This window comes from Agromyces sp. GXS1127 (assembly GCF_050565425.1).
Classification (GTDB): domain Bacteria; phylum Actinomycetota; class Actinomycetes; order Actinomycetales; family Microbacteriaceae; genus Agromyces.
Window position 1 is genome coordinate 57,672 of the sequence record NZ_JBOCIG010000004.1, and the last position, 115,343, is coordinate 173,014.

General features: G+C 71.8%; 100 protein-coding genes, 2 tRNA genes and 1 pseudogene (2 of these 103 cut by a window edge). 82 read left to right on the forward strand and 21 right to left on the reverse strand.

The features are described 5' to 3' along the window. From alaS to nusB, 10 genes are all read left to right on the forward strand, one after another. On the forward strand, window positions 1-2,427 hold the 3' portion of the coding sequence (gene alaS, locus ACQ393_RS08285) for an alanine--tRNA ligase (protein WP_430646360.1). Its footprint begins 231 nt before the window's first position; the window shows 2,427 of its 2,658 coding nt (coding positions 232-2,658); its start codon lies off the left edge, out of view; its stop codon occupies window positions 2,425-2,427. Window positions 2,428-2,429: 2 nt separating this feature from the next. Beyond that, window positions 2,430-2,900 (forward strand): Holliday junction resolvase RuvX, encoded by a 471-nt coding sequence (gene ruvX / locus ACQ393_RS08290; protein ID WP_430646361.1) that lies wholly within the window; start codon window positions 2,430-2,432, stop codon window positions 2,898-2,900. 4 nt (window positions 2,901-2,904) lie between these two features. After that, window positions 2,905-4,863, forward strand: a complete 1,959-nt coding sequence (gene mltG, locus ACQ393_RS08295) for an endolytic transglycosylase MltG (RefSeq protein ID WP_430646362.1) — start codon at window positions 2,905-2,907, stop codon at window positions 4,861-4,863. Between the two features lie 2 nt (window positions 4,864-4,865). Beyond that, entirely contained in the window at window positions 4,866-5,702 is an 837-nt protein-coding gene (locus ACQ393_RS08300; protein ID WP_430646363.1) for a shikimate dehydrogenase, read from the forward strand. 24 nt (window positions 5,703-5,726) lie between these two features. Next, on the forward strand, window positions 5,727-6,938 hold the full coding sequence (gene aroC, locus ACQ393_RS08305) for a chorismate synthase (RefSeq protein WP_430646364.1): 1,212 nt from the start codon (window positions 5,727-5,729) through the stop codon (window positions 6,936-6,938). Beyond that, window positions 6,931-7,479 (forward strand): shikimate kinase, encoded by a 549-nt coding sequence (locus ACQ393_RS08310; protein ID WP_430646365.1) that lies wholly within the window; start codon window positions 6,931-6,933, stop codon window positions 7,477-7,479. Before aroC ends, ACQ393_RS08310 begins: the two co-directional genes overlap by 8 nt. Further along, window positions 7,476-8,558 (forward strand): 3-dehydroquinate synthase, encoded by a 1,083-nt coding sequence (aroB, locus tag ACQ393_RS08315; protein ID WP_430646366.1) that lies wholly within the window; start codon window positions 7,476-7,478, stop codon window positions 8,556-8,558. The genes ACQ393_RS08310 and aroB overlap by 4 nt, the downstream gene beginning before the upstream one ends. Window positions 8,559-8,614: 56 nt before the next feature. Further along, a complete protein-coding gene (locus tag ACQ393_RS08320) occupies window positions 8,615-9,067 on the forward strand; it encodes a type II 3-dehydroquinate dehydratase (protein ID WP_430646367.1) in 453 nt (150 codons plus the stop codon). 76 nt (window positions 9,068-9,143) lie between these two features. Beyond that, window positions 9,144-9,707, forward strand: a complete 564-nt coding sequence (gene efp, locus ACQ393_RS08325) for an elongation factor P (RefSeq protein WP_430646368.1) — start codon at window positions 9,144-9,146, stop codon at window positions 9,705-9,707. Continuing rightward, the gene (gene nusB / locus ACQ393_RS08330; protein ID WP_430646369.1) at window positions 9,707-10,120 is read left to right on the forward strand and encodes a transcription antitermination factor NusB; all 414 of its coding nucleotides are present in this window, start codon (window positions 9,707-9,709) and stop codon (window positions 10,118-10,120) included. The genes efp and nusB overlap by 1 nt, the downstream gene beginning before the upstream one ends. A gap of 51 nt (window positions 10,121-10,171) precedes the next feature. Here nusB and ACQ393_RS08335 read toward each other — a convergent pair whose 3' ends face one another. Further along, window positions 10,172-11,476, reverse strand: a complete 1,305-nt coding sequence (locus tag ACQ393_RS08335) for a glycosyltransferase (RefSeq protein ID WP_430646370.1) — start codon at window positions 11,474-11,476, stop codon at window positions 10,172-10,174. Window positions 11,477-11,728: 252 nt separating this feature from the next. Here ACQ393_RS08335 and ACQ393_RS08340 point away from each other — a divergent pair, with 252 nt between their 5' ends. From ACQ393_RS08340 to pyk, 30 genes and pseudogenes are all read left to right on the forward strand, one after another. After that, entirely contained in the window at window positions 11,729-12,253 is a 525-nt protein-coding gene (locus ACQ393_RS08340; RefSeq protein ID WP_430646371.1) for a DoxX family membrane protein, read from the forward strand. Between the two features lie 127 nt (window positions 12,254-12,380). After that, window positions 12,381-12,950 (forward strand): annotated as a pseudogene (gene pyrR / locus ACQ393_RS08345) (bifunctional pyr operon transcriptional regulator/uracil phosphoribosyltransferase PyrR); the annotation flags it as partial. Then, window positions 12,947-13,900, forward strand: coding sequence for an aspartate carbamoyltransferase catalytic subunit (locus tag ACQ393_RS08350; protein ID WP_430646372.1), 954 nt, complete (start codon window positions 12,947-12,949; stop codon window positions 13,898-13,900). The pseudogene pyrR and the gene ACQ393_RS08350, both read left to right, overlap by 4 nt. Then, entirely contained in the window at window positions 13,897-15,243 is a 1,347-nt protein-coding gene (locus ACQ393_RS08355; protein ID WP_430646373.1) for a dihydroorotase, read from the forward strand. Before ACQ393_RS08350 ends, ACQ393_RS08355 begins: the two co-directional genes overlap by 4 nt. Continuing rightward, window positions 15,236-15,796: a hypothetical protein gene (locus ACQ393_RS08360; RefSeq protein WP_430646374.1), complete on the forward strand. Its 561-nt coding sequence runs from the start codon at window positions 15,236-15,238 to the stop codon at window positions 15,794-15,796. The genes ACQ393_RS08355 and ACQ393_RS08360 overlap by 8 nt, the downstream gene beginning before the upstream one ends. Continuing rightward, complete coding sequence (gene carA, locus ACQ393_RS08365) at window positions 15,789-16,976, forward strand: glutamine-hydrolyzing carbamoyl-phosphate synthase small subunit (RefSeq protein ID WP_430646375.1); 1,188 nt, start codon at window positions 15,789-15,791, stop codon at window positions 16,974-16,976. The genes ACQ393_RS08360 and carA overlap by 8 nt, the downstream gene beginning before the upstream one ends. Further along, window positions 16,976-20,269, forward strand: coding sequence for a carbamoyl-phosphate synthase large subunit (gene carB / locus ACQ393_RS08370; RefSeq protein WP_430646376.1), 3,294 nt, complete (start codon window positions 16,976-16,978; stop codon window positions 20,267-20,269). The genes carA and carB overlap by 1 nt, the downstream gene beginning before the upstream one ends. Then, window positions 20,266-21,141, forward strand: a complete 876-nt coding sequence (gene pyrF, locus ACQ393_RS08375; protein WP_430646377.1) for an orotidine-5'-phosphate decarboxylase — start codon at window positions 20,266-20,268, stop codon at window positions 21,139-21,141. The genes carB and pyrF overlap by 4 nt, the downstream gene beginning before the upstream one ends. After that, complete coding sequence (gene gmk, locus ACQ393_RS08380; protein WP_430646378.1) at window positions 21,134-22,120, forward strand: guanylate kinase; 987 nt, start codon at window positions 21,134-21,136, stop codon at window positions 22,118-22,120. The genes pyrF and gmk overlap by 8 nt, the downstream gene beginning before the upstream one ends. Then, window positions 22,113-22,370: a DNA-directed RNA polymerase subunit omega gene (rpoZ, locus tag ACQ393_RS08385; protein ID WP_092669843.1), complete on the forward strand. Its 258-nt coding sequence runs from the start codon at window positions 22,113-22,115 to the stop codon at window positions 22,368-22,370. Before gmk ends, rpoZ begins: the two co-directional genes overlap by 8 nt. A gap of 19 nt (window positions 22,371-22,389) precedes the next feature. Continuing rightward, window positions 22,390-23,658 carry a bifunctional phosphopantothenoylcysteine decarboxylase/phosphopantothenate--cysteine ligase CoaBC gene (coaBC, locus tag ACQ393_RS08390; protein ID WP_430646710.1) on the forward strand — a complete coding sequence of 423 codons (1,269 nt, stop codon included), beginning with the start codon at window positions 22,390-22,392 and terminating at the stop codon, window positions 23,656-23,658. Continuing rightward, window positions 23,655-24,848 (forward strand): methionine adenosyltransferase, encoded by a 1,194-nt coding sequence (gene metK, locus ACQ393_RS08395; protein ID WP_430646379.1) that lies wholly within the window; start codon window positions 23,655-23,657, stop codon window positions 24,846-24,848. The genes coaBC and metK overlap by 4 nt, the downstream gene beginning before the upstream one ends. A 35-nt stretch (window positions 24,849-24,883) precedes the next feature. Further along, the gene (locus ACQ393_RS08400) at window positions 24,884-26,827 is read left to right on the forward strand and encodes a primosomal protein N' (RefSeq protein ID WP_430646380.1); all 1,944 of its coding nucleotides are present in this window, start codon (window positions 24,884-24,886) and stop codon (window positions 26,825-26,827) included. Between the two features lie 17 nt (window positions 26,828-26,844). Next, entirely contained in the window at window positions 26,845-27,813 is a 969-nt protein-coding gene (gene fmt / locus ACQ393_RS08405) for a methionyl-tRNA formyltransferase (protein ID WP_430646381.1), read from the forward strand. Further along, window positions 27,810-29,318 carry an RsmB/NOP family class I SAM-dependent RNA methyltransferase gene (locus ACQ393_RS08410; protein WP_430646382.1) on the forward strand — a complete coding sequence of 503 codons (1,509 nt, stop codon included), beginning with the start codon at window positions 27,810-27,812 and terminating at the stop codon, window positions 29,316-29,318. The genes fmt and ACQ393_RS08410 overlap by 4 nt, the downstream gene beginning before the upstream one ends. 40 nt (window positions 29,319-29,358) lie before the next feature. Continuing rightward, entirely contained in the window at window positions 29,359-30,051 is a 693-nt protein-coding gene (rpe, locus tag ACQ393_RS08415; RefSeq protein ID WP_430646383.1) for a ribulose-phosphate 3-epimerase, read from the forward strand. Beyond that, window positions 30,048-30,311: a phosphoribosyl-ATP diphosphatase gene (locus ACQ393_RS08420; RefSeq protein WP_430646384.1), complete on the forward strand. Its 264-nt coding sequence runs from the start codon at window positions 30,048-30,050 to the stop codon at window positions 30,309-30,311. Before rpe ends, ACQ393_RS08420 begins: the two co-directional genes overlap by 4 nt. A gap of 46 nt (window positions 30,312-30,357) precedes the next feature. Continuing rightward, window positions 30,358-31,197, forward strand: coding sequence for an ATP phosphoribosyltransferase (gene hisG, locus ACQ393_RS08425; RefSeq protein WP_430646385.1), 840 nt, complete (start codon window positions 30,358-30,360; stop codon window positions 31,195-31,197). 11 nt (window positions 31,198-31,208) lie between these two features. After that, complete coding sequence (hisF, locus tag ACQ393_RS08430; protein WP_430646386.1) at window positions 31,209-31,970, forward strand: imidazole glycerol phosphate synthase subunit HisF; 762 nt, start codon at window positions 31,209-31,211, stop codon at window positions 31,968-31,970. Then, on the forward strand, window positions 31,967-32,440 hold the full coding sequence (gene hisI / locus ACQ393_RS08435; protein ID WP_430646387.1) for a phosphoribosyl-AMP cyclohydrolase: 474 nt from the start codon (window positions 31,967-31,969) through the stop codon (window positions 32,438-32,440). The genes hisF and hisI overlap by 4 nt, the downstream gene beginning before the upstream one ends. Beyond that, window positions 32,437-33,978: an anthranilate synthase component I gene (locus tag ACQ393_RS08440; RefSeq protein WP_430646388.1), complete on the forward strand. Its 1,542-nt coding sequence runs from the start codon at window positions 32,437-32,439 to the stop codon at window positions 33,976-33,978. The genes hisI and ACQ393_RS08440 overlap by 4 nt, the downstream gene beginning before the upstream one ends. Beyond that, a complete protein-coding gene (locus ACQ393_RS08445) occupies window positions 33,975-34,652 on the forward strand; it encodes a Trp biosynthesis-associated membrane protein (RefSeq protein ID WP_430646389.1) in 678 nt (225 codons plus the stop codon). Before ACQ393_RS08440 ends, ACQ393_RS08445 begins: the two co-directional genes overlap by 4 nt. Before the next feature lie 32 nt (window positions 34,653-34,684). Continuing rightward, window positions 34,685-34,915, forward strand: a complete 231-nt coding sequence (locus ACQ393_RS08450; RefSeq protein ID WP_430646390.1) for a DUF6704 family protein — start codon at window positions 34,685-34,687, stop codon at window positions 34,913-34,915. Between the two features lie 3 nt (window positions 34,916-34,918). Beyond that, on the forward strand, window positions 34,919-35,689 hold the full coding sequence (gene trpC, locus ACQ393_RS08455) for an indole-3-glycerol phosphate synthase TrpC (RefSeq protein WP_430646391.1): 771 nt from the start codon (window positions 34,919-34,921) through the stop codon (window positions 35,687-35,689). 1 nt (window position 35,690) lies between these two features. Beyond that, the gene (gene trpB / locus ACQ393_RS08460; protein WP_430646392.1) at window positions 35,691-36,896 is read left to right on the forward strand and encodes a tryptophan synthase subunit beta; all 1,206 of its coding nucleotides are present in this window, start codon (window positions 35,691-35,693) and stop codon (window positions 36,894-36,896) included. Next, the gene (trpA, locus tag ACQ393_RS08465) at window positions 36,893-37,678 is read left to right on the forward strand and encodes a tryptophan synthase subunit alpha (RefSeq protein ID WP_430646393.1); all 786 of its coding nucleotides are present in this window, start codon (window positions 36,893-36,895) and stop codon (window positions 37,676-37,678) included. Before trpB ends, trpA begins: the two co-directional genes overlap by 4 nt. A gap of 88 nt (window positions 37,679-37,766) precedes the next feature. Beyond that, complete coding sequence (gene lgt / locus ACQ393_RS08470; protein ID WP_430646394.1) at window positions 37,767-38,756, forward strand: prolipoprotein diacylglyceryl transferase; 990 nt, start codon at window positions 37,767-37,769, stop codon at window positions 38,754-38,756. 166 nt (window positions 38,757-38,922) lie between these two features. Further along, complete coding sequence (gene gltB, locus ACQ393_RS08475) at window positions 38,923-43,446, forward strand: glutamate synthase large subunit (protein ID WP_430646711.1); 4,524 nt, start codon at window positions 38,923-38,925, stop codon at window positions 43,444-43,446. 50 nt (window positions 43,447-43,496) lie between these two features. After that, window positions 43,497-44,954, forward strand: coding sequence for a glutamate synthase subunit beta (locus ACQ393_RS08480; RefSeq protein ID WP_430646395.1), 1,458 nt, complete (start codon window positions 43,497-43,499; stop codon window positions 44,952-44,954). Window positions 44,955-45,023: 69 nt separating this feature from the next. After that, window positions 45,024-46,439 carry a pyruvate kinase gene (pyk, locus tag ACQ393_RS08485; RefSeq protein ID WP_430646396.1) on the forward strand — a complete coding sequence of 472 codons (1,416 nt, stop codon included), beginning with the start codon at window positions 45,024-45,026 and terminating at the stop codon, window positions 46,437-46,439. An 87-nt stretch (window positions 46,440-46,526) separates the two neighbouring features. Here pyk and ACQ393_RS08490 read toward each other — a convergent pair. Next, window positions 46,527-46,612, reverse strand: a tRNA-Leu gene (locus tag ACQ393_RS08490). A 37-nt stretch (window positions 46,613-46,649) separates the two neighbouring features. Here ACQ393_RS08490 and ACQ393_RS08495 point away from each other — a divergent pair. The 17 genes from ACQ393_RS08495 (at window position 46,650) to ACQ393_RS08575 (ending at window position 70,299) form a co-directional block, all read left to right on the forward strand. Further along, window positions 46,650-47,255 carry an ANTAR domain-containing response regulator gene (locus ACQ393_RS08495; RefSeq protein WP_430646397.1) on the forward strand — a complete coding sequence of 202 codons (606 nt, stop codon included), beginning with the start codon at window positions 46,650-46,652 and terminating at the stop codon, window positions 47,253-47,255. Between the two features lie 95 nt (window positions 47,256-47,350). Further along, the gene (gene ppsA / locus ACQ393_RS08500) at window positions 47,351-49,687 is read left to right on the forward strand and encodes a phosphoenolpyruvate synthase (protein ID WP_430646398.1); all 2,337 of its coding nucleotides are present in this window, start codon (window positions 47,351-47,353) and stop codon (window positions 49,685-49,687) included. A 74-nt stretch (window positions 49,688-49,761) separates the two neighbouring features. Then, entirely contained in the window at window positions 49,762-52,449 is a 2,688-nt protein-coding gene (gene polA, locus ACQ393_RS08505; RefSeq protein WP_430646399.1) for a DNA polymerase I, read from the forward strand. A gap of 98 nt (window positions 52,450-52,547) precedes the next feature. Further along, window positions 52,548-54,212 (forward strand): DUF885 domain-containing protein, encoded by a 1,665-nt coding sequence (locus ACQ393_RS08510; RefSeq protein WP_430646400.1) that lies wholly within the window; start codon window positions 52,548-52,550, stop codon window positions 54,210-54,212. A gap of 179 nt (window positions 54,213-54,391) precedes the next feature. Further along, window positions 54,392-55,840 (forward strand): 30S ribosomal protein S1, encoded by a 1,449-nt coding sequence (rpsA, locus tag ACQ393_RS08515; RefSeq protein ID WP_430646401.1) that lies wholly within the window; start codon window positions 54,392-54,394, stop codon window positions 55,838-55,840. A 174-nt stretch (window positions 55,841-56,014) separates the two neighbouring features. Beyond that, entirely contained in the window at window positions 56,015-56,632 is a 618-nt protein-coding gene (gene coaE / locus ACQ393_RS08520) for a dephospho-CoA kinase (protein ID WP_430646402.1), read from the forward strand. A gap of 64 nt (window positions 56,633-56,696) precedes the next feature. Further along, window positions 56,697-58,760, forward strand: a complete 2,064-nt coding sequence (gene uvrB, locus ACQ393_RS08525) for an excinuclease ABC subunit UvrB (protein ID WP_430646403.1) — start codon at window positions 56,697-56,699, stop codon at window positions 58,758-58,760. 108 nt (window positions 58,761-58,868) lie between these two features. Further along, window positions 58,869-61,760: an excinuclease ABC subunit UvrA gene (uvrA, locus tag ACQ393_RS08530; protein WP_430646404.1), complete on the forward strand. Its 2,892-nt coding sequence runs from the start codon at window positions 58,869-58,871 to the stop codon at window positions 61,758-61,760. A gap of 2 nt (window positions 61,761-61,762) precedes the next feature. After that, window positions 61,763-63,745 carry an excinuclease ABC subunit UvrC gene (gene uvrC / locus ACQ393_RS08535; protein ID WP_430646405.1) on the forward strand — a complete coding sequence of 661 codons (1,983 nt, stop codon included), beginning with the start codon at window positions 61,763-61,765 and terminating at the stop codon, window positions 63,743-63,745. Between the two features lie 41 nt (window positions 63,746-63,786). Then, a complete protein-coding gene (rapZ, locus tag ACQ393_RS08540; RefSeq protein WP_430646406.1) occupies window positions 63,787-64,659 on the forward strand; it encodes an RNase adapter RapZ in 873 nt (290 codons plus the stop codon). A 43-nt stretch (window positions 64,660-64,702) separates the two neighbouring features. Next, a complete protein-coding gene (whiA, locus tag ACQ393_RS08545) occupies window positions 64,703-65,683 on the forward strand; it encodes a DNA-binding protein WhiA (RefSeq protein ID WP_430646407.1) in 981 nt (326 codons plus the stop codon). Window positions 65,684-65,810: 127 nt separating this feature from the next. Beyond that, the gene (locus ACQ393_RS08550; protein WP_430646408.1) at window positions 65,811-66,437 is read left to right on the forward strand and encodes a superoxide dismutase; all 627 of its coding nucleotides are present in this window, start codon (window positions 65,811-65,813) and stop codon (window positions 66,435-66,437) included. Between the two features lie 95 nt (window positions 66,438-66,532). Next, a complete protein-coding gene (gene gap / locus ACQ393_RS08555) occupies window positions 66,533-67,537 on the forward strand; it encodes a type I glyceraldehyde-3-phosphate dehydrogenase (protein ID WP_430646409.1) in 1,005 nt (334 codons plus the stop codon). Window positions 67,538-67,548: 11 nt separating this feature from the next. Then, the gene (locus ACQ393_RS08560; RefSeq protein WP_430646410.1) at window positions 67,549-68,763 is read left to right on the forward strand and encodes a phosphoglycerate kinase; all 1,215 of its coding nucleotides are present in this window, start codon (window positions 67,549-67,551) and stop codon (window positions 68,761-68,763) included. Continuing rightward, a complete protein-coding gene (gene tpiA, locus ACQ393_RS08565) occupies window positions 68,754-69,542 on the forward strand; it encodes a triose-phosphate isomerase (protein WP_430646411.1) in 789 nt (262 codons plus the stop codon). Before ACQ393_RS08560 ends, tpiA begins: the two co-directional genes overlap by 10 nt. A gap of 126 nt (window positions 69,543-69,668) precedes the next feature. Then, window positions 69,669-69,920, forward strand: coding sequence for a preprotein translocase subunit SecG (gene secG, locus ACQ393_RS08570; RefSeq protein ID WP_067947350.1), 252 nt, complete (start codon window positions 69,669-69,671; stop codon window positions 69,918-69,920). A 10-nt stretch (window positions 69,921-69,930) separates the two neighbouring features. Beyond that, on the forward strand, window positions 69,931-70,299 hold the full coding sequence (locus ACQ393_RS08575) for an RNA polymerase-binding protein RbpA (RefSeq protein ID WP_430646412.1): 369 nt from the start codon (window positions 69,931-69,933) through the stop codon (window positions 70,297-70,299). Window positions 70,300-70,406: 107 nt separating this feature from the next. Here the strand turns inward: ACQ393_RS08575 and pgl are convergent, their stop codons facing one another. From pgl to tkt, 6 genes are read right to left on the reverse strand one after another with little or no spacing between them, the layout of a single operon-like run. Continuing rightward, window positions 70,407-71,177 carry a 6-phosphogluconolactonase gene (pgl, locus tag ACQ393_RS08580; protein WP_430646413.1) on the reverse strand — a complete coding sequence of 257 codons (771 nt, stop codon included), beginning with the start codon at window positions 71,175-71,177 and terminating at the stop codon, window positions 70,407-70,409. Further along, entirely contained in the window at window positions 71,174-72,139 is a 966-nt protein-coding gene (locus tag ACQ393_RS08585; RefSeq protein ID WP_430646414.1) for a glucose-6-phosphate dehydrogenase assembly protein OpcA, read from the reverse strand. The genes pgl and ACQ393_RS08585 overlap by 4 nt, the downstream gene beginning before the upstream one ends. Continuing rightward, the gene (gene zwf / locus ACQ393_RS08590) at window positions 72,136-73,677 is read right to left on the reverse strand and encodes a glucose-6-phosphate dehydrogenase (protein ID WP_430646415.1); all 1,542 of its coding nucleotides are present in this window, start codon (window positions 73,675-73,677) and stop codon (window positions 72,136-72,138) included. Before zwf ends, ACQ393_RS08585 begins: the two co-directional genes overlap by 4 nt. Before the next feature lie 13 nt (window positions 73,678-73,690). Continuing rightward, entirely contained in the window at window positions 73,691-75,295 is a 1,605-nt protein-coding gene (locus ACQ393_RS08595) for a glucose-6-phosphate isomerase (RefSeq protein WP_430646416.1), read from the reverse strand. Continuing rightward, on the reverse strand, window positions 75,292-76,404 hold the full coding sequence (gene tal, locus ACQ393_RS08600) for a transaldolase (RefSeq protein ID WP_430646417.1): 1,113 nt from the start codon (window positions 76,402-76,404) through the stop codon (window positions 75,292-75,294). The genes ACQ393_RS08595 and tal overlap by 4 nt, the downstream gene beginning before the upstream one ends. A 26-nt stretch (window positions 76,405-76,430) precedes the next feature. Then, entirely contained in the window at window positions 76,431-78,527 is a 2,097-nt protein-coding gene (gene tkt / locus ACQ393_RS08605; protein WP_430646418.1) for a transketolase, read from the reverse strand. Window positions 78,528-78,812: 285 nt separating this feature from the next. Here tkt and ACQ393_RS08610 point away from each other — a divergent pair, with 285 nt between their 5' ends. Then, window positions 78,813-79,733 (forward strand): heme o synthase, encoded by a 921-nt coding sequence (locus tag ACQ393_RS08610; RefSeq protein ID WP_430646713.1) that lies wholly within the window; start codon window positions 78,813-78,815, stop codon window positions 79,731-79,733. A 422-nt stretch (window positions 79,734-80,155) separates the two neighbouring features. On the opposite strand, the gene ACQ393_RS08615 is transcribed toward ACQ393_RS08610, so the two are convergent. Continuing rightward, complete coding sequence (locus ACQ393_RS08615) at window positions 80,156-81,094, reverse strand: COX15/CtaA family protein (RefSeq protein ID WP_430646419.1); 939 nt, start codon at window positions 81,092-81,094, stop codon at window positions 80,156-80,158. Between the two features lie 244 nt (window positions 81,095-81,338). Between ACQ393_RS08615 and sufB the strand changes: the two genes are divergently transcribed. From sufB to ACQ393_RS08645, 6 genes are all read left to right on the forward strand, one after another. Then, window positions 81,339-82,757: a Fe-S cluster assembly protein SufB gene (gene sufB, locus ACQ393_RS08620; RefSeq protein WP_430646420.1), complete on the forward strand. Its 1,419-nt coding sequence runs from the start codon at window positions 81,339-81,341 to the stop codon at window positions 82,755-82,757. A gap of 15 nt (window positions 82,758-82,772) precedes the next feature. After that, on the forward strand, window positions 82,773-83,942 hold the full coding sequence (gene sufD, locus ACQ393_RS08625; RefSeq protein WP_430646421.1) for a Fe-S cluster assembly protein SufD: 1,170 nt from the start codon (window positions 82,773-82,775) through the stop codon (window positions 83,940-83,942). A 1-nt stretch (window position 83,943) separates the two neighbouring features. Continuing rightward, window positions 83,944-84,270: a non-heme iron oxygenase ferredoxin subunit gene (locus ACQ393_RS08630; RefSeq protein ID WP_328289096.1), complete on the forward strand. Its 327-nt coding sequence runs from the start codon at window positions 83,944-83,946 to the stop codon at window positions 84,268-84,270. 64 nt (window positions 84,271-84,334) lie between these two features. Continuing rightward, a complete protein-coding gene (sufC, locus tag ACQ393_RS08635) occupies window positions 84,335-85,102 on the forward strand; it encodes a Fe-S cluster assembly ATPase SufC (protein ID WP_430646422.1) in 768 nt (255 codons plus the stop codon). A gap of 19 nt (window positions 85,103-85,121) precedes the next feature. Next, window positions 85,122-85,451, forward strand: coding sequence for a metal-sulfur cluster assembly factor (locus tag ACQ393_RS08640; RefSeq protein ID WP_092669939.1), 330 nt, complete (start codon window positions 85,122-85,124; stop codon window positions 85,449-85,451). A gap of 90 nt (window positions 85,452-85,541) precedes the next feature. Continuing rightward, window positions 85,542-86,363 carry a methyltransferase domain-containing protein gene (locus ACQ393_RS08645; protein ID WP_430646423.1) on the forward strand — a complete coding sequence of 274 codons (822 nt, stop codon included), beginning with the start codon at window positions 85,542-85,544 and terminating at the stop codon, window positions 86,361-86,363. Here ACQ393_RS08645 and ACQ393_RS08650 read toward each other — a convergent pair whose 3' ends face one another. The 4 genes from ACQ393_RS08650 to ACQ393_RS08665 all read right to left on the reverse strand — a co-directional run bounded on the left by ACQ393_RS08650 (window position 86,364) and on the right by ACQ393_RS08665 (window position 91,070). Further along, a complete protein-coding gene (locus ACQ393_RS08650) occupies window positions 86,364-86,588 on the reverse strand; it encodes a hypothetical protein (RefSeq protein WP_430646424.1) in 225 nt (74 codons plus the stop codon). Beyond that, window positions 86,588-87,034 (reverse strand): N-acetyltransferase family protein, encoded by a 447-nt coding sequence (locus ACQ393_RS08655; RefSeq protein ID WP_430646425.1) that lies wholly within the window; start codon window positions 87,032-87,034, stop codon window positions 86,588-86,590. The genes ACQ393_RS08650 and ACQ393_RS08655 overlap by 1 nt, the downstream gene beginning before the upstream one ends. Further along, window positions 87,031-89,625 (reverse strand): valine--tRNA ligase, encoded by a 2,595-nt coding sequence (valS, locus tag ACQ393_RS08660; protein ID WP_430646426.1) that lies wholly within the window; start codon window positions 89,623-89,625, stop codon window positions 87,031-87,033. The genes ACQ393_RS08655 and valS overlap by 4 nt, the downstream gene beginning before the upstream one ends. A 179-nt stretch (window positions 89,626-89,804) precedes the next feature. Beyond that, window positions 89,805-91,070, reverse strand: a complete 1,266-nt coding sequence (locus ACQ393_RS08665; protein WP_430646427.1) for an MFS transporter — start codon at window positions 91,068-91,070, stop codon at window positions 89,805-89,807. A 166-nt stretch (window positions 91,071-91,236) separates the two neighbouring features. Between ACQ393_RS08665 and ACQ393_RS08670 the strand changes: the two genes are divergently transcribed. From ACQ393_RS08670 to ndk, 5 genes are all read left to right on the forward strand, one after another. Then, entirely contained in the window at window positions 91,237-91,587 is a 351-nt protein-coding gene (locus tag ACQ393_RS08670) for a GntR family transcriptional regulator (RefSeq protein ID WP_430646428.1), read from the forward strand. Window positions 91,588-91,864: 277 nt separating this feature from the next. Beyond that, on the forward strand, window positions 91,865-95,221 hold the full coding sequence (ileS, locus tag ACQ393_RS08675) for an isoleucine--tRNA ligase (RefSeq protein ID WP_430646714.1): 3,357 nt from the start codon (window positions 91,865-91,867) through the stop codon (window positions 95,219-95,221). Then, window positions 95,218-96,591 carry a bifunctional folylpolyglutamate synthase/dihydrofolate synthase gene (locus ACQ393_RS08680; protein ID WP_430646429.1) on the forward strand — a complete coding sequence of 458 codons (1,374 nt, stop codon included), beginning with the start codon at window positions 95,218-95,220 and terminating at the stop codon, window positions 96,589-96,591. Before ileS ends, ACQ393_RS08680 begins: the two co-directional genes overlap by 4 nt. Then, the gene (locus tag ACQ393_RS08685; protein WP_430646430.1) at window positions 96,588-97,061 is read left to right on the forward strand and encodes a DUF4233 domain-containing protein; all 474 of its coding nucleotides are present in this window, start codon (window positions 96,588-96,590) and stop codon (window positions 97,059-97,061) included. The genes ACQ393_RS08680 and ACQ393_RS08685 overlap by 4 nt, the downstream gene beginning before the upstream one ends. After that, window positions 97,058-97,480, forward strand: coding sequence for a nucleoside-diphosphate kinase (ndk, locus tag ACQ393_RS08690; protein ID WP_430646431.1), 423 nt, complete (start codon window positions 97,058-97,060; stop codon window positions 97,478-97,480). The genes ACQ393_RS08685 and ndk overlap by 4 nt, the downstream gene beginning before the upstream one ends. A 96-nt stretch (window positions 97,481-97,576) precedes the next feature. Here the strand turns inward: ndk and ACQ393_RS08695 are convergent, their stop codons facing one another. After that, entirely contained in the window at window positions 97,577-98,200 is a 624-nt protein-coding gene (locus tag ACQ393_RS08695; protein WP_430646432.1) for a vitamin K epoxide reductase family protein, read from the reverse strand. 295 nt (window positions 98,201-98,495) lie between these two features. Here ACQ393_RS08695 and ACQ393_RS08700 point away from each other — a divergent pair, with 295 nt between their 5' ends. Next, a complete protein-coding gene (locus tag ACQ393_RS08700) occupies window positions 98,496-101,258 on the forward strand; it encodes an Rne/Rng family ribonuclease (protein ID WP_430646433.1) in 2,763 nt (920 codons plus the stop codon). Here ACQ393_RS08700 and ACQ393_RS08705 read toward each other — a convergent pair. Beyond that, window positions 101,244-101,525, reverse strand: a complete 282-nt coding sequence (locus tag ACQ393_RS08705) for a DUF4031 domain-containing protein (protein ID WP_430646434.1) — start codon at window positions 101,523-101,525, stop codon at window positions 101,244-101,246. The genes ACQ393_RS08700 and ACQ393_RS08705 overlap by 15 nt on opposite strands. Window positions 101,526-101,786: 261 nt before the next feature. On the opposite strand from ACQ393_RS08705, the gene rplU reads away from it, so the two are divergent. The 10 genes from rplU to ACQ393_RS08755 all read left to right on the forward strand — a co-directional run bounded on the left by rplU (window position 101,787) and on the right by ACQ393_RS08755 (window position 108,923). Further along, window positions 101,787-102,095 (forward strand): 50S ribosomal protein L21, encoded by a 309-nt coding sequence (rplU, locus tag ACQ393_RS08710; protein WP_166548834.1) that lies wholly within the window; start codon window positions 101,787-101,789, stop codon window positions 102,093-102,095. Between the two features lie 21 nt (window positions 102,096-102,116). After that, window positions 102,117-102,374 carry a 50S ribosomal protein L27 gene (gene rpmA / locus ACQ393_RS08715; protein WP_067948501.1) on the forward strand — a complete coding sequence of 86 codons (258 nt, stop codon included), beginning with the start codon at window positions 102,117-102,119 and terminating at the stop codon, window positions 102,372-102,374. Window positions 102,375-102,446: 72 nt separating this feature from the next. Then, window positions 102,447-103,991 (forward strand): GTPase ObgE, encoded by a 1,545-nt coding sequence (gene obgE / locus ACQ393_RS08720; RefSeq protein ID WP_430646435.1) that lies wholly within the window; start codon window positions 102,447-102,449, stop codon window positions 103,989-103,991. After that, window positions 103,988-104,773, forward strand: a complete 786-nt coding sequence (gene proB / locus ACQ393_RS08725) for a glutamate 5-kinase (RefSeq protein ID WP_430646436.1) — start codon at window positions 103,988-103,990, stop codon at window positions 104,771-104,773. The genes obgE and proB overlap by 4 nt, the downstream gene beginning before the upstream one ends. 46 nt (window positions 104,774-104,819) lie before the next feature. Beyond that, window positions 104,820-106,100 (forward strand): glutamate-5-semialdehyde dehydrogenase, encoded by a 1,281-nt coding sequence (locus ACQ393_RS08730; RefSeq protein WP_430646437.1) that lies wholly within the window; start codon window positions 104,820-104,822, stop codon window positions 106,098-106,100. Between the two features lie 69 nt (window positions 106,101-106,169). Further along, window positions 106,170-106,391 carry a hypothetical protein gene (locus ACQ393_RS08735; protein WP_430646438.1) on the forward strand — a complete coding sequence of 74 codons (222 nt, stop codon included), beginning with the start codon at window positions 106,170-106,172 and terminating at the stop codon, window positions 106,389-106,391. Window positions 106,392-106,407: 16 nt separating this feature from the next. Continuing rightward, a complete protein-coding gene (nadD, locus tag ACQ393_RS08740; RefSeq protein WP_430646439.1) occupies window positions 106,408-107,007 on the forward strand; it encodes a nicotinate-nucleotide adenylyltransferase in 600 nt (199 codons plus the stop codon). Window positions 107,008-107,585: 578 nt separating this feature from the next. Further along, window positions 107,586-108,308: a hypothetical protein gene (locus ACQ393_RS08745; protein ID WP_430646440.1), complete on the forward strand. Its 723-nt coding sequence runs from the start codon at window positions 107,586-107,588 to the stop codon at window positions 108,306-108,308. A gap of 52 nt (window positions 108,309-108,360) precedes the next feature. Beyond that, complete coding sequence (gene rsfS, locus ACQ393_RS08750; protein ID WP_430646441.1) at window positions 108,361-108,768, forward strand: ribosome silencing factor; 408 nt, start codon at window positions 108,361-108,363, stop codon at window positions 108,766-108,768. Window positions 108,769-108,847: 79 nt separating this feature from the next. Next, window positions 108,848-108,923, forward strand: a tRNA-Ala gene (locus ACQ393_RS08755). 87 nt (window positions 108,924-109,010) lie between these two features. Here the strand turns inward: ACQ393_RS08755 and ACQ393_RS08760 are convergent. Continuing rightward, on the reverse strand, window positions 109,011-109,226 hold the full coding sequence (locus tag ACQ393_RS08760) for a hypothetical protein (protein WP_430646442.1): 216 nt from the start codon (window positions 109,224-109,226) through the stop codon (window positions 109,011-109,013). 121 nt (window positions 109,227-109,347) lie between these two features. Between ACQ393_RS08760 and ACQ393_RS08765 the strand changes: the two genes are divergently transcribed. Further along, a complete protein-coding gene (locus tag ACQ393_RS08765; RefSeq protein ID WP_430646443.1) occupies window positions 109,348-109,854 on the forward strand; it encodes a hypothetical protein in 507 nt (168 codons plus the stop codon). 88 nt (window positions 109,855-109,942) lie between these two features. On the opposite strand, the gene ACQ393_RS08770 is transcribed toward ACQ393_RS08765, so the two are convergent. From ACQ393_RS08770 to ACQ393_RS08790, 5 genes are all read right to left on the reverse strand, one after another. Next, the gene (locus tag ACQ393_RS08770) at window positions 109,943-111,454 is read right to left on the reverse strand and encodes a dihydrolipoamide acetyltransferase family protein (protein ID WP_430646444.1); all 1,512 of its coding nucleotides are present in this window, start codon (window positions 111,452-111,454) and stop codon (window positions 109,943-109,945) included. After that, a complete protein-coding gene (locus ACQ393_RS08775) occupies window positions 111,451-112,479 on the reverse strand; it encodes an alpha-ketoacid dehydrogenase subunit beta (RefSeq protein WP_430646445.1) in 1,029 nt (342 codons plus the stop codon). Before ACQ393_RS08775 ends, ACQ393_RS08770 begins: the two co-directional genes overlap by 4 nt. Then, the gene (pdhA, locus tag ACQ393_RS08780; RefSeq protein WP_430646446.1) at window positions 112,476-113,630 is read right to left on the reverse strand and encodes a pyruvate dehydrogenase (acetyl-transferring) E1 component subunit alpha; all 1,155 of its coding nucleotides are present in this window, start codon (window positions 113,628-113,630) and stop codon (window positions 112,476-112,478) included. Before pdhA ends, ACQ393_RS08775 begins: the two co-directional genes overlap by 4 nt. 109 nt (window positions 113,631-113,739) lie before the next feature. Further along, entirely contained in the window at window positions 113,740-114,234 is a 495-nt protein-coding gene (locus tag ACQ393_RS08785) for an Lrp/AsnC family transcriptional regulator (protein ID WP_430646447.1), read from the reverse strand. A gap of 13 nt (window positions 114,235-114,247) precedes the next feature. Then, complete coding sequence (locus ACQ393_RS08790; RefSeq protein ID WP_430646448.1) at window positions 114,248-115,072, reverse strand: oxygenase MpaB family protein; 825 nt, start codon at window positions 115,070-115,072, stop codon at window positions 114,248-114,250. A 61-nt stretch (window positions 115,073-115,133) separates the two neighbouring features. Between ACQ393_RS08790 and ACQ393_RS08795 the strand changes: the two genes are divergently transcribed. Continuing rightward, window positions 115,134-115,343, forward strand: partial view of a glycoside hydrolase family 3 N-terminal domain-containing protein gene (locus tag ACQ393_RS08795; RefSeq protein ID WP_430646449.1) — the 5' portion only. The gene runs 990 nt beyond the window's last position; only the first 210 of its 1,200 coding nucleotides appear in the window; it begins with the start codon at window positions 115,134-115,136; the stop codon falls past the right edge of the window.

Sequence of the window (115,343 nt, forward strand, 5' to 3'; positions counted from 1 at the left end):
CCTCGCCACGGCACGTTCTTCCAGATGAACGGCAACTTCTCGTTCGGCGACTACTTCAAGGAGGGGGCGATCACGGCGGCGTGGGAGCTCCTGACCACCTCCGAGGCCGAGGGCGGCTACGGCTTCGACCCGAAGGACCTCTGGGTCACCGTGTACGAGGACGACGACGAGGCGCGCGAGATCTGGAAGCGCGTCGCGGGCCTGCCCGACGAGCGCATCCAGGGCCTCGGCAAGGACACGAACTACTGGCACACCGGTCAGCCGGGGCCGGCCGGGCCGTGCTCGGAGATCTTCTTCGACCGCGGTCCCGAGTACGGCATCGACGGCGGTCCCGCGACCGACGACGACCGGTACGTCGAGATCTGGAACCTCGTGTTCATGCAGTACCTCATCGCCGACGTGAAGTCGAAGACCGATTTCACGATCGTCAAGGAGCTGCCGAAGAAGAACATCGACACCGGCATGGGCCTCGAGCGCGTCGCGTTCATCAAGCAGGGCGTCGACAACATGTACGAGATCGACCAGGTCCGGCCCGTGCTCGACGCGGCCGCGCGCCTCTCCGGTCGGCGGTACGGCGCCGACCACGAGGACGACGTGCGCATGCGCGTCATCGCCGACCACATCCGCTCGTCGCTCATGCTCATGAGCGACGGCGTGACGCCCTCCAACGAGGGTCGCGGGTACATCCTGCGCCGACTGCTCCGCCGCAGCATCCGGGCGATGCGCCTGCTCGGCGTCGAGGGGCCGACCTTCCGCGAGCTGTTCGCCGCATCGCGCGACGCGATGAAGGCCGCCTACCCCGAGGTCGCGACGAGCTACGCCCAGATCGAGCAGCTCGCCCTCGGCGAAGAGGCGACGTTCCTCCGCACCCTGACGGCGGGCACCGCGATCCTCGACACCGCCGTGACGAAGACGAAGGCGGATGGCGCGGCCGAACTCGCGGGCGACACCGCGTTCCTCCTGCACGACACGTACGGGTTCCCGATCGAGCTGACGCTCGAGATGGCGGAGGAGGCCGGGCTCGCGGTCGACCGGCCGGCGTTCGACACGCTCATGGCCGACCAGCGCTCGCGGGCGAAGGCCGACGCGAAGTCGAAGAAGAAGGTGCTCGCAGACCTGTCCGTGTACAGCGACTTCCGTGCCAAGGGTGAGACGGTGTTCACGGGCTACACCGACCTCGTCACCGATTCGAGCGTGCTCGGCATCCTCGTCGACGGCCGCCCGGTCGCTGCGGCGACCGCAGGCCAGACCGCCGAGGTCATCCTCGCCGAGACGTCCCTCTACGCCGAGTCCGGCGGACAGGCCCCCGACCAGGGGCGCATCGTCGGCGACGGCTTCGAACTGCAGGTGCTCGACGTGCAGAAGCCCGTGAAGGGGCTCATCAGCCACACCGTCAAGGTGACGACCGGAGAGGTCGGCGTGGGCGTGCCGGCGACGAGCATCGTCGACGAGGACTACCGGCGCGGCGCCACGCAGGCGCACTCGGGCACGCACCTCGTGCACGCGGCGCTCCGGGAGGTGCTCGGCCCGACCGCGCACCAGTCCGGGTCCTTCAACAAGGCGGGCTACCTGCGCCTCGACTACGGCTGGAACCAGGCCCTGTCGCCCGAGACCCGCAGCGAGATCGAGGAGGTCGCCAACGGCGCCGTCCGCGAGAACCTCGAGGTCGTGACGCGCGAGATGCCGATCGACGAGGCCAAGGCGCTCGGCGCCATGGCGCTCTTCGGCGAGAAGTACGGCGACGTCGTGCGCGTGGTCGACATCGGCGGGCCGTGGTCCCGCGAGCTCTGCGCGGGCACGCACGTGGCTCGGAGCGCCGAGGTCGGCATGATCAACATCGTCGGAGAATTCTCGGTCGGCGCGTCCAATCGTCGCGTGGAGTCGCTCGTCGGCCGGGACGCGTTCCAGCGATTCGCCGCCGAGCGCGCGCTGGTGAACGAGCTGACCGGCACGCTCAAGACGCGTCCGGAGCTGCTCGTCGACCGGGTGGGCGAGCTCGTCGCGAGCCTCAAGGCCGCCGAGAAGAAGATCCAGGCGTTCGAGGCCCAGGCGCTGAACGACCGCGTGCCCGACCTGGCCGCGAAGGCGGAGCGGGTCGGCGACCTGCTGCTCGTCACGGAGCAGGTCGGGAAGCTCGGGTCGGGCGACGAGCTCCGCTCGCTCGCGACCGCCGTGCGAGGACGCCTCGGCGATGCGGCGGCGGTCGTCGCGCTCGTCGGCGAGGTCGGCGGCAAGCCGCTGGCGATCGCCGCGACGACGCCCGCCGCGCGCGAGGCCGGGGCGAACGCGGGCGCGATCGCCAAGGCGATGGCCGCGGCCCTGGGCGGCGGCGGTGGCGGCAAGCCCGACCTCGCGCAGGGCGGCGGCACCGACCTCGCCGCGATCCCCGCGGCGCTCAGCGCGGCGCGGACCGCGTCGGGAGCCTGACGGTGCGACCCGGAGCGCGACTCGGCATCGACGTCGGCCGAGCGCGCATCGGCGTCGCGCGCTGCGATCCCTCGGCGATCCTCGCGGTCCCGGTGGAGACCGTGGCCCGGCGCGGCGACGACGACGGCACCGACCTCCGCCGGGTGCTGGAGCTGGCCGACGAGTTCGAGGCGATCGAGCTCGTCGTCGGGCATCCGCTCTCGCTCTCGGGGCAGCCGACGGCGTCGACGGATGACGCGGTGGGCTTCGCAGAGCGCCTGGCTCGCGCCGGGGCGAGCGTGCGCCTCGTCGACGAGCGCATGTCGACCGTGAGCGCCCAGCAGGCGCTCCGCTCGGCGGGGAAGTCCTCCAGGAAGCAGCGTCCGATCATCGACCAAGCCGCAGCCGTTATCATTCTGCAACATGCCATCGATGCCGAACGTGCATCGGGCACCGCCCCCGGACGCACGATCTCCGTCGAGGAAGGCCCCTGACCTCGTGACCCAGCTCCCCCCAGAGCGCCGCAGCGGCGGAGTGCCGCCGTCATCCGACCCGCGATGGGACGAGCGCGCCTCGGGCACCGGATCGACGCCGGCACAGCCCGTGCCGCGGACCCGGCGGGAACTCCGCGAGATGGAGCAGCGCGCGGCGGCGGCGGCCGCCCAGCGCGCCGCGGAGGACGAGGCGCGCCACGCCGCGGAGGACCAGGCGCGTCGGGCTGCGGCCCACGAGGCGCAGCGCGGGGCCGAGGAGGCCGCCCGACGAGGGGCCGGAGCGGACGTGCGACCGCAGCGGCGGCCGCACCCGCCCGTCCCGCCGCGACGGACGACGGCGACCCCGCCGCCGCAGTCGGCACCCGGCGCAGCGACCGGCCCCACCGGCCTGCCCGGCCAGCATCCGCGGGCGCGCGTGCCCGAGGCCGCGCCGTATCCGGCGCCCGACGCGCATCCCGAGCGCGGCCGAGACGGAGGGCCCGACCCGTATGCCGAGCAGGACCGGTACGCGGGCTCCGACCCGTACGCCGGGTACGACCGGTACGCGGGCTCCGACCCGTACGCCGGGCAGGACCCGTATTCGGCCGGCCCGTATGCCGAGACGGCGCGGTATCCGGTGGACGCAGGACGTCCAGGAGAGCACGACGACCGGGGCGACGAAGCCGGGTACCGGTCGGACGACGCGCGCTACGTTGCGTCCGGCGCCGGCATCGCGGCTTCCGCCCGTCCGGGGCACGATCGCGCGGGCGACGACGAGCCGCTCGGCCGCGGCCTCGTCGCCGGGACCGACCCGAACGAGCTCGACCCCTTCGCCGACTGGCGCACCGACGAGGCCCGACCCTCCCGCGCCGACCGGCGCGCGGCGGCGTCCTGGGAGTTCGAGGAGCACGAGCGGGAGCCCGATCGGCGCCGGCGAGGGGCGTGGGGCTGCCTGATCGCCCTGATCGTGCTCGGCGCGCTCATCGCGGGCGCCGCGTTCTTCCTCCAGGGCCCGATCACGTCGCTCGTCGAGCGGTTCCAGCCGCCGGAGGACTACTCGGGCGCCGGGACCGGTGAGGTCGTGTTCATGATCAACGAGGGCGACGGCGGCGAGACGATCGCGGCGAACCTCGAGGAGCAGGACATCGTCGCGTCGTCGGAGGCCTTCATCGAGGAGGTCACGAGCCGTTCCGAGCAGCCGACGTTCTATCCCGGCGCCTATCGGATGGCGAACCGGATGAGCGCCGAGGACGCGCTCGACGCCCTGCTCGACCCCGAGAACAAGCTCGAGAACACCTTCGTGATCCAGGAGGGCCTCTGGGCGCGCGATGCGCTCGCGAACGCCTCCGCCGCGACCGGGATCCCGGTCGAGGAGCTCGAGGCCGCGGCATCCGACCCCCAGGCGCTCGGCCTGCCCGAGGAGGCCACGAGCGTCGAGGGCTTCCTCTTCCCAGCGACGTACACCTTCGGGCCCGACGTGACGGCCGAGGAGGTCGTGCAGACGCTCGTCGACCGGTCGTTCCAGGCGCTCGACGACGCCGGGGTCGCGCCCGAGGACCGCTGGGAGACCGTGATCATCGCTTCCCTCATCGAGCGGGAGGCGGGCTCCGAGGCCGACGCGTACAAGGTCTCGCGCGTCATCCGGAACCGCCTCGACGCCGAACAGTTCCCCTCGCAGCTGCTCCAGTTCGACTCGACGGTGCACTACGGCACCGGCGACGACACCGTGGTGACGACGACCGACGCCGAGCGCGCCGACGCGTCGAACCCGTACAACACCTACGTGCATCCGGGACTGCCCCCCGGGCCGATCGGCAACCCGGGCGACGTGACGATCGACGCCGCGCAGAACCCCGCCGACGGGCCGTGGCTGTACTTCGTCACGGTGAATCTCGAGACCGGCGAGACCGTGTTCTCCGCGACGCTCGAGGAGCACGAGGCCGCGGTCGAGCAGTTCCTGCAGTACCTCGACGAGAACGGATGACCATGGCGACGAGGTTGGCCGTGCTCGGCTCCCCGATCGGGCATTCGAAGAGCCCGGTACTGCACCGGGCGGCGTACGGCCGGCTCGGGCTCGACTGGCGCTACGACGCCATCGAGGTGGGTTCGGGAGAGCTCGCCGGCTTCCTCGAGCGGGTGCGCGCCGATGCGGATGCCGCGTGGCGCGGCCTCTCGCTCACGATGCCGCTGAAGCACGAGGTCCTCGACCACCTCGACGGCGCGGACCGGCTCGTCGAGCTCGCGGGAGCCGCGAACACCGTGCGGTTCTCCGACGACGGGACCGTCCAGGGGTTCAACACGGACATCGGCGGTATCGTCCGTACGCTCGGCGAGGCCGACGTCGACCGGGTGCACCGCGGCGTGCTCGTGGGCGGCGGCGCGACCGCATCGTCGGCGCTCGTCGCGATGGCCGAGCTCGGCGCCGCCGAGGTCGAGGTGTTCGTGCGCAGCCCCGAACGCGCGATCGGGGTCGGCGAGCTCGGCCGGCGACTCGGCCTCGTGGTCGAGGTCCGCCCCCTCGCGGACCTCGCCGACGCGGCATCCGCCGAACTCGTCGTGAGCACCGTGCCCGGCGGCACCGACCTCGGCCTGCGCCCGTCCGACGAGCTCGTCGCGTCGGCGCTGCTGCTCGACGTCGCGTACGAGCCCTGGCCGTCGGCGCTGGGGGCCGGCTGGCTGGACCGCGGCGGCCGGGTCGTGCACGGGCTCGGGATGCTGCTGCACCAGGCGCTCCTGCAGGTCCGCATCTTCGTCTCCGGCGACCCCTTCCAGCCGCTGCCCGACGAGGCGGCCGTGCTCGACGTCATGCGCCGGAGCCTCTGACCGCGCTGTGGGAGGATGGTGGTCATGCTCCGTTGGCTCACCGCCGGGGAATCGCACGGCCCCGAACTCGTCGCGATCCTCGAAGGCCTCCCCGCAGGCATCCCCGTCTCCCTCGATGACCTCCGCGCCGACCTGGCGCGCCGCAAGCTCGGCTACGGCCGCGGCGCGCGGATGAAGTTCGAGCAGGACGAGCTGACGATCTCCGGGGGCGTACGGCACGGCGTGACGCTCGGGAGCCCCGTGGCCCTGCGGATCGGCAACACCGAGTGGCCGAAGTGGCAGCAGGTGATGAGTCCGGAGCCGGTCGACCCCGAGGCGCTCGGCCGAGGCCGGGGTGCCCCGCTCACGCGGCCCCGTCCGGGCCACGCCGACCTCGTGGGCATGCAGAAGTACGGCTTCGACGAGGCCCGGCCGGTGCTCGAGCGGGCCAGCGCGCGCGAGACCGCCGCTCGCGTGGCCCTCGGCGCCGTCGCCCGGTCGTTCCTCGGCGAGCTCGGCATCCGGCTCGTCTCGCACACCGTCGCGATCGGCCCGGTGGCGGTCCCCGACGGCAGCGAGCTCCCCATGCCCGCCGACGTCGACCGGCTCGACGCCGACCCGCTGCGCTGCTTCGACGACGCGACGAGCGAGCGGATGGTGGCCGAGGTCGACGCCGCGCACAAGGACGGCGACACCCTGGGCGGCGTCGTCGAGGTGCTCGCATACGGCCTGCCGCCCGGGCTCGGGTCGCACGTGCACTGGGACCGCCGCCTCGACGCGCAGCTCGCGGCGGCGCTCATGGGCATCCAGGCGATCAAGGGCGTCGAGGTCGGCGACGGGTTCGAGACCACGCGCCGACGCGGGTCGGCGGCGCACGACGAGCTCCACCTCGCCGACGGCCGCATCATCCGGGCGAGCGACCGCGCGGGCGGCACCGAGGGCGGCATGTCCACCGGCACCGTGCTGCGCGTACGCGCCGGCATGAAGCCCATCGCGACCGTGCCGCACGCACTGCCCACCATCGACGTCGCGACGGGCGAACCGGCCCCCGCGCACCACCAGCGCTCCGACGTGTGCGCCGTTCCGGCGGCCGGCGTCGTCGCCGAGGCGATGGTCGCGCTGACCCTCGCGAACGCGGTGCTCGAGAAGTTCGGGGGCGACTCCGTCGTCGAGACCCGGCGCAACGTCGAGGCGTACCTGTCGGCGATCCCCGATGCGCTCGCGAGCGAGGTCGCCGACGGCGCGGTCCGTGCCTGAGTCGCACCCGACGGATGCCGCGACCGGCGGCACCCCGTCGATGCCGCTGCCGATCGTGCTCGTGGGGCCGATGGGCTCGGGCAAGTCCCGGGTCGGAGCGCGCCTCGCGGCATCCGTCGGCGCGCCGTTCGTCGACACCGACCAGCGGATCGTCGACCGATTCGGGCCGATCGAGGAGATCTTCGAACGCGACGGCGAGGCGGCGTTCCGCGCGATCGAACGCGAGGTCGTCGCCGAGGCGCTCCGCGAGCGGGCCGTGGTCTCGCTCGGCGGCGGTGCCGTGCTCGACGCCGACACGCGCTCCGAGCTCGCGGGGCTCGCCGTCGTGCGGTTGGACGTCCGGCCGGAGGCGGTGGCGCCCCGGCTCGCCGGCAGCACCCGGCCGCTGCTCGCCGACGGCGGGCTCGAGCGGTGGATCCGCATCCGGGCGGAGCGCCGCCCCCTGTACGACGAGGTCGCCGGCCTCAGCATCGACACCACGCGTCGCTCGGTCGCGCGGATCGTCGAGGAGATCACCGAGTGGGCTGGAGGACGCGCATGAGCGAGCACGAGGCGACGGTGATCCGCGTCGGCGGCGAGACGGGATACGACGTGCGCATCGGGCGCGGCGTGGTCGAGGGGCTCGGCGACGCGATCGGCGGCTCGGCGCGCAAGGTGCTCATCGTGCACCCCGCGACACTCGGCGCGCGCGCCGCGGCGCTGCGCGAGGCGCTCGGCGACCGGTTCGAGGTGCTGCTCGCCGAGGTGCCGGACGCGGAGCAGGCCAAGCGCGTCGAGGTCGCCGCGTTCTGCTGGCAGATCCTCGGGCAGGCCGACTTCACCCGCACCGACGTCGTCGTCGGCTTCGGCGGGGGAGCGATCACCGACCTCGCCGGCTTCGTCGCGGCGACCTGGCTTCGCGGCGTCCGCATCGTGCAGGTGCCGACGACCGTGCTCGGCATGGTCGATGCGGCCGTCGGCGGCAAGACGGGCATCAACACCAACGAGGGCAAGAACCTCGTCGGCGTCTTCCACGCTCCGGCCGAGGTGCTGTGCGACCTCGAGGTCCTCGACACCCTGCCGAAGAACGAGATCCTGGCGGGCTTCGCCGAGATCGTGAAGGCCGGGTTCATCCGCTACCCCGAGATCCTCGACGTGATCGAGGCCGACCCGGAGGTCGCGACCGATCCGGCGAGCCCTGAGTTCCGGCGCGTGGTCGAGCTCGCGATCCGGATGAAGGCCGACGTCGTCTCCGAGGACTTCCGCGAGGCGGGCCTCCGCGAGATCCTCAACTACGGGCACACGCTCGGCCATGCGGTCGAGCACGCCGAACGGTACCAATGGCGTCACGGCGCGGCCGTCGCGGTCGGCATGGCGTTCGCCGCCGAGCTCGGCCGGCTCTCGGGGCGGCTCTCCGACGAGGTCGCCGACCGGCACCGGCGCGTGCTCGACCTGCTGAGCCTGCCGACGTCCTACCCGGCCGGCCGCTGGAGCACCCTGCTCGTGACCATGCAGCGCGACAAGAAGGCCCGGGCGGGTCAGCTGCGCTTCATCGTGCTCGACGACCTCGCGAAGCCCACCGTGATGCTCGCGCCCGACCAGTCGCTGCTCTTCGCCGCGTACCAGGAGATCGCGTCCTGAGCGCGGGCACGGTCGCAGGGTCGGGGCGACGGATCCCGCGCCGCTAGGCTTCGGGCATGACCACGATCCTCGTCCTGAACGGACCGAACCTCGGTCGCCTCGGCACGCGCGAACCCGAGGTGTACGGGTCGGAGACGCTCGCCGACATCGGCGCGAGCCTCGCGGCATCCGTGCCGGACGGTGTCGAGGTCGACCTGCGCCAGACCGACGACGAAGGCGAGCTCATCGGCTGGATCCACGAGGCGGTGGACCGGCGGCTGCCGGTCGTGCTGAACCCCGCGGCGTTCACGCACTACAGCTATGCCCTCCGCGACGCGGCGGCGCAACTGAAGACGGCCGGCGTGCCGCTCGTCGAGGTGCACCTGTCGAACCCGCACACGCGCGAGGCCTTCCGGCACACGAGCGTGATCTCGGGGGTGGCGACGGGCGTCATCGCCGGGTTCGGTCCGGAGTCGTACCGGCTCGCGGTCGACTGGCTCGTGCGGTCGTTCCTGCGGTCGCCCGGCTGAGTCGACTACACTCGATCAGTCGCATGCCCTTCGGCGTGCCCGCAGACTTCCCCTCCATCGAACGGAAAGCACTTCCATGGCATCCACCGCTGACATCAAGAACGGCGTCGTCCTGAACATCGACGGCCAGCTCTGGAGCGTCGTCGAGTTCCAGCACGTCAAGCCCGGCAAGGGCGGGGCGTTCGTGCGCACCAAGCTGAAGAACGTCGTCACCGGCAAGGTCGTCGACAAGACGTACAACGCGGGTGCCAAGGTCGACATCGAGAACGTCGACCGTCGCGACTTCACGTACCTCTACAGCGACGGCGACGGCTTCGTGTTCATGGACCAGACCGACTACGACCAGCTCACGGTGCCGGCGGCGACCGTCGGCGACGCCGCGAACTTCATGCTCGAGAACCAGTCGGTGACCATCGCGCTGAACAACGGCAACCCGCTCTACGTCGAGCTGCCCGCCTCGGTCGTGCTCGAGATCACCTACACCGAGCCGGGCCTCCAGGGCGACCGCTCGACGGGCGGCACCAAGCCGGCGACGGTCGAGACCGGCTACGAGATCCAGGTGCCGCTGTTCCTGGAGACCGGCACCAAGGTCAAGGTCGACACCCGGTCGGGCGACTACCTCGGCCGCGTGAACGACTAGTGAGCGCCCGGACGAAGGCGCGCAAGCGCGCCCTCGACATGCTCTACTCGGCCGACATGCGGCAGGTCCCGGTCGAGCAGGTGCTCGTCGCCGAGGCCGAGCGGGCCGTGAACGAGCCCGAGCGGCAGGCGTCCTGGCTGTACGCGCGCGAGATCGTCGACGGCATCGTCGACCACCGCGATGAGATCGACGAGCTCATCACCACGCACTCGCGCGGCTGGACCCTCGAGCGCATGCCCGCGGTCGACCGTGCGCTCCTGCGCATCGGCGTGTGGGAGATCGTCTACAACGACGAGGTGCCCGACCCGGTCGCGATCTCCGAGGCGGTCGAGGCCGCGACGGTGCTCTCGACGGATGACTCGGCGGGCTTCGTGAACGGCCTGCTCGCAGCCGTCTCGCACTCGAAAGGCTGACGCCGGCCCTCGCGGGCCCGCCGGGTCGGCTCGCCTCCGCGAGTGCATCCGTCAGGCTGCGTGGTCGGCGGGTCGCTCCGCCCGGCGACGTTCCACGAGCGCCATGGTGTGCGTGACGACCTCGCGGGGACCGTCGTGCGCTCGCAGCGCGCGCCCGATCGCCTCGGCACGTTCCCGGTAGGACGGGTCCGCCGAGAGCCGTCGCCAGGCACGCAGGACGGCCCGCGGCGATGGCCGGCCGGTGCGCAGGTCGATCCCCGCGCCCGCCCAGGCGACGCGCGCGGCGATGACGGGCTTGTCGATGTCCCCGCCCGCGACGATGAGCGGGATCCCGTGCGAGAGCGCCGCCAGCACGCCGCCCCACCCGCCGTTGGTGACCATCGCGTTCAGGCGGGGCAGCAGTTCCGCGTAGTCGACGACGCCCGCCACGTAGGCGTTCGGCGGCGCCGGGAACGGCAGGGTCGGCGCGTCCGCGCGACCCGTCGTCGCCACGATCGACACGGGCTGCCTGCCGAGTGCGGCGAAGGCCGGACGGATGAGGTCGTCGGGGTCGACGTTGAGCGTGCCCTGCGTCACGTGCACGATCGGCCGGCCCTCCGGCAGGTCGGCCCACCAGGCGGGAGGCTCGGGCCGGATCGATCCGGTCGGCGCGAGCGCCCCCACGAACTCGATCCGCACGGGCCAGCCGGAGCGCGGGAACTCGAGTTCGGGCACGCCCGACGCGCACACGAGGTCGGGGGAGTGCCACGCGGCGTCGAGGGGGGCGTCGGTCGGCGGCAACCCGGACGCCTCGCGTTGCGCGTCGTACGCTCGCTTGATGCCACGGGCCGCCAGGGCCAACGTCGCATTCAGGACCCGATCGCGGACCCGGCCGAGCGGTCCCCGGGCCGGCCGGAGCGGGAGGATCGGCGGCGGGAGCTCCGGCGTCGGGATCGAGAGCGGGACGATGCTCACCGTGACCGAGGGCGTGCCGGTCCGCTCCGCGGCGAAGTGCGTCCCGAGGCTCAACCCGTCGGCGACGATGACATCCCAGGGCCGCTCGCGATACGCCGCGACGAGGTCGTCGCCCTGCCCCGCCCCGGTTCCGACGAAGAGGTGCTCGACGTTGGCGAGCAGCTGTCGCGGACCCTTCCGTTCGCGCAGGGCGGGGAACGTCGCGGCGATGTCGTGCTCGTCGAAGTCGGGCGCCGCGGTCCACGGGACGAACTCGGCGCCGAGCGCGATGAACCGGTCGGCGTAGGCCCGCCCCGTGTAGACGCGGACCCGGTGGCCCGCGTCGACGAAGGCGGAGGTCACGGCCGCGAGCGGTGCGACGTGACCCGCGAAGGGCATGACGGCGATCATGACGTCGGCCATGTGCCATTGCAGCACGGGCCGCACGCGCGCCGCCAGCGATCGGGGACGGGATCCCCCGTACGGGGGTGCACCGCGGGCTCACCCTGAGGCCCGCCCCGGGCGTGCCCGCGCGCGGAAACGGGGGTGCCCCTCCGTGCGTTCAAGCGCGGGCACTGATCCGGGGGATCGGCTCCGGTCGTTCACTGGGAGACGTCGCATTCCGCGACATCCGCCACCCAGCATCGACCCCGCTCTGGAAGGAGCACCTCCGCCATGACCACCATCTCCGCCCACGGCCTCACGCAGGCCGGCACCCGCCGCTCGGCCGGCCACCGATCGCTCGCCGCCCGTTTCGCCGACGCCGAGGGAGCGCTCAAGGCGTTCCTCGAGCGCTGGAGCATCCCCGCCCTCCGCGTCGTGCTCGGCGCCGTGTTCGTCGTCTTCGGCGCCCTGAAGTTCATCCCCGGTGCCAGCCCGCTCGAGCCGCTCGTCGAGGCCACCTGGGGCGTGCTCACGTTCGGCCTCGTCGGCGGGCAGCTCGCCCTCGTGCTCACCGCCGTCATCGAGACCACGGCCGGCCTGCTGCTGATCTCGGGCCGGTTCGCCCGGCTCGGGCTCGTCGTCCTCGCCGTCGCGTTCGTCGGCATCCTCTCGCCGATCGTGTTCTTCACCGACCAGCTGGTCTCCGTCGACGGCCCGACGCTCCTCGGCCAGTACGTGGCCAAGAACGTCGTGCTGATCGCCGCGGCGCTCGTCATCGCCTCCCGGGTCCTGCGCGGCCGGGCGGGAACGCAGTGAGGCCGCAGCCATCCGACAGCGGGAGGGGGCGGGACGCGACGCGTCCCGCCCCCTCCGTCGTGTGCGCGGTCCGGCACGAGCCATCCGGCGCTCGCTGGTAGGATCGATCGACCGACAACCTTGAAGCCCGTCCCGTGAGGCGGAGAAGGGAGTCCGCACCGCTGTGCGCACCGTGCTCCAGCAGGCAGACCTCGAGCGGGCGCTGACCCGCATCGCCCACGAGATCCTCGAAGCCAATCGCGGCGCCGACGATCTCATCCTCCTCGGCATCCCCACGCGCGGCGTGGTGCTGGCCGAACGACTCGCCCGGATCGTCTCCCGGATCGCCGGCGTCGACGTGTCCGCCGGGGCGCTCGACGTGACGATGTACCGGGACGACCTGGGTCGCAACCCCGTGCGCGCCCCGCACCCGACCGAGGTGCCGGGCGACGGCATCGACGGGCGGATCGTCGTCCTCGTCGACGACGTGCTCTACTCGGGTCGCACCATCCGCGCCGCCTTCGACGCGCTCGCCGACCTCGGCCGCGCCCGCGCCGTGCGCCTCGCGGTGCTCGTCGACCGCGGCCACCGCGAGTTCCCGATCCGCGCGGACTACGTCGGCAAGAACCTGCCGAGCTCCGCGCGCGAGCGCATCAACGTGCGCCTCGCCGAGATCGACGGCGAGGACGCCGTCACGATCGAGGGGGGCGACGAGTGAGGCACCTGCTCAGCACCCGCGACCTCTCGCGCGACGGGGCCATCACCCTGCTCGACGTGGCGGAGGACATGGCGGCGGTCCAGGAGCGCGAGGTCAAGAAGCTGCCGACGCTCCGCGGCCGCACGGTCGTGAACCTCTTCTTCGAGGACTCCACCCGGACGCGCATCTCGTTCGAGGCCGCCGCGAAGCGGCTCTCGGCCGACGTCATCAACTTCAGCGCGAAGGGCTCGAGCGTCTCGAAGGGCGAGTCGCTGAAGGACACCGCGCAGACGCTGCAGGCGATGGGCGCCGACGGCGTCGTCATCCGCCACCCGTCGTCGGGCGCGCCGTTCACCCTGGCGACGAGCGGATGGATCGACGCAGGCGTCGTCAACGCCGGCGACGGCACGCACGAGCACCCCACGCAGGCGCTGCTCGACGCCTTCACGATGCGTCGACGCCTGCACGGCGGCGCCTCCCGGGGGCGCGACCTCGACGGCGTCCGCGTCGTGATCGTCGGCGACATCCTGCACTCGCGCGTCGCGCGCTCGAACGTGTGGCTGCTCGAGACGCTCGGCGCCCACGTCACGCTCGTGGCGCCGCCGACGCTCGTGCCGGTCGACGTGTCGGGCTGGCCCGCGACGATCGAGTACGACCTCGACCGGGCGCTCGCCGGCGGACCCGACGTCGTCATGATGCTCCGCATCCAGGCGGAGCGCATGCACGGCGCGTTCTTCCCGAACAGCCGCGAATACGCGCGCACCTGGGGGCTCGACGACCACCGGTTCGCCCAGCTTCCCGAGACTACGATGGTCATGCATCCGGGCCCGATGAACCGCGGGCTCGAGATCGCCGCCCGCGCCGCCGACTCCACGCAGTCGACGGTGCGCGAGCAGGTCGCGAACGGAGTATCAGTGAGAATGGCCGCCCTCTACCTGTTGCTGTCCGGCGAACGGGGGGAGACCCGATGAGCGAGTCGTTCCTGATCCGCGGCGCGACCCTGCCCACGGGGGAGCGCGCCGATCTCCTGCTCGACGGCGGGCGCATGGCCGAGGTCGGCACCGTGGCGGATGCCGCGGGGGCGACGGTGGTCGACGCCGACGGGCTCGTCGCCCTCCCCGGCCTCGTCGACCTGCACACGCACCTGCGCGAGCCGGGCTACGAGCAGAGCGAGACCGTGCTCACCGGGACGCAGGCGGCCGCCGCCGGCGGCTTCACCGCGGTCTTCGCGATGGCGAACACGTTCCCCGTCGCCGACACCGCGGGCGTCGTCGAGCAGGAGCTCTCGCTCGGCGAGGCCGCGGGCTACGCGACCGTGCAGCCGATCGGCGCCGTCACGGTCGGCCTCACGGGCGAGCGGCTCGCCGAGCTCGGCGCGATGGCCGCCTCGCGGGCCCGGGTGCGGGTCTTCAGCGACGACGGGTTCTGCGTCTTCGACCCGCTGCTCATGCGCCGCGCGCTCGAGTACGTGAAGGCGTTCGACGGCGTCATCGCGCAGCACGCGCAGGAGCCGCGGCTCACGCAGGGCGCGCAGATGAACGAGGGCGCGCTCTCGGGCGAACTCGGCCTCGCCGGATGGCCCGCGGTCGCCGAGGAGTCGATCATCGCGCGCGACGTCCTGCTCGCCGAGCACGTCGGCTCGCGCCTGCACGTGTGCCACGTCTCCACCGCCGGCTCGGTCGAGGTCATCCGCTGGGCGAAGGCTCGCGGCATCGACGTCACCGCCGAGGTGACGCCCCACCACCTGCTGCTGACGGAAGACCTCGTCGCGGGCTACGACCCGCGGTACAAGGTCAACCCGCCGCTGCGGCGCCAGGAGGACGTCGAGGCGCTGCGCGCCGCGCTCGCCGACGGCACGATCGACATCGTCGCGACCGACCACGCCCCGCACCCCGTCGAGGCGAAGGAGTCCGAGTGGGACGCTGCCGCGAACGGCATGGTCGGCCTCGAGTCGGCGCTGTCGGTCGTGCAGGCGACCATGGTCGACACCGGGCTCCTGGGCTGGGCGGATGTCGCGCGCGTGCTCTCCGAGACGCCGGCGCGCATCGGCCGGCTCGCCGGCCACGGCGATCCCGTCGCCGCGGGTTCGGGCGCCGAGCTGACGCTCGTCGATCCGGCGGCGTCGGCCGAGTTCGGCACCGACCGGCTCGCCGGGCGCAGCGTCAACTCGCCCTACCTCGGCCGTACCCTCCCGGGTCGGGTCGTCGCGACCTTCCACCGCGGCGTGCCCACGCTGCTCGACGGCGTCGTCCGGCCGGCCGACGAGGTCGCCGCGGCCTCGGCTCGCCTCGCCGCGGGGGGTCCGCATGGATAGCCGCTGGATCGGCGCGCTCGTCGCCGTCGCGATCGTCGGCGTCGCCGCCTGGCTGATGTGGCGCTCGTGGCGGCGCCGTACCGTCCGCGACGAGTCGCTCGCGGCCTACGCGCCGCCCGCCGACCCGGGCACCACGACCCTCGAGGTCGAGGCGCTGTACGTCGCGACCACGCCCGAGCACGAACCGCTCGAACGGCTCGCCGTCGAGGGGCTCGCGTTCCGCGGCTCCGCGCGCGTCGAGGTGCACCGCCGGGGCGTGCTGCTGCGCATCGCCGGCGAGCGCCCGAGCTTCATCCCGGCCGACCGCATCGCGGCGGCCGGGACCGCGACCTACGCGATCGATCGCGGGGTCGAGCCCGAGGGCCTCGTCGCCCTCACCTGGATCGTCGACGACCGGTCGGAGCCCGAGGTTCCGACGCGGGTCGACAGCTACCTGCGGTGCCGGTACCCGGGCGATTCCGCCCGGTTCGTGGCCGCCGTGAACGAGATCGCTGCGGCGCCCGCCGCGCCGCAGCCGGATGCAGAAGCAGAGAGCGAGGCCTCGGATGACTGAGACCCCGACCACCGTCGACGAGCAGGCGCCCGCCGCCGCGATCGACCTCACCCGAGCCGTGCTCGTGCTCGAGGATGGCACCCGGTACGAGGGCCGCGCGTACGGCGCGCGCGGGCGGACCCTCGGTGAGGCCGTCTTCGCGACCGGCATGACGGGCTACCAGGAGACGCTGACCGACCCGTCGTACGCGGGCCAGATCGTGCTCATGACCGCGCCGCACATCGGCAACACGGGCATGAACGACGAGGACATGGAGTCCGCGCGCATCTGGGTCGCCGGCTTCGTCGTGCGCGATCCCTCCCGGGTCGTGTCGAACTTCCGCTCGCAGCGGAGCCTCGACGACGACCTCGCCGCCGCCGGGATCGTCGGCATCAGCGGCATCGACACGCGCGCGGTGACCCGGCACATCCGCTCGCTCGGGGCGATGCGCGCGGGCGTGTTCTCGGGCGAGGAGTCATACCTCTCGCACGGCGAGCAGCTCGAGCTCGTGCAGTCCGGCGAGCAGATGGCCGGCCGCAACCTCTCCGGCGCGGTCTCGACGGGCGAGCGCTACACGCTGCCCGCGACGGGCGAGCGCGTCGGCTCGGTGGCCGTGCTCGACCTCGGCGTCAAGACGTCCACGCTGAACTACCTCGCCGAGCGGGGCTTCGACGTGCACGTGCTGCCGCAGACCGTGACGGCCGACGACGTGCTCGCGCTCGAGCCCGACGCGCTGTTCTTCTCCAACGGGCCCGGCGACCCGAGCGCGTCGGAACGCCACGTCGAGCTGCTCCGCGAGTCGCTCCGCGCCGGCCTGCCGTACTTCGGCATCTGCTTCGGCAACCAGCTGCTCGGGCGCGCGCTCGGCTTCGACACGTACAAGCTGCCGTTCGGCCACCGCGGGATCAACCAGCCGGTGCTCGACCGGTCCACCGGCCGCGTCGAGATCACCGCGCACAACCACGGCTTCGCCGTCGCCGCGCCGACCGACGCGATCAGCGAGTCCAGCCAGGGCTTCGGTCGCGTCGAGGTCAGCCACGTCGACCTCAACGACGACGTCGTCGAGGGCCTCAACTGCCTCGACATCCCCGCGTTCTCGGTGCAGTACCACCCCGAGTCGGCGGCCGGCCCGCACGACGCCAACTACCTCTTCGACCGCTTCCGCGACATGGTCATCGCGAGCAAGGAGTCCACCCGCTGATGCCCAAGCGCGACGACATCACCTCCGTCCTCGTCATCGGGTCCGGCCCGATCGTCATCGGCCAGGCGGCCGAGTTCGACTACTCGGGCACCCAGGCGTGCCGGGTCCTCCGCGCGGAGGGCGTCCGGGTCATCCTCGTGAACCCGAACCCGGCCACGATCATGACCGACCCCGACTTCGCCGACGCCACCTACGTCGAACCGATCACCCCCGAGGTGATCGCGTCGATCATCATCAAGGAGCGCCCCGACGCGGTGCTCCCGACGCTCGGCGGCCAGACCGCGCTGAACGCCGCGATCGCCCTGCACGACGCCGGCATCCTGGACAAGCACGGCGTCGAGCTCATCGGCGCGAAGGTCGACGCCATCCGCAAGGGCGAGGACCGTCAGCTCTTCAAGGACCTCGTGATCGAGGCGGGCGCCGACGTCGCCCGCTCGCACGTGGCCACGACGCTCGAGCAGGCGAAGGAGTTCGCGCTCGACCTCGGCTATCCGCTCGTCGTCCGTCCGTCGTTCACCATGGGCGGCCTCGGCTCGGGCTTCGCGTACACCGAGGAGGACCTCGTCCGCATCGTGACGCAGGGCCTGCACGACTCGCCGACCACCGAGGTGCTCCTCGAGGAGTCGATCCTCGGCTGGAAGGAGTACGAGCTCGAGCTCATGCGCGACACGCACGACAACACCGTCGTGGTCTGCTCGATCGAGAACGTCGACCCGGTCGGCGTGCACACGGGCGACTCGATCACGGTCGCGCCGGCGCTCACCCTGACCGACCGCGAGTACCAGAAGCTGCGCGACATCGGCATCGACATCATCCGCGCCGTCGGCGTGGACACCGGCGGGTGCAACATCCAGTTCGCCGTCGACCCGTCGAACGGGCGCGTGATCGTCATCGAGATGAACCCGCGCGTCTCCCGCTCGTCGGCGCTCGCGTCGAAGGCCACGGGCTTCCCGATCGCGAAGATCGCCGCGAAGCTCGCCATCGGCTACCGCCTCGACGAGATCCCGAACGACATCACGAAGGTCACGCCGGCGAGCTTCGAGCCCACGCTCGACTACATCGTCGTGAAGGTGCCGCGGTTCGCGTTCGAGAAGTTCCCGGCCGCCGACCCGACGCTCACGACCACCATGAAGTCGGTCGGCGAGGCCATGGCGATCGGCCGGAACTTCTCGACGGCGCTGCAGAAGGCCCTCCGCTCGCTCGAGAAGCGCGGATCGAGCTTCCACTGGGAGGACGAGTCCCGCTCGGTCGACGAGCTGCTCGAGGCGGTCACGGTGCCGACCGACGGCCGGATCGTGCTCGTGCAGCAGGCGCTCCGCAAGGGCGCCTCGATCGAGCAGGCGTTCGAGGCCACGAAGATCGACCCCTGGTTCCTCGACCAGATCGTGCTCATCAACGAGGTCGCCGAGCACGTCGCCGCGGCCGAGGCGCTCGACACCGACACCCTGCTGCTGGCGAAGGACCACGGGTTCTCGGACGCGCAGATCGGCCAGCTCCGGGGCTTCGGCGAGGCCGACGCCCGCGAGGTGCGCCACATCCTCGGCATCCGCCCGGTGTTCAAGACCGTCGACACGTGCGCGGGCGAGTTCCCGGCGCTCACGCCATACCACTACTCGAGCTACGACCTCGAGACCGAGGTCGCGCCGAGCGACCGTCGCAAGGTGGTCATCCTCGGTTCGGGGCCGAACCGCATCGGCCAGGGCGTGGAGTTCGACTACTCGTGCGTGCACGCGTCGTTCGCGCTCTCCGACGCCGGGTTCGAGACGATCATGATCAACTGCAACCCCGAGACCGTGTCGACCGACTACGACACGAGCGACCGGCTCTACTTCGAACCGCTCACGCTCGAGGACGTGCTCGAGGTCATCCACGCCGAGTCGCAGTCGGGCGAGCTCGTCGGCGTCATCGTGCAGCTCGGCGGGCAGACCGCGCTGGGGCTCGCGAAGGGCCTGGAGGCGGCGGGCGTGCCGATCCTCGGCACGAGCCCGGAGGCGATCGACCTCGCCGAGGAGCGCGGCCAGTTCGCCGGCATCCTCGACGCCGCCGGTCTGCTCGCCCCGCGGAACGGCACCGCGACCGAGCTCGCGGGCGCCGTCCAGGTGGCCGAGCAGATCGGCTACCCGGTGCTCGTCCGCCCGAGCTACGTGCTGGGCGGCCGCGGCATGGAGATCGTGTACGACACCGCCTCGCTCGTCGACTACTTCGCGCGCATCGAGGACCAGGGCATCGTCGGCCCCACCCACCCGCTGCTCGTCGACCGCTTCCTCGACGACGCGATCGAGATCGACGTGGACGCGCTCTACGACGGCACCGAGCTGTACGTCGGCGGCGTCATGGAGCACATCGAGGAGGCCGGCATCCACTCGGGCGACTCGAGCTGCACCCTGCCGCCGGTCACGCTCGGCCGCGCCGAGGTCGACCGCGTGCGCGAGGCCACCCGGGCGATCGCCGAGGGCATCGGCGTCCGGGGCCTCCTCAACGTCCAGTTCGCGATCGGCGCGGGCGTGCTCTACGTGCTCGAGGCGAACCCGCGCGCGAGCCGCACCGTGCCGTTCGTGTCGAAGGCGCTCGGGATCCCGCTCGCGAAGGCGGCGTCGCGCATCATGGTCGGCGACTCGATCCGCGATCTCGTCGCCGAGGGCCTGCTGCCCGAGGTCGACGGTTCGCGGGTGCCGCTCGACGCGCCGGTCGCGGTCAAGGAGGCCGTCCTGCCGTTCCACCGCTTCCGCACGCGCGAGGGCATCATGGTCGACTCCGTGCTCGGCCCGGAGATGCGCTCGACGGGCGAGGTCATGGGCATCGACCGCGACTTCCCGCGCGCCTTCGCGAAGAGCCAGCTCGCCGCCTATGGCGGGATGCCGCTGTCGGGCCGCGTGTTCGTCTCGGTGTCCGACCGCGACAAGCGCGCGATCATCCTGCCGGTGCTCCGGATGCAGCAGCTCGGGTACGAGCTCGTCGCGACCGAGGGCACCGCCGAGGTGCTCCGCCGCAACGGCATCGCGGCCGACGTGGTGCTGAAGTACAGCGAGAAGCAGGGGGAGGACGCGACCTCGGTGGTCGAGCTCATCCACCGCGGCGAGATCGACGTCGTCGTCAACACCCCGAGCGGTCGCTCGGCGCGTGCGGACGGCTACGAGATCCGCGCCGCGGCGGTGGCGGCCGACATCCCGCTGTTCACGACCATCGCGGAGCTCTCGGCGGCGGTCGCGTCGCTCGACGTGAACGACGGCGGCTTCGACGTGACGAGCCTGCAGGAGTACGCCCGGCGTCGCGCCGCAGAGGTGGTCGCGTGAACGGGGCCGACTCGTTCGGCGATCGCCTCGACGCGGCGTTCGGCACGCGCGGGCGTCTCTGCGTCGGCATCGATCCCCACGCGTGGCTGCTCGACGAGTGGGGCCTGCCCGACACCGGCGCCGGCGTCCGCGAGTTCGGCCTGCGGGTCGTGGATGCCGCGGCCGGCCGCGTCGGGATCGTGAAGCCGCAGGTGTCGTTCTTCGAGCGCCACGGGTCGGCCGGCTACGCCGCGCTCGAGCGCGTGCTCGACCTCGCTCGCGACGCCGGCCTCCTCACGATCGCCGACGTCAAGCGCGGCGACATCGGCTCGACCGTCGAGGCGTACGGCCAGGCGTGGCTCTCGCCGGGTTCGCCGCTCCGCGCCGACGCCATGACCATCTACGCATACCAGGGCCTCGGATCGATCGAGGGCGTCATGCGCCAGGCCGAGGCCGCGCAGGCGGGCCTGTTCGTCGTCGCGGCGACCTCCAACCCCGAGGCGGCCGCCATCCAGCAGGCCGTGCTGCAGGGGTCGAGCCGCGAGGGGTCGTCGGTGGCGGGTGCCATCGTGTCGGGTGTGGATCAGTGGAACCGGAGCCGGGACGGCGCCGACGAGCGCCCGTTCGGCTCGATCGGAGTCGTGCTCGGCGCGACCATCGTGCCCGAGGAGTTCGGCATCGACGTCTCGAGCGACGCGCGCCCTCGCGTGCCCGTGCTCGTGCCGGGCATCGGCTTCCAGGGCGGCGAGCTCCGCGACGTGCCGGCACGGCTCGGCGCGCTCGCACCGGGAGCGATCCTGACCGACAGCCGCGGCCTGCTCGCCGCCGGCCCCGACGGCATCGCCGACGCGATCTCGCGTCGCGCCAACGAGGTGGGAGCGCTCGATGTCTGACCGCACCGCGGCATCCGCACCGCCCGAGGTCGACCGGGTCGCGGCCTCGCGCGCCGCCGTCGCGGCCCGCCGCGCCCGCGCCGCCGTGAAGCACGACATCGCCGAGGGCGTGCGCAGCCCGCTCGACGTGCTCCGCGTGGCCTACGACGAGCCCGAGGGCGTCGAGGGCCGCCTGCGCGTGTCGGAGTTCCTGACCTCGATCCCCGCGATCGGCCAGACCAAGTGCGCCCGGATCATGGAGGAGCTCCAGATCGCGAACTCCAAGCGGCTGGGCGGGCTCGGCCGGCTCCAGCGCCGGCGCCTGCGCGAGTTCACCGCGGGCTGGGTCGCCGACCACGGCGGAACGGGGGACCGGCTCGTCGTGCTCGCCGGGCCGACGGCCGTCGGCAAGGGCACGGTCGCGGGCTACATCCGCGAGCACCACCCTGACGTCAAGCTCTCCGTCTCGGCGACGACGCGCGCGCCGCGTCCCGGCGAGGTCGAGGGCGAGCACTACTTCTTCGTCTCCGACGACGAGTTCGACCGGATGGTCGAGGCCGGCGAGCTGCTCGAATGGGCCACCGTGCACAACGCGTACCGCTACGGCACGCCGCGCCGCGCCGTCGAGGAGGCGATCGCCGCGGGCAACAGCGTCCTGCTCGAGATCGACATCCAGGGCGCGCGGTCGGTCCGCCGGGCGATGCCCGAGGCGACGCTCGTGTTCCTGCTGCCGCCGACCTGGGACGAACTGGTCCGCCGGCTCGTCGGCCGGGGCACGGAGAGCCCCGCCGAACAGCAGCGCCGGCTCGAGACCGCGAAGGTGGAACTGGCCGCAGTCGAGGAGTTCGACCACCAGGTCGTCAACCACGAGGTCCGCGAGGCCGCGCAAAAGGTCGTAGACTTGATGCGGCCTCGCCGGGGTCGGCGTCAGCCTGCCTCGCGCCACGATCTTCCGCGCACGTCGAGTGCGCCCCACCTGAAGGAGTCCCTCCATGGCTGAGAAGCTGTCCGGCATCATCGACCCGCCGATCGACGACCTGCTGTCGAAGGTCGACTCGAAGTACCAGCTGGTCATCTTCGCCTCCAAGCGGGCGCGCCAGATCAACGACTACTACGCCGACCTGCACGAGGGCAGCCTGTTCGACAACGTCGGCCCGCTGGTCGACTCGTCGATCGACGACAAGCCCCTCTCGGTCGCCCTCCACGAGGTCAACGAGGACAAGCTGCGCCTCCGCCCGATCGGCGAGTAGCCGGCAGGCCCGGATGCCGCTGAACATCGTCGTCGGCATCACCGGCGGCATCGCGGCGTACAAGGCCGTGTCGGTGGTGCGGTCGCTGGTCCTCGCGGGCCACGACGTGCACGTGGTGCCGACGGAGTCGGCGCTGCGGTTCGTCGGGCGCCCGACGCTCGAGGCGATCTCGCGCAACCCGGTGCACGTCGACCTCTTCGAGGGCGTCGCCGAGGTGCGCCACGTCGCGATCGGGCAGGCGGCCGACCTCATCGTGATCGCGCCCGCGACCGCGAACTCGATCGCGAAGCTCGCGACCGGCCTCGCCGACGACCTGCTCGGCAACACGGTCCTCGCGAGCGAGGCGCCGCTCGTCATCGCCCCGGCGATGCACACCGAGATGTGGCGGAACCCGGCCACGCAGGCGAACATCGCCACGCTCCGCGAACGCGGGGTCGCGATCGTCGGCCCTGCCGTCGGGCAGCTCACGGGCGCCGACAGCGGCCCGGGACGGCTCGAGGAGCCCGACGCGATCGTCGCGGCGGCGCTCGAGGTCGCCCATCGTCACGGGCTCGCCGCCGGGGCGCCGGCCGCGGCATCCGTCGGCGACCTCGCCGGTCGGCGCATCGTCGTCACCGCGGGCGGCACGCGCGAGCCGCTCGACCCCGTGCGCTTCCTCGGCAATCGCTCGAGCGGCAAGCAGGGCGTCGCGATCGCCGAGGCGGCCGCGGCACGCGGCGCCGAGGTCACGCTCGTCGCGGCGAACCTCGAGGTCGCCTCGCCCGGCGGATGCCGCGTGGTGCCGGTCTCGACCGCGCTCGAGCTGCAGGAGGCCGTGACCGCGGCCGCGGCCGGCGCGGACGCGGTCGTGATGGCCGCGGCGGTCGCGGACTTCCGCCCCGCCGACGTGAGCGACGCGAAGATCAAGAAGGTCGACGGGCAGGAGACGATGTCGCTCGAGCTGGTCCGGAACCCCGACATCCTCGCGGGGCTCGGTGCCGCGCCGCACGACGGGACCGTGCTCGTCGGCTTCGCGGCCGAGACCGAGTCCGACCCGGCGCGCCTGCTCGATCTCGGGCGGGCCAAGCGCCGGGCGAAGGGCGCCGACCTGCTCGTCGTCAACCGCGTCGGCTGGAACCACGGCTTCGCCGCCGATGAGAACGCCGTGAGCGTGATCGGCGCCGACGACGCCGTCGCGGCCGAGGCATCCGGCACCAAGATGTCGGTGGCGCACGCCATCCTCGATGTCATCGCCGCGCGCCTCGCGCCCGGCTCCGAGCCCACCACGAAGGACACCCACCCCGCATGAGCGCCCTGCGCCAGTTCACCTCCGAGTCCGTGACCGAGGGCCACCCCGACAAGATCTGCGACCAGGTCTCCGACGCGATCCTCGACGCGCTGCTCACGGTCGACCCGGGGGCGCGCGTCGCGGTCGAGACGCTCGTGACGACGGGCCTCGTGCATGTCGCGGGCGAGGTCTCGACCGAGGGGTACGTCGAGATCCCGGCGATCGTGCGGGAGCGGATCACCTCGATCGGCTACGACTCGTCCGACGTGTGGTTCGACGGCCGCTCGTGCGGCGTCTCGGTCTCGATCGGCGCGCAGTCGCCCGACATCGCACAGGGCGTCGACGACGCATTCGAGACGCGCGAGGGCGCGAGCGTCGACGCGCTCGACCGCCAGGGCGCGGGCGATCAGGGCATCATGTTCGGCTACGCCGTGCGCGAGACGCCCGAGCTCATGCCCGTGCCGATCTGGATCGCGCACCGCCTCGCCGAGCGCCTCGCCGAGGTCCGCAAACGGGGCGAACTCGACTACCTCCGCCCCGACGGCAAGACGCAGGTCACCATCGGCTACGAGGGGCAGACCGCGCGCACCATCGAGACGGTCGTGCTCTCGACCCAGCACTCCCCGACGGTGTCGACCGAGCAGCTCCGCGCCGAGGTCGAGGAGCTCGTGATCCGTCCGACGCTCGACCGGGTCGAGCTCGCGCGCCCCGAGCTGAAGGTGCTCATCAACCCGACCGGCCGGTTCGAGATCGGCGGTCCGCAGGGCGATGCCGGGCTCACCGGCCGCAAGGTCATCATCGACACCTACGGCGGCGCGAGCCGCCACGGCGGCGGCGCCTTCAGCGGCAAGGACCCGTCGAAGGTCGACCGCTCGGCGGCGTACGCCATGCGCTGGGTCGCGAAGAACGCGGTCGCCGCGGGCCTCGCCGACCGGCTCGAGCTGCAGGTCGCCTACGCCATCGGCGCCGCGGCGCCCGTCGGTCTCTACGTCGAGACGTTCGGGACCGGCCACCTGCCGGAGGAGCGCATCACCGAGGCGATCCGCGAGGTGTTCGACCTCCGGCCGGCCGCGATCATCCGCGACCTCGACCTGCTGCGCCCGATCTACGCGAAGACGGCGACCTACGGCCACTTCGGCCGTGAGCTGCCCGACTTCACCTGGGAGCGGCTCGACCGCGTCGACGACCTGCGCGCGGCCGCCGGGCTCTGACGTGGCCGGCGGGCGCTGAGGTGGCCGTTCGGCCGGTGGCGCGCGTCCTCGTCGACTCGCCGCTGCCGCAGCTCGACCAGCTGTTCGACTACCGCGTGCCGGCACGCCTGGCCGACGCCGCCCTGCCCGGGGTGCGGGTGCGCGTGCCGCTCCGCTCGGGCGGTCGCGTCGCGGCGGGCTGGATCGTGGAGCTGGCCGAGCGTTCGGCGTACCGGGGCGAGCTCAGCGAACTCGACGACGTCGTCTCCGACGTCCCGGCGCTCACCCCCGACGTCTGGCGCCTCGCGCGCGCGGCGGCCGATCGGGCGGCGGGCAACGCGAGCGACATCCTCCGTATCGCGATCCCCGCGCGCTACGTCCGCGCCGAGAAGGCGTGGCGGTCGGCCGAGCCGGATGCGGGGCCGCTGCCCGACGCGCCCGGCAGGATCGACGGGTACGAGCCGGGCCGCATCGAGCGCGGCCTCGCGGCGGGCGAGCGGATGGCGCTGGCCGCCGACGCGCGACCGATCCGACTGTCCTCGGGGGCCTGGGTCGGCGGCTGGGCCAGGACCGTGGCGCAGGCCGCCGCGTACGTGCTCGCGAACGACCGGTCGACGATCGTCGCCGTCCCGGACTACCGCGACCAGGAGCAGCTCGAGGCCGCCCTCGCCGAGTTCGTCGACGCTCGGCGCGTGCTGCGGACCGACGCCCGGCAGACCGGCCCGGCCCGGTACCGCGCGTTCCTCGACGCGACGGGGGATGCCGCACGCATCGTGATCGGCAGCCGGTCGACGGTCTACGCGCCGGCGGCCCGACTCGGGCTCATCGTGGTCGTCGACGACGGCGACCCCCTCCAGTCCGAGCCGCTCGCGCCGGGCGTCCACAGCCGCGACGCCGCCCTCATCCGGCAGGAGCAGTCGGGGGCCGCGCTCGCGTTCGTCGCGCACACGCGGAGCGTCGAGGTGCAGCGGCTCGTCGAGCTCGGCTGGGTCCACGACGTGCCGCTGCGACGCGGCGCTCGGCCGCGCGTGGTGCTCACCGACCAGCAGGCGGCGCCCGAGTCCGGCGGCGCGCGCATTCCGTCGGCGGCGTGGCGCGAGGCGCAGTCCGCGATCGCCGACGGCCCGGTGCTCGTCCAGGTCGCCCGGCCCGGGCACACGCCCATGCTCGTGTGCGACCGCTGCCGGGAGCCCGCCCGGTGCACGGCCTGCGGTGGGGCGCTCGCTGTGCCCAGGGGCGGCCGGGCCCCCGCGTGCACGCTGTGCGGCACGGTCGCGACCACGTGGCGGTGCGGCGTCTGCGAGGGCACGAAGCTCCGGGCCGCGGTCGTCGGTGCCACCCGCACCGCCGAGGAACTCGGCCGTGCCTTCCCGCGGTCCCGCGTCGTCGTCTCCGACGGCGAGCGACCGATCCTCCGGGTGGGCGCCGATCCGCAGCTCGTGGTCGCCACGCGCGGCGCCGAGCCGTTCGCCGAGGGCGGCTACCGTGCCGTCCTGCTGCTCGACGGCGAGCGGATGCTGCTGCGGGAGTCGCTCCGCGTCGCCGAGGACTGCCTGCGCTGGTGGTCGAACGCGGCCGCGCTCGCCGCACCCGGCGCCCCCGTGTTCCTCGTGGGCGTCGGCGGCGCGCTCGGCACCGCGCTCGCGACCTGGCGCCAATCTGCGTGGGCCGCGGAGGAGCTCGAGACGCGCCGCACGCTGCGGTTCCCGCCCGCGGTGCGGATGGCCTCGGTCGCCTCGTCGCGCGAGCGGCTCGCCGGGGCGCTCGAGCGCGTGGGCGGCATCGAGGGGGTCGACGTGCTCGGGCCGACCCCGACCGGCGACGACGGGCTCGAGCGCGCGATCGTCCGCTTCGGCTACGGCCTCGGCACCGAGGTCGCGCAGGCCTTGAAGGGCGAGGCGATCCGCGCCGCGACCGAACGCCGTCGCCCGGTCGCCGGCCGACGTCCGGGGCGCCCGCCCGTCGTCCGCGTCCGGATGGACGATCCGGAGCTGCCGTGACACTGGGACAATGGGGTGTGCCCCACCTCCGGATCGTCTTCGCGGGAACGCCCGCCGTCGCCGTGCCCACCCTCGACGCGCTCGCCGCCTCGGGTCACGAGGTGGTCGGCGTGGTCACCCGCCCGCCGGCCCCGCTCGGCCGGAAGCGCGTGCTCACGCCCTCGCCGGTCGCGCAGGCCGCCGAGCGACTGGGGCTGCCCGTGATCGACGCGGCACGGCTCGACGCCGACGCGACCGAGCGCATCGCGGCGCTCCGCCCCGACCTCGGCGTCGTGGTCGCCTACGGCGGCCTCGTCCGGGAGCCGCTGCTGTCGACCCCCACCCACGGCTGGATCAACCTCCACTTCTCCGCACTGCCCGCCTGGCGCGGCGCGGCGCCCGTGCAGCGGTCCCTCATCGCGGGCGACGACGAGCTGGGCGCGAGCGTGTTCCGGCTCGTCCCCGAGCTCGACGCCGGCGACGTCTACGCAATGCGCACGCGGCCCGTCGCGCCGGGGGAGACCGCGGGTGCGGCGCTCGAGTCGCTCGCGACGTCGGAGGCCGACCTCGTGCTCGACGTGGTCGACGCGATCGCCGCGGGCACCGCCGTCGCGACGCCGCAGGCGGGTGAGCCGACCTTCGCCCCGAAACTCTCGATCGACGACGCCCGGCTCGACTGGACCCGTCCGACCGACGAGGTCGATGCCCGGTTCCGCGGGGTCACGCCCGAGCCGGGCGCGCACACCGAGGTCGGCGGCGTCCGGCTCAAGGTCCTCGAGGCGGTTCCCGCGACGGATGCCGCGGCCGCGACGCCCGGCGCGGCCGCGAACGCCCCAGTGCATCCGGACCTCCGGCCCGGCGAACTGCGCTTCGAGCGCCGGCGCGTGCTCGTCGGGACCGCGGACGGCGCCATGGAACTCCGACGCGTGCAGCCGGCGGGCCGGAACGCGATGGCGGCCGCCGACTGGTGGCGCGGCCTCGGGGTCGATCGGGCGGAGGCGCGATGAGCGACGGGCGACCGACCGGCGGTGCACGGGGCGAGGGTGGCGATCGACGCCGCGGCGCGGGGCCCGATCGATCATCGGGCGGCCCGAGGCGCGGCGGTGGCCGGGGCGGGGCGTCCCGCGGCGACGGCGGACGCCCGCGAGCCGACCGGATCTCGCCGGCGCGCCTCGTGGCGTACGAGGTCCTCGCGGCGGTGCGCGGCTCCGACGCGTACGCGAACCTGCTGCTGCCGACCCGCATCGAGCGAGCGCGGCTGAGCCGGGCCGACGCGGCGCTCGCGACCGAGCTGACGTACGGCACGCTCCGGCTCCTCGGCCGGTACGACGCGATCATCGCGCTCGCCGCCGGCCGCGAGGTCGGGGCGATCGACCCGCCCGTGCTCGACGTGCTCCGGCTGGGCGCGCACCAGCTGCTCGCGACGCGGGTGCCGACGCACGCGGCGGTGAACGAGTCCGTCGCGCTCGCGCGTCGCGTCGCCCCGCCCGCGGCGGGCTTCGTCAACGCCGTGCTCCGCAGCGTCGCACGGCGCGAGCTCGACGGCTGGCTGGAGCTCGTGGCCGAGGAGGCCGATTCGCCGGATGCCGCCCTGGCCGCCGTGCATTCGCATCCCGTCTGGGTGATCCGAGCGCTCCGGTCCGCCCTGGAGCGCGAGGGGCGCGGCGACGAGCTCGTCGACCTGTTGGAGGCCGACAACGCCTCGCCGCGCGTGAACCTCACCGCCCTGCCCGGTCTCGCCGCCGATCCTGCCGAGCTGGGCGAACCCGACCGCTACTCGCCGACGGGCCTGACCGCCGAGGCCCCGTTCGACCTCGTCGGGGCGAACGGGGGGCTCGTGCGCGTCCAGGACGAGGGCTCGCAGCTCGCGGCCCTCGCACTGAGCCGCGTCGCGCCGGTGCGCCCGGGCGAGCGCTGGCTCGACCTGTGCTCCGGTCCGGGCGGCAAGACCGCGCTGCTCGCCGCCGAGGCCCTGGCCGGCGGCGCCGCACTCGTCGCGAACGAGGTCGTCCCGGCGCGCGCGGAACTCGTCAGGAAGGCCGTGGCGCCGGTCCCGCTGGACGTCGCGGTCCACGTCGGCGACGGCCGCGAGCTCGACCCGGCCGAGCTCAACGCGGCGGGCGGGTTCGACCGCATCCTGCTCGACGCCCCCTGCACGGGACTGGGCGCGCTTCGTCGCCGGCCCGAGGCCCGGTGGCGCAAGTCGCCGACGGATGTCGCCGAGCTCACCGAGCTGCAGGGCGAACTGGCCGACGCGGCATTCGCCGCGCTCGCGCCCGGCGGGGTGCTCGCCTACGTCACCTGCTCGCCGCACGCCGCCGAGACGCACGGCATCCTCGGACGCGCGCTCGCGCGCTGGGGCGACGCGGCCGAGCCGCTCGACACGGCCTCCATCGTGCAGGCCGCGTCGCGGCATCCGCTCGACCTCGCCGGTGACGGACGCACGGTTCAGCTCTGGCCGCACCGGCACGGCACGGACGCGATGTTCATCGCACTCGTGCGCAAGCGCTGAACCCGCTCGACCGGCCCGCACCGCCGATAGGGTGGCGGTCATGGCGACGCGCATCAACCCGAGCATCCTCGCTGCCGACTTCGCGAACCTCGAGCGGGAGCTCGGCCGGATCAGCACGGCCGACCTCGTGCACGTGGACATCATGGACAACCACTTCGTGCCGAACCTCACCTTCGGCCTGCCAATGGTGCAGCGGCTGCAGCAGGTCAGCCCGATCCCGCTCGACGTGCACCTCATGATCGACGACCCCGACCGCTGGGCTCCGGGCTATGCCGAGGCCGGCGCAGCGTCGGTCACGTTCCACGCCGAGGCCGTGAACGAGCCGGTCGCGCTCGCACGGCACCTCCGGCAGATCGGTGCGCGTGCGGGCATCGCGCTGAAGCCGGGCACGGATGCCGCACCGTACCTCGACCTCCTGCCCGAGTTCGACCAGGTCCTGGTCATGACCGTCGAACCGGGATTCGGCGGCCAGTCGTTCATCACCGAGACGATGCCGAAGCTCCGGCGCGTCGCGGACGCGGTCGCCGCCGCAGGCCTCGACGTCTGGCTGCAGGTCGACGGCGGCATCACGGTCGACACCATCGGCATCGCCGCCGAGGCGGGGGCCGACACGTTCGTCGCCGGTTCGGCCGTCTACCGGGGCGTTCCCGAGGAGCGGATCGCCGAGCTCCGTGCCGCGGTCGCGTCACACCGCCACGAGGGCGCCGACGACCCCGGTAGTCTGGACGGGTGAAATCCTTCGACGACCTCTTCGTCGAGCTCCAGGACAAGGCCCGCACCCGCCCCGAGGGCAGCGGCACCGTTCGTCAGCTCGACGCCGGCGTGCACGCCATCGGCAAGAAGATCGTCGAGGAGGCGGCCGAGGTGTGGATGGCCGCCGAGTACCAGGGCGACGACGAGACCGCTGAGGAGATCTCGCAGCTCCTGTACCACCTGCAGGTGCTGATGCTCGCCAAGGGCCTCGAGCCCGCCGACGTGTACCGACATCTCTGATCGCGCCATGACCGCAGATCAGTTCCGTCGACACGAAAGCCAGGGAATGCTCCGAATCGCCGTGCCCAACAAGGGCTCGCTGTCCGAGACCGCCGCGCAGATGCTCCACGAGGCCGGGTACACCGGCCGCAGGGACTCGCGCGAACTCGTGGTCGCCGACCCCCGCAACGGGGTCGAGTTCTTCTACCTCCGCCCACGCGACATCGCGACCTACGTCGGCTCGGGCGCCCTCGACGTCGGCATCACCGGCCGCGACCTGCTGCTCGACTCGGGCAGCGAGGCCGTCGAGATCGCACCGCTCGGCTTCGGCGACTCGACCTTCCGGTTCGCCGGCCCGCCCGGGGCGTACGCGGACCTCGCCGACCTCGAGGGCGTGCGCGTCGCCACGAGCTATCCGGGCCTCGTGGGCGACTTCCTCGCCCGTCACGGTGTGACCTCGAAGCTCGTCAAGCTCGACGGGGCGGTCGAGTCGGCCGTCCGGCTCGGGGTCGCCGACGCCGTCGCCGACGTCGTCTCGACCGGGTCGACGCTGCGCAAGGCCGGGCTCGACATCTTCGGTCCCGTCATCCTCGACTCCGAGGCCGTGCTCATCGGCTCCGGCGTCGAGAAGCCGGGCACGCAGACGCTCGTGCGCCGCCTGCAGGGCGTGCTCGTCGCCCGCCAGTACGTGCTCGTCGACTACGACGTGCCCGTGGCGAAGCTCGAGGCCGCGACCGCCGCAGCACCCGGCTTCGAGTCGCCCACGGTGTCGCCGCTGCACGATCCCGAATGGGTCGCCGTGCGCGTCATGATCCCGCGCGTCGAGACCAACCACGTCATGGACGCCCTGTACGAGCTGGGCGCGCGCGCGATCCTCGTGAGCGCGATCCACGCCGCGCGGTTGTAGGGGGTCGGCGCATGTCCCTCGCCGTCCGGGTGATCCCGTGCCTCGACGTGGCCGGCGGCCGCGTCGTGAAGGGCGTCAACTTCCTGAACCTGCGCGACGCCGGCGACCCCGTCGAGCTCGCCGCGCGCTACGCCGAGCAGGGCGCCGACGAGCTCACGTTCCTCGACGTCACCGCCACGGTCGACGACCGCTCGACGACGTTCGACATGGTCCGCCGGGTCGCCGAGCAGGTGTTCATCCCGCTCACCGTCGGCGGCGGCGTCCGCTCCACCGACGACGTCGCGCGCCTCCTCGGCCACGGCGCCGACAAGATCGGCGTGAACAGCGCCGCGATCGCGCGCCCCGAGCTCATCGGCGAGATCGCCGATCGCTTCGGCGCGCAGGTGTGCGTGCTCTCGCTCGACGTGAAGCGCTCCGATCGCACCGGCTCCGGCTTCGTCGTGACCACGCACGGCGGTCGGACCGAGACCGACCTCGACGCCCTCGACTGGGCGCGGCGCGCCATCGACCTCGGCGCGGGCGAGCTGCTGGTGAACTCGATCGACGCCGACGGCACCAAGCAGGGCTTCGACCTCGAACTCGTGCGGGCCATGCACGACCTCTCGAGCGTGCCCGTGATCGCCTCGGGCGGCGCCGGGGCGCTCGAGCACTTCGCGCCCGCCATCGCCGCCGGCGCCGACGCCGTGCTCGCGGCGTCCGTGTTCCACAACGGCGAGCTCACCATCGGCGAGGTCAAGCGGGCCCTCGCCGCCGACGGAAGGGTCGTGCGATGACGTACCACGACGACGAGGAACTCGAGCGCGACGCCGAAGCCTGGACGCCCGATGCGGGCGCCGTCGACCGCGCGGCGTTCAACGCCGACGGGCTCCTGCCCGCCGTCATCCAGCAGTGGGACTCGGGCGAGGTGCTCATGCTCGGCTGGATGGATCGCGAGGCGATGCGGCGCACCCTCACGGAGGGTCGCGTCACGTTCTGGTCGCGCTCGCGGCAGGAGTACTGGCGCAAGGGCGACACGTCGGGCCACGCCCAGTACGTCCGTTCCGCCGCGCTCGACTGCGACGCCGACACGCTGCTCGTGCAGGTCGAGCAGGTGGGCGTCGCCTGCCACACCGGCACGCGGAGCTGCTTCGACGGCGACCCGCTGCAGGTCGTCGTCGGCGCGTCCGACCTCGCGACGGACGCCGGAGCGGGCACCGCACCCGGGACCGCCGCCCCGGATCGGACCGGAGGAGACGCACGATGACGGCCGCCCGCACCGCCACGACCCGCTTCGAGGACTTCACCGCGCTCCTTCCGGGCCGCCGCGTGGTGCCCGTCGTCCGCGAGCTCTTCGCCGACGGCGAGACGCCGGTGGGCATCTACCGCAAGCTCGCGGGCGGCCGGCCGGGCACGTTCCTCCTCGAGTCCGCCGAGCAGGGCGGCATCTGGTCGCGCTACTCGTTCGTGGGTGCGGCATCGCACGGCGTGCTCACGGACCGCGACGGCCGGGTCGAATGGCTCGACTACGGGATGTCGCGCGAACGCGCACTCGGCGAGGCATCCGACGACCTCGCGCCGCTCGCCGCGCTCGAGGCCCTCTACCTGCGGTGGCAGACCGAGGACGTGCCCGGGGCGCCGCCGCTCACCGGGGGCCTGGTCGGCTTCATCGGCTGGGAGGCGATCCGCCAGATCGAGCACCTGCCGAACCGCCCGCCCGCCGACTTCGAGGTGCCCGGCCAGGCCTTCGCGTTCGTCTCCGAGCTCGTCGTGATCGACCACCGGACGGGCACCGTCCAGCTCGTGGCATCCGTGCTCAACGACCGCGACGAGGCGGCCGACGCCCTGTGGGCCGACGCCCAGTCGCGGCTCGACCGCCTGCAGGCCGCGCTCGCGCAGCCCTCCGAGGCGCACCTCGCCGAGATCGATCTCTCCCGCGCCCCCGAGCCGCGGCACCGCACCGAGAAGGCCGACTTCCTCGCCGCGGTCGAGCGCTCGAAGGAGTACATCCGCGAGGGCGACATCTTCCAGGTCGTCGTCTCGCAGCGGTTCGAGCAGGAGGCCACGGCGCACCCGATCGACGTCTACCGGGTGCTGCGGAGCCTGAACCCGAGCCCCTACATGTACCTGCTGCACCTCGAGGATGCCGCGGGGGAGCCGTTCTGGATCGTGGGCTCGTCGCCGGAGGCGCTCGTGAAGGTCGAGGACGGACGCGTGTACACGCACCCCATCGCCGGATCGAAGCCGCGCGGTGCGACCCCGGAGGACGACGCCGACCTCGAGGCCGAGCTCGTGGCCGACCCCAAGGAGCAGGCCGAGCACCTCATGCTCGTCGACCTCGCGCGCAACGACCTCGCGAAGGTGTGCACGGCCGGTACGGTCGAGGTCACCGAGTTCATGCGCGTCGAGCGGTTCAGCCACATCATGCACCTCGTCTCGTCGGTCGAGGGCGACCTCGCGCCCCACGCGAACGCGGTCGACGTCTTCCGGGCGACGTTCCCGGCCGGCACGCTCTCGGGTGCGCCGAAGCCGCGCGCGCTCGAGATCATCGACGAGCTCGAGCCCGCCCAGCGGGGCGTGTACGGCGGAGTGGTCGGCTACTTCGGGTTCGGCGGCGACGCCGACCTCGCGATCGCCATCCGCACGGCCACGATCGTCGGGGGCGTGGCGCGCGTGCAGGCGGGCGGCGGCCTCGTGGCCGACTCGAACCCGGAGTCGGAGTACCAGGAGTCCGTGAACAAGGCGGCCGCGCCCTTGCGCGCGGTCGCGGTGGCCAACGCCATGCGGCGCGTCGAGACGGCGTGAGCGTGCGCGGCCGGCGGATGAAGCTGCCCGCGATCCTCGGCATCCTCGCCGGATCGGGGCTCGCGCTCCTGTCGTGGAGCCAGACGTGGTATTCGGCGACGCTCGTCGACGGCGCCGCCGCTGGAGCGGCGACGACCCTCGAGGTCGGAGGGCAGGCCGCCTCGCCCGCCCTCTCGGCGCTCGCGCTGACCGGACTCGCCCTCGCGGGCGCGCTGACCATCGCCGGCCCGGTGATCCGGATCGTGCTCGGCCTGCTGGCCGCCGCCCTCGGCGGATGCATCGTGCTCGCCGCCGCGCTCGCGATCGCCGACCCCGTGGCCGCGGTCTCGTCGACGGTCGCGGACGCCACCGGCGTCGCGGGCGCCGACTCGACCGCCGACCTCGTCGCCGAGGTCGTCGCGTCGCCCTGGCCGGTCGTCGCGGTCGTCGGCGGCGCCCTGGTGGTGCTCGCCGGCCTCGCGGTCGTGGCCACCGCCCGCGCCTGGCCGACGTCGCGCCGGCACGGCGGCGGGGTGCGCGTCGCGGCCGACGACGGGTCGCCCGTCCCGGCATCCGACCGCGCCGTCGACGCGTGGGACGACCTGAGCCGCGGCGAGGACCCGACGGACGGCGCGCATGCTGCCGACGAGGACGAGCCGGTCGACCGCGACGACCGACCCGAAGCCACCCGCTAGACTCTTCCCCGACCCCGCACAGAAGGAGCACCATGAGCACTGAGCACGTTGACCCCGGCCACGGACACTCGCCCGCGGCCTGGACCGCCGTGGTGATCATGCTGCTCGCCTTCACCATCGGCACCGTCGCCTTCTTCTTCGACGTGCAGTGGCTCGTGTGGGCGTCCGCCGGTCTGCTCGTCGTCGGCCTGGTCGTCGGTTGGGCGCTCGCCCGTGCCGGCTACGGCGTCGACGGCGACAAGGTCGCGCCCAAGGCGCACTGACGCGTGCTCGCCGAGCTCACCGCGAACGCCGTCGCGGACGCCGAAGCGCGTCGCGTCGACCGCCCCATGGCCGAGGTCGAGGCTGCGGCCCTCGCGCGCCCCGACGCGCTCGACGCGCTCGTCGCGCTGGCGCCCGCCGCCCACGTCAAGGTCATCGCCGAGATCAAGCGCTCGAGCCCCTCGCGCGGCTCGCTCGCGACCATCGACGACCCCGCCGCGCTCGCGCGGACCTACGAGCTCGGCGGGGCGAGCGCGATCAGCGTGCTCACCGAGGGTCGGAAGTTCGGCGGATCGCTGGCCGACCTCGAGTCGGTGCGTGCCGCGGTCTCGCTGCCGGTGCTCCGCAAGGACTTCATCGCGACGGCCTACCAGGTGTTCGAGGCGCGCGCCGCCGGCGCCGACCTCGTGCTCCTCATCGTCGCCGTGCTCGACGACGCGACGCTCGCCGAGCTCCACGGGCTCATCACCGAGCTCGGCATGACGGCGCTCGTCGAGACCCACTCCGCCGACGAGCTCGAGCGCGCCGCGCAGCTCGGCGCGAAGCTCATCGGCGTGAACGCGCGCGACCTGACCACGTTCGAGCTCGACCGCGACCTGTTCGGACGCATCGCCGACCGGTTCCCCGCGGGGGCGATCAAGGTCGCCGAGTCGGCGGTGCTCTCGGCGGCGGATGTCGCGCACTACCGCGCGGCGGGCGCCGACGCGGTCCTCGTGGGCGAGGCCCTCGTCACGGGCGACCCCATCTCGAACCTCTCTGCATTCCTGGCGGTGTGACATGGCCCTTCGTGCCCAGACCGGTCCCTACTTCGGCGAGTTCGGCGGGCGCTTCGTGCCCGAGTCGCTCGTCGCGGCGCTCGACGAGCTCTCCGAGGCGTACTCGCTGGCGAAGCTCGACCCGGCCTTCGCCGAGGAGCTCGCCGAGCTCGGTCGCAGCTACACCGGGCGTCCCTCGATCATCACCGAGGTGCCCCGCTTCGCGGAGCACGCCGGCGGCGCCCGCGTCATCCTGAAGCGGGAGGACCTGAACCACACCGGCTCGCACAAGATCAACAACGTGCTCGGCCAGGCGCTGCTCACCAAGCGGATCGGCAAGCGGCGCGTCATCGCCGAGACCGGTGCGGGCCAGCACGGCGTCGCGACCGCGACCGCGGCCGCCCTGTTCGGCCTCGACTGCACGATCTACATGGGCGAGGTCGACACCGAGCGCCAGGCGCTCAACGTCGCGCGCATGCGCCTGCTCGGCGCCGAGGTCATCGCGGTGAAGACCGGGTCGCGCACGCTGAAGGACGCGATCAACGACGCGATGCGCGACTGGGTCACCAACGTCGAGACGACGAACTACATCTTCGGCACGGTCGCCGGGCCGCACCCGTTCCCCGAGATGGTGCGCGACTTCCAGAAGATCGTCGGGGAGGAGGCGCGGCAGCAGGTGCTCGACCTCACCGGTGCGCTGCCGACCGCCGTCGCGGCGTGCGTCGGCGGCGGGTCGAACGCGATCGGCATCTTCCACGCCTTCCTCGACGACGCCGACGTGGCGCTCTACGGGTTCGAGGCGGGCGGCGAGGGCGTCGAGACGCCGCGCCACGCGGCGACCATCTCCAAAGGTCGCCCCGGCGTGCTCCACGGCGCGCGCAGCTACCTCCTGCAGGACGAGGACGGCCAGACGATCGAGTCGCACTCGATCTCCGCCGGCCTCGACTATCCGGGCGTCGGCCCCGAGCACTCCTGGCTCGCCGCGCTCGGTCGGGCGACCTACCGGGCGGTGACGGACGACGCGGCCATGCAGGCCCTGCGCCTGCTCACGCGCACCGAGGGCATCATCCCGGCGATCGAGTCCGCGCACGCCCTCGCGGGGGCGATCGAGCTCGGCAACGAGCTCGGCCGTGACGCGGTGATCCTCGTGAACCTCTCCGGCCGCGGCGACAAGGACATGGACACGGCCGCCCGCTACTTCGGGCTGTACGACGGAGGCGACGAGTGAGGAACGTGGGCCCGCTCATCGCGCGTCGGAACGAGGAGGCCGCGGGGGCGCTGATCGGGTACCTGCCCGTCGGCTTCCCGACGCTCGACGAGAGCGTCGACGCCGCGGTCGCGCTCGTCGAGAACGGCGTCGACGTCCTCGAGCTCGGCCTGCCGTACTCCGATCCCGTCATGGACGGCACCGTCATCCAGGCCGCGACGCAGCAGGCCCTCGCGAACGGCTTCCGGCTCGCGCACGGCTTCGAGGCGGTGCGGCGCGTCACCGAGCGCGTCGACGCGCCGGTGCTCCTCATGACCTACTGGAATCCCGTCGTGCAGTACGGCGTCGACCGGTTCGCCGACGACCTCGCCGCGGCCGGGGGAGCCGGCCTCATCACGCCCGACCTCATCCCCGACGAGGCAGCCGACTGGATCGCGGCATCCGAGCGGACCGGGCTCGACCGCGTGTTCCTCGCGGCGCCGACCTCGACCGACGCGCGGCTCAGCGCCACGATCGACGCGAGCCGCGGATTCGTCTACGCGGTCTCGACCATGGGCATCACCGGGGCACGCAGCGACGTGGACCGCGCGGCGCGCGCACTGGTCGAACGGCTCACCGAGGCAGGCTCGCCGGCCAGCTGCGTCGGCGTCGGCATCTCGACGGCCGCGCAGGTCGCCGAGGTGCTGGAGTACGCCGAGGGCGCGATCGTCGGGTCGGCGCTCGTGAAGGCGCTCGCCGACGGCGGCGTCGACGCGGTCGGCGCGCTCGCGGCCGAGCTCGCGCGCGGTACCGCCCGACGGTGAGCGCGCGGCACCGCCCGACAGTGAAGTAGTCTCGACGGGGCCGTCCCGACGGCGCACCCCGCAGCATCGACGAAAGGCAGAGCCCGGCGTGATCGCACCGCTCAGCATCCCGAGCCCCGACCCCGAGTGGCGCACGCTCGAGATCCCCGTCTTCGGGTTGACGCTCAACATCCAGATGTACGCGCTGTGCATCCTCGCGGGCATCATCCTGGCCACGATCATCACCTCGCGCCGCCTCACCAAGCGCGGCGCGGAGCCGGGCATCGTGCTCGACGTCGTCCTGTGGGCGGTTCCGCTCGGCATCATCGGCGCCCGGCTGTACCACGTGCTGACGCATCCCGACGACTACTTCGCCGGTCAGGAGTGGTGGAAGGTCTTCGCGATCTGGGAGGGCGGCAATGCCATCTACGGCTCGCTCATCGGCGGCGCGATCGGCGTCATCATCGCGTGCCGCCTGACCGGGCTCCGCTTCTGGTCGTTCGCCGACGCGCTCGCGCCCGGCCTCCTCGTCGCCCAGGCGGTCGGCCGCCTCGGCAACTGGTTCAACCACGAGCTCTTCGGCTGGCCGACCGACCTGCCGTGGGGCCTGGAGATCTCCTCCGACAACCCCGCCTTCCCCTCCGGCCTGCCCGACGGCACGCTCTTCCACCCCACGTTCCTCTACGAGATCGTGTGGAACCTCCTCGGCGTCGTCGTCCTGCTCGGCCTCGAGCGCGTCTTCCGGCTCCGCTGGGGCAAGATGTTCGGCGCCTACCTCATCTGGTACGGCGCGGGGCGCGCGGTCTTCGAGACCATCCGCGTCGATCCGAGCGAGATGTTCCTCGGCATCCGCTCGAACGTCTGGGCCTCCTTCGCGGCGATCCTCATCGGCATCGTGATCATCATCGTCCAGAGCCGTCGCCACACCGGCGTCGAGCCGAGCGTGTACCGCGAGGGACGTGAATGGGTGCCCGCCGACGCTGAGGTAGACTCGGACGACACCGAGTCCGACTCCGACTCTCTCGACGATGGCGTCGAGGGCGAGAACGCACACGGCGAGCCGGCTGCCACAAGCTCGAGCCGCTCGGCCTCCGACTAGGAGCCACGCCCCAACCGCGTTCTGCACCGCTGCGCCGCACCTCGCGCCGCGAATCCTCCATCGTGGGCCGACGACGTCCCCGTTGCCACCGAGATACCGAGGACGGTCCAACGTGTCGCTTCCCCTTCCCCACTCCAGGTTCGGTCTGACGCCGCCCGCCCAGGGCATGTACGACCCAGCCGCAGAGAAGGACGCCTGCGGGCTCGCCATGGTCGCGACCCTGCGCGGCAGCGCCGGGCATGACATCATCACGGCGGCCCTCGATGCGCTGCGGAACCTCGAGCACCGCGGTGCGGTCGGCTCCGACGCCGGCACCGGCGACGGCGCGGGCATCATCACGCAGGTGCCCGACGCGTTCCTCCGCGAGGTCGTCGACTTCCCGCTGCCCGAGGCCGGGGCGTACGCGGTCGGCAACGCCTTCCTGCCCGTCGACCCGACCGCCCGGAGCCAGGTCAAGCAGCAGCTGCGTCGCATCGCGGCGGCCGAGGGCCTCGAGGTCATCGGATGGCGCGAGGTGCCGGTCCGTCCGGAGGAGCTCGGCACGCTGGCACGGGCCGCCATGCCGGTCGTCCAGCAGCTGTACGTGACGAGTTCGGCGACGACCTCCGAGGGCGCCCGCGTCACGGGCATCGCACTCGACCGCCTCACCTTCCGCCTGCGGAAGCGGGCCGAGCGCGAACTCGAGCTCTACTTCGCCTCGCTGTCGAGCCGCACGCTCGTCTACAAGGGCATGGTCACGACCCTGCAGCTCGAGCCCTTCTACCCCGACCTCTCCGACGAGCGCTTCGCGTCGAAGCTCGCGCTCGTGCACTCGCGCTACTCGACGAACACGTTCCCCTCCTGGCCGCTCGCGCAGCCGTTCCGCATGATCGCGCACAACGGCGAGATCAACACCATCCAGGGCAACCGCAACTGGATGCGCGCACGCCAGTCGCAGCTCGAGTCCGACGTGCTCGGCGACCTCGGCCCGGTGTCACCGATCGTCACCCCCGGCGCGAGCGACTCGGCCTCGTTCGACGAGGTCGTCGAGCTGCTCACGCTCGCCGGGCGCAGCCTGCCGCACGCCGTCATGATGATGGTCCCCGAGGCGTGGGAGAAGCAGGCCGAGATCGACCCGGCGCGCCGGGCGTTCTACGACTACCACTCGATGCTCATGGAGCCGTGGGACGGCCCGGCGGCGATCGTGTTCACCGACGGCACGCTCGTCGGCGCGACGCTCGACCGCAACGGGCTGCGGCCCGGACGCTACCTCGTCACCGACGACGGCCTCGTCGTGCTCGCGAGCGAGATCGGCGTCATCGACCTTCCGCAGAAGCGCGTCGTCCGGAAGGGCCGGCTGCAGCCGGGCCGGATGTTCCTCGTCGACACTGAGGCCGGCCGCCTGATCGAGGACGACGAGATCAAGGCCGAGCTCGCGGCATCCGCCCCCTGGCAGGAGTGGCTCGACGAGGGCCGCATCCGGCTGGCCGACCTGCCGGAGCGCGAGCACATCGTGCACCCGCCCGCGTCGGTCAACCGTCGCCAGCGCACCTTCGGCTACACCGAGGAGGAGGTGAAGATCCTCCTCGCCCCGATGGCGAAGGCCGGCCAGGAGCCGATCGGCGCAATGGGATCGGACACGCCGATCGCCGTGCTCTCGCAGCGACCGAGGCTCCTCTTCGACTACTTCACGCAGCAGTTCGCCCAGGTGACGAACCCGCCGCTCGACTCGATCCGCGAGCAGGTCGTCACGTCGCTGTCGACCTCGCTCGGCCCGGAGCGCAACCTGCTGACCGCCGGGCCCGAGCACGCCCGGCAGGTCTCGCTGGACTTCCCGGTCATCGACAACGACCAGCTCGCGAAGGTCGTGCACATGACCGCGCCGTCCGGTGCGCGCGCCGCCCGCACCCTGCGCGGCCTCTACCGCGTGGACGAGGGCGACGCGGGCCTGCGCGCGCGCCTCGACGAGCTCTGCCGCGAGGTCGACGAGGCGATCGAGGAGGGCGCCTCGTTCATCGTGCTGAGCGACCGCGACACGACGAAGGACCTCGCGCCGATCCCGTCGCTGCTGATGCTGTCGGCCGTGCACCACCACCTGATCCGCTCCGAGACCCGGATGAAGGTCGGGCTCGTCGTCGAGGCGGGCGACGTCCGCGAGGTGCACCACGTGGCGCTCCTCATCGGATACGGCGCGTCCGCCGTCAACCCGTACCTCGCGATGGAGACGTGCGAGGAGCTCGTCCGCTCCGGCGTCCTCACCGGGGTGACGCCCGAGCAGGCCGTCCGCAACGTCATCACCGCCCTCGGCAAGGGCGTGCTGAAGATCATGTCGAAGATGGGCATCTCGACCATCGCGTCGTACGCGGGCGCCCAGGCGTTCGAGGCGGTCGGCCTCTCGCAGGAGTTCATCGACGAGTACTTCACCGGCACCACGTCGAAGCTCGGCGGCGTCGGCATCGACGTCATCGCGGCCGAGAACCGGTCGCGGCACGCCGTGGCGTACCCGGCGGATGTCGCGGTGCGCGCGCACGAGCGCCTCCAGACCGGCGGCGAGTACCAGTGGCGCCGCGACGGCTCGCCGCACCTCTTCAACCCCGAGACGGTGTTCCGCCTGCAGCACTCGACCCGGAACCGCCGCTACGACGTGTTCCGCGAGTACACGGGCATGGTCGACTCGCAGGCAGAGCAGCTCATGACGCTCCGCGGCATGTTCGCGCTCCGCACCGGCGTGCGCGCGGCCGTGCCGATCGACGAGGTCGAGCCCGTCGAATCGATCGTGAAGCGCTTCTCCACCGGTGCGATGAGCTACGGCTCGATCTCGAAGGAGGCGCACGAGACCCTCGCGATCGCCATGAACCGACTCGGCGCGAAGTCGAACACCGGCGAGGGCGGCGAGGACCTCGACCGCCTGCTCGACCCCGAGCGGCGCAGCGCGATCAAGCAGGTGGCGTCGGGGCGCTTCGGCGTCACGAGCATGTACCTGACGCACGCCGACGACATCCAGATCAAGCTCGCCCAGGGCGCCAAGCCCGGCGAGGGCGGTCAGCTGCCGCCGACGAAGGTGTACCCGTGGGTCGCCCGCACGAGGCACGCGACGGCGGGCGTCGGGCTGATCTCGCCGCCGCCGCACCACGACATCTACTCGATCGAAGACCTGAAGCAGCTGATCTTCGACCTCAAGCGCGCCAACCCGGGTGCTCGCGTGCACGTGAAGCTCGTGAGCCAGTCGGGCATCGGCGCGGTCGCCGCGGGCACCGCGAAGGCGCTCGCCGACGTCATCCTGGTCTCCGGGCACGACGGCGGCACCGGCGCCAGCCCGCTGAACTCGCTGAAGCACGCCGGCACGCCCTGGGAGCTCGGCCTCGCCGAGACCCAGCAGACGCTCATGCTGAACGGCATGCGCGACCGCGTCGTCGTGCAGGTCGACGGCCAGCTGAAGACCGGCCGCGACGTGGTCATCGGCGCCCTGCTCGGCGCCGAGGAGTTCGGGTTCGCGACGGCCCCGCTCGTCGTCGAGGGCTGCGTCATGATGCGCGTGTGCCACCTCGACACCTGTCCGGTCGGCGTCGCCACGCAGAACCCCGAGCTGCGCAAGCGCTTCACGGGCAAGCCCGAGTTCGTCGTGAACTTCTTCGAGTTCATCGCGCAGGAGGTGCGCGAGTACCTCGCCCAGCTCGGCTACCGCTCGCTCGACGAGATCATCGGGCGGCGCGAGCTGCTCGACGTGGAGCGCGCCGTGCGGCACTGGAAGGCCTCCGGCCTCGACCTCACGCCCGTGCTCGTCGGTCCGGACTTCTCGGACTCGGAGCCGCGACGCAACGGCCGCCCGCAGGACCACGAGCTCGAGGAGCACTTCGACAACGAGCTCATCCGGCGCAGCGCGCTGGTGCTCGAGCAGGGTGGCCGCGTCGAGATCGAACTGCCGATCCGGAACACCGAGCGCGCCGTCGGCACGATGCTCGGCCACGAGGTCACGGTGCGCCATGGCGCGCAGGGACTGCCCGAGGGCTCGATCGACGTGACGCTGACCGGCAGCGCCGGCCAGTCGTTCGGCGCCTTCCTGCCGGGCGGCATCCGGCTGCGCCTCGAGGGCGACTCCAACGACTACGTCGGCAAGGGACTGTCGGGCGGGCAGATCATCGTGCGCCCGTCGCGCGAGGCCGGGTTCGTCGCGGAGCGCAACGTGATCGCGGGCAACGTGATCGGCTACGGCGCGACCCAGGGCAGCATGTTCATCCGCGGCATCGTGGGGGAGCGCTTCCTCGTGCGCAACTCGGGTGCGACGGCCGTCGTCGAGGGCGTGGGGGACCACGCGCTCGAGTACATGACCGGCGGGCTCGCGCTCATCCTCGGCGCGACCGGGCGCAACCTGGGCGCCGGCATGTCGGGCGGCACGGCCTACGTGCTCGACCTCTCCGAGGCGAAGGTCAACCGCGAGTCGCTCTCGAGCGGCGAGCTCGAACTCCTCGGGCTCGGCAGCGCCGACCACGAGATCGTCCGCGACCTGCTCGAGCAGCACCTCGCGCACACGGATTCCGCCGTCGCCGCGACGCTCCTCGCCGAGGGGGATGCCGCGCTCGACCGCTTCACGAAGGTGCTGCCGCGCGACTACGCGGCGGTCCTCCGCACCAGGCAGAGCGCCGTCGACGAGGGACTCGACCCCGACGGCGACGTGGTGTGGAGCCGCATCCTGGAGGTGACCGGTGGCTGAGCGCGACACGCACGGCCGAGCGGTCCCGATCGACAGCATGGAGGTGACGGGTGGCTGACCCGAAGGGCTTTCTGAAGGTCACCGAGCGGGAGCTTCCCAAGCGTCGCCCCGTCCCGGTGCGCATCATGGACTGGAAAGAGGTCTACGAGCCTGGCGACTCCGCCCAGCTCCGCCGCCAGGCCGGGCGCTGCATGGACTGCGGCATCCCGTTCTGCCATCAGGGGTGCCCGCTCGGGAACCTGATCCCCGAGTGGAACGACCTCATGTGGCGCGGCGAGGGTCGCGCGGCGATCGAGCGACTCCACGCGACGAACAACTTCCCCGAGTTCACGGGGCGGCTGTGTCCGGCGCCCTGCGAGTCGGCGTGCGTGCTCGGCATCAACCAGCCGGCCGTGACGATCAAGCAGGTCGAGGTCTCGATTATCGACCAGGCCTTCGGCAGCGGATGGGTGCAGCCGCAGCCTCCGGGCCGCCTCACCGGCAAGACCGTCGCCGTCGTCGGCTCCGGTCCCGCGGGCCTCGCGGCCGCGCAGCAGCTGACCCGGGCGGGGCACACCGTCGCCGTGTACGAGCGCGACGACCGCATCGGCGGCCTGCTGCGCTACGGCATCCCCGACTTCAAGATGGAGAAGAAGCACCTCGAGCAGCGGCTCGCGCAGATGACGGCCGAGGGCACCCGCTTCCGCGCGGGCGTCGAGATCGGCGTCGACCTGTCGTGGGACGAGCTGCGTCGCCGGTACGACGCCGTCGTGGTCGCGACGGGCGCCCTCGTGCCGCGAGACCTGCCGATCCCGGGTCGGGACCTGCCGGGCGTGCACTTCGCCATGGAGTACCTCACCCAGTCGAACCGCGTGATCGCAGGCGACGACGTGTTCGACCAGATCAGCGCGGAGGGCAAGCACGTCGTGGTCCTCGGCGGCGGCGACACCGGCGCCGACTGCATCGGCACGGCGCACCGCCAGGGAGCGCTGTCGGTCACCAACCTCGCGATCGGCAAGCAGCCGAGCCCCACGCGGAGCGAGGAGCAGCCGTGGCCGATGCACCCGACGCTGTTCGAGGTGCAGAGCGCGCACGAGGAGGGCGGCCAGCGGCAGTACCTCGCCTCCACGGTCGAGTTCCTCGCGAACGACGCGGGCCAGGTCCGCGCCATCCGCGTCGCAGAGACCGAGTACCTCGACGGTCGCCGCGTTCCCAAGGCGGGCACCGAGCGCGAGATCCCGGCCGACCTGGTGCTGCTCGCTCTCGGGTTCACCGGGCCCGAGACCGAGGCCGCCGCCGACCAGCTCGCGCTCCGTGCCACCGACCGCGGCAACTTCGCCCGCGAGGCCGACTACGCGACCGACGAGCCCGGCGTGTTCGTCGCCGGCGACGCCGGTCGCGGGCAGTCGCTGATCGTCTGGGCGATCGCCGAGGGCCGGGCTGCGGCGGCATCCGTCGACCGGTACCTTGAAGGTGAGACGCAGCTGCCGAGCCCCATCCCCGCGACGGCGCGAGCCTTCGCCGTGTGACCGGCGCCGCCGGCGCCTGCTGACCCCGTATCCAGCGCTTCGGCGCGTAACCCCTGGAGCACACACCACATGAGAAGAGCGAAGATGGTCGCCACCCTCGGGCCGGCGACATCGAGCTATGAACAGATCCGCGCGATCGTCGACGCGGGCGTCGACGTGGCCAGAATGAACCTGAGCCACGGCAGCTACGACGTGCACGAGGGCGTCTACCAGAACGTCCGGAAGGCGGCGAACGACTCGGGTCGCGCTGTGGCCGTGCTCGTCGACCTCCAGGGGCCGAAGATCCGACTCGGCAAGTTCGCCGACGGGCCGCACGAACTCGCCGAGGGCGACATCTTCAAGATCACGACCGAGGACGTCCTCGGGACGAAGGAACTCGTCGGCACGACGTTCAAGGGCCTGCCCCACGACGTCGAGGCCGGCGACCACCTCCTCATCGACGACGGCAAGGTGCGCGTCGAGGTGGTCGAGACGGATGGCACGGTCGTGACGACCAAGGTCGTCGTCGCCGGGCCCGTCTCCAACAACAAGGGCATCAACCTGCCCGGCGTCGCGGTGAACGTGCCCGCACTGTCGGAGAAGGACGAGGCCGACCTCCGCTGGGCCCTGAAGCTCGGCGCCGACATCATCGCGCTCTCGTTCGTCCGCAATGCGGCCGACATCGACCGCGTGCACCAGATCATGGCCGAGGAGGGCCGGCGCCTGCCGGTGATCGCCAAGATCGAGAAGCCGCAGGCGGTCGAGGCGCTCGAGGAGATCATCGAGGCGTTCGACGGGATCATGGTCGCCCGCGGCGACCTCGGCGTCGAACTGCCGCTCGAGGCCGTGCCCATCGTGCAGAAGCGGGCGATCGAGATCGCCCGCCGCCTGGCCAAGCCGGTCATCGTCGCGACGCAGATGCTCGAGTCGATGACCCACGCGCCGGTGCCGACGCGCGCCGAGACCTCCGACGTCGCCAACGCCATCCTCGACGGCGCCGACGCGGTCATGCTCTCCGGCGAGACGAGCGTGGGCGAGTACCCGGTGCAGACCGTGAAGACCATGGCCCGCATCATCGAGTCGACCGAGCAGCACGGCCTGCACCGTATCGCCCCGCTCGGGACGAAGCCGCGCACCCAGGCCGGCGCGATCACGCTCGCCGCGGTCGAGGTCGCCGACTTCGTCGAGGCGAAGTACCTCTGCGTCTTCACCGAGACGGGCGAGTCCGTGCGCCGGATGTCGCGCCTGCGCAGCATCATCCCCATCCTCGCGTTCACGCCGTATCCCGAGATCCGCCGCCGCATGGCGCTGAACTGGGGCGTCGAGTCGTTCGTCGTCGAGCGAGTCACCCACACCGACCAGATGGTCGGCCAGGTCGACGAGGTGCTCGCGAAGACGGGCAAGGCCGAGGCCGGCGAGAAGGTCGTCATCATCTCGGGATCGCCTCCCGGGATCCCCGGCACCACGAACGACGTGCGCGTGCACGTGGTCGGCGAGGTGCTCTGACCCGGGTGTTCCACGACGGCCCGGTCGCATCGCGCGGCCGGGCCGTCGCCGTACCCGGACGGTGCCCGCGTCCGCATCGGAGTGAGGTGGTGCCGGTGGTGGGGGTCGAACCCACACGCCCTCTCGGGCAAAGCATTTTGAGTGCTCCGCGTCTGCCATTCCGCCACACCGGCCTCAGGGCCTCGGCCAGAATACCGTAGGCTTTTCAGCGTGACAGACACCGAAGACACCCAGCCTGCCCCGCGCCGCGTCGTCGTCGCGGAGGACGAGTCGCTCATCCGCCTCGACATCGTCGAGATCCTGCGCGACAACGGCTTCGAGGTGGTCGGCGAGGCCGGAGACGGCGAGACTGCGGTCCAGCTCGCGACCGAGCTGCGACCCGACCTCGTGATCATGGACGTGAAGATGCCGCAGCTCGACGGCATCTCGGCGGCGGAGCGGCTCTCGAAGGGCCACATCGCCCCCGTCGTGCTGCTGACGGCATTCAGCCAGCGCGAACTGGTCGAGCGGGCGAGCGAGGCGGGCGCGCTGGCGTACGTCGTCAAGCCGTTCACGCCGAACGACCTGCTTCCGGCGATCGAGATCGCCCTGGCCCGCCACGCGCAGATCATCGCACTCGAGGCGGAGGTCGGCGACCTCGTCGAGCGCTTCGAGACGCGCAAGCTCGTCGACCGGGCCAAAGGCCTGCTGAACGAGAAGATGGGCCTCACCGAGCCCGAGGCGTTCCGCTGGATCCAGAAGGCCTCCATGGACCGCCGCCTGACGATGAAGGACGTCTCGCAGGCCATCATCGAGCAGCTCGCCCCCAAGAAGTAGGCCCTCCGGCCCTACGCGGGCGGGACCGCGCGGGGGAGTGTGTGTGTATCCCGGACCGGGTCGGTCCGGTTCCGTCGGCAACGAGGGGTGCGCACATGCTGCACGACGCGACGTCCAAGCTGGTCAGCCGGTTCGAGGAGGTCCACCTCGGCGACGCCCCGACCGTGGGCGGCAAGGGGGCGAACCTCGGCGAGATGACCTCCGCCGGGCTGCCGATCCCGCCGGGGTTCGTGGTGACCGCCGAGGCGTACCTCCGAGCGGTCGCGGCGGCCGGCGTCCGGCAGGACCTGCTCGAGCGGTTCCGAGCGGCGGTCGCGCTGGTCGACGATCCCGCGGCGCTCTCCGCGGCCGCGGCCGCGCTCCGCGACACCGTCGCCGCGATCCCGGTGCCCGGCGAGGTGCGGGCGGCGATCCTCGACGAGTACCACCGCCTGGGCGACGGAATCGCCGTGGCCGTGCGCTCGTCGGCCACGTCCGAGGACGCCGAGGGGACCTCGTTCGCGGGCATGCACGAGACGTACAACAACGTCGTCGGCGACGATGCGGTCATCGCACGGGTCCGCGACTGCTGGGCCTCGCTGTACGGCGACCGCGTCATCTCCTACCGGGCGAGCCAGCGGATGGACGAGGAGCCGGAATTGGCCGTCGTCGTGCAGGCGCAGGTGCCGTCCGATCGATCCGGCGTGATGTTCACGGTCGACCCGTCGACCGGTGCCCGTGACCGCCTCGTGATCGAGGCTGCACTCGGCCTGGGCGAGGTCGTCGTGTCCGGCGCCGTGGAGCCGGACACCTACCTCGTCGCGAAGGACGGCCCCCGTCTCATCTCCGTGCGAGTCGGTCGGCAGTCGCACCGGCTCGTGCCGGGCGCGGACGGCACCGTCGCGCGCGAGGAACTCGGCGGCGCCCAGGCGGACGCGCGGGTGCTGAGCGATGACGAGGTGCTCGAGGTCGCCGCGCTCGGACTCCGGGTCGAGTCGCACTACGGCGAACCGCAGGACACCGAGTGGGCATACTCGGGCGGGCGCCTGTGGATGCTGCAGTCGCGGCCGGTCACGACGCTCGGCGGCGGTGCCGCGACGGCGGACGCGACGGGTGGCGCTGCGTCCGCCGGATCCGCGCCGCCCGGCACCGTGCTGTTGCGCGGCCTCGCCGCCGCACCCGGACGGGTCTCCGGGCGGGTCCGCATCCTCGAGGGCCCGGAGGACGGCGGCCAGTTGCAGGTCGGCGAGATCCTCGTCGCGCCGATGACGAATCCGGACTGGGTGCCGACCATGCGCCGCGCCGCCGCGGTCGTCACCGACGGCGGCGGGATGACCTGCCACGCCGCGATCGTGGCCCGCGAGCTCGGCGTCCCCGCGGTGGTCGGCGCGCGGTCGGCGACCACCGTGCTGCGCGACGGGGAGCTCGTGACGGTCGACGGGGCGAAGGGCGAGGTCGTCGAGGGGGGCGAGGGCGCGCCATCCGTCGCAGCGAGCACCGCCGCCGTCTCGGTGCCGGCCGGCGCCGCGGCCGCCGCCCCGCCGCTCGCGACGAAGCTGTACGTGAACCTGGCGATCGCCGCACGCGCGGCGGACGTCGCGGCGCTCGACGTCGACGGCGTCGGGCTGCTCCGCGCGGAGTTCATGATCACGGATGCGCTCGGCGGGCTGCATCCGAGGGAGATGCTCGCGCGCGGCCTGCGGGAGGAGTTCCTCCGACGGATGACCGGATCGCTGCTCGAGGTCACGCGCGCGTTCGGGAACCGCCCGGTGGTGTACCGCACGATCGACTTCCGCACCAACGAGTTCCGGGGACTCGAGGGCGGCGATCGCTTCGAGCCGCAGGAGAGCAACCCGATGATCGGCTATCGAGGTGCGTACCGGTACGTGCAGGAGCCCGAGCTCTTCACGCTCGAGCTCGAGCTGCTCGCCCGGGTCCGCGAGGAGACCCCGAACCTGCACGTGATGCTGCCGTTCGTCCGGACCCGGTGGGAGCTCGAGGCGTGCCTCGAGCTCGTCGACGCGAGTCCGCTCGGGCGGCAGCGCGGACTGCGGCGGTGGGTCATGGCCGAGGTGCCGTCGATCGTCTACCGGATCCCGGAATATGCCGCGATGGGCATCGACGGGGTCTCGATCGGCTCGAACGACCTCACCCAGCTCATGCTGGGCGTCGATCGGGACTCCGAGATCTGCGCCGAGCTGTTCGACGAGTCCGACGCCGCGGTGCTCGATGCCATCGAGCGCATCGTCGGCGCGTGTCGGGAGGCCGGCATCACCTCGTCGCTGTGCGGCCAGGCGCCGTCGAACGACCCCGCGTTCGCCGAGCACCTCGTGCGGTTCGGCATCGACTCGATCTCGGTGAACCCGGATGCGGCGGAGCGCACGCGTCGCGCCGTCGCGACGGCCGAGCGGCGGATCCTGCTCGACGCGGCGAGGCGGCCGGCGGCCGGCTGATCGCCGCGCCGAACGGCGGCGGCACGGTCTCCCGCGCGGAATCGCGTGTCGGAGGCCGCTTGTAGTCTGTTCGGGTGCCCGACCCCACCCCCGTGAAGCCCACCCTGCTCGTCGTCGACGGCCACTCGCTGGCCTACCGCGCCTTCTACGCCCTGCCCGTCGACAGCTTCAGCACCCGAGACGGCCAGCACACCAACGCGATCCACGGCTTCCTGTCGATGCTGCTCATGCTGCTGCGCAACGAGCGGCCCACCCACCTGGCGGTCGCCTTCGACACCTCCCGGCAGTCGTTCCGGACCCGCGAGTACACCCAGTACAAGGCGAACCGCAGCGAGACCCCGTCCGAGTTCAAGGGCCAGATCGGGCTCCTCAAGGATGCGCTGCGCGCCATGCGGATCACGGTGCTCGAGAAGGAGGACTACGAGGCCGACGACATCCTCGCGACCCTCGCCACCCGCGGCGCGGCCGAGGGCTACGACGTGCTCGTGGTCTCGGGCGACCGCGACACGATCCAGCTCGTCGATGACGACATCACGCTCCTCTATCCCAACGTGCAGGGCGTCTCGCAACTCAAGCGGTACGACGCCGACGCGGTGGTCGAGCGCTACGGCGTGCGGCCCGAGCAGTACCCCGAGGTGGCCGCTCTCGTCGGCGAGACGAGCGACAACCTGCCCGGCATCACGAAGGTGGGCGAGAAGACCGCGGTGAAGTGGCTCGGGCTCTACGGCAGCCTCGACGGCATCCTCGAGCACATCGACGAGATCAAGGGCGTCGTCGGCGACAACCTGCGGCGCGAGCGCGAGAACGCGATCCGCAACCGCCGGCTCAACCGCCTCGTGCGCGACCTCGAACTCGACGTCGAACTCCCGGACCTCGCCGCGCAGCCGATGGACGAGGCCGCCGTGCGCGAGATCTTCGACCGTCTCGAGTTCAAGACCCTGCTCGAGCGCGTGACGAAGATGGCGGCCGAGTCGAACGGCCTCACGGCCGACGGCACCGCGGCGCTCTCCGCGGAGGCCGAGCCGGCGGCGACGGCGCCCGTGGCCCGCGCACTCCGGGGGGAGGAACTGGCCGAGTGGCTCGCGCGTGCGACGGCGGCCGAGCCGGCCGGCCTCGGGCTCAGCCTCGAGGTCCTCGACGGCCGGGTGATCGGCGCCGGGGTGGCCGGGACGACCGAGAGCGTCCGCGTCGACTGGGTCGCCGGCTCGCCGGCGCTCGCACCGTTCGAGGCGTGGCTCGCGAGCGACGCGCCCAAGGTCATGACCGATGCGAAGCCGCAGCTCAAGGCGATGCGTCGATCCGGCCTCGCGTTCGACGGGCTGGTCGTCGACACGCTCATCGCCGGATGGCTCGTCCGCCCGAGCCTGGCGGAGAAGGACCTCGTCGACCTCGTCGCCCGGTACCTGCGCGAGACGGTCCCCATGGCGGACCCCTCGCAGCTCGTGCCGGACGCCGACCGCACCGCGGGAGCACCCGAGTTCGCGTGGTACTCGCTGCGCGTCGCGCCGCACGTGCTCGCCGCGCTCTCCGAGGGGTCGCGACGCGTGCTCGCCGACATCGAGATCCCGATCGTCGGCATCCTCGCCGAGATGGAGCTCCGCGGCGTGACCGTGGAGCACGAGCGGCTCAGCGACATCTCGGCGCTGCTCGGCGAACGCGCGGCATCGCTCGCCGAGTCCGCGTACGCCGAGATCGGCCGCGAGGTGAACCTCGGTTCGCCCAAGCAGCTCCAGGAGGTGCTGTTCGATCAGCTCGGCATGCCGAAGACCCGGGCGACGAAGACCGGCTACTCGACCGACGCGGGCGCCCTCGCCGACCTGCAGGAGACGAACCCCCATCCGTTCCTCGGGCTGCTGCTCGAACACCGCGACGCGACGAAGCTCCGCCAGATCGTCGAGACGCTCGACCGGTCGATCCAGTCCGACGGCCGGGTGCACACGAGCTACGTGCAGGTCGGCACCACGACCGGTCGCATCTCGTCGACCGACCCGAACCTGCAGAACATCCCGGTGCGCACCGAGGAGGGCCGCCGCATCCGCGCCGCCTTCACCCACGGTGCGGAGTACGCCGAGCTGCTGACTGCCGACTACTCCCAGATCGAGATGCGGATCATGGCGCACCTCTCCGAGGACCCGGGCCTCATCGAGGCGTTCCACTCGGGCGAAGACCTGCACCGCTTCGTCGGAGCGCGGATCTTCGACGTCGATCCGGCCGACGTCACGCCCCTCATGCGCACGAAGGTCAAGGCCATGTCGTACGGGCTCGCGTACGGGCTCAGCGCCTTCGGGCTCTCGAAGCAGCTGCGCATCGACCGTGCGGAGGCGACGCAGCTCATGAAGGACTACTTCGAGCGGTTCGGCGCCGTCCGGGACTACCTCCGGGGCGTCGTCGGGCAGGCGAAGGTCGACGGCTACACCGAGACGATCTTCGGCCGGCGCCGACCGTTCCCCGACCTGAACAGCCCGAACCGGGTGCTCCGCGAGAACGCCGAGCGCGCGGCGCTGAACGCCCCGATCCAGGGGTCGGCCGCCGACATCATGAAGCTCGCGATGATCGGCGTCGAGCGCGAGCTCCAGACACGCGAGCTGCGTTCGCGCATGCTCATGCAGGTCCACGACGAGCTCATCTTCGAGGTGGCCGAGGGCGAGGGCGACGAGCTCGAGGCGCTCGTCCACGACCGGATGTCGCACGCGGCCGAGCTGCTCGTCCCGCTCGACGTCCAGGTCGGGCGGGGGCGCGACTGGGAGGATGCGGCGCACTGATCCGATGCGGCGCACCGAGCCGCGTCGCGTCACGGACCGGAAGCGAGGGCGCCTCGCCGCTTGGCGGGCCCGGCATCCGCTCGTCTAGGCTCGCCGACATGGCCACCGCTGACCGCACTCCCACCGACGTCGACCGCATCGCCGAGGAGTGGGTCGACACGATCGTCGACCTGAATCCGACCGTCGGCACGTACATCGGCCGCACCGATCAGGACCACCGCCTCCCCGACTTCTCGCCTGAGGGGCATGAGGCGCGCATCGCGGCGGTGCGGTCCGCACGCACCGCGCTCGAGACGACGACGCCGGTCGATGACGTCGACCGGATCACCGTGGCCGACCTCGGCGGCGAGCTGGGGCTCGACCTCGAGGCGGATGCCGCGGGCCTGCAGCTGCGCGACCTCAACGTCATCGCGAGCCCTGCGCAGGAGATCCGCGAGGTGTTCGACCTCATGCCGACGGCGGGGGAGGCGGACTGGTCCCGCATCGCGAGCCGGCTCGCCGCCGTGCCTGCGGCGATCGACGGGTACGTCGCGAGCCTGCGACTCGGCGTCGAACGGGGGATCGTGCCCGCCGTGCGACAGGTGCACGAGGTCGCCGTCCAGGCGCGTCGGCACGCACGTGCCGACGGGTTCTTCGCCTCGTTCGTCGGCGGTGCCGAGGCGGTCGTCGGGCCCGCGCTGCGGCGCGACCTCGATGCGGGCGCCGCGGCCGCGGCATCCGCCTACGGGCGCCTCGCCGAGTACCTCGACGACGAGCTCGCGCCGCGCGCGGGCGAACGTGATGCGGTCGGCAGGGAGATCTACGCGCTCCGCTCGCGGCACTTCCTCGGTGCGGTCGTCGACCTCGACGAGACGTACGAGTGGGGGATCGAGGAGCTCGCGCGGATGGTGGCCGAGCAGGAGGCCATCGCGCACGAGGTCCTGCCCGGCGCCGGGGTCGCGGAGGCCGTCGCGCATCTCGAAGCCGACCCGTCGCGCAAGCTCGTCGGCACGGACGCGCTGCAGCGATGGATGCAGGAGACCAGCGACCGCGCGGTCGCCGAGCTCGGCGCGACCCAGTTCGACATCCCCGAGGCGATCCGGACGCTCGAGTGCCGCATCGCCCCGACGCAGGAGGGCGGGATCTACTACACGGGACCGAGCGACGACTTCAGCCGGCCGGGCCGGATGTGGTGGTCGGTTCCCGAAGGGGTGACCGAGTTCGACACCTGGCGCGAGAAGACCACGGTGTACCACGAGGGCGTCCCCGGCCACCACCTGCAGATCGGCCAAGCGGTCGTCAACCGCGGGCTGCTGAACACCTGGCGACGGCAGCTCGCCGGAACGTCCGGGCATGCCGAGGGGTGGGCGCTGTACGCCGAACGACTCATGCAGGACCTCGGCTACCTCGACGACCCGGCCGACCGGCTGGGCATGCTCGACGCGCAGCGCATGCGCGCGGCGCGCGTCGTGCTCGACATCGGCGTGCACCTCGGCAAGCCCCGTCCGGACGGCGAGGGGACCTGGACGGGGGAGTACGCGTTCGACTTCATGGCGCGGAACGTCAACATGCCGGCGGAGTTCGTGCGGTTCGAGGTGCACCGGTACCTCGGATGGCCCGGGCAGGCGCCGTCGTACAAGGTCGGACAGCGGATCTGGGAGCAGCTCCGCGACGACGTCAGGCGGCGCGAGGGTTCGGCGTTCGACATCCGCTCGTTCCACCGGCGCGCGCTGTCGCTCGGCGGCGTCGGCCTCGACACCCTGCGCGGTGCGCTGGCGGCGTGATGCGCCGGCGACCCGATGCGCGCGGGCGCGACACGCCCGGCTTGCCGATCGTGACGGCGAACGGCTAGGATGGAGCGTCACTCGTGTGACGATCCTGTCCGCCTGCCCGTCGCGGACCAACCAAAGACACCGCTCTTCCCGCGTCGGGCCCGATACTGTCCATTCGGAGCATCCACTACATGACAACCGCAACGACCAAGGCGCCCAAGCAGGTCGCGATCAACGACATCGGATCTGCTGACGATTTCCTCGCCGCGGTCGAGAAGACGCTCAAGTTCTTCAACGACGGCGACCTGATCGAGGGCACCGTCGTGAAGATCGACCGCGACGAGGTCCTCCTCGACGTCGGCTACAAGACCGAGGGTGTCATCCCCTCCCGCGAACTCTCCATCAAGCACGACGTCGACCCCAGCGAGGTCGTCGAGGTCGGCGACTCCGTCGAGGCCCTCGTTCTCCAGAAGGAGGACAAGGAAGGCCGTCTGATCCTGTCGAAGAAGCGCGCGCAGTACGAGCGCGCGTGGGGCGACGTGGAGAAGATCAAGGAGAACGACGGCGTCGTCACCGGCTCGGTCATCGAGGTCGTCAAGGGCGGCCTCATCGTCGACATCGGCCTCCGCGGCTTCCTCCCGGCGTCGCTCATCGAGCTGCGCCGCGTCCGCGATCTCACGCCGTACCTCGGCCAGGAGATCGAGGCGAAGATCCTCGAGCTCGACAAGAACCGCAACAACGTGGTCCTCTCGCGTCGCGCCCTGCTCGAGCAGACCCAGTCGGAGTCGCGTTCGACCTTCCTCCAGAACCTCCACCCGGGCCAGATCCGCAAGGGCGTCATCTCGTCGATCGTCAACTTCGGTGCGTTCGTCGACCTCGGTGGCGTCGACGGTCTCGTCCACGTCTCGGAGCTCTCGTGGAAGCACATCGAGCACGCGTCCGAGGTCGTCGAGGTCGGCCAGGAGGTCACCGTCGAGGTGCTCTCCGTCGAACTCGACCGCGAGCGCGTCTCGCTGTCGCTCAAGGCGACCCAGGAGGACCCGTGGCAGGTCTTCGCGCGCACGCACGCGATCGGCCAGGTCACCCCGGGCAAGGTCACGAAGCTCGTCCCGTTCGGCGCGTTCGTCCGCGTCGCGGACGGCATCGAGGGCCTCGTGCACATCTCCGAGCTGTCGGGCCGCCACGTCGAGCTCGCCGAGCAGGTCGTGTCGGTCGGCGAGGAAGTGTTCGTCAAGGTCATCGACATCGACCTCGAGCGTCGCCGCATCTCGCTCTCGCTCAAGCAGGCGAACGACGGCGTCGACCCCGAGGGCACCGAGTTCGACCCGGCGCTCTACGGCATGCTCACCGAGTACGACGAGCAGGGCAACTACAAGTACCCCGAGGGCTTCGACCCCGAGACCAACGAGTGGCGCGAGGGCTTCGAGGCCCAGCGCGAGAAGTGGGAGCAGGAGTACGCTGCAGCCCAGGCTCGCTGGGAGGCGCACAAGAAGCAGGTCGCGGCCTCGCTCGCGGCGCAGGCGTCGGACGACTCGTTCTCGTCGGGCACCTCGTCGTACTCCAGCGAGTCGGCCGGCGCGGGCACCCTCGCCGACGACGCCTCGCTGGCGGCGCTGCGCGAGAAGCTCTCGAGCAACTAGTCGCGTCGGGCAGCCTCGCGCTGCACGCACCGCGCACACGGAAGGCCGGTCCCCCCGCGGGCCGGCCTTCCGGCGTTTCCACGCACGGATGCCGCGAGGGAACCGGCGGCGGGCCTGCCGCGCCGGCGGCCGCGGGTGTCGGACCGACGGTCGCACCCGAATAGAGTGGGGGTCGTGTATCTGATCGGTCTCACCGGCGGCATCGCGTCGGGCAAGTCAACCGTCGCGCGTCGTCTCGTCGAGCACGGCGCCATCCACCTCGACGCCGACCAGCTCGCCCGCCGGGTGGTCGAACCGGGCACGACGTGCCTGCGGGCGATCGTCGACGCCTTCGGCGAGGGCGTGCTGCGCTCCGACGGCACGCTCGATCGGCAGCGGCTCGGCGAACTCGTCTTCCGCGACGACGAGGCGCGCGCCCGACTGAACGCCATCGTGCATCCGGCGGTGCGCGAGCTCTCCGGCACGCTCATCGCGAAGGCCGAACGGGACGACCCGGACGCGGTGGTCGTGTACGACGTCCCGCTCCTCGTCGAGGCACAGGTCGACCACCCGTTCGACCTCGTGGTGGTGACGAGCGCGCCCAAGCGCACGCAGGTCGAGCGGCTGGTCGAGGAGCGCGGCTTCGACCCGATCCAGGCCGAGGCCCGCGTCGACTCGCAGGTGAGCGACGAGGAACGCCGGGCCGTGGCGGACGTCGTGATCGACACCGGCGGCACGCTGGCGCACACGATGAGCCAGGCCGACGCGCTGTGGGTCGACATCGATCGCGCGCGACGGGCGAAGCGCGCCTGATCCCCGCCGTACGCCGTCGGCGTACCCGGCCCCGGTGTCGGTGGGCCGACCTAGACTCGAATCCATGCAGTCGACCCGTTCCGTGCGCCCGTTCGAGGTCGTCAGCGAGTACGCGCCGAGCGGCGACCAGCCGCAGGCCATCGCCGACCTCGCGGCCCGCATCAACGCCGGCGAGACCGACGTGGTGCTGCTCGGCGCGACCGGCACCGGCAAGTCCGCGACCACCGCCTGGCTCATCGAGCAGGTCCAGCGACCCACGCTCGTCCTCGCGCACAACAAGACGCTGGCCGCCCAGCTCGCGAACGAGTTCCGCGAGCTCATGCCGAACAACGCCGTCGAGTACTTCGTCTCGTACTACGACTACTACCAGCCCGAGGCGTACGTGCCGCAGACGGACACCTTCATCGAGAAGGACTCGTCGATCAACGCCGAGGTCGAGCGGCTGCGGCACTCGACGACCAACTCGCTGCTCAGTCGGCGCGACGTGGTCGTCGTCTCCACGGTCTCGTGCATCTACGGCCTCGGCACGCCCGAGGAGTACCTCAATGCGATGATGCCGCTCCAGGTCGGGCAGCGCGTCGATCGCGACTGGCTCATCCGCAAGTTCGTCTCGATGCAGTACCAGCGCAACGATGTCGACTTCTCGCGCGGCACCTTCCGCGTCCGCGGCGACACCATCGAGATCATCCCGGTCTACGAGGAGCACGCCATCCGGATCGAGATGTTCGGTGACGAGATCGAGGCGCTGCACAGCCTGCACCCGCTCACCGGCACCGTCATCGCGAAGCTCGACGCGGTTCCCGTCTTCCCCGCCTCGCACTACGTCGCGAGCGTCGACGTCATGCAGCGCGCGATCGGCACGATCCGCGACGAGCTCGACGAGCGGCTGCAGGAGCTCGAGCGCGAGGGCAAGCTGCTCGAGGCGCAGCGGCTGCGCATGCGCACGACCTTCGACCTCGAGATGATGGAGCAGATCGGCTTCTGCTCGGGCATCGAGAACTACTCGCGCCACATCGACGGCCGCGCGCCGGGCGAGGCGCCGCACTGCCTCCTCGACTACTTCCCCGACGACTACCTCGTCGTGATCGACGAGTCGCACGTCACCGTCCCGCAGATCGGCGCCATGTACGAGGGCGACGCGTCGCGCAAGCGCACCCTCGTCGAGCACGGCTTCCGGCTGCCGAGCGCGCTCGACAACCGGCCGCTGAAGTGGGACGAGTTCAAGGACCGCGTCGGCCAGACGGTGTACCTCTCGGCGACCCCGGGCAAGTACGAGATGGGCATCGCCGACGGCGTCGTCGAGCAGATCATCCGCCCGACCGGGCTCGTCGACCCCGAGATCGTCGTGAAGCCGACGAAGGGGCAGATCGACGACCTGCTGGAGGAGATCCGGGCGCGCGCCGAGCGCGACGAGCGCGTGCTCGTCACGACCCTCACGAAGCGGATGGCGGAGGAGCTCACCGACTTCCTCACGGAGGCGGGGGTCCGGGTCAGGTACCTGCACTCCGACGTCGACACGCTCCGGCGCGTGGAGCTCCTGACGGAACTCCGCGCCGGCGTCTACGACGTGCTCGTGGGCATCAACCTCCTCCGCGAGGGCCTCGACCTGCCCGAGGTGTCGCTCGTGGCGATCCTCGACGCCGACAAGGAGGGCTTCCTCCGATCCTCGACCTCGCTGATCCAGACGATCGGTCGCGCCGCCCGCAACGTCTCGGGCGAGGTCCACATGTACGGCGACGTGATGACGGACTCGATGCGGCTCGCCATCGAGGAGACGAACCGGCGACGCGACAAGCAGCTCGAGTACAACCGAGTGAACGGCATCGATCCCACGCCGCTGCGCAAGCGGATCGCCGACATCACCGAGGTGCTGGCGCGCGAGGAGGCCGACACCGCCAAGCTCCTCGCGGGCCGCGACGGGCGCAGGACCTCGCCCGTGCCGATGAAGCGCGACGGCATCGCGGCGGCCGGTGCGAACGACCTCGAGGAACTGATCCGCGACCTCAACGACCAGATGCTCGAGGCCGCCGGCGAGCTGAAGTTCGAGCTGGCCGCGCGCCTCCGCGACGAGGTCTCCGAGCTCAAGCGCGAGCTGCGGCAGATGGAGAAGGCGGGGCACCTCGGCTGACCGGGACGGCGAGCTGGAGGCGGCATCCGACTGGGAATCGAACGTGTGTTCGCTCTCAGCAGGTGCCGACGCGGCAGGAGTGTCGGAGGGCGTTCGTAGACTCGTAGGGTGCCAGTTTCACGTCTCGATGCCCATTCGCGCCTGAGTGTCCGCGGGGCACGCGTACACAACCTGCGCGACGTCGACGTCGAGATCCCGCGCGACGCCATGGTGGTCTTCACCGGCCTCTCCGGCTCGGGCAAGTCGTCGCTCGCGTTCGACACGATCTTCGCCGAGGGGCAGCGCCGGTACGTGGAGTCCCTGTCCGCGTACGCCCGGCAGTTCCTCGGCCAGGTCGACCGCCCCGACGTCGACTTCATCGAGGGCCTCAGCCCGGCGGTGTCGATCGACCAGAAGTCCACCAACCGCAACCCGCGCTCGACCGTCGGCACGATCACCGAGATCTACGACTACATGCGGCTGCTCTGGGCGCGTATCGGCGTTCCGCACTGCCCGGTCTGCGGCGAGCGGATCCAGCGGCAGACGGTGCAGCAGATCGCCGATCGGCTGATGGAGCTCGAGGCGGGCACGCGCTTCCAGGTGTTGAGCCCCGTCGTCTCGCAGAAGAAGGGCGAATTCGTCGACCTCTTCCGCGAGCTCTCCGGGCAGGGCTACTCCCGCGCCGTCGTCGACGGCGAGCTCATCCGCCTCGACGAGGCGCCCAAGCTGAAGAAGCAGGTCAAGCACGACATCTCGGTCGTCATCGACCGGCTCGTGGCGTCCGACGACATCCTCGGCCGGCTCACCGACTCGCTCGAGACCGCGCTGCGGCTCACCGACGGCCTCGTGCAGGTCAACTACGTCGACCGCGAGGGGGATGCCGCGTGGCAGACCTTCTCCGAGAAGCTCAGCTGCCCGAACCAGCACCCGATCGCGCTCACCGAGATCGAGCCGCGCACCTTCTCGTTCAACGCGCCGTTCGGCGCGTGCCCGGAGTGCTCCGGGCTCGGCACGCGCATGTCGGTCGACGAGGAGCTCCTGCTCGGCGACCCCGCCCTGAGCATCGCCGAGGGCGTCATCCTGCCGTGGACCTCGCAGGGCCGGAGCCTCTACAACTACTACGAGAAGCTGCTCGACGGCCTGGCCCGCGATCTCGGGTTCTCGCTCGACACCCCGTGGGAGGAGCTCGACGCCGACGCGCGGCATGCCGTGCTCCGCGGCGACAACTTCGAGGTGCGGGTGCGCTGGCGCAACCGCTACGGGCGGGAGATGAGCTACACGTCCGGCTTCGAGGGCGTGGTGCCCTACATCGAGCGCCAGTACCTCCAGGCCGAGACCGACGTGCAGCGTGCGCGCTGGGCCGAGTACCTCCGTGAGATCCCCTGCCCGGTCTGCCGCGGCGACCGGCTGAAGCCCGAGGTGCTCGCGGTCCTCATCCACGACGCCTCGATCGCCGACGTCTGCCGGCTCAGCCTGACCGACGCGCGCGCGTTCATGGACCGGCTCGAGCTCACCGATCGCGAGCAGGCGATCGCCGCGCAGGTGCTGCGCGAGATCAAGCTCCGGCTCGACTTCCTGATCCGGGTCGGGCTCAGCTACCTCGACCTGGCGCGCGCCGCCGGCACGCTGTCGGGGGGCGAGGCGCAGCGCATCCGGCTCGCGACGCAGATCGGGTCGGGCCTCACCGGCGTGCTGTACGTGCTCGACGAGCCCAGCATCGGACTCCACCAGCGCGACAACCGCCGGCTGATCGACACGCTGGTCGCGCTCCGCGACCTCGGCAACACGCTCATCGTCGTCGAGCACGACGAAGACACCATCCGCACCGCCGACTGGATCGTCGACATCGGGCCGGGGGCCGGCGTGCACGGCGGCACCGTCGTCCACAGCGGCAGCTACGCCGACCTCATGAAGAACACCGAGTCGCTGACCGGCGACTACCTCGCCGGCCGGCGCGAGATCGCGATCCCGGCCACGAGGCGGCCCGTCGACCCCTCCCGCGTCATCCGCGTCGAGGGCGCGCAGGCGAACAACCTGCGCGGCGTCGACGTCGAGTTCCCGCTCGGCACCTTCACGGCCGTCACCGGGGTGAGCGGGTCCGGCAAGTCGTCGCTCGTGAACGACATCCTGTACCGCGTGCTCGCCAATCGACTCAACGGCGCCCGGAAGGTGCCCGGCAAGCACCGCCGGGTCGCGGGGCTCGATCACCTCGACAAGGTGGTCCACGTCGACCAGGCGCCCATCGGCCGCACCCCGCGGTCCAACCCGGCGACGTACACCGGCGTGTTCGACCGCATCCGCACGCTCTTCTCCGAGACGGCGGAGGCGAAGGCCCGCGGGTACCTGCCGGGTCGGTTCAGCTTCAACGTCAAGGGCGGTCGCTGCGAGGCGTGCTCGGGCGACGGCACGATCAAGATCGAGATGAACTTCCTGCCCGACGTCTACGTCGCGTGCGAGGTCTGCGGCGGCCAGCGCTACAACCGCGAGACCCTGCAGGTGCACTACAAGGGCAAGAACATCGCCGAGGTGCTCGAGATGCCGATCAGCGAGGCGGCCGAGTTCTTCGAGCCGATCTCCGCGATCCACCGGTATCTCAAGACCCTGGTCGACGTCGGGCTCGGGTACGTGCAGCTCGGCCAGAGCGCGACCACGCTCTCGGGCGGCGAGGCGCAGCGCGTGAAGCTCGCGACCGAGCTGCAGCGGCGCTCGAACGGGCGCAGCGTCTACGTGCTCGACGAGCCGACGACCGGACTCCACTTCGAGGACGTGCGGAAGCTCTTGAAGGTGCTCGGCAAGCTCGTCGACAAGGGGAACACCGTGATCGTGATCGAGCACAGCCTCGACGTGATCAAGTCGGCCGACTGGATCATCGACCTCGGGCCAGAGGGCGGCTCGGGCGGCGGCCAGATCGTCGCCACCGGCACGCCCGAGCAGGTCGCCGAGGTCCACGAGAGTCACACGGGGTACTTCCTCCGCGAGATCTTCGAGGCCGCCGTCGGCCCGGCGGTCGCCGCCAGCTGAGCATGGCGAACACCGTCCCGTACCGTCCGCGGCCGGGGGAGATCCCGACCGATCCGGGCGTCTACCGCTTCCGCGACGCCGACCGTCGGGTGCTCTACGTCGGCAAGGCGAAGAACCTGCGCGCGCGACTGTCGAACTACTTCGCCCCGCTGCACACCCTGCACGAGCGCACCCGGCGGATGGTCACGACCGCGGCGTCGGTCGAATGGACGGTCGTCGGCAACGACATCGAGGCGCTCCAGCTCGAGTACACGTGGATCAAGGAGTTCGATCCGCCCTTCAACGTCAAGTACCGGGACGACAAGTCCTATCCGTACCTCGCGGTCACGTTGGCCGACGAGGCCCCGCGGGCGATCGTGACGCGCCGACGCGGCATCCCCGGTGCGAAGTACTTCGGCCCGTACCCGAAGGTGTGGGCGGTCAACGAGACGCTCGACCTGCTGCTCAAGCTCTTCCCCATCCGCACGTGCAAGGACTCCGATTACAAGCGGGCGATGCAGACCGGCAAGCCCTGCTTCGCCGGGCAGATCGGCCGGTGCTTCGGCCCGTGCTCGGGTCGGGTCACGGTCGCGGAGCACCGGGCGAACGTCGACCGGTTCGTGGCGTTCATGCAGAACCAGGACCGTCGGATCATCACCGACCTGACGCAGCAGATGCGCGCGGCCGCCGCCGTGCAGGACTACGAGACCGCGGCGCGTCGGCGCGACGAGTTGCAGGCGGCCGAGTCGTTCTTCGAGAAGAGCGCGGTCGTGCTCCGCGAGCACGTCGACGTCGACGTCTTCGGCATCGACCACGACGAGCTCGCGGCCGCCGTGCACCTCTTCATCGTCCGCGGGGGCCGGATCCGCGGCGTGCGCTCGTGGACGGTCGACACCGAGCTCGACATGAGCCTCGGCGATCTCGTCGACTCGGTCGTGCAGAACGCGTACGGCGACGACATCCGCCCGCCGGCCGAGGTGGTCGTGCCGGCGCTCCCCGACGACGCCGAGGCGCTCGAGGGTTGGCTCGCCGCGCTCGGCGGCCGGAAGGTGCGCCTGCGCGCGGCGCGCCGCGGCGACAAGGCCGCGCTGCTCGACACCGCGAGCCAGAACGCGCGGCAGACCCTCGTGCTGTACAAGACGCGGCGCAGCGCCGACTTCACCGCCCGCTCGCGCGCCCTCGAGGACATCCAGGAGGCGCTCGGCATGGCCGACGCGCCGCTGCGCATCGAGTGCTTCGACGTCTCGCACCTGAGCGGCACCAACGTCGTCGCGTCGATGGTCGTCTTCGAGGACGGATTGCCGCGCAAGGACGAGTACCGCCGGTTCACGATCCCCAGCACGACTGACGACACCGATTCGATCCACCAGGTGCTGACGCGCCGCCTCGCCTACCTCTCGTCGCGCGAGAACGGTGACGCGGAGGCGGGCGGCGCGGGCTCGCCGCGCCCGGCCGCGATGGATGCGCCGGGCGCGATCCAGGGGGACGGGCGGCACGACGGCGGTCCTGCCGTCGACGGCGTGGCCGTCGCGCCCGCCCGCCGGGCGAAGTTCGCGTATCGCCCGAACCTGCTCGTGGTCGACGGCGGCCAGCCGCAGGTGGCGGCCGCCGAGCGGGCGCTGCGCGAGTCGGGCGTCGAGGGCATCTACCTCTGCGGGATCGCCAAGCGGCTCGAGGAGATCTGGACGCCGGACTCGGACTTCCCCGTGATCCTGCCGCGCAACAGCGATGCGCTGTTCCTGTTCCAGCGGGTCCGGGACGAGGCGCACCGCTTCGCGATCACCCACCAGCGGCAGCGTCGCAAGCGCGACATCACGACGGTGCTGTCGGAGGTGCCGGGACTCGGCCCGGCACGCGTCAGGTCCCTGCTGAAGCACTTCGGCTCCGTCTCGCGACTCCGCCAGGCCGACGAGTCGGCCATCTCCGAAGTGCCGGGGATCGGCCCGGCGCTGGCCTCCGCCATCCGCGCGCACCTCGGGGAAACGAGCCGCGCCGCCGCAGACTAGGCTGGACCACCGGGGGAAGCAGGAAGGGAGCGCCGAGCGAGATGACCGACGGCGATCGCCAGGAGATGCTCATCGTCACGGGAATGTCGGGGGCAGGGCGTTCCACCGTCGCAGACGCGCTCGAGGACCTCGGCTGGTACGTCGTCGACAACCTCCCCCCGCAGATGCTGCGGCCGCTCGTCGACCTGGTCCAGCGCGCCGGCGCGTCCCTGCCGCGGATCGCGGCCGTCGTCGACATCCGCGGCGGCACCTTCTTCTCGGAGCTCCAGGAGATGGTCGAGTCGCTGCGCGACCGGGTCGACGTGCGCGTCGTCTTCCTCGACGCGAACGACGCGGTCCTCGTCCGGCGGTTCGAGTCCGTCCGCCGTCCGCACCCGCTGCAGGGCGACGGGACGCTGCTCGACGGCATCACGGCCGAACGGCGACGGCTGGCCGAGGTCCGCGAGTCGAGCGACATCATCGTCGACAGCTCCGACCTGAACATCCACCAGCTCGCGACGCTCGTGACCGACACCTTCGCCGAGGCCGATCGCGCGGGGCTGCGCGTGACCGTGCTGAGCTTCGGCTTCAAGTACGGGCTGCCGCCCGACGCCGACATGGTGGTCGATGCGCGGTTCCTGCCGAACCCGTTCTGGGAGCCGGCCCTCCGTGCGCAGACCGGCGAGGATGCCGAGGTCTCGGACTACGTGCTCGACCAGCCCGGAGCGCGGGAGTTCCTCGACGCCTACGTCTCGGCACTGCGGCCGGTGCTCGACGGATACCAGCGCGAGAACAAGCGGCACGCGACCATCGCGCTCGGCTGCACGGGCGGCAAGCACCGCTCCGTCGCCCTGGTCCGCGAACTCGCCGCTCGCCTGAGATCGATCCCCGGGCTCGCGGTCAGCGTCAAGCACCGCGATCTCGGACGCGAATGAACCGGCGCCGATCGCGCCACCGCACGACAGAGAGGACGACCACGTGGCCCTGACGGCTGAGGTGAAAGAGGAGCTGGCGAAGGTCGAGGTGACCCGGACCTCGGTCCGCGCCGCGGAGCTGGCATCCGTGCTCCGGTTCGCCGGCGGACTCCACATCATCTCCGGCCGGATCGCCATCGAGGCCGAGCTCGACGCGCCGTCGATCGCGCGCAGGGTCACCCGCGACCTGGGGGAGCTGTACGGGGTCCGGCCGGACGTGTCGGTGATCTCGGCGTCGGGCCTGCGCCGCACCAACCAGTACCTGGTGCGCGTGCTCGACGGCGGCGAGACGCTCGCGCGGCAGACCGGCCTCCTGGACGCACGGCGTCGTCCGGTCCGCGGGCTGCCGAACAAGCTCACGACCGGCTCGCGCGACGAGGTGGCGGCCGTGTGGCGCGGGGCGTTCCTCGCGCACGGCAGCCTGACCGACCCCGGCCGATCGGCGGCGCTCGAGGTGACCTGCCCGGGAGGCGAGACGGCGATGGCGCTCGTGGGCGCCGCGGGCCGGCTCGGCGTCTCGGCCAAGGCCCGTGAGGTCCGCGGCGTCCACCGGGTCGTGATCCGCGACGGCGAGGCGATCAGCACGATGCTCGCGCTGATGGGCGCCGACGAGACCGTCCGCAACTGGGAGGAGCTGCGCCAGCGCCGCGAGGTGCGCGCGACGGCGAACCGGCTCGTCAACTTCGACGACGCCAACCTCCGCCGCTCGGCGCAGGCCGCGGTCGCCGCGTGCGCCCGCGTCGAACGGGCCATGGAGATCCTCGGCGACGAGATCCCGGACCACCTCAAGTACGCCGGGGAGCTGCGCCTGGCGCATCGCGACGCGAGCCTCGACGAGCTCGGTCACCACGCCGACCCGCCGCTGACGAAGGACGCGGTCGCCGGCCGTATCCGTCGCCTGCTCGCGATGGCCGACAAGCGCGCCGTCGAGCTCGGCGTGCCCGGCACCGAGGCGAACCTGCCCGCCGATCTCGACGACGTCTGAACGACGCCCGAACGGCGCGCGAACCCCGTCAACCCCCGTCATCCGGCCCGGACACGGGCATAGGATCGAGAACGCCGCGGTCACCGGGCAGACGTCCGGTTCACCCGGCTGCTGACAAGGAGAAGCAATGGCTGACTACACCCTCCCCGACCTCGCCTACGACTACTCGGCGCTCGAGCCGTCGATCAGCGGCACGATCATGGAGCTGCACCACTCGAAGCACCACCAGGCCTACGTGACCGGGGCGAACACGGCGCTCGCGCAGCTCGCCGAGGCGCGCGACTCCGGCAACCTCGCCAACGTGAACAAGCTCGAGAAGGACCTCGCGTTCAACCTCGGCGGCCACGTCAACCACTCGATCTTCTGGACGAACATGTCGCCCGACGGCGGCGACAAGCCGACCGGCGAGATCGCATCGGCGATCGACGACCACTTCGGCTCGTTCGACAAGTTCCAGGCCCACTTCACGGCGACCGCCCTGGGAGTGCAGGGTTCGGGCTGGGCCGTGCTCGCGTGGGACTCGATCGGCCAGCGGCTGATCATCGTCCAGTTCTTCGACCAGCAGGCGAACTTCCCGGCCGGGATCGTCCCGCTCCTGATGCTCGACGTGTGGGAGCACGCGTACTACCTCGACTACAGGAACGTGCGCGCCGACTACGTGAAGGCCTTCTGGAACATCGTCGACTGGGCGAACGTCCAGCAGCGCTTCCAGGCCGCCACTGAGAAGACCTCAGGCCTGCTGCTACTGTCATAGCGGATGGCGTCCCCGGACGCCGTCCGGGGACATCGCCGTCCGGTCAGATCCACCTCGAAAGCGCGCTCGCGCCCTCACAACAGGGGAGATTTCCTGTGTCTGTAAAGATCGGCATCAACGGCTTCGGCCGTATCGGCCGCAACTACTTCCGAGCCGCCCTCGCCCAGGGCGCCGACCTCGAGATCGTCGCGGTGAACGACCTCACCGACAACAAGACCCTCGCGCACCTGCTGAAGTACGACTCGATCACGGGCCGGCTCGACGCGAGCGTGGAGTACGACGACGAGCACCTGATCGTCGACGGCAGGTCCATCCGTGCCTTCGCGGAGCGCGACCCCGCGAACCTCCCGTGGGGCGAGCTCGGGGTCGACATCGTCATCGAGTCCACCGGCTTCTTCACGAAGGCCGCCGACGCGAGGAAGCACCTCGACGCCGGCGCGAAGAAGGTGCTCATCTCGGCGCCCGCGACCGACGAGGACGCCACGTTCGTCATGGGCGTGAACGAGGATTCGTACGACGCGGCGAACCACCACATCATCTCGAACGCCTCCTGCACGACGAACTGCCTCGCACCGCTCGCGAAGGTCTTCAACGACGAGTTCGGCATCGAGCGCGGCCTGATGACGACGGTCCACGCCTACACCGCCGACCAGAACCTGCAGGACGGTCCGCACAAGGACCTCCGTCGCGCCCGCGCCGCCGCGATCAACATCGTGCCGACCTCGACCGGTGCGGCGAAGGCCATCGGCCTGGTGCTGCCCGAACTCATCGGCAAGCTCGACGGCTTCGCGCTGCGCGTGCCCGTCCCCACCGGTTCCATCACCGACCTCACGGTGACCGCGTCGCGTCCCGTGACGGTCGACGAGGTGAAGGCCGCGTACAAGAAGGCCGCCGAGGGCCCGATGAAGGGCATCCTCAAGTACACCGAGGACCCGATCGTCTCGAGCGACATCACGACCGACCCGCACTCGTCGATCTTCGACGCGGGGCTCACGCGCGTGATCGGCGACCAGGTCAAGCTCTCGGCGTGGTACGACAACGAGTGGGGCTACTCCAACCGCCTCGTCGACCTCACCGAGTACGTGGCCGAGCGACTCTGAGGCGCGACGACGTGACCCTGCGAACCATCGATTCCCTGGGTCCGCTCGCCGGCACGCGAGTCGTCGTCCGCTGCGACCTCAACGTCCCCCTGAAGGACGGGGTCATCACGGACGACGGACGCGTGCGCGCGTCGGTCCCCACGCTCACCGCGCTCGTCGAACAGGGCGCCAGGGTGATCGTGATCTCCCACCTCGGCCGCCCCGACGGCGCACCCGACCCGAAGTACAGCCTCGAGCCGGTGGCGACCCGCCTCGGCGAGGTACTCGACGCTCCGGTCGCGTTCGCGACCGACACGGTCGGCGAGGATGCCGCCGCCAAGGTCGCCGCCCTCGGCGACGGCGAGGTGCTCGTGCTCGAGAACCTCCGCTTCAACCCCGGCGAGACCAGCAAGAACGAGGCCGAGCGCACCGCGTTCGCGGGGCAGCTGGCCGAGTTCGCCGATTCGGTCGTCTCCGACGGCTTCGGCGTCGTGCACCGCAAGCAGGCGAGCGTCTACGAGCTGGAGCAGCTGCGCCCGAGTGCGGCCGGCCTCCTGATCGCGGCGGAGCTCGACGTGCTCGACCGGCTCACCGAGAACCCGGAGCGGCCGTACGTGGTCGTCCTCGGCGGTTCGAAGGTGTCGGACAAGCTCGGCGTCATCGAGCACCTGCTGCCGAGGGTCGATGCGCTGCTCATCGGCGGCGGCATGCTCTTCACGTTCCTCGCGGCGCAGGGCCACAAGGTCGGATCGAGCCTGCTCGAGGCCGACCAGATCGACACGGTGAAGGGCTACCTCGCGGATGCCGCCGAACGCGGCGTCGACATCGTCCTCCCGACCGACGTCGTGGTCGCCGCGTCGTTCTCCGCGGAAGCCGACCACCAGGTCGCCGCGGCCGACGCCATCGAGGAGACGCCGTTCGGCGCCTCCGGGCTCGGCCTCGACATCGGCCCCGACACCGCCGCCGCGTTCGCCGAACGCGTCCGGGCGGCGAAGACGGTGTTCTGGAACGGCCCGATGGGCGTGTTCGAACTCGCACCGTTCGCCGACGGCACGCGCACCGTGGCATCCGCCCTCACCGAGGTCGACGGACTGAGCGTCGTCGGCGGCGGCGATTCGGCCGCGGCCGTGCGCCAACTCGGCTTCGAGGAGTCCGCGTTCGGGCACATCTCGACGGGCGGCGGCGCGAGCCTGGAATTCCTCGAAGGCAAGAAGCTCCCCGGACTGGAGGTCCTCGGATGGCAGTGACCCGCACCCCGTTCATCGCGGGCAACTGGAAGATGAACCTCGACCACCTGCAGGCGATCGCCTTCGTGCAGAAGCTCGCGTGGAGCCTCTCCGACGCGAAGCACGACTTCGCCGACGCCGAGGTCGCGGTGTTCCCGCCGTTCACCGACCTGCGCTCCGTGCAGACGCTGGTGTCGGCCGACGACCTGCCCGTGAGGTACGGCGCGCAGGATCTCTCCCGGCACGACTCCGGCGCCTACACCGGCGAGGTCTCCGGCGCGTTCCTGTCGAAGCTCGACTGCGCGTACGTCATCATCGGGCACTCGGAGCGGCGCACGCTGCACGCGGAGACCGACGAGGTCGTGCACGCGAAGGTCGTCGCGGCCCACCGGCACGGACTCGTCCCGGTGCTGTGCGTCGGCGAGACGGCGGAGGACCTGGAGCAGCACGGTGCGAGCGCCGTGCCGGTCGCACAGCTCCGCGCCGCACTCCAGGGCGTCGACGTCTCGAAGGGGCTCGTCGTCGCGTACGAGCCCGTCTGGGCCATCGGCTCGGGTCAGGCCGCCACGCCCGACCAGGCGCAGCAGGTCGCCGCGGCGCTCCGCGCGGTGCTGGCCGAGGTCGCCGGCGACGAGCTCGCCGCATCGACGCGCATCCTCTACGGCGGATCGGTGAAGGCGGCGAACATCGCGGCGTTCATGCGCGAGCCCGACGTCGACGGCGCACTCGTCGGGGGCGCCAGCCTCGACCTCGACGAGTTCTCGAGCATCGTCCGTTTCAAGAAGCACGTCGGAGCCTGATCCGAGCCATCCGGCTCCCGCTCGCGCCGTCCGGGCGCGCCCGTCACGGGCGTCGCCCGGACGGCGCTGCGGCTATACTCGTACGGGCGCATCGACAACCCCGGTCATGCCCGGAAAGGTTTCACCGTGGAGATTCTCCAGGTCGTCCTGCAGGTGCTGCTCGGCCTCACGAGCATCCTGCTCACGCTCCTGATCCTGCTGCACAAGGGCCGCGGTGGCGGACTGTCCGACATGTTCGGCGGCGGCGTCACCTCGAACCTCGGTGCCTCGGGCGTGGCGGAGCGCAACCTGAACCGCATCACCATCATCCTCGGCCTCGTGTGGGTGACGTGCATCGTGGTGCTCGGGCTCATCACGAAGTTCGACGCCGGAATCTGACGGAGGAGTCGTGGTTTCTGGAAACAGCGCCATCCGCGGATCGCGGGTGGGTTCGGGACCGATGGGCGAGCAGGACCGGGGCTTCCACGCCGAGCGCATCGCCGTGAGCTACTGGGATGCCCAGGGCAATGAGACGGTCCGCTACTTCGCGGCCAACGTGCCCGAGGAGGAGATCCCGGACGTCATCGACAGCCCCTCGACGGGACTGCCCGCGGGTCGCGACAAGGACAACCCGCCGGCCGTGGCGAAGCTCGAGCCCTACAAGACCCACCTCGCGTACGTGAAGGAGCGTCGCAGCGAGGAGGAGGCGGCCGCGCTCCTCGAAGAGGCGCTGCAGCAGCTCCGCGCTCGTCGCGGCACCGCCGCCGCCGCCGACTGACCTCCCGCTCTCGGGAGACGCGAACGGGCCGCCCTCGGGCGGCCCGTTCGTCGTGGTGTCGGGGTCGTGGTGTCAGGCCCGGGCCGTCGCGACCGCCGGCGGCGTGCTCAGTAGTCGCGCGCGATGAGGGCGTCCGGCACCTCGGCCGCGGCATCCTGATCCACGAAGAACACCGTGCGTCGACGGCCCTTGATGCCGGCGACGGGCACCTCGTCGCGGCTCGCGCCGGCGAGTGCGAGCCCGAGCGCCGAGGCCTTGTCGGCGCCGGCGAGGACCAGCCACACCCGCTGCGCGGCGTTGATCACCGGGCGCGTGAGGCTCAACCGCTCGGGCGGCGGCTTCGGCGACTCGCGAACGGGGATGACGGGCCGGTCGACGACCTGGATGCCGGAACGGTGCGGGAAGAGCGATGCGACGTGTCCGTCGGGACCGACCCCGAGGAACACGATGTCGAAGACGGGGTGGGGGAGGCCCTCGGCGCCGTGCGCCGCGAGCTCGGCGGCATAGGCGTGGGCCGCCTCGTCGAGCGAGAGCCCCGAGTCGGAGGCCGGGAACGGGTGGACGTGCTCCTCGGGCAGCCCGAGCGCATCGAGGAGCGCCTCGCGCGACTGCCGGTCGTTGCGGTCCTCGTGCCCCGCGGGCACCCACCGCTCGTCGCCCCACCAGAAGTGCACGCGCTGCCAGTCCACCGACTTCTGGGCCGGCGACTCCCGAACGGCCTCGAGCACGGCCGCACCCATCGATCCGCCCGTGAGCACCACGTGGATGGTCTCCTGCACGTCGAGCAGGTCGAGCACCTTGGTGACGAAACGGGCGGCGACCGCCCCGGCGAGGGTGTCCTTGTCGGGGTGGACGAGTACGCGCCGCTCGTTGGTCATGCGGTGGCTCCTTCGCGGTTCGGGGTCCGATGGTCGGGAAGCAGGCCGACTCCCCGCGTGATCACCTCACCGTACAGTTCGTCCGGATCGAGGCGCCGCAGCTCGTCGGCGAGGCAGTCCCGGAGGCTCCGGCGGGGGAGTGCCACGTCGTGGACCGGCTGGCCGGGCTGACGGAGGGTCGCGACGCCGGGGACGTCGCGGACGAGCTCGATCGTGCCGCTCGATCGGCCGAGGTAGACGCCGCGGATGCCGTGCGAGCCGTGCTCCAGGCCGGTCAGCGCGCAGTTCGTCGATGCGCCGAGCTGCATCGACAGCCACGCGGCGAGGAGCGTCGTCGACGGGGAGTCGATCGAACCGGTGACCTGCACGGTCTGCACCGACTCGTACGGCGGCTGGTCGACGACGGCGGCGAGCTGGGCACGCCAGAGCGTGAGCCGGGTCCAGGCGAAGTCGGCGTCGCCCGGGCGGTAGCTCGTGGCCAGGGCGTCGAGCGCGGCCTGGGGGTCGGGCTGCGCCGAGGCGTCGGTGATCCGGCGCTGGGCGATCCGACCGAGCGGCGAGTCGCCGGGGATCTCGGGCGCGGCGCCGGGCCACCAGGTGACGACGGGCGCGTCAGGGAGCAGCAGCCCCATCACGAGTCCCTGCTCGTCGAGCGCGGCATCCCCGCTCGCGCGCAGGATGACGACCTCGCTTGCGCCCGCGTCGCCGCCGACGCGGATCTCCGCGTCGAGCCTGCTGGCGGCCGAGTCGCCCTCGTCCTCGGTGGAGACCACGATGACGCGCATCGGGTGCTCGCGGGACGCGTCGTTGGCGGCCTCGATCGCCTCCTCCTCGCCGTCGTGCGTGGTCGCGATCACGAGGGTGAGCACGCGGCCGAGGGCGACGACGCCGCCCTCTTCGCGGATCTTGACGAGCGTCTTCGAGACCTGGCTCGTGGTGGTGTCGGGCAGTTCGACGATCATGGCCGCCTCCAGGTGCGTCCGTCGCGGGCGAGGAGCGCGTCGGCCGACGGCGGGCCCCACGAACCGGGCTTGTACTGCTCGGGGCGGCCCTGCGTCGCCCAGAACTCCTCGATGGGGTCGAGGATCTTCCAGGAGAGCTCGACCTCCTCCTGTCGCGGGAAGAGCGGCGGGTCGCCGAGCAGCACGTCGAGGATGAGCCGCTCGTACGCTTCGGGGCTGGCTTCCGTGAAGGCGTGGCCGTACCCGAAGTCCATGGTCACGTCGCGGACCTGCATGCCGGCTCCCGGGACCTTGGAACCGAAGCGGATCGTGACGCCCTCGTCGGGCTGCACGCGGATCACGAGCGCGTTCTGGCCGAGCTGCGAGGTCTGGCTGTCGGCGAACACCTGCTGCGGTGCGCGCTTGAAGACGACCGCGATCTCGGTCACGCGACGACCGAGCCGCTTGCCCGCCCGCAGGTAGAACGGGACGCCGGCCCAGCGGCGCGTGCCGATGAGCAGCTTCATGGCGGCGTAGGTCTCGGTCGTCGAGTCGGGGTTCATGCCGTCCTCGTCGAGGAAGCCCGTGACCTTCTCGCCCCCCTGCCATCCGCCGGAGTACTGCCCACGGGCGGTCGCCGCTGCGAGGTCGGCGGGCAGCCGGACCGCGCGCAGGATCTTCTCCTTCTCGGCGCGCAGGTCGGCCGCGTCGAACGAGATCGGCTCCTCCATCGCCGTGAGCGCGAGCAGCTGCAGCAGGTGGTTCTGGATGACGTCGCGTGCCGCACCGATGCCGTCGTAGTAGCCGGCCCGGCCGCCGACGCCGATGTCCTCGGCCATCGTGATCTGCACGTGGTCGACGAAGTTGGCGTTCCAGATGGGCTCGTAGAGCTGGTTCGCGAACCGCAGGGCGAGGATATTCTGGACCGTCTCCTTGCCGAGGTAGTGGTCGATGCGGAACACCGCGTCGGGCGGGAAGACCGAGGCGACGACGTCGTTCAGTTCGATGGCCGTCTTCAGGTCGGATCCGAACGGCTTCTCGATGACGACGCGCCGCCACTGGTCGCCCTTCTGCTCGGTCAGGCCCGACCGCTTCAGCTGCTCGGTGACCTGCGGGAAGGACTTCGGGGGGATCGACAGGTAGAACGCGTGGTTGCCCATCGTGCCCCGCTCGCGGTCGAGGTCGTCGACGGTGCGCCGCAGGCGCCCGAACGCCTCGTCGTCGTCGAACGTCCCCTGCACGAAGCGGATGCCGCGGGCGAGCTGCTTCCACACGTCCTCGCGGAACTCGGTGCGGGAGTACTGCTTCACCGAGTCGTGCACGACCTGGGCGAAGTCCTGGTCCTCCCAGTCGCGTCGCGCGAAGCCGACGAGCGCGAAGCCCGGGGGAAGGAGCCCCCGGTTCGCGAGGTCGTAGACGGCGGGCATGAGCTTCTTGCGGGAGAGGTCGCCGGTGACGCCGAAGATGATGAGGCTCGACGGGCCGGCGATCCGGTTCAGGCGGTAGTCCTTGGGCGATCGCAACGGATTGTGCGTCGCCGTGATCTCGACCGGATGCATGTGCGCTCCAGGGTCAGCCGATGGCCTCGCGCAGCGACCGCAGGTCGGCGCTCGGATCGGGCAGGGTCAATGTGAGGACCGGCCGGCCGTGCTCGGCCAGGACGGTGGCGTCGCCGGAGGCCTGTGCGGCGATCAGCTCGCCGAAGGTGAAGGGCCGTCCGGGCACGGGCAGGTCGTCGGCGGGCCGCTGCACCAGCTGGAGGAACACCCCGTGCGCCGGTCCGCCCTTGTGGTACTGGCCGGTCGAGTGCAGGAAGCGCGGCCCCCAGCCGAAGGTGACCGGTCGCCCGCTGCGCGCGGCGAGCAGGTCGCGGAGCTCGGCGAACGCCGGGTGCGCGACCCGGTCGACGTAGGCGTGGACCGCCAGGTAGCCGTCGGCCGGGACCTCGTCGAGCAGCACCTCGATGGCGGACGCGAGGTCGCTGGCGGCACCGATCACGTCGGGGGTGCCGCGGACCTGGATACCGTCGGCGACGAAGGCCGCCGGCATCGGCTCTGGGCGCGCCTCGAGGAGTCCGCGTGCGGCGACTTTCGCCGACTCGACGTCGGGCTGGTCGAACGGGTTGATGCCGAGCAGGCGGCCGGCGACGGCCGTCGCGTACTCCCAGGCGAGCAACTGCGCGCCGAGCGTGCCGGACACGCGGATCTCGCCGTCGGTGTCGTCCACGAACCGCTCGGTGCCCGCGTCGTCGACGAGCCGGACGACCTGGAGGTCGTCCGGCCGCGTGGTCAGCTCGGGGGCATCCGGCGGCAGTACCACCGGGAGGATGCCGACCCCCTCCTTCCCGGTCGACTCCGCGATGAGCTGCTCGGCCCAGTCGGCGAAGCCGACGATGTGGGTGCCGTCGGCGACGATGGCGAGCTTGTCCCGGCGCGGCTCGGTCGCCGCGATCGCGGCACCGAGGACCAGCCCCGGATTCTCCTCGCTGTCGATCGCGAGGCTCAGCTCGATCGTCTCGGCCTCGTCGAGGAGCTCGTCGAGGTCCACCCCGGCGAGCCCGGTGGGGACGAGGCCGAACGCGGTGAGCGCCGAGTACCGTCCGCCGACGGAGGGGTCCGCCGTGAAGACGCGGTAGCCGGCGGCACGCGCGGACTCGTCGAGGGGTGAACCCGGATCGGTGACCACGACGATGCGCGTGGCCGGGTCGATCCCGGCTTCGCCGAACGCCTGCTCGTACGCGCGGCGTTGCGAATCCGTCTCGACGGTCGAACCCGACTTGGATGCGACGACGAGCACCGTCCGCTCGATCCGATCGGCGAGGGCCGCGCGCACCTGGTCGGGGTGGGTGGAGTCGAGCACCGTGAGGTGGGCTCGCGCGGTGCGCGCGATGACCTCAGGGGCGAGCGAGGAGCCGCCCATGCCCGCCAGCACGACGTGGTCGATGCCGCGGGCCCGGAAATCGTCGCGCAGCGCGGCGATCTCGGGAAGCAGCGGACGCGAAACCGCGATGGCCTCGGTCCAGCCGAGCCGGTTCGCGGCCTCCGCTTCGGCGCCCGCCCCCCAGAGGCTCGCGTCGAGGGCGGTGATGCCCGTCGCGACGCGATCGGCCACGAGTCGCGGCACGACGCGGCGGACCGCGTCGGCCGCGGGGCCGCTCACGGAGATGCGGACATTCACCGAGCTGCCTCCAGGGCGCTGCGCACGGTGTCGAGCAGCTCGTTCCAGGACACGATGAACTTGTCGACGCCCTCGCGTTCGAGGAGCTCGGTGACGTCGTCGTAGTCGACGCCGACCTTCGCCAGTGCATCGAGCACACGACCGGCCTCCGCGAAGGCGCCGGTGACGGTGTCGCCTTCGATCACGCCGTGGTCGAAGGTGGCTTCGAGGGTCTTCTCCGGCATCGTGTTGACGACGCCGTGCGCGACGAGCTCCGTCACGTAGAGCGTGTCCGGCAGGGCCGGGTCCTTCACGCCGGTCGAGGCCCAGAGCGGGCGCTGGCGGTTGGCTCCGGCATCGAGCAGCGCGACGGTGCGAGGCGCGCCGAACTGCTGCAGGTACAGCTCGTAGGCGAGGCGCGCGTTGGCCACGCCGGCGCGGCTCTTCAGCGCGAGCGCCTCGGGCGACCCGATCGCCTCGAGTCGCTTGTCGATCTCGGTGTCGACCCGCGAGACGAAGAACGATGCGACGGAGTGGATGGTCGACAGGTCGATTCCCGCGGCCTTCGCCTGCTCGAGCCCGGTCAGGTAGGCGTCGATGACCTCGCGGTACCGGTCGAGGCTGAAGATCAGGGTCACGTTGACGCTGATGCCCGCGCCGATCGCGGCGGTGATCGCCGGGAGCCCGGCCTTGGTGGCGGGGATCTTGATCATCGCGTTGGGACGGTCGACCCGATCCCAGAGCCGGTGCGCCTCGGCGATGGTCGCCTCGGTGTCGTGCGCGAGGTCGGGGGAGACCTCGATCGAGACGCGTCCGTCGTAGCCGTCGGTGCGGTCGTAGACGGGGCGGAAGTGATCGGCGGCGTCGCGCACGTCGTCGGTGGTGATCTCGAAGACGGCGCGGTCGACGTCGGCGCCGTCCGTCGCGAGGGCGGCGACCTGGTCGCGGTAGGCGTCGCCGTTGGCGAGTGCGCTCGCGAAGATCGTCGGGTTGGTCGTGACGCCGACGACGTCGCGCTCGGCGATGAGCCGCTCGAGGCCGCCCGAGGCGATGCGCTCGCGCGAGAGGTCGTCGAGCCAGATGCTGACGCCGGCCGTCGACAGGGCCGCGGTGGGGGTGCTGGTGCTCATGAGCGTGGTCTCCTTCATGCTCGGCCTCAGGCGGCGGCGAGCGATTCCTTCGCGGCGGCGACGACGTGCTCAGACGTGATGCCGAACTCGCGGAACAGGGTCTTGTAGTCGGCGGACGCGCCGAAGTGCTCGATCGAGACGGCGCGGCCGCGCGTGCCGAGGTAGCGGTACCAGGTGAGCGCGAGGCCCGCCTCGACGCTGACGCGCGCGGTGACCGAGCTCGGCAGGACGGACTCGCGGTACGCGGCATCCTGCTCCTCGAACCACTCCAGGCTCGGCGCGGAGACGACGCGGGCGTGCACGCCCTCGGCGGCCAGCGCCTCGCGGGCGGCCAGGGCGACCTGCACCTCGGAGCCCGTCGCGATGAGGATCACGTCGGGCTCGCCCGACGCGGCCTCCGCGAGGACGTACGCGCCCTTCGCGACGTTCGCGGCCGAGGCGAGCGTGTCACCGGATGCCGCGCCGTCGCCGCGCTCGAACACGGGGATGTTCTGGCGGGTCAGGGCGATGCCCGCGGGGCCGCCGCGGCGCTTCAGGATCTCGAGCCACGCGTACGCGGTCTCGTTCGCGTCGCCGGGTCGCACCACCGCGAGGTTCGGGATGGCGCGGAGCGAGCTCAGCTGCTCGATCGGCTGGTGCGTCGGGCCGTCCTCGCCGAGCGCGACGGAGTCGTGGGTCCAGACGAAGATCGACGGGATCTGCATGAGCGCCGCGAGGCGCACCGCCGGACGCATGTAGTCGCTGAAGATCAGGAAGGTGCCGCCGAACGCGCGGGTGGGCCCGTGCAGCACGATGCCGTTCAGGATCGAGCCCATCGCGTGCTCGCGGATGCCGAAGTGCAGCACCCGGCCCTGCGGGTTGCCCGGGAACTCCTCGGTCGAGTGCTCCGCCGGGATGAACGACGGCGCGCCGTTGATCGTGGTGAGGTTCGACTCCGCCAGGTCGGCGGACCCGCCCCACAGCTCGGGCAGTTCGGCCGCGAGCGCGTTGATGACCTTGCCCGATGCGGCGCGCGTCGAGACGTCCTTTCCCGCCTCGAACACGGGCAGCACGTCCTCGAGGCCCTCCGGCAGCTCGCCGGCCTCGAGGCGGTCGAGCAGCGCCTTGCGCTCCGGGTTCGCCGCGGCCCACGCCTCGAACGCGGCATCCCAGGCCTGCTTGGCTTCGGCGGCGCGGTCGCGGGCGTTCCCGCGCGTGTGCTCGATGACCTCGTCGGCGACGACGAAGTTCTGCTCCGGGTCGAAGCCGAGCACCTCCTTCGTCGCGGCGAGCTCCTCGGCTCCGAGCGCCGAACCGTGGATCTTGCCCGTGTTCTGCTTGTTCGGCGCGGGCCAGCCGATGATCGTCTTCAGGATGATGATCGACGGCTTGCCGGTCTCGGCCTTCGCCGCCTCGATGGCGTCGTGGAGCTCCGCGACATCCTCGACGTACTCGCCGGACTTCTTCCAGTCGACGGTCTGCACGTGCCATCCGTAGGCCTCGTAGCGCTTCGCGACGTCCTCGGTGAACGCGATGTCGGTGTCGTCCTCGATCGAGATCTGGTTCGAGTCGTAGATCACGACGAGGTTGCCGAGCTGCTGGTGGCCGGCGAGCGAGGAGGCCTCGCTCGTCACGCCCTCCTCGAGGTCGCCGTCGCTCGCGATGACGTAGACGTGGTGGTCGAACGGGCTCTCGCCGGCCGGCGTCTCGGGGTCGAACAGGCCGCGCTCGTAGCGCGAGGCGTAGGCGAAGCCGACCGCCGATGCGAGGCCCTGGCCGAGCGGCCCGGTCGTGATCTCGACGCCGGCCGTGTGGCCGTACTCGGGGTGCCCGGGGGTCTTCGAGCCCCACGTCCGCAGCGCCTGCAGGTCGGACAGTTCGAGGCCGTCGCCGGCGAGGTAGAGCTGGACGTACTGCGTCAGCGAGCTGTGGCCCGCCGACAGGATGAAGCGGTCGCGGCCGAGCCAGTCGTGGTCGGCCGGGTCGCGGCGCATCACCTTCTGGAAGAGCAGGTACGCGACGGGTGCGAGGCTCATCGCCGTGCCGGGGTGGCCGTTGCCGACCTTCTCCACGGCGTCGGCCGCGAGCACGCGCGACGTGTCGACCGCGCGATCGTCGATGGTGTCCCAGTGCAGAGTTGCCACGGGTTGGGGTTCCTTCCGGTCGTGACGGCGTCGGGGAGCCTCTCCATTCGGCTCCCGGACCCGCCGGGGAAACGCGACGGCGCGGTGGAGCCCGGGACCGATCCGGTCATGCGTCAGGTGGAGTTGCACGTCGAATCCGCGCCTCCGGGCGCGCTGGCTTCAGTATATGGAGTCGCCCTCACTCTGTGACGGGGCTTGACGTCCGCCCGGAGGTGGTCGGATGGCCTAGAATCGAACGGGTTGCGCGCGCCCCGCCACCTCGGCGCGCGCCCGGAAGAGGGATTCATGCAGGCCGCGCCGACCATCCGTGACGCTCGACGGACGACGAACGTGCGACGCAAGGTCGCCGCATACGTCGCCCTCACCAAGCCTCGCGTGATCGAGCTGCTGCTCGTCGTCACCGCGCCGACCATGATCCTGGCCTCGAACGGCCTGCCCGACGTCTGGCTGCTGCTCGCGACCCTCGTCGGCGGCGCGATGAGTGCCGGTTCGGCGGGCGCGTTCAACTGCTACATCGACCGCGACATCGACCGGGTCATGAAGCGCACGAAGGGCCGCCCGCTGGTCACGGGCGAGCTCACCGACCGCGAGGCGCTCGTGTTCGCCTACGCGCTCGGCATCGCCTCGATCGTCTGGCTCGGCGTGTTCACCAACTGGGTCGCGGCCGGCCTCTCGCTGCTCGCCATCCTGCTGTACGTCGTGTTCTACAGCCTGATCCTGAAGCGCCGCACCGCGCAGAACATCGTGTGGGGCGGCGTCGCCGGCTGCATGCCCGTGCTCATCGGCTGGGCCGCGGTGACCGGCAGCCTCGACTGGGCGCCGTTCATCCTGTTCCTGATCATCTTCCTCTGGACGCCGCCGCACTACTGGCCGCTCTCCATGAAGTACAAGGACGACTACGCCGCCGCCGGGGTGCCGATGCTCGCCGTCGTACGCGGCCGCGCGCAGGTCGGCCTCCAGGTCATCCTCTACGCGTACGCGACCGTCGCGGCATCGCTGCTCCTCATCCCGATCGCCGGAATGGGGCTGCTCTACTCGAGCGTCGCGCTCGTGACCGGCGTGTGGTTCGTCGCCGAATGCCACCGCCTCTACAACCTGGCGATCCGCGGCCAGGAGGTCTCGCCGATGCGGGTCTTCCACGGCTCGATCATCTACCTGTCGCTGCTCTTCCTCGCGGTCGGCATCGACCCGCTGCTGCCCTTCTGAGCCTCGTTCCGGGTCGGCACGGTCCCGGGAATGTCGCGGTGGTGGGGGATCCTCGGGGTCTCGGGGGTGCCCTGATTCGGGCTGTCGCAGCGCCAGACTCGTGCGCCGGTACCGGCGAACCGGTCCGGCCTCGTCGGGCGCGACCGGGAGTTCGTCGTCGTCGGAGCGCTCCGCGATCGGGCAGCCCAGGGGAGGCGCAGACCGTCGTTGTCTCCGGTCGGCGCGGCATCGGGAAGACGGCCCTCCTGCGCCGTGTCCTGGAGGATCGTGAGGGACGAGCGTGCCCGAGCCCGTGTCGGGGCCGAGGTCGCCGAGATGTGGTCGATCGCGGTGGCGTGATGCGCGACGGCATCCCTCCCATGGGAGGCGGTGGCGGGCGGCCGAGGCGCTGCTCGGGCGTGGCGCCGCGTGACCGGACGACGTCAGCGAGCGGATGCCGCCATGGCCGGGGCATCCGAGGTGGCATCCGCCGCCGCCGGGCGCTTGAGGCTCAGCACCACGACGGTCATCGTCGCCGCCGAGAGCGACGCGAGGACCATGTGCACGCCGACCGCCAGTGGAGGCAGACCGTTGCGGGCCTGGTACAGCCCGACGCCGATCTGCACCAGGACGACCGCGAGCAGCACGAGCAGCCACCGCAGGGGTCGCAGGTGCCTGACCGCGGCCCAGGTGAGGAGCGTCGCGAGCAGCGCGCCGAGGACGTAGCCGGGCCAGGCGTGCACGTGCGCGAGCAGGCTCGCGTCGACGCCGGTGCGCACGACGTCCTCATCGCCGGAGTGCGGGCCCGATGCGGTCGTCATCACGCCGACGACCACGGTGACGGCGAGCACGAGGCTGGTCGCGTGCGTGAGGATCGCGAACGGCCTCGGCACCGCGAGCTCGCGCCGCCCGGCGGGCTCGCCCATCCGTGCGAGGAACGCGGCCGTGAGGCACACGATGACGACCGACACCGTGTAGTGGAAGCCGACGAGCAGCGCGGCGAGCTCCTGCCAGACGACGAACGCCCCCACGAGCGCTTGGACGACGACGAGGGCGAGGACGAGCACCGCGAGCCGGAAGAGGTCGCGTCGTTCGCCTCGGATGCGCCAGACGAAGACCAGCACGAGGATGGCGGTGATGAGCAGCGGCCCGCTGATCGTGCGGTTCCCGAACTCGATGACACCGTGGATGCCGAGTTCGGGCGTCGGCGTGAGCGACCCAGGGACGCACACGGGCCAATCGCTGCAGCCGAGGCCGGAGCCCGTGAGGCGCACGGCCCCTCCGGTGGCGATGATGAGCACGTTGAGCACGAAGGAGATCCATGCGGTCACGCGCACGCGGAGGTCGATCCGGTCGGGCAGCCACGCGATGAAGCGGTTCACGCTCGTCGATTCCTGATCCGGATCGCGGTGGGAGGGCGCTGGGAGTCGGGCCCTCGGCATCGCCGACCCTGTAGTCTTGATTGGTTGATGCGATTCCGCGTGCGCGCGCGCCGCGGAGCATCTCCATTGTAGGTTCGCGACGAAGCCGCCCGCACATCACCCCACGACCGAACCGGCACCTCGACCGGAAGGCCGGGGGTGGGCCGGACTGATAGCCGGTACGCGGGAGGAGAAGAGGGAGAGCATGACGGACGTACTCATCGACCGCCCCGAGTTGGAGGGGCTCGGCACGTACGAGTTCGGCTGGTCCGACTCCGACGTGGCCGGGGCATCCGCTCGCCGCGGCCTGTCGCCCGAAGTGGTGGCCGACATCTCGCGCCTGAAGGACGAGCCCGAGTGGATGCTGCAGCGCCGCATGCGCGGCCTCCAGCTCTTCGATCGGAAGCCCATGCCGTCGTGGGGCGCCGACCTGTCGGACATCGACTTCGACAACATCAAGTACTTCGTCCGGTCCACCGAGAAGCAGGCGCAGACCTGGGAGGACCTCCCCGAGGACATCCGCAACACGTACGAGCGCCTCGGCATCCCAGAGGCCGAGCGCCAGCGCCTCGTCGCCGGCGTCGCCGCGCAGTACGAGTCCGAGGTCGTCTACCACCAGATCCGAGAAGACCTCGAGGAGCAGGGCGTCATCTTCCTCGACACCGACACCGCGCTCCGCGAGCACCCCGAGTTCTTCGAGGAGTACTTCGGCACGGTCATCCCGGCGGGCGACAACAAGTTCGCCGCGCTGAACACCGCGGTGTGGTCGGGCGGCTCGTTCGTGTACGTCCCGAAGGGCGTGCACGTCGAGATCCCGCTGCAGGCCTACTTCCGGATCAACACCGAGAACATGGGCCAGTTCGAGCGGACGCTCATCATCGCCGACGAGGACAGCTACGTCCACTACATCGAGGGCTGCACGGCCCCGATCTACAAGTCCGATTCGCTGCACTCGGCCGTCGTCGAGATCATCGTGAAGAAGAACGCCCGCGTTCGCTACACGACGATCCAGAACTGGTCGAACAACGTGTACAACCTCGTCACCAAGCGCGCCGTCGCGCACGAGGGCGCCACCATGGAGTGGGTCGACGGCAACATCGGCTCCAAGGTGACGATGAAGTACCCGTCGATCTTCCTCATGGGCGAGCATGCGAAGGGCGAGACCCTTTCGGTCGCGTTCGCGGGCCCGGGCCAGCACCAGGACGCCGGCGCGAAGATGATCCACATGGCGCCGTACACGCAGTCGTCGATCGTCTCGAAGTCGATCGCGCGCGGCGGCGGCCGTGCGGGCTACCGCGGCGAGGTGCGGGTGGATGCCAATGCGCACCACTCCGCGAACACCGTGCGCTGCGACGCGCTCCTGGTCGACACCATCTCGCGCTCCGACACCTACCCGGCGATCGACATCCGCGTGGACGACGTGCAGCTCGGCCACGAGGCGACGGTCTCGAAGGTCAGCGAGGAGCAGCTCTTCTATTTGATGTCGCGCGGCCTCCCGGAGGACGAGGCCATGGCGATGATCGTGCGCGGCTTCATCGAGCCGATCGCGCGCGAGCTGCCCATGGAGTACGCGATGGAACTCAACAAGCTCATCGAGATGGGCATGGAAGGATCGGTCGGCTAACCGATGAGCACCGCGATGCAGAGCACCGCCCTGCCCACCCCCGAGCAGCACGGCATCCGTGCGCACTCCGACGGCCCGGTCGTTCCCGTGCAGACGCGCTCCGAGCGGTTCCGGTCGACCGACGTCGCCGACTTCGCTCCCGTCACGGGCCGCGAGCACGAGTGGAAGCTGTCGCCCGTCGCCGCGTTCGCCGACCTCACCTCGGGTGAGCTCGACGGGTCGCGCGTCGAGGTCGAGTCGACGGATGCCGCGGATGTGACCGTCTCCTGGATCCCGCGCGACGACGCCCGCATCGGCCGCGCCGGCGCGCCGGAGGAGCGCGCCTCCGCGAACGCGTGGTCGAGCTTCGGCGAGGCCCTGCTCGTCGCCGTCGGCGGCGAGGAGGCGAAGACCGTCACGGTGACCCGTTCGGGTCTCGGCACGGGAGCGCGCGCCGCGCACACGATCATCGAGGCGGCCCCGAACAGCCGCGGACTCGTCGTCCTGCGGGGCACCGGCGACGCACGCCTCACCGAGAACGTCGAGGTCGTCGTCGGCGAGGGAGCGAACCTCACCGTCGTCTCGCTCCAGGAGTGGACGGACGAGTCGGTCCACCTCGCGAGCCACTTCGCGCGGATCGCCCGCGACGCCAAGCTCAAGCACATCGTCGTCTCGCTCGGCGGCAAGGTGGTCCGGGTCAACCCGTCGACGCACCTCGCCGAGCAGGGCGGCGACGTCGAGGCGCTCGGGCTCTACTTCTCCGACGCCGGCCAGCACCTCGAGCAGCAGGTGTTCGTCCACCATGACGCACCGCACACCCGCTCGCGTGTGACCTACAAGGGCGCGCTGCAGGGCGAGGGCGCGCGCAGCGTCTGGATCGGCGACGTGCTCATCGGCAACACGGCCACCGGCACCGACAGCTACGAGCAGAACCGCAACCTCGTGCTCACCGACGGCACCCGTGCCGACTCGATCCCGAACCTCGAGATCGAGACGGGCGACATCGAGGGCGCCGGCCACGCCTCGGCGACCGGCCGGTTCGACGACGAGCAGCTGTTCTACCTGCAGGCGCGAGGCATCCCGGAGGACGAGGCACGACGCCTGGTCGTCCGCGGCTTCCTCGCCGAGGTCGTGCAGCAGATCGGCGACGCCGAACTCGAGGAGCGTCTCATCCGGGCGCTCGAAGCGGAACTCCAGGGGAGCTGACGTGGCATCCACTCGCGTGTGCGGGGTCGACGACCTCGCGACCAATGAGGCGCAGAAGTTCGTCGTCGACGGCGTGCCCATCGCCGTCGTGAAGGACGCGGCCGGCGACATCTTCGCCATCGGCGACACCTGCACCCACGGCGACATCTCGCTCTCCGAGGGATTCGTCGAGGACGACACGCTCGAGTGCTGGGCCCACGGCTCGAAGTTCTCCCTCCTCACGGGCAAGCCGCTCACGCTGCCGGCCTACGAGCCCGTACCCGTCTACCAGGTCGAGATCACCGACGGGGGCGTCTTCATCGACCCCGCGGTGAAGCTCGCCGTCTGACCCGACCTCCCATGACCTCCCGGCCCGCGCGGCCGGGCCCAACGAAAAGAGACACCGAATCACCATGTCCGTGCTCGAGATCAAGAACCTGCACGTCAACGTCGAGACCGACCAGGGCACCCGCGAGATCCTCCGCGGCGTCGACCTGACCATCCGCGAGGGCGAGATCCACGCGATCATGGGGCCGAACGGCTCCGGCAAGTCGACCCTCGCCTACACGATCGCGGGTCACCCGAAGTACACGGTCGTCGAGGGCGAGATCCTGCTCGACGGCGAGAACGTGCTCGAGATGTCCGTCGACGAGCGCGCCCGCGCGGGCATGTTCCTCGCCATGCAGTACCCGGTCGAGATCCCGGGCGTCACGGTGACCAACTTCCTCCGCACCGCGAAGACCGCGATCGACGGCGAGGCGCCCTCGATCCGCACGTGGCTGAAGGACGTCCGCGGCGCGATGACCGACCTCAAGATGGACTCCGCGTTCGCCGAGCGCAACGTCAACGAGGGCTTCTCGGGCGGCGAGAAGAAGCGCAACGAGATCCTCCAGCTCGAGCTGCTCAAGCCGAAGTTCGCGGTGCTCGACGAGACCGACTCGGGCCTCGACGTCGACGCGCTCAAGGTCGTGTCCGAGGGCGTGAACCGCGCCCACGGGAACACGGGCCTCGGCATCCTGCTCATCACGCACTACACGCGCATCCTCCGTTACATCAAGCCCGACTTCGTGCACGTGTTCGTCGCGGGCAGGATCGCCGAGCAGGGCGGGCCCGAGCTCGCCGACCGCCTCGAGGAGGAGGGCTACGACCGCTACCACGTCGCCGAGTCGGCGACGCAGTAGTCGGGCGTAGGCTGAACGCATGGTCACCTCACTCGCACCCGAGCGCTTCGATGAGATCAGTGAGGCGCTGAAGGATGTCGTCGACCCCGAGCTCGGCGTCAACATCGTCGACCTCGGCCTCATCTACGACCTGAACTGGGACGACGAGCACGACGCGCTCGTCATCAACATGACGCTGACGAGCGCGGGCTGCCCGCTCACCGACGTCATCGAGGAGCAGACCGCCGAAGCCCTCGACGGCACGGTCGAGCGGTTCCGCATCAACTGGGTGTGGATGCCGCCGTGGGGTCCCGAGCGGATCACGGACGACGGGCGCGACATGATGCGCGCGCTCGGCTTCGCGATCTGAGTCGTCGATCCGACGAGGGAGGTCCCGGACGGGGCCTCCCTCGTCGTTTCCACCGGCGCGCCGGGCCGCGCCGAGGCATAGGCTCGGACCATGCAGCAGACCGCGGCGTCGACCCGAGACGCCTACATGCACGGCCACCACGAGAGCGTCCTGCGGGTGCATGAATGGCGCACCGTCGACAACTCCGCGGCGTACCTCGCCCCGCACCTCCGCGAGGGGATGCGCGTCCTCGACATCGGCAGCGGTCCGGGAACCATCACGCTCGACCTGGGCCGCCGCGTGCGTCCGGGGGTGGTCGTCGGCGTGGATTCGTCCCCCGACGTCGTCGCGCGAGCGCAGGGCCTCGCGGAGAGCGAGGGCGTCGCGAACGCGGAGTTCCGGCAGGGCGACGCGTACCGCCTCGACTTCCCGGACGGGGTGTTCGACGTCGTGCACGCCCACCAGGTGCTCCAGCACCTGGCCCGCCCGATCGAGGCGCTGCGCGAGTTCCGTCGTGTGCTGCGGCCCGGTGGTCTCCTGGCCGCGCGCGACGTCGACTACGGCGGCGTCATCTGGAGTCCGGAGTCATCCGAGCTGGCCCGCTGGCGCGAGCTGAACGAGCGCATCTGCGCCTGGAACGGGGGCGACGGCACCGCGGGCCGCCACCTCACCGGATGGGCGCGCGCCGCCGGCTTCGACGACGTCGAGGCGAGCGGGTCGGTCTGGGTGTTCGCCTCCGACCGCGATCGCGAGTGGTGGGGCGGGAACTGGGCCGAGCGTGCGCTCGAATCGACCTTCGCCGCGCACGCGATCGAGTCCGGCCACGCGACGCGCGCCGAGCTCGAGGAGATCTCGGCGGCGTGGCGGCGGTGGGCAGGCGACCCCGACGGGTGGTTCCTCATGCCGCACGGCGAGATCATCGCCCGGGCGTGATCACCACTCGTCGTCGTCGACCGGGCTTCCGCTCGGCGCCTCGAGCGTCACGACCGTGCCGTCGTCGAGCTCGGCGATGGGCCGGCCTTCGAGCCAGGTGAGGGTCCAGTGGCGGCCGGCGCCGTCCGGCGTCCCCGACTCGGCGGCGGCGATCCTCGGGCGCAGCTCCATCGGCACCGACCTCGGCGGCTCGTCGCCGAACGCCCAGCGCGTCCCGAGCTGCATCAGGGCGCCATCTCGAACACGACCGCGGGGGAGCGGCGGGCGACCTCGTCGGAGCGTCGCAGCGACTCGGAGTCCGCCGCGTCGTTCGTCCAGGTGATCCGCGTCGCGTGGAGCTCGGCCGCGAGGGCGCGGACGCGATCGAGCAGCCGTCCGGCGACGCCGTTGCGGCGGTCCGCCTCGACGACGAACAGGTCGTCGACCACGATCCCCACGGTCGCGTCGAGCGTGCGCGGTTCGGGGTGCGCGTGGACGAGCCCGACCATCGTGCCCTCGCCGTCGACCGCGACGGCGGCTCGCAGCGGGTTCCTCGGATCCTGGATCCAGCTCCACACGATGAGGGCCTTGGTGTCGTCGAGCCGCCGTCCGCGGGTCGACGAGTAGGCGTCGAACAGGGGCAGCCAGGCGAAGAAGTCGTTCTCCGCGACGTCCCGGATCGTCACGCTCATGCGCTGGCCTCCTCCTTCGGGAGCTCGAGCACGATGTCGCGCACCTCGAGCTCGTCGGCCCCGGCGAAGCCGAGGTCGGCGATGCGTCCGACGGCGCGCAGGTCGCCCTCGGCCGAGGCGAGGAGGGCGGTCGCGGCCGCGGGAGCGGCGATCACCGCGCTCGCGACCGGCGTCTTCTGCGAGGCCTTCGCGTCGGTCTTCGCGCGGCGGATGCCGGTGAGCGCGAGGCTCGCGAGCTCGAGGAGCTCGACCCCCGCCTCGCCGCGTGCGGCGAGCTCGTCGACCGACGGCCAGGCGGCCAGGTGGACCGACCCCTCGTTCGACCAGTTCCACGCCTCCTCCGTCGCGTACGGGATGACCGGTGCGAACAGCCGCAGCAGCACGCTGAGCGCCGTCTTCAGCGCGGCGACGGCCGAGGCCTGCTCGGGGCTCGCCGCGCCGTAGGCGCGCTCCTTCACGAGCTCGAGGTAGTCGTCGCAGAACGTCCAGAAGAACGTCTCCGTCACCTCGAGGGCGCGCGCGTGGTCGTACGCCTCGAGCGCCCGGGTGGCCTGCTCGACGACCGTCGCGAGCCCGGCGAGCATGCTCCGGTCGAGGGGCACCGTCACCGCGGCATCCGCTGCGCCCTCGAAGGTGAGGATGAACTTCGCGGCGTTCAGCACCTTGATGGCGAGGCGGCGACCGATCTTCACCTGCGTCGGGTTCTGGGGGTCGAATGCCGCGTCGGTGCCGAGTCGCGAGGATGCCGCCCAGTAGCGCACCGCGTCGGAGCCGTGCTGCTCGAGCAGGCCGGCCGGGGTCACCACGTTGCCCTTGGACTTCGACATCTTCTTGCGGTCGGGGTCGACGATGAAGCCGGAGACCGCCGCGTTGGACCAGGGGGTGACGCCGTGCTCGAGCTCGGCGCGGAGCGCCGTCGAGAACAGCCAGGTGCGGATGATGTCCTGGCCCTGGGGGCGGAGCGAGTACGGGAAGACGAGGTCGAACAGCTCCGGGTCGCGCTCCCAGCCGCCGGCGAGCTGCGGCGTGAGCGACGAGGTCGCCCAGGTGTCCATGATGTCGTGCTCGCCGATGAAGCCGCCGGCCTGTCCGCGCTGCGACTCCTCGTAGCCCGGCGCCGTGGTCGAGGACGGGTCGACGGGCAGCATCTCGCGCGTGGCGACGATGGGGTCCTCGAACACCGGGTTGCCCTCGCCGTCGATCGGGTACCACACGGGGATCGGCACGCCGAAGAAGCGCTGGCGCGAGATGAGCCAGTCGCCGGCGAGGCCGCCGACCCAGTTCTCGTAGCGCACGCGCATGAAGTCGGGGTGCCAGTCGATCTCGCGGCCGCGCTGGATGAGCCGGTCGCGCAGCGACTCGTCGCGCGCGCCGTTCACGATGTACCACTGGCGGGTCGAGACGATCTCGAGCGGGCGGTCGCCCTTCTCGTAGAACTTCACCGGGTGGGTGATCGCCTTCGGGTCCGCGAGCAGGTCGCCCGACTCGCGCAGCAGCTCGACGACGGCCTGCTTGGCGGAGAACGTCGTCTTGCCGGCGAGCTTCGCGTAGGCCTCGCGGCCGGCCTCCGAGGTGATCGCCTCGGGCGCCTCGGCGATGATGCGGCCGTCGAAGCCGATGATCGCGCGGTTCGGCAGGTCGAGCTCGCGCCACCAGACGACGTCGGTCACGTCGCCGAAGGTGCAGATCATGGCGATGCCGGTGCCCTTGTCCTTCTGCGCGAGGTGGTGCGCCACGACGGGCACCTCGACGCCGAACACGGGCGTGGTGACCGTGGTACCGAAGAGCGGCCGGTAGCGCTCGTCGTCGGGGTGCGCGACGAGCGCGACGCACGCGGGGATCAGCTCGGGCCGGCTCGTCTCGATCTCGATGTGTCCGCCGTCGGGCTTGGCGAACGCGACGCGGTGGTAGTGGCCGGGCTGCTCGCGGTCCTCGAGCTCGGCCTGCGCGACGGCGGTGCGGAACGTCACGTCCCACAGCGTGGGAGCGAGCGCCTGGTAGGCCTCGCCGCGCTCGACGTTGCGGATGAACGCGAGCTGCGACGTGAAGAGCGCCTCGTCGGCGATGGTGCGGTACGTCTGCGTCCAGTCGACGGAGAGCCCGAGCGTGCGCCAGAGCGCCTCGAACTGCTGCTCGTCCTCCGCGGTGAGCCGCTCGCAGAGCTCGATGAAGTTCCGGCGGCTGATCGGCACCTGGTCGGCCGGCTTGATCGTCTTGCCCTCGGTGCCCTGGAATGGCGGGGTGAAGTCGGCGTCGTAGGGCAGCGACGGGTCGCAGCGGACGCCGTAGTAGTTCTGCACGCGGCGCTCGGTCGGGAGGCCGTTGTCGTCCCAGCCCATCGGGTAGAAGACGCACTTCCCGCGCATGCGCTGGAAGCGCGCCATCACGTCGGTGTGCGTGTAGGAGAAGACGTGGCCGATGTGCAGCGAACCGGAGGCGGTCGGCGGGGGCGTGTCGATCGAGTACATCGCCTCGCGGGTCGCCCCGGTGCGGTCGAACCGGTAGGTGCCCTCGGTCTCCCAGGCACCGCCCCACTTGGATTCGAGGCCCTCGAGTGCCGGCTTGTCGGGGATGCGCGCGGTGTCGGTCATGATGCTCCGGTTCGGTATGTGCGGCACCGAGTCCAGTGGGGTGCCTGAATGTGAGACAGTCCAGCCTACCGGAGTCGGGGGATTGCGCCGTGGCCGGAGGCGATCCGGATGCCCGCCCCCCACGATCGACGAGGGCGGATGCCGCGGGCGCGCGCCGCGGCATCCGCCCTCGATGCGCCTCAGGCGTTCGCCGGCTCGACCTCGCGGCCGTCCTCGGAGATCGGCGCGTGTCGCACCCGCCCGGCCGCCCACGCGGAGACGAGCGTGATCGCCGAGAGCAGGGCGAGGACCACGCCCGGGTGCCACCACACGTACGCCGTCGACTCGCCCAGCAGGGTGGTGACGAGGGGGATGAATCCGCTGACCGCCGCCGCGACCGCGTATGCCACCGACAGGGCCGAGTAGCGGTAGTGGTCGGCGAACAGGTCGTTCATGAGCCCGCCGAGCGCCGCCCACGACATGGTCGGCAGGATGCCGCCGACGATCATGGTGCCGACGAGCACGGGGAAGCTCGCGAACTGCAGCAGGTAGTACATCGGGAACGTGATGAGCAGCGTCCCGAGTGCGCCGTAGGCGACGACCCTCGCCGAGCCGATGCGCGTCGCCCACCAGCCGAAGAGCGGGATGGTCACGAGCTGCAGGAGCCCGCCGATCGTGGTCGCCACGAGGAGGTCCTGGAAGCTGAAGCCGAGCGTGCCGACCCCGTAGTTGATCGTGTAGGTGTTCATCAGCGAGTACGAGCCGATGCCGAGCAGGGCCGCGCCGAAGGCGATGATCAGGGCGGCGGGCTGGGCGCGGAACATGGTCGCGAACGGCACCCGGTCGCGGCGCTGCTCCTGGACGACGGCGTTGAATACGGGCGTCTCGTCGATCGTCAGCCGCAGGTAGAGCGAGACCGCGAGCAGCGGGATGGCGAGCAGGAACGGGATGCGCCAGCCCCACGCCGCGAGCTCCTCGGCCGGCAGCGCCAGCGTCATCACGATGAAGACGACCGCGGAGAGGATGGAGCCGACGGGCGAGCCGAGCTGCGGCACCGCCGCGTAGAAGGCCCGCTTGACCGGGCTGGAGTGCTCGGTCGCGAGGAGGATCGACCCGCCCCACTCGCCGCCGAGCGACAGGCCCTGCGCGATGCGCAGCAGGACGAGGAGTACGGCGCCGAGCCATCCGGCCTGCGCGTACGTCGGGAGCAGGCCGATGAGGCCGGTCGCGACGCCCATGATGCCGATCGTCCAGAGCAGGGTCGCCCGCCGTCCGAGCCGGTCGCCCATGTGGCCGAAGATCGCGGCGCCGATCGGGCGCACGACGAAGGCCACGCCGATCGTCGCGAACGCGGCGAGCGTGCCGCCGAAGTCCCCGAGCGGGTCGAAGAACAGCGGCCCGATGAAGTAGGCGCTGAAGTACGCGAAGACGTAGAAGTCGAACGACTCGAGGGACGTGCCGATCATTGACGCCCAGGCGACGCGCCGGACGGGCGACGAGGCGGGGGGAAGGGAAGCGGGGGATGGGGCTTCGGTGGTCACGGTCAGCCATCCTGACAGTGAGCGGATGGCGCGACAAGCAACTTGCGACAGTTCAGCTAGCGCAATTGACTGAACTGCTATCCTCGGGGCCGTGCGCATCCGCATCGACCCCGCCGCCGACGGACCGCTCTTCGAGCGCCTCGCCGACGCCGTCCGCGCCGCGATCGTCGACGGCAGGATCGGCTTCGGCGAGCGTCTGCCGCCCGCGCGCGGCCTCGCCGAGCAGCTCGGGGTCAACGTCAACACCGCGCTCCGTGCCTACCGGGTGCTCCGGGACGAGGGGTTCATCGAACTGCACCCCGGCCGCGGCGCGACGGTCGCGAAGCGGCTCGGCCACCACACGGCGCTCGCGGGCGCCATCCACGACCTGGTCGACGAGGCGCGGCTGAACGGCGTCGACCGGGCCGCGCTGCTCGCGCTCGTCCGCGAGGCCTGGCGCTAGCGCCGGCGGCCGTGACGCCGGCAGTGACCACGGCCGCCCGCCCGGCGCGCGCCGCAGCGGCCCGCGCGGTACCATTGACCGCAACGACATCGATCCGGCCATCACCGGGGAGTCTTCGGAAGAACGCGGAACGGGCGCCCAGGCATCCGTCCCGTCACTAGAACCGAACGGGTCCAGCCCGTCACAGCTGACGAACGAGAGGTTCCGGCATCGCCGGGGCAAGCGGGGTGGTACCGCGGTGGGGCTCGACGAGCCGGCCGTCCTCGTGAACCGGCAGATCAAGCAGGAGCGAGCGTTGTACCCCAAGGGCCAGGACCCCGAGCCGCAGTCCGTCACGCCGTCGCCGTCCTTCCCGGCGATCGAGCAGGAGATGCTCGCGCACTGGAAGGCCGACGGCACCTTCCAGGCCTCCATCGACCAGCGCGAAGGTGCAGAGGAGTGGGTGTTCTACGACGGCCCGCCCTTCGCCAACGGACTGCCGCATTACGGGCACCTCCTCACCGGCTACGCCAAGGACGTCTTCCCGCGCTTCCAGACCATGCGCGGCAAGCAGGTGCACCGCCGCTTCGGCTGGGACACGCACGGCCTGCCCGCCGAGCTCGAGGCCGAGCGCCAGCTCGGCATCACCGACAAGGTGCAGATCGAGCAGATGGGCATCGCGGCGTTCAACCGGGCCGCCCGCGACGCCGTGCTCCGGTACACCGAGGAGTGGCAGGACTACGTCACGCGCCAGGCGCGCTGGGTCGACTTCGAGAACGACTACAAGACGCTCGACGTGACCTTCATGGAGTCCGTGCTCTGGGCGTTCAAGACGCTGCACGAGAAGGGCCTCGCCTACGAGGGCCACCGCGTGCTGCCCTACTGCTGGCGCGACCAGACGCCGCTGTCGAACCACGAGCTGCGCATGGACGACGACGTCTACAAGATGCGACAGGACCAGACCGTCACGGTCACGTTCCCGCTCACGGGCCCGAAGGCCGAGTCGCTCGGCCTCACCGCCGTGCGGGCGCTCGCCTGGACTACCACGCCCTGGACGCTCCCGACGAACTTCGCGCTCGCCGTGGGGCCCGAGATCACGTACGCGGTCGTCCCCGCCGGTCCGAACGGCACCCCCGATGCCACGGTGCTCCGGGAGCAGGCGGCCGACGAGGCATCCGACACCGAGGTGCTGGGCGCCGAGTACCTGCTCGCGCTCGACCTCGTCGGCAACTACGCCAAGGAACTGGGGTACGACTCGGCCGACGAGGCACGGGCCGCGGTCTCCCGCACCGTGCGCGGCGCCGAGCTCGAGGACGTCACCTACGACCGCCTCTTCGACTACTACGCCGACGTGGAGACGTACGGCCTCGAGCGCGCGTGGCGCGTGCTCGTCGCCGACTACGTCACGACCGAGGACGGCACGGGCATCGTCCACCAGGCCCCCGCGTACGGCGAGGAGGACCAGAAGATCGGCGAGGCCCACGGCATCCCGGTCGTGATCTCGCTCGACGACTCCGGCCGGTTCCTCCCAGAGGTGACGGATGTCGCGGGAATGCTGTGGTCCGACGCGAACAAGCCGCTCACGCAGCTGCTGAAGGCGGAGGGGCGCCTGCTCCGCCAGGCGAGCTACGAGCACTCGTACCCGCACTGCTGGCGCTGCCGGAACCCGCTCATCTACAAGGCGGTCTCGAGCTGGTTCGTGCGCGTGCCCGAGTTCCGCGACCGCATGGGCGAGCTCAACGAGGAGATCACCTGGGTCCCCGAGAACGTCAAGTACGGCCAGTTCGGCAAGTGGGTCGGCAACGCCCGCGACTGGTCGATCAGCCGCAACCGGTACTTCGGCTCGCCGATCCCGGTGTGGAAGAGCGACGACGCCGCCTACCCGCGCGTGGACGTGTACGGCTCGCTCGAGGAGCTCGAGCGCGACTTCGGCCGCGTGCCGCGGAACCCCGAGGGCGAGCCCGACCTGCACCGCCCGTACATCGACGAGCTCACCCGGCCGAACCCCGACGACCCGACCGGCGCGTCGACCATGCGTCGCATCGACGACGTCTTCGACGTCTGGTTCGACTCGGGCTCGATGCCGTTCGCGCAGGTGCACTACCCGTTCGAGAACCAGGACTGGTTCGACACGCACAACCCGGCCGACTTCATCGTCGAGTACATCGGGCAGACGCGCGGCTGGTTCTACGTCATGCACGTGCTGGCGACCGCGCTCTTCGACCGTCCGGCGTTCAAGAACGTCGTGAGCCACGGCATCGTGCTCGGCAGCGACGGGCAGAAGATGTCGAAGTCGCTGCGCAACTACCCGGATGTCTCGGAGGTCTTCGAGCGCGACGGCTCCGACGCGATGCGCTGGTTCCTCATGTCGAGCCCGGTGCTGCGCGGCGGCAACCTCATCGTGACCGAGGAGGGCATCCGCGAGGGCGTCCGGCAGCTCATGCTGCCGCTCTGGAGCACCTGGTACTTCTTCTCGCTCTATGCCAACACGGCGCGCGAGGGCGGCTACGAGGCATCCCGCTCGAGCTCGTCGACGGACGTGCTCGACCGGTACCTGCTCGCGAAGCTCCGCGACCTCGTCGAGGCCGTGACCGCCGACTACGAGGACTTCGACACGACGCTCGCGTCGCAGAAGCTCCGCGACTTCGCCGACGTGCTCACCAACTGGTACGTGCGCCGCTCGCGCGACCGGTTCTGGCAGGGGGTGGGCGACGAGGGCGCCGGCGCGTCGTCGACCGGCACCGAGGCGTTCGACACCCTGTACACCGTGCTCGAGACGCTCACGCGACTCGCGGCGCCCATGCTGCCGCTCGTCAGCGAGAAGGTGTGGCGCGGGCTCACGGGAGGACGCAGCGTGCACCTGGCCGACTGGCCCGACGCCGACGAGTTCCCGGCCGACCCCGAGCTCGTCGCGGCGATGGACGCCGTCCGCGAGGTCACGGGCGCCGTGCTCGCCCTGCGCAAGCAGGCCGGCCGCCGCGTGCGGCTGCCGCTCGCGTCGCTCATGGTCGTGACGACGGATGCCGCGAGCCTCGCGCCGTTCGAGGCGATCCTGCGCGACGAGCTCAACGTCAAGCGCGTCGACCTCGTCGAACTCGACGACTCGAGCGCCGCCGCCTACGGCGTCACCAAGCGCCTCACGGTGAACGCCCGCGCCGCGGGTCCGCGCCTCGGCAAGCAGGTGCAGCAGGCGATCCAGGCCGCGCGCGGCGGCGACTGGTCGGTCGACGGCGACACGGTCGTGGCGGGCGGCATCGCGCTGGAGCCGGGCGAGTACGACCTCGTGCTCGAGGCGAGCGGCGGTGCCGACGGCGGGAACGCGCTCGGCCTCCTCGCCGACGGCGGATTCGCGATCCTCGACGTGCGGACGACGCCCGAGCTCGAGGCCGAGGGCCTCGCGCGCGACATCGTCCGCGCCGTGCAGGAGTCGCGCAAGGCCGCCGGGCTCGAGGTCGGCGACCGGATCCGCCTCGACCTCACGCTCGACGCGCCCGGCGCCGCTGCCGCCGAGGCGCACCGCGACCTCATCGGCCGCGAGACGCTCGCGCCCGAGGTGCTCGTCACGGTCGGCGAGGTCGACGGCGAGGCCGCGCACAAGCTCGGCGACGGGTCGAAACTGCTCGTGTCCGTCGCGAAGCTGGAGGTCGCCCGATGACCGACCCCATCCCCGAGTCGACGCCCGAGGAGCGCGACGCGGCCGACGCCGTGTACGCCGACCTCATCGCACGCGTCGGCGAGTCGGCGCCGCAGCCGCGGCTCGACGCGACCCGCCGGGCCGTGGAGCTCCTCGGCGACCCGCACCGTGCGGCACCCGTCATCCACCTGACCGGCACCAACGGCAAGACGTCGACGAGCCGCATGATCGAGTCCATCCTGCGCGCGCAGGGGCTCCGGACGGGCCTGCTCACCAGCCCGCACCTGGTGCGGTTCACCGAGCGCATCCGCATCGACGGCGAGCCCATCGCCGACGAGGCCGTCGCCCGGATCTGGGAGGAGATCACGCCCGTCGTCGCGATCGTCGACGACGAGCTGCGGGCCGCCGGCGAGGAGGCGCTCACGTACTTCGAGGCGCTGACGGTGCTCGCGTTCGCCGCGTTCGCCGACGCTCCCGTCGACGTCGTGGTGCTCGAGGTCGGCATGGGCGGCGAGTGGGACTCCACGAACGTCGCCGACGGCCAGGTCGCGGTCATCACGCCCATCGCGATCGACCACGAGCAGCGTCTCGGACGCACGGTCGCCGAGATCGCGCGCACCAAGGCGGGCATCATCAAGCCGGGCGCCGAGGTCGTCACGGCCTTCCAGGAGCCCGACGCGCTGCGGGTGCTCAACGAGGTCGCGGAGCGCAACGACGCGAGCCTCGCGGTCGAGGGCGGCGCGTTCGCGATCCTCGACTCGCGCGTCGCCGTCGGCGGCCAGCTCGTCTCGGTCCGCGGACTCGCGGGGGAGTACCGCGACCTCGCCCTGCCGCTGCACGGGCGTCACCAGGCCGAGAACGCCGCGGTCGCGATCGCGGCCGTCGAGGCGTTCCTCGGCCGCGCGGTCCGCCTCGCCGACGACGTCCTCGAAGCCGGCCTCGGCGCGGCGACCTCGCCCGGTCGTCTCCAACTCGTCTCGACCGACCCGGCGATCCTCGTGGACGCGGCGCACAACCCGCACGGCGCGGCCGCGCTCGTCGCCGCGCTCGGCGAGGCGTTCGACTTCGACGAGCTCGTCATCGTGCTCGGCATCCTGGGCGACAAGGACGCGGCTGGCATCGTCCGCGCGCTCGAGCCCGCCGGGGCGCACTTCATCGTCACGACCTCCGAGTCCGACCGCGCGGTGCCGGCTGAGCGGCTCGCCGTCGTCGTCGCGGACGTCGTCGGACCCGAGCGGGTCGACGTCGTCGAACGCCTCGACGACGCACTCGACGAGGCCCGCGACTGGGCCGGCCGGGGCGAGAAGCGCGGCGTGGTCGTGACCGGCTCGATCACGCTGGTCGGCGACGTGCTGGCGATCGCCGACGACCGCGGCTGGAGCGACCGGTGAACGCCGCGGCATCCGCCCCGGACAACGACCGCCCGGACGTCGGCGAGGCGGCCCCCGAGACCGGGCGCCCGGTGCGACGGGCCCGGTCGGTCCGGGAGAGCCTCGCGTCGATCGTGCTCACCTTCGAGATCGTGGTCGTCTTCCTCGCCGCGCTCGTGATCTGGGGCCTCTCCCGCGAGGACGGCGGCGCGTTCGGCCTGCCCACCTGGGCCCCCCTCGTCGCGGGCGGCGTCGTGATCCTCGGCCTCGTCATCACCATCCCGCTGCTCCGCTACGAGTGGGCGTACGTGCTGGGCTGGACCCTGCAGGTGCTGCTCATCCTCTCGGGGCTCCTCAACCCGGCGATGTTCGTCGTCGGCGCGCTGTTCGGCGGCATGTGGGCGTACTGCATGATCGTCGGCGCACGCATCGATCGTGACCGCGCGGCGGCCGCCGCCGCGGACGCCGACCCTGGAAAGGAAACCGCATGACCACCGCCATCGAAGAGACCCTCGTCCTCGTGAAGCCCGACGGCGTCGCGCGCAACCTCACCGGCGAGATCCTGCGCCGGATCGAGGCGAAGGGCTACTCGCTCGTCGACATCCGGATGGTGCAGGCCGACCGCGAGCTGCTCGCGCAGCACTACGCCGAGCACGAGGGCAAGCCGTTCTACGAGCCGCTCATCGAGTTCATGGAGTCGGGTCCGGTCGTCGCGATGCGCGTCGCCGGCAACCGCGTGATCGAGGGCTTCCGCGTCCTCGCCGGCGCCACCGACCCGACCACGGCCCTGCCCGGCACGATCCGCGGCGACTTCGGCCGCGACTGGGGCCTCAAGGTGCAGCAGAACCTCGTGCACGGCTCCGACTCGGTCGAGTCGGCCGAGCGCGAGCTCTCGCTCTGGTTCGCCTGACGAACGCGCGGCGCGGGGCCGCGGCATCCGATCATCGGATGCCGCGGCCCCGCGGTCGTCCCGGGGGTCTCCGGTCGCGGCGAGCCGTCGCGGCCGTCAGAAGAGGTTCTGCAGGTCGATGATGACGCGCGGGATGGCGTTCATCTGCGCCTGCGCGAGGATGATGACGACGGCGTAGCACGCGACCGTGATCACCACGATCCAGGCCATGGCGGATGCCCCGAAACGACGGCGGCCCGGTGCGTCGCCGAACACGCCCTCCCGCAGGTTCCGCAGCGTGACGACGAGGAACGTCGGGATCGTCACGGCCCAGGTGAGCATGCACCAGGGGCACAGCACGTCGAGCACGTAGATGCTCTGGTAGATCAGCCAGCCGACGAACACGACCGCGCCCGTGACGCCGACGTTCAGCCCGATCCAGAACCACCGCGCGAAGCGCGCGCCCGCGAGGAGGGCCATCGCGATCGTGATGACGACCGGCCAGGCCATGAGCCCGACGAACGGGTTCGGGAAGCCGAAGAGGCTGCCCTGCCACGAGGCGAGGTTCGTCGAGCATCCCACCAGCACGCCCACGTTGCAGTTCGGGACGTGGCTCGGATCGGCGAGCGTCAGCACCTTCTCGAGCGACAGCTCGAAGGCGGCCAGGAGCCCGAGCGCCCCCGCCACGAGGAGGAAGACGGCGAGGCCGATCGGCCGGGACGCGCGGGGGGAGTCGGGCATGCCCCGATTCTGGCACGCCTTCCGGGACGGCTTCCGGCACGGCGATTCACCGGCCGGCCGGGGGAGCGTGCGATAATCGTTGCAGTCGCCCGGGCCGCGCCCGGTGCGACGCCAACGAGGGCTTCGAGGATGCACCGCATCCCATCCGCGGAGGAACCGCGAGATTTGGCGTCACCGGCACCCGCCGGGCGCAGCAGTGAAGGATTGGCGGAACGGCAGGAAACGCGCCGGACCGCTCTGAGGAGTACGGGAACGATGGCGCGGCCGTCGGACCCGGTGTAGGAGTGCACCAGAGATGGTGGAAGACAACGCAACACCGCCGAACGCACCTTCGGGCGAGGAACCCCGTCGTCGGGGCGGACTCTTCGGCGGCCGCCGGTCCGGCCGACGGGCGCAGGTCGTGCCGCCTGCGGCGGCCGACGCGGTCGTCCCCGGGGCGCCCGCGGAGCCCGCTGCCGACAAGGTCGCGACGGCGACCGTCGAACCGGATGCCGCACCGGCGCCGAACCTCGACGGCGTTCCCTCGAACGGGTCGCCGAGCGCGGCCGGGGTCGACGCCGTGACGGAGGAGTCCGCGACCGCCGCCGACACGGCCGCTGAGCCCGAGGCCGCGACCCCGGGTGGCGGGACGACCGACGCCGGGACGGCAGACGCCGGCGCCGAGGCATCCGTCGACGACGCGCCGGGCGAGTCCGACTCGCCGATCCCCGCGGTGCTCACGACCACGTCGCTGATCTTCCACGCGCCGCCCGTCCTGACCCCGCAGGCGGGCCCGGAGCGCGACGAGCGGACCGCAGGGCGCGAGGCCGCCGATCGCGAGGGATCGAGCGTGCGCCGTCGTTCCCGCCGCCGAAGCGGCGAGGAAGGCCGCGCGAACGACGACGACCCCGCGAACACGGTGGTCAAGGTCCGCAAGCCCCGCGAGCCCGAGCTCATCACCGAGCCGCAGAAGGTCAAGGGCTCGACGCGCCTCGAAGCGAAGAAGCAGCGGCGTCGCGACGGTCGCGACGCCGGTCGCCGCCGTGCGGTGATCACCGAGGCGGAGTTCCTCGCCCGTCGCGAGTCGGTCGATCGGCAGATGGTGGTCCGGCAGAAGGGCGGCCGCATCCAGATCGGCGTCCTCGAGGACGACGTCCTCGTCGAGCACTACGTCGCCCGCAACCAGGACGCCTCGCTCATCGGCAACGTCTACCTCGGGCGCGTGCAGAACGTGCTGCCCTCGATGGAGGCCGCCTTCGTCGACATCGGGCGAGGCCGCAACGCCGTGCTCTACTCCGGCGAGGTCGACTGGGACGCCGCCGCCGAGAACGGCGAGAAGAACCAGCCGCGCCGCATCGAGCTGGCGCTCAAGCCCGGCGATCGCGTGCTCGTACAGGTCACGAAGGACCCGGTCGGCCACAAGGGCGCCCGCCTCACCAGCCAGATCTCGCTGCCCGGCCGCTACCTCGTCTACGTGCCGAACGGCTCGATGAACGGCATCAGCCGCAAGCTTCCCGACACCGAGCGCGCGCGCCTCAAGAAGATCCTGAAGGAGGTGCTCCCCGAGAACCAGGGCGTCATCGTCCGCACGGCCGCGGAGGGCGCCACCGAGGAGCAGCTCACGCGCGACGTGAACCGCCTCATCGCCCAGTGGGCCGACATCTCGCAGACCATCGAGAAGGTCCAGGCGCCGGCGCTCCTGCACTCCGAGCCCGATCTGCTGATCAAGATCGTCCGCGACGTCTTCAACGAGGACTTCCAGAAGATGATCATCTCCGGCGACGAGGCCCGCCGGACGATCGAGAAGTACCTCGGCCAGGTCGCACCCGACCTGCTCGAGCGCGTCGAGGCGTACGAGGGCGAGCGCGACGCGTTCGACGCGTTCCGCATCACCGAGCAGATCGAGAAGGCGCTCGAGCGGAAGGTGTGGCTGCCCTCCGGCGGTTCGCTGATCATCGACCGCACCGAGGCGATGACCGTCGTCGACGTCAACACGGGCAAGTTCGTCGGCTCCGGCGGCAACCTGGAAGAGACGGTGACCAAGAACAACCTCGAGGCGGCCGAGGAGATCGTCCGCCAGTTGCGCCTGCGCGACATCGGCGGCATCATCGTCGTCGACTTCATCGACATGGTGCTCGAGTCCAACCGCGACCTCGTGCTGCGCCGCCTCGTCGAGTGCCTGTCGCGCGACCGCACCAAGCACCAGGTCGCCGAGGTCACCTCGCTCGGCCTCGTGCAGATGACCCGGAAGAAGCTCGGCCTGGGGCTCCTCGAGACCTTCAGCGAGCCCTGCGAGGTCTGCGCTGGCCGCGGGATCATCGTGCACCACGAGCCCGTGGCGAAGCACCGCGCGCCGCAGCAGCAGGTCGAGCGTCGCCGCAACCGCGGCGGCGGCACCGGCGGCAACGGCGGCGGCCAGCAGCAGCCCGCGGTCGACAAGGCCCACCAGGGTACGCACGCGATCACGGAGGACGTGAAGAACGCCCTCGCGCAGATCGCCGCGTCGACCGTCGCGCACCAGGAGCAGCGTCCTGCGGCTGCCGCGGAGGCCCCGTCCGGCGATGCCCTCGAGCCGGCGTCCGCCGGTCCCGAGGCCACGGATGCCGCGGTCGCGGGCGCGGAGGCGGCTCCCCGGAGCGAGCGCCGGCGCGGCCGGCGACGCGCGTCGCGCGGGACCGGCTCGCAGCAGCAGCAGCAGCCCGCGGACCAGGGCCAGGCGCAGGACCGCCCGGCCGAGGACCGCCGTGCCGACGATCGGGCGTCCGAGCCCACGACGAGCGCCGACGGCCCTGCCGCCCAAGCCCCCGCCGACGACGCGCACGCCGACGGCGGCACGCGCCCGGCCCCGCTCATCGACCTCCCCGAGGCGCCCGTGCGTCGCGACCGGCCGGCCCGGGTCGCGGAGGCCGAGACGCTGCTCGACTCCGTGCTCGACGCGCTGCCCGCGCCGAAGGCCGCGGGGGAGGGTCGCTCGCGATCGCGCAGCCGGCGCGTCTCGACGGCCGCACTGAGCCCGGCGGGTGCTCCGCCGGTCATCACGCGCCCCGACGGCTCTGCCGCGGATTCAGCGTCCGAGTGACGCGCGCCGCTCGCGCGGCGTGACCCGGAGGCCGCTCGCCGCCAGCCGGCGCACGAGGTCGCGGGCGGGGACGGGCTCCGCCCCGGCCGCGACCAGGTCGTCGTAGCGCTCGGCGGGAACGTCGTAGTGGTCGAGGTCGAATCCGCGACGCGGGATGCCGTTGCGATCGGCGAAGGCGATGAGCTCGTCGATCGACGTGTCGCTCACCAGGTGCGACCAGACGGTGCCGTGCTTCGGCCAGAGGGGCGGGTCGATGAGCACGGACATGCGGCGAGTGTACGCCGGGCCCGCGGCATCCGTTCGGAACCCCTCGGCGGGAGGCCGGGCGGGCACGTCGACACGCGGGTGGCGCCCGTTTGACCGCCCTCCGGCCATCCGGTAAACTCGACCGTTGGTGCCACCGCTTATCCCGGATGGCACGCACAGTTTTCTGGCAGTGACGACCCTCTTTCCCGCTGGGGTCTCCCGCGCAGTGACATCCCATCAAGTAGACGGAGTCGCAAGGCTCCCCGGAGATAGGTACGAGAAGTGGTTTACGCAGTAGTGCGCGCCGGTGGCCGGCAGGAGAAGGTCGAGGTCGGCACCATCGTGACGATGGACCGGATCGCGGCCGACAAGGACGGCAACGTCCAGCTCACGCCCGTCCTCCTCGTGGACGGCGACAAGATCACCTCCGACGCGAAGTCGCTCGCCAAGGTCACGGTCACGGCCGAGGTCCTGAACGACCTGCGCGGTCCGAAGATCGTGATCCAGAAGTTCAAGAACAAGACCGGCTACAAGAAGCGCCAGGGCCACCGCCAGGAGCTCACGCGCGTCAAGATCACCGGCATCAAGTAACGGCCAGAGGAGACAGGGACAATGGCACACAAGAAGGGTGCGAGCTCCACTCGCAACGGTCGTGACTCGAACGCCAAGCGCCTCGGCGTGAAGCGCTTCGGCGGTCAGGTCGTCTCGGCCGGCGAGATCCTCGTCCGCCAGCGCGGCACGCACTTCCACCCCGGTGCGGGTGTGGGTCGCGGCGGTGACGACACGCTGTTCGCCCTCGAGGCGGGCGCCGTCGAGTTCGGCAACAAGGGCGGCCGCAAGGTCGTGAACATCGTCTCGGTCGACGCGTAAGCAGCGACCGGTTGTCGTGAGGGCGAGCTTCGGCTCGCCCTCACGTGTTTCCACAGAAGGAGTGATGCGGCGATGGTGAGCTTCGTCGACCAGGTGCGCCTGTTCCTGCGCGCCGGCCACGGCGGCAACGGCTGCGTCTCGGTGCGCCGTGAGAAGTTCAAGCCGCTCGCCGGCCCCGACGGCGGCAACGGCGGCGACGGCGGCGACATCGTGCTCGTCGCCGACCCGCAGGTCACGACCCTCCTCGCGTACCACGGCCGCCCGCACCGCTCCTCGGAGAACGGCCAGCCCGGCGCCGGAGACAACCGATCGGGCGCCGCGGGCGAGGTCCTCGAGCTTCCCGTGCCCGTCGGCACGGTCGTCAAGGACCAGGACGGCAGCGAGCTCGTCGACCTCACCGAGCCCGGCATGCGCTTCGTCGTCGCGCCCGGCGGGCAGGGCGGCCTCGGCAACGCGGCCCTCTCCTCCCCGAAGCGCAAGGCGCCCGGCTTCGCCCTCCTCGGCACGCCCGGCTACGAGGGCGAGGTCACGCTCGAACTCAAGACCATCGCGGATGTCGCGCTCGTCGGATTCCCGTCGGCGGGCAAGTCGAGCCTCATCGCCGCGCTGTCCGCGGCGCGACCGAAGATCGCCGACTACCCCTTCACCACGCTGCACCCGAACCTCGGCGTCGTGCAGGCCGGCGACCACCGGTTCACCGTCGCCGACGTGCCCGGCCTCATCGAGGGCGCGAGCGAGGGGAAGGGCCTCGGCCTCGAGTTCCTCCGCCACGTCGAGCGGTGCTCGGCGCTCCTGCACGTGCTCGACTGCGCGACGCTCGAGCCCGGCCGCGACCCGATCACCGACCTCGAGGTCATCCTCCGCGAGCTCGAGGCGTACGAGGTGCCGGAGGGCCAGGTGCCGCTCCTCGAGCGCCCCCAGCTGGTGGCACTGAACAAGATCGACGTCCCGGAGGCGCGTGAGCTCGCCGAGTTCGTGCGCCCCGAACTGGAGTCGCGCGGGTATCGCGTGTTCGAGATCTCGAGCGTGAGCCACGAGGGCCTGCGCCAGCTCGGCTTCGCGCTCGGCGAGGTCGTCGACCGCGCCCGCGCCGAGGCCGCCGCAGAGCCCGAGGCACCCCGCATCGTGCTCCGGCCGAAGGCGGTCCGCGAGGTCGAGTTCGTCGTGAAGCCCGAGGGCGGCAGCTACGGCACGATCTACCGCGTGCTCGGCACGAAGCCCGAACGCTGGGTCGCGCAGACCGACTTCCAGAACGACGAAGCGGTCGGCTACCTCGCCGACCGGCTCGCGCGACTGGGCGTCGAGGACGAACTGGTCCGTGCCGGCGCGGTCGCCGGCTCGACGGTCGTCATCGGACCGGGCGCCGGCGTGGTCTTCGACTGGGAGCCGACGCTCACCTCGACGGCCGAGCTCATCTCCTCGCCGCGCGGCACGGACGAGCGCCTCGACGAGAACCGCCGCGCCACGCGCGCCGAGCGCCGTGCCGGGTACCACGACCGGATGGACGCCAAGGCCGAGGCCCGCGCCGAACTCCAGCGGGAGCGCGAGGCGGGTATCTGGGTCGGCGAGGACGCCGCCGCCGAGTCCGACGCCGACGACGTCGAGGGCCGGGAATGAGCCGTCTGAACCGCGACGCGATCGGGTCGGCCCGGCGCATCGTCGTCAAGGTCGGATCCTCCTCGATCTCCGGGGAGAACGCGGCGCAGATCGCGCCGCTCGTCGACGCCCTCGCGGCCGCGCACGCGCGCGGCGCCGAGGTGGTGCTCGTCTCCTCGGGCGCGATCGCGACGGGGATGCCGTACCTGCAGCTCGACGCGCGACCCGACGACCTCGCGACGCAGCAGGCCGCGGCATCCGTGGGTCAGAACATCCTCATCTACCGCTACCAGGAGTCGCTTCGTCGGTACCGGATCGTCGCCGGGCAGGTGCTGCTCACGGCGGGCGACCTCGAGAACTCCACGCATCGCCTGAACGCGCAGCGCGCCATGGAGCGGCTGCTCGGCCTCCGCATCCTCCCGATCGTGAACGAGAACGACACGGTCGCGACGCACGAGATCCGGTTCGGCGACAACGACCGGCTCGCGGCGATGGTCGCCGAGCTCACCGGCGCCGACCTGCTCGTGCTGCTCTCCGACGTCGACGCGCTGTACACGCGCCCCCCGCACCTGCCCGGCGCCGAGCGGATCGCGCACGTGCCGTTCGGCGATGAGCTCGAGGGTGTCGAGATCGGCTCGATCGGCCGCGCCGGCGTCGGCACGGGCGGTGCGGAGACGAAGGTCTCGGCCGCGCGGATCGCCGCGGCATCCGGCACCGGGGTGCTCGTGACCTCGACCGCGCTCGTCGCCGAGGCGCTGACCGGCGAGCCCGTCGGCACCTGGTTCGAGCCCGCCGCCGGCTGACGTCACACTCGGCGCCCGGTCGCGGCGCCGGAACTAGGCTGGACGCATGACCAACGTCCAGACCGCCCCCGCCGACCTCGCCGAGGTGCTCGACGCGCGACTCGCCGCGGCGAAGGAGGCCTCGCGCCGCCTGGCCCGCGCGACGACCGCCGAGAAGGATGCCGCGCTGGCGTCGATCGCGGAACGGCTCCGGGCCCGGTCCGACGACATCGTCGCTGCGAACCGCGAGGACCTCGAGCGCGGGCGCGACTCGGGCCTCGGGGCGGGTCTGCTCGACCGGCTCACCCTCGACGCGGGCCGGATCGGCTCGATCGCCGACGCGGTGCTCGACGTGATCGCGCTCGGCGACCCGATCGGCGAGACCGTGAGCGGGCGCACGCTGCCGAACGGCGTGCGCATCGAGCAGGTCCGGGTGCCCCTCGGCGTCGTGGGCGCCATCTACGAGGCGCGGCCGAACGTCACGGTCGACATCGCGGCGCTCGCGCTCAAGAGCGGCAACGCCGTCGCGCTGCGGGGCGGCTCGGCCGCCGAGCGCACCAACGCCCTGCTCGTCGACGTGCTCCGGGAGGCGATCGAGGCGGCGGGGCTCCCGGGCGAGGTCGTGCAGACGGTCGACGACTACGGCCGCGAGGGCGCGCGGCACCTCATGCGCTCGCGCGACTACGTCGACGTCCTGATCCCGCGGGGGAGCGCGGCGCTGATCCGCGCGGTCGTCGACGAGGCGACCGTGCCGGTGATCGAGACCGGCGCCGGCGTCGTCCACATGTTCCTCGACGCGAGCGCGCGGGAGGACTGGTCGGTCGACCTCGTGCACAACGCGAAGGTCCAGCGGCCGAGCGTCTGCAACGCCCTCGAGACGCTGCTCGTGCACGCCGATGCCGCCGAACGGCTGCTCCCGCCCGTGCTCGCCCGGCTCGAGGCCTCAGGGGTCACCGTGCACGGCGACGAGCGGGTGCGCGCGCTCCACCCGGACGCCCTGCCGACGACCGAGGAGGACTGGGGCACCGAGCACATGAGCCTCGACCTCAACGTGGGCGTCGTCGACTCCCTCGACGACGCGCTCGCGCACATCCGTCGCTTCTCGACGAAGCACACCGAGTCGATCGTGACGAACGACCTCGGCAACGCCGAGCGGTTCCTCGACGAGGTCGACGCCGCAGCGGTCATGGTGAACGCCTCGACGCGCTTCACCGACGGCGCCGAATTCGGCTTCGGCGCGGAGGTCGGGATCTCGACGCAGAAGCTGCACGCCCGCGGTCCGATGGGCCTGCCCGAGCTGACGAGCACGAAGTGGATCGTGCGCGGCTCGGGCCACGTGCGCGCCTGAGCCGGATCCGGACCGGCGCCCCCGCTAGACTGTCCTGAGCGTCACCCGAAACACCTGGAGGAACGGCTGATGAGCCTGGCGACCGCACTGCAGACGAGCATGGTCCTGACCGAGACCGTGCACGCGAGGGAACTCCCGTTCGACGCGATCTGGTTCGGCGTCATCGCCTTCGCGATCTTCGCGGCGCTCGGGTTCGTCGTCTACTCCTACCGCGACGTGGCCAACCGCCACCGTTCGAAGGCCGAGGCCTACGCGGCCCGCCACGCGGGAGACGAGCACGGCGGCCACTGACACGGTCGGCCAGGCCATGACCTCGGCGGCGCGGCGCCCTCGCCTCGGCGTGATGGGCGGCACGTTCGACCCCATCCATCACGGGCACCTCGTGGCGGCCAGCGAGGTCGCGCAGGAGTTCGGCCTCGACGAGGTGGTGTTCGTGCCGACCGGCCGGCCCTACTACAAAGAGGTCGTGACGCCGGCCGAGCACCGTTACCTGATGACCGTCATCGCGACGGCGTCCAACCCGCGGTTCACGGTCAGCCGGGTCGACATCGACCGCGAGAAGCCGACCTACACGATCGACACGCTGCGCGACATCCGTCGGGAACGGCCGGAGGCCGACCTGTTCTTCATCTCGGGCGCCGACGCGATCGCGCAGATCCTGTCGTGGAAGGACGTCGAGGAGCTCTGGAGCCTCGCGCACTTCGTGGCTGTGAGTCGTCCGGGACATGTGCTGTCCGTTTCGGGACTGCCCGAGCAGGACGTAAGCTTGCTTGAAGTCCCGGCGTTGGCGATCTCGTCGACCGATTGCCGGGACCGAGTGCACCGGGGATCACCGGTGTGGTACCTGGTGCCTGACGGGGTCGTCCAGTACATCTCCAAGCACCACCTCTACCGGAGAGTCGAATGACGTCGTCGCACGAACCGCCGCTCACGCGCCGAGAGATGCGCGAACGCGAGCGCATGCTCGAGCAGCAGCGCGCCGCGGCGGCCCCGTCGACCCCGGAGGGCGGTGCGCCCGCACCCGCGGGACCTCCCGGCGCCCAGCAGTACGCGCAGCCCGAGCGACCGGCCTTCGCGTCGGGCCCGGACCCGCGCGCGGCGCAGCCCGGCCGGCCGGCCCCCGGCGGTCAGCCCGGCGGTCCGCCGCAGCGGCCGGCCGATCCCCGTCAGGGCGTGCCGGCTCAGCGCCCGCCGCAGGAATGGTCCGACCAGCGACGTCAGCCAGGGCCTCCGGAGCCGCGTCCGGTCTCCGGACCCGCCGGCTCGGGGGCCCCGATGCAGGCGCCGCCGCGAGCCGCGCAGCCGCCCCGATCGGCGACGACCTCGGGTCCGATGCCGGCCCCGGCCGACGCTCGGCCGTATGCCGGCCAGCAGCAGCAGCCGTCCGCCCCGGCACCGGCGCGCCCGCCGCAGGGTCCGCCGCGCAGCGCTCCTGCCCGGCAGACCACTCCCGAGCGGACGCTCACGCGGCGCGAGCTCCGTGCGATGCTCGAGTCGCACTCCGGCGACGGCTTCGAGCAGGACGATGACCTCGCGCCCGAGTCGACGCCGCGGCGTCCGATGCCGGCGGGTGCGGCCGCCCCGCAGCGTCAGCCGCAGCCGCAGGCCCAGGGCGCCGGGAGGCCGCCGCAGGCGCCGCCGCGGCATCCGCACCAGCCGGCGCCGTCGCGCGCGGCAGCACCGCACACGACGGTCGATGCCGGTCTCGACGAGCCGGTCGCCGCGCCGAAGCCGGTCGGGCACTGGACCTCGCAGCTGAACCTGCCGGACGACCACTCCGAGCCGTACGACCAGCTGCTCTCACGCGGCGGGTCCGCGCGTGGCGTCCCCACCACCACGAACGCGCTCATCCTCCCGTCGCTGCCCGACCAGAGCCCGCTCGGGCAGCAGCTCGCGCCGAGCGGCGAGATCATCGTGACCGGCTCCATCGACCTGCCCCGCAGCTACGGCGCGACGGGCGTGCACCCGAGCCAGATCGACTCGAGCGACGTCGATCGCCTGTTCGACGCGGAGGACCTGGCCGGACCGGGCGTCGCCCCGATCTCGGCGACGCGCGCGATCAGCACGCAGCAGCCGAGCAAGGCCATGATGGCACCGCCGAGCAAGGAGGGCATGAACGTGCCGCTCGTGCTGGCGGTCACCGCGGGCGTGCTCGCCCTCGGCGTCGTCGCGACGCTCGTCGTCGGCGCGATGGCAGGGCTGTTCTGATCGGGCAGATGATGGGAGCGGGCCCTCCGTCGGCTCCCGGGAAGTCGAGGACATGACCGCAAGCGACCACGCACACCGCCTGCTGGCCGTCGCCGCGCGCGCAGCCGATGCGAAGGGCGGTGAGGACCTCGTCGCGCTCGACGTGTCAGAGCCGTTGCCGTTCGCCGACGTCTTCCTGCTCGTCACCGGTGCGGCCGAACGCAACGTCGTCGCGATCGCCGACGCCGTCGTCGAGGCCCTTCGCGAGGAGGGTCAGGACGTCGCACGTCGCGAGGGCCGCGACGGCGGCCGTTGGGCTCTGCTCGACTTCGGCGACCTCGTCGTGCACGTCTTCCATCGCGAGGAGCGCATGTACTACGGACTGGAGCGTCTCTGGCGCGACTGCCCGGCGATTCCCGTCGCGCCGCTCATCGAGCGCGACGGGTCGTCGACCAGGCCGGGGTCGGGTGCCCGGGGCTGAGGCCGCCTCGATTTCGTTTCCTCCCGGAGGCTGGTGTACGCTGAATCCGTTGCCCCGAGCGGGCAGCGAAACCTGAAACGGGTCTGTGGCGCAGCTGGTAGCGCACCTGCATGGCATGCAGGGGGTCAGGGGTTCGAGTCCCCTCAGATCCACCATTTCGAAGAGAAACCCTCGAGCGGAGCGCTCGAGGGTTTCGTCGTCTCCGACCCGAGGTGCGACGGCCTGCGAGGCGGGCGCGAGGCTCAGGCGGCGCGGGTCGCATGCGAGCGGCGGCCGCGGATGATCGACTCGGGCGCGGCGGTTAAGCGACCCGTCCGCCCGTCTTCGGTGAGGTACTGGACGCGGATGCCGCGACCGACCCGGGCGACCTTCGTCACCTCGTACGAGCCGCCGGTGGCGCTGACGAGGACGTCGCCCACGGCGAGCTCCCTGGCCTGCATCAGTTCGACGATTCCCATGTCGAGAGGTTCTCATGACCCACCGACATTCCGGCCGGCTGCGATGCGGCGCGCTGGCTTGACCGCCCCACCGGCCCGGCCCACAATTGGGGGACATGCTGACTCTGGGGGATTGCGCGTCATGAGCGACACGACCACTCGCACCATCGACCAGCCCGGCGGCGACGCCGCCTACGGCGACACGGTCGTCTTCCAGCCCGAGGCCGACGCCGCCGAGGCCCCCGCGGACACCACGCCCAAGCGCGGATCCTGGAGCCGCGACCTTCGCTTCATGCTCGTCGTGCTCGTCGCGATCGCCGCGCTGTTCCTCGCGTTCGCCCTGGTCGTCGCGTTCAGCCCCGACGCATCCGGCATCGCCGCCCTGGCCATCGTCGCGGCCCCGATCGCGACCATGGTCGCGGCATATTACGGCATCTCGCTCGCGCTGCGCCAGGTCGCCGAAGCCCGTCGATCGGCGGACGCCGCCGATGCCCGTGCGCGTGCCGCCGAGACCAGTGCTCGCGAGTCCGACGCGTGGGCCGCGCAGATGGAGTCCGGCCTGCGCGTCGCGGTGGCCAAGCTCGAGGCGGCACGCATCGAGACCCGCGACGTGCAGCGCGCCGCCGGCACCCCCGACGACTTCTTCTAGACCGGCCGGAGCCCGGAACGACGAAGGCGCACCCCCGAGGGTGCGCCTTCGCCGTGCCCGGCAGCGGTTCCAGCTGCGACGATCGACCTCAGAGGTCGGCGAGCAGCGAGATCGGGTGCTCGATGCACCCGGCGACGAACGTCAGGAACGCGGCCGCCTCGGCGCCGTCGCAGACGCGGTGGTCGAACGAGATCGTCAGCTCCGTGAGGGTCCGTACCGTGATCTGCCCGTCCACGACCCACGGCCGCTCCACGAGCCGCCCGAGGCCGAGCATCGCGGCCTCCGGGTGGTTGATGATCGCGGCGGAGCCGTCGACGCCGAGCGTGCCGTAGTTGTTCAGCGTGAACGTGCCGCCGGTGAGCGCATCGGGCGGGAACGCACCGGTCGATGCCTGGTCGGTGCGGGCCTGGATCGCGTCCCGCAGCTCCCGGAGCGACATCCCCTCGACACCGTGGACCACCGGCACGAGGAGGCCCCGGGGCGTCTGCGCGGCCAGCCCGAGGTTGATCCCCGAGTGCAGCACGAGTTCGTTCCGGTCGGCGTCGAAGCTGGCGTTCAGCGACGGATGGCGCCGGAGCCCCGCGATCGCGAACCGGGCGACGAGCGCGGTGATCCCGAACTTCTCGCCCGTGGCCGCGTTGAGCTGACGACGCGCCGCGAGGAGCTCGGTCGCGTCGACGTCCACCCACACGGTCGCCTCGGGGATCTCCCGACGCGAGCGCGTGAAGTGCGCGGCGGCGGCGCGCTGCATCCGGTCGAGCGGCACACGCTGTTCGCCCGCGCGCGGCGACGCCGGAGCGGCGGGTGCCGCAGGCATCGTGGGCATCGCGGGCGCCGCGCCCCGACCCGCGCGCGCCTCGTCGAGCTCGGTGATGAACGCCTCGACGTCGGCGCGCACGACGAGACCGTCGGGACCGCTGCCGAGCAGTTCGCTGGCGTCGAAACCGTGCTCCCGGGCGAGCCGGCGCACGATGGGCGAGATGACGGGGGAGTGCCGGCCCTGCTCCAGCGTGTGCGCCGCATGCGCCTCGGCGAGCGCCGCCTCGTCCGCGGCGCCCCGGTCGCCGTCCGTCGAGTCGGCCGGGCCGGCTGCGGTCGGCTCCGCGCCGGACTCGCTGCTCCGTCGCCCGAAACGCGACGGCGCGGAGGCCGACCGCGCCGTGGCCGCGCTCGCGCGGGTGCCGTAGCCGATGAGGACGGCGCCCGACTCCTCGGAGGCCGCGTCGGTGGGGACGGCGATGCCGGGCTCGGCCGCCACGGGCGCGGCGGGTGCTGAGGACGCCGACGCGGCGGGCGCGGAGGCCGCGGACGCCGGCCCCGCGGCATCCGTGGTGGCTTCGGTCGCTTCGGCGGGCGCGCCCACGGGCGTCAGGCGCATGAGCACCTCGCCGGCGTGCAGCACCTGGCCGACCTCGCCGCCGAGCGACTCGACGACGCCCGCGAACGGTGTCGGCAGCTGCACGACGGACTTCGCCGACTCGAGCTCGACGACCGGCTGGTCGACGCTCACCTCATCGCCGGGGGCGACGAGCCAGGCGACGACCTCGGCCTCGGTCAGGCCCTCGCCGAGGTCGGGCAGGATGAACTCGCGCGCGCTCATGCGAGGTCCCATTCCCAGGAGGCGAGCGCCTCGAGCACCCGGTCGGGCGTCGGCAGGTAGTGCTCCTCGAGCTTCGGCGACGGGTACGGGATGTCGTAGCCCGTGATCCGGAGGATCGGCGCGGCGAGGTGGAAGAAGTTGCGCTCGGTCAGGCGCGCGGCGACCTCGGCGCCGTAGCCGCCGAACTGCGCGGCCTCGTGGATGACGGCCGCGCGAGAGGTCTTGCGGAGGGACGCACCGACGGTCTCGTCGTCGAACGGCGAGAGGCTGCGGAGGTCGACGACCTCGATCGAGAGCCCCTCGGCCTCGGCGGCGGCCGCGGCATCCATCGCGGTGCGCACGGTCGGACCGTAGCCGATGAGGGTCACGTCGGTGCCCTCGCGGACGACCTCGGCCCGGTTCATCGGGGCTGTGCGCACGGGCAGCGCCAGCTCGGCCTTCGACCAGTAGCGGCTCTTCGGCTCCATGAACACGATCGGGTCGTCGCTGTCGATGGCCTCGCGGAGCATCGAGTACGCGTCGGCCGGATTCGAGGGCATGACGACGGTGAGGCCGGGCGTCGCGGCCCAGTACGCCTCGGAGGAGTCGGAGTGGTGCTCGACGCCGCCGATCGCGCCCGCGCACGGGATGCGGATGACCATCGGCAGGCTCACGCGTCCCTTGGTGCGGTTCCGCATCTTCGCCACGTGCGAGACGATCTGCTCGAACGCCGGGTAGCTGAACGCGTCGAACTGCATCTCGACGACCGGGCGCAGCCCGTACATCGCCATGCCCACCGCGGTGCCCACGATGCCCGCCTCGGCGAGCGGGGAATCCCATACGCGGTCCTCGCCGAAGGCGGCCTGCAGGCCGTCGGTCACGCGGAAGACGCCGCCGAGCGGGCCGACGTCCTCGCCGTAGACGACGACGCGGTCGTCCTCGGCCATCGCGTCGCGGAGGGCGGCGTTCAGCGCGCCCGCCATGGTGAAGGGCTGAGGGGCGGATGCCGCGGCATCCGTCGCGGGCTCGGTGACGGGCGTGCTCATCGGGCGGCCACCTCCTCGCGAGCCGGCGCGGCATGGGCGGCGGGGGCGGCGTGGGCGGCGAGCTCGGCCCCGAGGGCGGCGCGCTGCTCGGCGAGCGCGGTGCGCGGGGTCGCGTAGACGTGGTCGAAGAGCTCGAGCGGGTCGAGCTCGGGGGCCTCGCTCATCGCCTCGCGCGTTCGGGCCGCGAGGGCCTCGCCGGCCTCGGCGATCTCGGTGCGCACCTCGTCGGTGAGCGCGCCCTCGGAGACGAGGTACTTCTCGAGGCGCTCGATCGGGTCGCGGCGCTTCCAGTGCTCGACGTCGCGCGCCGCGCGGTAGCGCGTGGGGTCGTCGGAGTTGGTGTGCGACTCGATGCGGTACGTGAGGCCCTCGATGAGGGTCGGCCCGCCGCCCGAGCGGGCGCGGTCGACGGCGGCGGTCGCGACGGCGAACATCGCCGCGACGTCGTTGCCGTCGACGTGGTATCCCGGCATGCCGTAGCCGACGGCCTTGTCGGCGAGGGTCGTCGCGTGCGTCTGGCGGGCGATGGGCGTGCTGATCGCGAACTGGTTGTTCTGCACCAGGAACACGGTCGGGGTCCGCCAGACGGCGGCGAAGTTGAACGCCTCGTGCGCGTCGCCCTCGCTGGTGGCGCCGTCGCCGAGGTAGGTGAGCGTCACGATCGGGTCGTTGCGCAGGCGCGCGGCGTGGGCCAGGCCGACGGCGTGCAGCGCCTGCGTCGCGAGCGGCGTGGCCATGGCGGCCGTCCGGTGCGCGTGCTGGTCCCAGCCATTGTGCCAGTCGCCGCGGAACGACTGGAGGATCTCACCGGGCTCGAGTCCGCGGGTGAGCAGCGCGATGCTGTCGCGATAGGTCGGGAACAGCCAGTCGTCGGCCGTGATCGCCGACACGACGCCGATCTCGCAGGCCTCCTGGCCATACGCGGACGGATAGGTCGCGAGGCGGCCCTGCTTGGTGAGCGCGGTGACCTGGACGTCGAAGCGGCGCGCGATGACCATGCGCCGGTAGAGGTCGAGCAGGCGCTCGACGGGCGGGAGCTCGAAGCCGCCGGTCTCGCGTCCTTGCAGCGCATGCCCCGCGTTGTCCAGGAGTCGGATCGGCTTCTCGGATGGGAGGACACGGGTCTCGTGATGCTCGACGTTGAGGCTCATGTGGCCATGGTGCGACAGTCTGCACGGCCCTCGCTCGGGGTACGAGGCAACCGTGAACGATCGGCACCGGAACGGCGAAACACGGACCGATCGTCCTACCGCGACGGGCTCAGGCGCGCCAGATGTCCAGCGACTGCGCGGGGGGTCGGCCGTCGAGCTCCTCCAGGATCAGATGCGAGCGCGTCGACACGACACCGGGCATGTCGTGGATGTCGCGGAGGATCGCCTGGCTGAGCTGCTCGTGGTCGGGAGCACTCACCGTCAGGATGATGTCGATGTCGCCGGAGACCGCCTGCACCTTCTCGACGAACGGCAGCGTGGCGAGCTTGGCCGCGATCGACTCCCACGACACGTCGCCGATCCGGACGACGACGAGCGCCGAGATGTTGAGCCCGATGGACCTCCGGTCGATCTGCGCGCCGAAGCCGGTGATGACCCCGCGCTGCTGGAGGGCGATGACCCGATTGTGCGCCGCCGTGCGGGAGATGTGCACGCGTTCGGCGAGGGTCCGCACCGAGAGGCGGCCGTCCCGGCTGAGCTCCGCGACGATCCGCCGGTCGATCGCGTCGAGCGGCTCGTCGTTGTGCGGTGCGTGTTGGGTCATCGTCGTCCTCGGGTCAGTGCCCAGCGTACCGGCTGCGCCGCCGGACCCGACGGAGCGATGCCCGCGTCGGGATCGCGCGGACCTGCGCCGGGACGATCCGGCGGAGCAGGGCGATCGTGACGAGCCATCCGTGGGCCGCTCGTCGGATGCGCGGGGTCCAGCGAATCCCGTACGCGGCACGCAGCGCGGGCGGCAGGAGCGCCGCCGTGACGAGCCGCACGGGGACCATGACGGGGACGAGCATCGGCGGCAGCCCGACGCCCATCAGGAGGTCGCGCGCGACCGACCTGGCGTCGGCGCCGACGCGCAGCGCGCCGACCCGGTCGGCCCACCAGGCGTCGAACTCCGCCCGCGTCTCGGGCCAGCCCGCCGGGGCCCCCTGGAGGCGCGCCGCGATCGGGGCGTAGCCCCGGACGAGCGCGTCGGCGGTCGCCGTGTCGAGCGGCGAGCCGGTGAGTCGCTCCTCCAGCTCGAGTGCGACGGCCAGCAGGGTGGCGGCGACCCATCGCTGCGCGTCGGCGTCGCGCGCGTCGTAGGCGGGACGGTGCGGATGCTCGCCCGCCCCGCGAACCCGCGCATGCCTCGCATCCACGATCCGAGAGACGTGCCGGATGTCGCGGTCGTCGCCGAACACGAGCGCGGTGAGGTACGCGTGCGTGCCGACCAGCCGGTCGAGCGGGCGGTCGCGGAACCGGCTGTGGCGCGCAACCCCGGCGGCGACGCGGGGGTCGGCGAGCTGGAGCAGGATGGCCGCGGCGCCGCCGGCCATCAGCGTGGCATCCGCCGCGTGCCGTCGGAGGACCGCCTGCGCGGTCGCGGAATCGAGGTCGTCGCTCACGGATCCAGTCTCCACCGGGCGGCCGTGCGACGCGCACAGCGGCGCCGCGTAGACTCCCCGGGTGCGTCGGAGAGCAGGTTCGCTGTCGGTCGCCGCGCTCGTGTTCGGCGCGGCGCTCCTCGCGGGCTGCGCGACGACGGGTCCGTCGGCCCCCGCCGCGACGAGCGAGGCCGGCTCGACCCCGTCGCCCACGCCGACGCCGACGCCTCCGACACCCGCCGAGTGGGCGGCGGACCGGGTGGCGGCGATGACGGACGAGGAGCGCGCCGCG

Bases quoted from the DNA above. Each gene is read 5' to 3' on its own strand.
- ACQ393_RS08300 (WP_430646363.1), top strand. From the start codon at position 4,866: ATGGCGACGAGGTTGGCCGTGCTCGGCTCCCCGATCGGGCATTCGAAG.
- aroC (WP_430646364.1), top strand. From the start codon at position 5,727: ATGCTCCGTTGGCTCACCGCCGGGGAATCGCACGGCCCCGAACTCGTC.
- aroB (WP_430646366.1), top strand. From the start codon at position 7,476: ATGAGCGAGCACGAGGCGACGGTGATCCGCGTCGGCGGCGAGACGGGA.
- ACQ393_RS08320 (WP_430646367.1), top strand. From the start codon at position 8,615: ATGACCACGATCCTCGTCCTGAACGGACCGAACCTCGGTCGCCTCGGC.
- efp (WP_430646368.1), top strand. From the start codon at position 9,144: ATGGCATCCACCGCTGACATCAAGAACGGCGTCGTCCTGAACATCGAC.
- ACQ393_RS08335 (WP_430646370.1), bottom strand. From the start codon at position 11,476: ATGGCCGACGTCATGATCGCCGTCATGCCCTTCGCGGGTCACGTCGCA.
- ACQ393_RS08340 (WP_430646371.1), top strand. From the start codon at position 11,729: ATGACCACCATCTCCGCCCACGGCCTCACGCAGGCCGGCACCCGCCGC.
- ACQ393_RS08355 (WP_430646373.1), top strand. From the start codon at position 13,897: ATGAGCGAGTCGTTCCTGATCCGCGGCGCGACCCTGCCCACGGGGGAG.
- ACQ393_RS08360 (WP_430646374.1), top strand. From the start codon at position 15,236: ATGGATAGCCGCTGGATCGGCGCGCTCGTCGCCGTCGCGATCGTCGGC.
- carA (WP_430646375.1), top strand. From the start codon at position 15,789: ATGACTGAGACCCCGACCACCGTCGACGAGCAGGCGCCCGCCGCCGCG.
- carB (WP_430646376.1), top strand. From the start codon at position 16,976: ATGCCCAAGCGCGACGACATCACCTCCGTCCTCGTCATCGGGTCCGGC.
- gmk (WP_430646378.1), top strand. From the start codon at position 21,134: ATGTCTGACCGCACCGCGGCATCCGCACCGCCCGAGGTCGACCGGGTC.
- rpoZ (WP_092669843.1), top strand. From the start codon at position 22,113: ATGGCTGAGAAGCTGTCCGGCATCATCGACCCGCCGATCGACGACCTG.
- metK (WP_430646379.1), top strand. From the start codon at position 23,655: ATGAGCGCCCTGCGCCAGTTCACCTCCGAGTCCGTGACCGAGGGCCAC.
- ACQ393_RS08410 (WP_430646382.1), top strand. From the start codon at position 27,810: ATGAGCGACGGGCGACCGACCGGCGGTGCACGGGGCGAGGGTGGCGAT.
- rpe (WP_430646383.1), top strand. From the start codon at position 29,359: ATGGCGACGCGCATCAACCCGAGCATCCTCGCTGCCGACTTCGCGAAC.
- hisG (WP_430646385.1), top strand. From the start codon at position 30,358: ATGCTCCGAATCGCCGTGCCCAACAAGGGCTCGCTGTCCGAGACCGCC.
- hisF (WP_430646386.1), top strand. From the start codon at position 31,209: ATGTCCCTCGCCGTCCGGGTGATCCCGTGCCTCGACGTGGCCGGCGGC.
- hisI (WP_430646387.1), top strand. From the start codon at position 31,967: ATGACGTACCACGACGACGAGGAACTCGAGCGCGACGCCGAAGCCTGG.
- ACQ393_RS08440 (WP_430646388.1), top strand. From the start codon at position 32,437: ATGACGGCCGCCCGCACCGCCACGACCCGCTTCGAGGACTTCACCGCG.
- ACQ393_RS08450 (WP_430646390.1), top strand. From the start codon at position 34,685: ATGAGCACTGAGCACGTTGACCCCGGCCACGGACACTCGCCCGCGGCC.
- trpB (WP_430646392.1), top strand. From the start codon at position 35,691: ATGGCCCTTCGTGCCCAGACCGGTCCCTACTTCGGCGAGTTCGGCGGG.
- gltB (WP_430646711.1), top strand. From the start codon at position 38,923: ATGTACGACCCAGCCGCAGAGAAGGACGCCTGCGGGCTCGCCATGGTC.
- pyk (WP_430646396.1), top strand. From the start codon at position 45,024: ATGAGAAGAGCGAAGATGGTCGCCACCCTCGGGCCGGCGACATCGAGC.
- ppsA (WP_430646398.1), top strand. From the start codon at position 47,351: ATGCTGCACGACGCGACGTCCAAGCTGGTCAGCCGGTTCGAGGAGGTC.
- ACQ393_RS08510 (WP_430646400.1), top strand. From the start codon at position 52,548: ATGGCCACCGCTGACCGCACTCCCACCGACGTCGACCGCATCGCCGAG.
- rpsA (WP_430646401.1), top strand. From the start codon at position 54,392: ATGACAACCGCAACGACCAAGGCGCCCAAGCAGGTCGCGATCAACGAC.
- uvrB (WP_430646403.1), top strand. From the start codon at position 56,697: ATGCAGTCGACCCGTTCCGTGCGCCCGTTCGAGGTCGTCAGCGAGTAC.
- uvrC (WP_430646405.1), top strand. From the start codon at position 61,763: ATGGCGAACACCGTCCCGTACCGTCCGCGGCCGGGGGAGATCCCGACC.
- rapZ (WP_430646406.1), top strand. From the start codon at position 63,787: ATGACCGACGGCGATCGCCAGGAGATGCTCATCGTCACGGGAATGTCG.
- ACQ393_RS08550 (WP_430646408.1), top strand. From the start codon at position 65,811: ATGGCTGACTACACCCTCCCCGACCTCGCCTACGACTACTCGGCGCTC.
- tpiA (WP_430646411.1), top strand. From the start codon at position 68,754: ATGGCAGTGACCCGCACCCCGTTCATCGCGGGCAACTGGAAGATGAAC.
- pgl (WP_430646413.1), bottom strand. From the start codon at position 71,177: ATGACCAACGAGCGGCGCGTACTCGTCCACCCCGACAAGGACACCCTC.
- ACQ393_RS08585 (WP_430646414.1), bottom strand. From the start codon at position 72,139: ATGATCGTCGAACTGCCCGACACCACCACGAGCCAGGTCTCGAAGACG.
- zwf (WP_430646415.1), bottom strand. From the start codon at position 73,677: ATGCATCCGGTCGAGATCACGGCGACGCACAATCCGTTGCGATCGCCC.
- tal (WP_430646417.1), bottom strand. From the start codon at position 76,404: ATGAGCACCAGCACCCCCACCGCGGCCCTGTCGACGGCCGGCGTCAGC.
- ACQ393_RS08610 (WP_430646713.1), top strand. From the start codon at position 78,813: ATGCAGGCCGCGCCGACCATCCGTGACGCTCGACGGACGACGAACGTG.
- sufB (WP_430646420.1), top strand. From the start codon at position 81,339: ATGACGGACGTACTCATCGACCGCCCCGAGTTGGAGGGGCTCGGCACG.
- sufD (WP_430646421.1), top strand. From the start codon at position 82,773: ATGCAGAGCACCGCCCTGCCCACCCCCGAGCAGCACGGCATCCGTGCG.
- sufC (WP_430646422.1), top strand. From the start codon at position 84,335: ATGTCCGTGCTCGAGATCAAGAACCTGCACGTCAACGTCGAGACCGAC.
- ACQ393_RS08640 (WP_092669939.1), top strand. From the start codon at position 85,122: ATGGTCACCTCACTCGCACCCGAGCGCTTCGATGAGATCAGTGAGGCG.
- ACQ393_RS08645 (WP_430646423.1), top strand. From the start codon at position 85,542: ATGCAGCAGACCGCGGCGTCGACCCGAGACGCCTACATGCACGGCCAC.
- ACQ393_RS08650 (WP_430646424.1), bottom strand. From the start codon at position 86,588: ATGCAGCTCGGGACGCGCTGGGCGTTCGGCGACGAGCCGCCGAGGTCG.
- ACQ393_RS08655 (WP_430646425.1), bottom strand. From the start codon at position 87,034: ATGAGCGTGACGATCCGGGACGTCGCGGAGAACGACTTCTTCGCCTGG.
- valS (WP_430646426.1), bottom strand. From the start codon at position 89,625: ATGACCGACACCGCGCGCATCCCCGACAAGCCGGCACTCGAGGGCCTC.
- ACQ393_RS08665 (WP_430646427.1), bottom strand. From the start codon at position 91,070: ATGATCGGCACGTCCCTCGAGTCGTTCGACTTCTACGTCTTCGCGTAC.
- ACQ393_RS08680 (WP_430646429.1), top strand. From the start codon at position 95,218: ATGACCGACCCCATCCCCGAGTCGACGCCCGAGGAGCGCGACGCGGCC.
- ndk (WP_430646431.1), top strand. From the start codon at position 97,058: ATGACCACCGCCATCGAAGAGACCCTCGTCCTCGTGAAGCCCGACGGC.
- ACQ393_RS08695 (WP_430646432.1), bottom strand. From the start codon at position 98,200: ATGCCCGACTCCCCCCGCGCGTCCCGGCCGATCGGCCTCGCCGTCTTC.
- ACQ393_RS08700 (WP_430646433.1), top strand. From the start codon at position 98,496: ATGGTGGAAGACAACGCAACACCGCCGAACGCACCTTCGGGCGAGGAA.
- ACQ393_RS08705 (WP_430646434.1), bottom strand. From the start codon at position 101,525: ATGTCCGTGCTCATCGACCCGCCCCTCTGGCCGAAGCACGGCACCGTC.
- rpmA (WP_067948501.1), top strand. From the start codon at position 102,117: ATGGCACACAAGAAGGGTGCGAGCTCCACTCGCAACGGTCGTGACTCG.
- obgE (WP_430646435.1), top strand. From the start codon at position 102,447: ATGGTGAGCTTCGTCGACCAGGTGCGCCTGTTCCTGCGCGCCGGCCAC.
- proB (WP_430646436.1), top strand. From the start codon at position 103,988: ATGAGCCGTCTGAACCGCGACGCGATCGGGTCGGCCCGGCGCATCGTC.
- ACQ393_RS08730 (WP_430646437.1), top strand. From the start codon at position 104,820: ATGACCAACGTCCAGACCGCCCCCGCCGACCTCGCCGAGGTGCTCGAC.
- ACQ393_RS08735 (WP_430646438.1), top strand. From the start codon at position 106,170: ATGAGCCTGGCGACCGCACTGCAGACGAGCATGGTCCTGACCGAGACC.
- nadD (WP_430646439.1), top strand. From the start codon at position 106,408: ATGACCTCGGCGGCGCGGCGCCCTCGCCTCGGCGTGATGGGCGGCACG.
- ACQ393_RS08745 (WP_430646440.1), top strand. From the start codon at position 107,586: ATGCTCGAGTCGCACTCCGGCGACGGCTTCGAGCAGGACGATGACCTC.
- rsfS (WP_430646441.1), top strand. From the start codon at position 108,361: ATGACCGCAAGCGACCACGCACACCGCCTGCTGGCCGTCGCCGCGCGC.
- ACQ393_RS08760 (WP_430646442.1), bottom strand. From the start codon at position 109,226: ATGGGAATCGTCGAACTGATGCAGGCCAGGGAGCTCGCCGTGGGCGAC.
- ACQ393_RS08765 (WP_430646443.1), top strand. From the start codon at position 109,348: ATGAGCGACACGACCACTCGCACCATCGACCAGCCCGGCGGCGACGCC.
- ACQ393_RS08770 (WP_430646444.1), bottom strand. From the start codon at position 111,454: ATGAGCGCGCGCGAGTTCATCCTGCCCGACCTCGGCGAGGGCCTGACC.
- ACQ393_RS08775 (WP_430646445.1), bottom strand. From the start codon at position 112,479: ATGAGCACGCCCGTCACCGAGCCCGCGACGGATGCCGCGGCATCCGCC.
- pdhA (WP_430646446.1), bottom strand. From the start codon at position 113,630: ATGAGCCTCAACGTCGAGCATCACGAGACCCGTGTCCTCCCATCCGAG.
- ACQ393_RS08785 (WP_430646447.1), bottom strand. From the start codon at position 114,234: ATGACCCAACACGCACCGCACAACGACGAGCCGCTCGACGCGATCGAC.